This is a genomic window from Legionella pneumophila subsp. fraseri, assembly GCF_000586315.1.
Classification (GTDB): domain Bacteria; phylum Pseudomonadota; class Gammaproteobacteria; order Legionellales; family Legionellaceae; genus Legionella; species Legionella pneumophila_B.
In genome coordinates, this window is the sequence record NZ_KK074227.1 from 1 (window position 1) to 115,343 (window position 115,343).

Genomic DNA, 115,343 nt, shown 5'->3' on the forward strand with positions numbered 1-115,343 from the left:
AAGCCAAGGCACGTAGGCGGGGAGCAATTGTCAACACGCCCTATCTATTGAGGATAGATTTTATTCAAGGTATTTATAAACTAAATCACTGATCATGAGAAGTTTGTAACCATTGTAATTTCCATAATTCATAGAGGAAGAGTTGATTATTTTTGTTGTCTAAATAAGGTATTAAGTCTTTTACAGATAGGAATCGATTATTGGCAATAAGGCTGAGTAAGTTTGTTGAAACCCCATAGCTGTCCCATTCTTTCCCATTGACATAAAAATGGCAACGGGATTCTCCGTCAGACATGATATACGCAAAACGACATGAGGCATCTCTTACTATTCCCCGATGATTAGCCAGTTCTTTTATAAACTCATCCAAACTGAGTAATTCATCTTCTTCTAAAGGAAGGGCTAAATGTTGTTCAACTGATTGATCAAGGCTTGTAGCAAAACAACCGAACCAGGGTTTGATGATGTTATCATTTTCCAGGATTTGCCTTAGCAATTGCTTTGCATTGTCCCATGCATTAGGCGATATTTCCGATGTGTTTTTAAGAGCAGACCAATCAGGATCCTGATAGAGGGATTTGAACAGACCATGTTCAGACAAATAATCACCGAGACTATCCCACAGTTCTTGTCCTTGATAACTTCTATAGCCAAAAGAGTAGGTCATACATTCTTCAGATTGAGCGATACCATAATGCCCTATATGGGGTGGTAAATAGAGCATGTCTCCTTCTTCCAGGATAAATTGTTCTTCTACCTCAAATTCTTTCATGATTCGTAATTCAAGACCTTCTATAAAATTGTTCGTATGGCATTTTTTTGAGGTTAATGACCATAGTCGTCGACCTTTAGCCTGATATAAGAAAACATCATAATTATCATAATGAGGGCCAACACTCCCATGAAGAGCGGCATAACTAATCATCACATCATCAACTCGCCATTGGGGAATAAAATTGAAATGATCTAGTAACTCATAGACTTCCGGAACAATACGGTCTACTCCTTGTACTAATAGAGTCCAGTGAGTTTCAGGCAAGTGACTCAAATCGGATTCTTTAAACGGGCCTCTTTTTAAATTCCACTTTGGGCAATGTTCTGGAGTTTCATAGACCAGGCGACTTTCTATTTCTTCCTCAAGAGCAAGTCCTGCCAACTCATCTGGTGTGAGTGGATTAATAAAATCAGGTAAGGCTTGACGAATGATCAGTGGTTTTTTTTGCCAATAGTCATGTAAAAAAGTTTTGACAGTAATTTCTTGAAAGTGAACCATTATTGAAAATCTTATTTTGATGAATGTTGTCTATTTAAGCACTTTGAGGCTCAATAATGCAACCGATATATCAAGCAGGACTTACACACGCTTAGTGTTTTGTGTAAGCATCCTATCAAGTTTAGGCTATTATCTGTTTTAATATCCGTCTCAGGTTTTTAAACAATAAAATGGTTTGTTTTTTATTTTCTTTCTCTTTGCCAAGACGATGTTGCAAACGCAGTTTTTCATAATGATAAAGAAAGGTAGTGATGGTTTCTTCCAGATTGGGAATTTTATTGACTAAAATTTTACATTGTTGATTCAGAGTGGTGGGCGGTTGAGTTGGAATATTGAAGCGGCAAAATTCTTTTTGTAAAAGATGGTATTCATGCAATAAGGGATCTAATATCCTTTTTTGCCTCCATTGATAACAAGCACCTAAGAAAATTATAAATAAAACCAGAGAAATTATGACGATTTGCAATAGATTAACGGCATTCCAGTGTCTTAATCCGATTTTTTCTAATAATTCATATTGGGTATCCTGATTGTAAAAGAGCAGCCAACGCTCGATGAAAAAGCGGGTTGACTCCATATATAATTTGAGTTTCTGAAGCCAGGTTAATCTTGAGGGATCAATGACTAATTGTTGTTTGGCACGCGCAGCTTGCATGGCAACAATAGAAGGCTCTATGCGAGAGGGGGAAATAAATGAAGTGGGATCCAGTTGTTTCCAGCCAGATTCTTTTTGCCAATACTCTAACCAGGCGTGGGCATCATATTGTTTTATAGTTAAATATCTTGCCAGTGGATTCCATTCTCCTCCTTGATAACCAACAATAACCCGGGCGGGGATGCCAACAGATCGTAATATAACAGTTACTGCGCTTGCATAATGCTCACAAAATCCTTTTCTGGAGTCAAACCAGAAATAATCCATTTGGTCATTTTGATTCTCCAGTTTTGGAGGAGTTAAAGTATACCAGTATGATTCCTCTTTTATGTAATTCTGGATGAATTCTATAAAGGCTTTAGGGTCGTAATTTACTTTAGCAAATTGTTGTTTTGCCCAGAGTGTCATTCTGGGATTTAAATGGTTTGGTAATCGGGTATTGAGTATCCAATCTTGCTGAGTCAATGGGGAGTAAGGGGGGGAGCTAATTCGCAAAGCATAAGCAAAACGTTGGGTAATGATGTTTTTATTTTGACTAACCAAACCAAAATTGAGAGAAAATAAGAGTTGAGGATAGCTTGCAATGGGATAACCAAGATAAAACAGCCATTTTTTTTGATGAGGCTCTATAATGACCTCATAATCTCCGGTATCAGAAGTAGCCAACTCCTGTAATGGTGGGAAAGTTGATGAGACATTCCAGGCAGGATTCCAGCTTATACCATTATAAATACTTAAAGTTAATCCTCGCCAATAACCATTTAGTATAGCTTTTCTTTTAAATATAACCCGTAAAGCCGTTCTGTCATCATTTAGAAGATTTGCAACCGAGCCTGGTTCCATCCATTCGCTAAATCCAGTGTGGCTTTTACCCAAGGAAGGTACTTGCCAAAGCGGATTGGCTATACGCGGAAAAAAGTAGAAAAGAAAGACAGTTAATGGTGTTGCAACAAGTAATAGTTTCATACTGTGGCTACTAACTTGTCTTAATGAGGCTTGAGGAGCATTCAATTTTAACAGCAGAGTGAGATTGGCCAGAATTGCAATTAGTAAATAGGGTATGATCAATAATTCTTGCACTACGATTAAGGCAGCGAAGATAAGATAAAAATTACACAATATCAGTATTTTTATATCTCTGACATTATGAATTTCTATGGTTTTTAGTCCAATAAATGCAAGTAAAAAGCCGATAAAAAAACCACTGGAGACAATGCTGCCGTATTGAAATTTTAATAGAAAAAAGCAGCTAATAATCACAATAAAGCGTATCCGCTTGTCAAGCGGTGGATAAGCAAAGTAATCTGTTATCAATTTGTAGCTTATTGACGCCAAGATAAGGATAACAATCCACCAGGGTGCGGTTAAAAAATGAGGAAAGTAACATATCAACATAACCAAAAGAGCATATCTGGTTGTTATCAGAAGAGTATGTTGTTTGGCGGTGAAGTCCATCAATACACCGCCAATTGACGTAAGCAATATCGAAGATGTTCTTCCCCATGGGAAAATTCATCTGGATCGTTTCCCAGCCCGAGTTTGTAAAACTGGCCTTTTGATTCGGCAGTAACCAACCAATAGCTCATGTGCTTCAATTTTTCTTCGAGTGTTTCAATAGGTAAATCATTTAATGTAAAAAGCCAATACATTTCTTCAGCACGGTTCATCGTTTTCAAATACCAGCCTTGTCCTTTTGCTGCAATTTTCCATGCGATAAGATTGGGCTGAATCCAGGGATTTTCTACCTGCTTTAAGTCATAAAATTCATTATCTCCATGAGTGTCTGTTTTCATTTTATTCTGATGATAAAAGGGCATGGGCCAAAAACCGGGATTAACAGGTTGAGGATAAACATAATATTTGCTATCAAAATGGGCATACCCCCATACCTGAAACAGGCCAAAAGGAAAAAAACTGGAAATGGTGATTCTAGGCAGGGTATAACATCCTCTTCCAGTTGTTGCCAGAGGTAAAACAAATCGCAAACCTTGTGGGGGAATTTTTTCTAATCGTGTTACTGATTGATTATTGAGTCGAAGCTCTAGTCCAAAATGAACTCTATTATTTGATTGAATCAATAAATTAACCTGGACAGGGGTTCCTTCATACGCGTCTTCAACTGATACCAATTTAATGGATAACTCTTTAAGATTGGTATGGGCTTCCCAGGCACTTATAAGACCTATAATTGCTAAAAGAAAAGTCATTAAAAAAACAGTGCTAATTTGATAATTGATTGCGCCAGAAAACAGGGACAGTACAACCACGCCATAGGCCCACCCAAATCCAGAGGGTATAATATAAATATTTTTCGAACCAAGAATTTGGGGATTGGTTTTAGAGGCTCGTTTAGAAATCCAGTTTTCCCAATAAGCCTCAATTTTTGTTTTGATTTGTCTTATCACACGGGAACCTCAATTTCACTCATTAATAGTTCGGCTGCAGATAATTGAGTTTGTGATTTTTTAATGATTAAACGATGATTCACAACAGCAGGCATCACTGCTTGTATATCATCAGGTCGGACAAAATCTCTGTCATCAGTTCTGGCAAAGGCTTGAGCGGCATGCACTAATCCCATTCCGGCTCTTGGGCTTAATCCATGATTGAACCATCCCTGATTTCTACTGGCATCCAGAAGCGATTGAACATAATCAAGCACTAATTCAGAAACCAGAACTTTTTGACTCTCTCGCTGTAAAATCTCTAATTGCTGTGGGGTAATGATAGGAGTTAGCTCTCTTAATTTCGTATTCAGGTTTGATGATTTTAAAAGCATACGTTCCGCATCAGGTGGTGGGTAGCCAATGACCAGGCGCATCAGAAATCGATCCAACTGCGATTCAGGTAATGGATAAGTTCCAGTATGGTAGGATGGATTTTGGGTGGCGATAACAAAAAATGGTTGAGGGAGTGGTTCTGTGCCTATATCAGTAGTAACTTGCCTTTCCTCCATTGCTTCTAATAGGGCGCTTTGAGTTTTAGGTGTGGCTCTGTTTATTTCATCAGCGAGAATTAATTGTGAGAATATAGGACCCTTATGAAATTGAAAGACGTTGCGTTGGTGATCATAAATGGATACTCCCAAGAGATCACTCGGCAAAAGGTCGCTGGTAAATTGTATTCGTCTGTATTGCATACCAGTCAGTTGAGCCAAAGCATGGCTAAATGTTGTTTTCCCCATACCTGGGTTGTCTTCAAGAAGCAGGTGACCATTGGCTAATAAACAGGAAATACCTAATCTGATGACTTCTTCTTTTCCTAAAAGAATATCACCTAATGCCTGTTGTAATTGTTTTATCATAATGAAAGCCATTTCAAGATGATTATATGGAAGTATAGACCTTTATGATTTGATTATGGATTATTATTTTGCAAAATACGCTCTAATTCTCCTTTTGCCTGACGCGAGAAATTGATGAGGCTGGCTTCTTCCTCAAAAAAGTCAAAAGATTTAATCAACGTTTCTTCATCATGCTTCTGGAAAGCATTGGCTTTTTTCTCAATTTCTTCAGGTTTATAACCAAGAAATTTTAAAATTTCCTTGGTCATGGTTAACGAGGAGTCAAATAATTCTCTTTTGAAATAATGCACTCCTGCTTTGTGTAACTCGTAGGCGTGTCGTCTATTTCTTGCTCTGGCAAAAATTTTTAATTGAGGAAATTCTTCTTTAGCTAATTTCACAATTTCCAAATTGGTGTCCGGATTTCCGACAGTGACTATGAGCAATTTGGCATGAGCTGCCCCTGCGCTTTTTAACAGATCCAGACGATTCGCATCACCAAAATATCCGGTGTAGCCAAATTTTCTTAATAATTCAACCTGTTCTGGATTTTTTTCCAAAACAGTTACCTTGATGTTTTCACCACTAAGAAAGCGACCAATTATCTGGCCAAAACGGCCATAACCCGCGATAATAATATTATTTTTTTCATGGATAGAGTCGTATTCACGTTCTGGTAATTTGCTTATTAATTTGGGCATCATAAAACGATGGTACAAAAGCATTAAAAAAGGTGTGGCCAACATGGACAGAGCGACTACCAGAGTGAAAAAACTGCTTATTTCCGGGCTGATTACTTTCAAGGTACTTGAGTATTGAAAGAGGACAAAAGCAAATTCTCCTCCTTGTGATAAACCCAGGGCGAATCCAAGCGCCTGGATTTTAGTAAGCTGAAATATCTTGCCGAGTGTAAAGAGAATCAATGCTTTAATGGTAATCAACCCAAGTACGACAGGGATGATTATAGTCATTTGGCTGAAGAGTAGATTGAAGTTAATACCCATTCCGACTGAGATGAAAAATAATCCAAGAAGCAGTCCTTTGAAAGGTTGAATATCAGCTTCTACAGTCCGTTTATATTGAGAGTTAGCTAGAACCATCCCCGCGATAAAGGCCCCCAAAGCAGGAGATACCCCAATCGTTTCCATTAATAAGGTAATTCCAACAACCAGGGACAGGGAAAATGCAGTAAATACTTCACGGATATTGGTTTTTGCAATGATTAAGAATAAGTATCTGGATAAGTAGTGGCCTGCCAAGATAACACCACCGATAATGCCAGCAACGACAATGGCATGAAGCCACTTGGGTAGTTGGGCAATAGCAGTAGCCGTATGAGGGTTAATAGCTGCATTAATTCCATGGTGGTTGCCCAGTAAAGGCAAAATCACCAATATCGGTATGACTGCAATATCCTGAAATAAAAGAACAGCAAAAGAAGTTTCACCCTCTGCTGTTTTCAAAAGATTTTTCTCCTGGAGCATTTGCAAGACTAAAGCGGTTGAAGACAGGGCAAGTGCCATACTGACCGCTACACTGGCTCGCCAATTGTATCCCATCATAACAGCTGCTGAAGAAAGGGCGCTTGTTGTTAACAATACTTGTAAGCCACCCAAGCCAACTATTAATTTTCTCAGCTTCCAGAGCATGATTGGTTCTAACTCCAGACCAATCAAGAATAACATCATGACTACTCCAAATTCTGCAAAGTGCATAATTTGATCGGCATTGCCAATTAGTTTAAGTCCAAAGGGTCCAATGAGCATTCCTACGGTAAGATAACCAATCACAGAACCAAGTCTAAATCGGCTTGCCAGTGGAACCATGATGCTTGCAGCAGCAAGGAAAATGAAAACATTGAGGAGTAAGTGACCGTTCATCTGCTACCTTGAGTTAATTTCATTTTTCATGACAGTTTTTAAATTTTTTACCGCTTCCACATGGACATGGGCTGTTGCGGCCTATTTTTTGCTTGTTTTGTTTATTTGATAACTGTTTATCTACCCCATTGACATAAAACCAAAGGGAATTATCCTTTTGAAACTCACTTAATTCATGAATATTTTTCAACTGATTTCCGTCAAGAAAGGTTGCTATAAATTCAACAAATCCTTTATCCGGACTCTCCAAGTAGCTTTGAATGATTTTCAAACCGAGCCAGGAGACATTTTGAGCCCACTCTTTTGCTGCTGATTCATTGAAAGCAATTAGTGGTTTGCCCTTCATGGTTTGTTTAATATAATCGATTTTTGCAAGAGAATACGCAGTATATCTCGAACGCATTAATTGTTCTGGTGTTTCAGGAGCTTTCTTGCTTTCCAGATAAATCCCACAACATTGCTCATATTTATTTTGTGAACCACAGGGGCAAAGTGTCATTTGATTACCTGTAAAAACTGGTTTATGTCTATTCAGAATTCGTTATATTACCGAATCCTGGATTATATTCTATATGGCATTCCATTATTTCTAAACAGTTTTGTCAAATTAGATTTCTTTGCTTTTATAAAAACACGATGAAAGTGTGATTCATTATTAATCGACATATCAACTTTAGAATGGGTAATGTATGAGCAAGTGCGATATGAATAAATTGGATTTTAAGAGAGGTAGTTGCGTTTTATTTAACATAACTCCTCATTTTATTGAAAAGGATTGCCTCGGTTCTCATATTCTTGCAGTTTATAATTTGCTGGCATTCTATCTGTTAGAGCCTGGCTTGCCTTATCTAAAGTATCGTAGATAACCCCCTGGATAATTTCTTTTACAGGTACTGATTTGCGTTTTTCCAATTCTGAAATCTGTATAGTCAATTTTTCAATTTCTCTTTCGCCAAATAGAGAATGAATCGGAGTATTTTTTCTTATCTTAAACAGGCGTTGAATTTCATGCTCAATTTTATCTAATTCCTCTTTATAAGCACCATACATTGCTTTTTCCATGCAATTGATGATTGATTCTATTGGTTCTGAATAATGAGTGACCAGGGCAACAAAAATTTTTGATAAGGACTCAATTTCTTCATAATAGAGTGTGTGATTCCCTCGTTTCAGAAGATTCATTGCATTGATGCTGTACCCAGGTAATAAAGCAAAACACTCTTCTTTGGAAATAAGTGGTATTTTTTTAGTAAATCTTTTAGGCATAGTGAACTTCCTTTTCATCAATTTACATTATAAGTATAGCATTTTTGTGGTTAATTTTGATCAAGTTGATCTTGCTTTGATGCAATGATTCCATCTAATTACAAACAATCATACTTTATATTTAATGTAATAGTTCTTGGTTAACTGGCACATACCTATAGAGCCGGAAACAGCAAGCATGATAGGGATAAGAAAGATAAAATTAATCCGGGTGAATTCGAAAATGAGGATAATGGCAGTCAAAGGCATTTTTTGTGCCGCAGCAAGAAAAGCCGTGGCACCAATAAGCGCGAAGGCATGGATGGGAGCGGGTGGTAAATACAAATTCCAAATTCCACCTAGAATAGCTCCTAATAAGGCGCCGTTAGCCAGTGAGGGGGTTAGTAAGCCACCTTGTGCTCCTACACGCAAGCTTGACCATACGAATACATTCCTCAACATAAATAATACAATACTTAAACCAATTCCTACTGATTGATCAAACTCCATTTCTGCCGGACTTTTGCCGTTACCTAGTAAAGAAGGAAAATAAATTGCGAATAAGCCAATGATTAAAAAATTAATTAAACAAGCCAATATCATTTGCCAGTTATGCATTGCTTTGCTGCGTTGTATTGTAGCAATTTGAATAAACCAAAAAGCAAAAAAACCTAACACCGGGCTGGCAAGAATAGACCAAAGAATTATAGGTGCACTTAATGAAAATTCAGGGAGTTGATAAATTGATTCATTTCCCAAACCCCACCAAGACACCAGAACTGCTATAGCAGAAGAAGATAATGCAGGAAGCAAGACAGTCCAGTTGGAAGTGCATAACAACACTTCCAAAACAAAAACGGCGCCGCCTAAAGGCACATTATAAACTGCAGCAAGCCCCGCGCCTGCTCCACATGCCAACATTATCTTGCTTTCCTCAGGAGTTAATCCTGCTTTGCTAGATAGCCAGTAAGCAAAGACAGAGCTTACCTCGCGAGGAGCCACCTCTCGTCCCAGAGGTGAGCCCAATGCAATTGTTATGATTTGTAAAAAAGCATGAATGAAGGTACTGAGAGCCGGCATTGGTTTACCTGATTTTATTGCTGATGCAATACTGACTAATGGTTTACCAAAGCGATAAAGTGCCCACCATCCTACACCGGCGATTAAGCCGCAAAGGAATAGTATGCTTATTCTCCGCTCAGCTGAAGAGGCTCTAACTCCCTCCAGAAAAGTTTCATTACTGATGATGTGAAGGGGGCTGTAACCATAGGCAATATGTTGAAGATAATGCAATAACATGGCCAGGCACATGCCTAGAAAACCTGAACCGATTCCCACCAGAACAGTAACCAGAGCAAGACTTACTTTGGAACTTTTAAATAGTTGGTTCTCGGTTGTGGTTAACTCCATTCCCTGGATTCCTTTAAGGTAACTTGTTATCAATTTGCTTATAGGGGTAAGAATTTTATTATTTCTGTATGCAGATTTTTTTGCAAGTGAAACAGATTAATAAATGTAGCTGCTGTAATAGCAAAACTTAAAAAAATATCCATTGTTTGTGATCTTGACAGCACATTGCCTAAAAAGTTAACATTAAATATTCTTTTAATTTCCAGTTTTTTATGAATATAAGACGACAATTAATAAGCAGAAAGTCTTGTCCCCAAAGCTGTAACAGACAGCCTGTTGGATTGTCGCCTGTTGTTTTAAACTCTTTCATCTCAATTGTCATAGTCGTGGTGGTGGTCAGCTTTACCCTTTCCTCTGCTCTGAGACGGCTGCTCTCCTGACTTATCTGCCCCGCCTCAGGGCGATAACAGCAGCAGATAAGACTCAGCGGTTATTGAAATTTTATCACTAACCTGAAGCAAATAAGTTAGGAGTTATTGTGAACACATTTTCAATTAAGAATCCTTTACTAGCTAAAACGTATCTCTGGATTATATGGACCATAGCGGCCTGTTTTTTCTTTTATAAATATTTGATTCAGGTTTCCCCCAGTGTGATGACAGCTGATTTGATGAAAGCATTTCAGGTTAATGCGGCTGGTCTTGGGAATTTGTCGGCTTTTTATTTTTATTCCTATTTATTCATGCAGATTCCTGTAGGTGTGATGTTAGACAGGTACAGTCCAAGATTGCTGACAACCTTTGCCATTTTTGTCTGCAGTATCAGTACTTATATTTTTTCTCAAACCAATACTTTATGGTTGGCTTGCTTAAGTCGAGCATTGATGGGAGCAGGAGCAGCTTTTGCTGCGGTATCTTGTTTTAAGTTAGCTGCTGTGTGGTTTTCACCAAAGCGATTTGCTTTAGTATCAGGAATGTTTATGACAGCGGCCATGTTAGGTGCTGTGGGAGGGCAGATGCCTTTAGCATTTTTGGTTCAACATGAAGGTTGGCGCAAGGCACTTGAATTGGTCAGTGTAATGGGAATTATCTTGGGGGTCGTGTATTTTCTCGTTTTAAGAGATAAGCCTGCACAAACTCAGCCTATGTCAAATAGGAAGGAGCCCATTATTCAATTGTTAAGACGTATTATCGTTAACCGGCAGGCATGGGCTTTGTCATTATATAGTGGATTAGCTTTTGCTCCTGTTTCGGTTTTTGGTGGATTATGGGGAGTTCCTTTTTTGGAAAAGGCTTATCTCTTGTCTCGTACCGATGCGGCTCTTGCTATTTCATTTATTTTTGTCGGTTTTGCGGCAGGCGCGCCATTTTGGGGATGGTTTTCTGATTTTATCAGACGTAGAAAGCCTATTTTGTTTACAGGAACATGTTCAGCTTTATTATGTTTATTGATTGTTATTTATAGCTCAAACCAAAATTTACTTACTTTAATTATTCTTTTATTTCTCTTTGGCTTTGGAGCAAGTGGATTTTTTACCAGCTTTGCAATGATCAGGGAATTATTTCCTTTGGTGCTTGTGGCTACAGTGCTCGGTATTATGAATACGTTTAATTCGGTGTTTGAGGCTTTGTTTGAGCCACTGGTTGGTGCCTTGCTGGATTGGACATGGGAGGGGACCGTGGTGGATGGTATTCATCAATTTACTTTGCACGGGTACTATTTTTCTCTTTTATTGTTGCCTCTCTCTTTAATTTTAGCCTTGTTAACCTTGTTATTGATTGATGAAACCTATTGTCGAACCAAGGAAGAGGTGGAGTAAACCTCCTCTTTATTGGTTGCAGGTTATTTTTTGAGGCAGGAAACCATATGGGCCTTTCGCGTTTGGATTAAAAATCACAGTACATCCTTTTGTTTTTTGAGGCAATTGTTGTGTCAGTTCAATTCCTGTTTGATTGTAATGACACACAATGTAAATGGTATCATGAGGAGAAAACTTCCATTCGGCTTTTTTCTTATTGATATGGTTTGGTTTTAAGCTGGCTTGACCTTTGGGGTGGCCGGAATAAAAAGACACATTACCCAGATAATTGTTTTTAATCCCGCTCAGGGTTTCCCATCCATCCGGAGATGTCTGTATACGTTCAAGCGTATTGATTTCTTTAGGGCATTGAGGGATATAGGTTTTTGCTTGTAAAAAAGCAGAAAATCCCATTAATGCCAAGCCAATTATCTTGTTCCAATTGCACACGGAAGCCCCCCATTTAGTAAACAGGCATCATATCATTAAATGATTAAAATGATTATCTGGTTGCCTTCAAATTGATCCTTGCAAGTATTGTGAACTCTGGATCATTTTTTAATAATTCAAATATTCTGTATAAATTTAAAGGCAATAAAACCGAATGTAAAATAAATATAGGATGTAAATGATAACCCAAACCGTAAGTAATGAACGCAACATTACTACAAACGGCTATGAGTCTTAATGTCAGAATTTTTTTGACATAAAATGTTGCAAAGACTAAAGAAGAAGCTACATATCCAACCAAATCAATCATTGATTCCATTTTAACCTCCACTTCCAAATCCCTTTCATTCAACATAACACTGACCAGAGGATATTAGCAAGTTTTTTAATCAATTCTTATGGTTTTCTTAAGCGTTGAAATGTATAATAGATGATCTTTGAGTTAAATATATTACCAAACAGGAATTTTTTTTTATATTTGGAGACAATATGCCCCTTACTTCGTTAAAAAAATTTTTAAAAGATATTCGAAAGGACAATATAAAACAGCATCAGGTAAAACTTGTTTTAAAAACATCTCAGGATATTCAATTATTTTTAAATGCTATGCGAGATTCAAGAAATCAGGGAGTTTCATCCTTATCTGAACTTGATCTAAGCAATACTCGCTTTACTAATCAAGAGTTAAGTGATTTAGTCACTGCCCTTAATAATATACCTGGAATTAAATCTTTACGTTTGGATTCTTGTGGTCTTAAGGATAGTGACACAGTGGAGCTTTTCAAATTAACGCACATCAAAAAATTATCATTGAAAAGTAATTACTTAAAGAACCGCCCTATGTTTAATTCTATGCTTGAAGCGTTATATTTGGATTATAATACAGAACTTAGCGCAAGTTATGTATTATTTAGTTTAAGTCGCAATGCTGCTGCTTTAAAAAAATTATCCTTGCGTAATTGTGGTGTTACTGATGCTAATTTAGAGTATTTGACTCGGCCTGAGTCGAGGTTAAAAAGTCTGACACACTTTAATTTGCGAAGAAATAATATTACTCACCAAGGAGTAGATAGCATTGCTCATCTTCAATCGTTGACTACTATTGATTTAAGTCAAAATACTGGAATTGGTGATGAGGGTGTATCCAGGCTTGCGCTTTTAAAGCAGTTAAGAACCCTGTATTTGGATAATTGTGGAATAGGGGCAGAGGGAATTAAGGCAATTGCCAAAATGAATTTGCAGACTGTTGATTTGAGTTTCAATCCCGGGTTAAAAAAAGAATGGGGATTGGATGACATTCGACCTAATCATACCATTCGAACATTATTGTTAACATTTTGCAGCTTAAATGATAATCATGCCAAGCTTATTGTTTCGAAGTTTCCAGCGGCTACCGATTTAAATGTTGCGAATAATAATATGACCAGGGCAGGGGTAAAGACTTTATTGAGTAACCCGATTATAGAAAATTTGGATGTCAGTACCCAATCGCTTTATGCAAAAGCAACAGGAGCTTCTGGCACTGGTATGATCTCTCCCCGAATAATGATGAAGAAAAAGGAAATAAAACAACAGGAAAAAGAAAAAGCGCAAGATTTGCTAGATACTATTTGTAATACAATCACACTAAAGAGTATTAATCTGGAACATACAGGCATAACCTCCAGGATGTTATTGAGTTTAATTCCAGATGAAACAGATCACAAACGGTATCTTAAGAAAATTAATGGTGTTTCCTGTAAAGAGCTTAAGCCAAAATTAGAACAACAAATTGCCTTGAGAAAAGCTGAAAAACAAAGTTCTCCTCCTGTAATCATTGCAGTGGAAGATTCCAAACCAAGTGATTTAATGATTAAATCTGGCAGTAGTTCCAAGACTGAGGCGCAAACTAGAGAAGATGGCTTGATAGCCAGTCCTGATGAAAAAATAAAAGCTCTGGAACTAGAGAATCAAAAATTAAAGGATGAATTGGCAACAGCTCGTAAAAGAATTTTTGAATTGGAAAATCAGTCTTTATCTGGATCCAAAACAAGAAAAAAAACCTCAATACCACCATTGGCAATCCCGGTGATGTTTCAGGATTTTGCAAAACCAGGAAAAAATGAAACAGATGACAACATCAGCAACTCAATAACGGCAATCCCGAAATAGCACAATTATTGTAAATGCATTCAGCATGACTAACATCCACTTGGATGTTAGTCATGTATTGTTTTACTTTTTCTTGCCAAAAATCTGAGTTAAGTGACCAATAATGGTTTCAACGGCATTTCGGCATGCCGGTGTTTCAGAGAGATCATTGAGCATCAGGAAATCATGGATTGTGCCCAGATGACGAACTGCAGTCACTGTCACACCCGCTGCGTTGAGTTTATGGGCATAGGCTTCGCCCTCATCACGCAAAACATCACACTCACCAGTGATGACCAGTGCTGGTGGTAGGCCTTTAAGTTGTTCAAGAGAGGCTTGCAGCGGACTTGCTGTAATTTCCTTTCTTTTTTCTTTATTGGGCAAATACTTATCCCAAAACCACTCCATCGCTTTTTTGGTTAGCCAGGGGCCTTCAGCAAATTCTTTATAGGAAGCGTTATCAAAATTGGCATCAGTTACTGGATAAATGAGTACTTGATAATCAATTTTTGGGCCACCACGTTCTTTGGCAAGGAGAGTCATGACACTGGTCATATTACCGCCAACACTGTCACCTGCAGCGACAAATCGTGAAGTATCCAGATTAAATTGCTTGCCGTGTTCTGATATATATTTCATGGCAGCGTAAGATTCTTCTATTTGTGTCGGGTATTGAGCTTCCGGAGCTAAGGTGTATTTAACAAACACGACTGCAGCGTGGGTACCCACTGCTATTTCTCGAACGAGACGACCATGAGTTTGATAATCGCCAAAAACCCAGCCAGCACCATGGAAAAACATGATGACCGGTAAGGTTTCTTTTGCACCTTTAGGGCGAACAATACGAATATCAACCTTCCCTCCAGGTCCTGTTGGCAAAGTTTTGTCCTCTACATCAACATCAGGTTTCTCGGAGGGTAAGGCTTGCAATTGATCAAATATGGCTCTTCCTTCAGCAACCGGGATGTCATAAATTGGTTTTCCACCTGCATTTTGTATTTTTTCAACAAATGCCCATGTTTTTGGTTCTATTTTTTTGCTTAAATCCATTTTGATTTTCCTTAATTTATAATAAAGATGGTTACTTATGTATAGTATATTTAATTGAAAAATCAAGGAAAATAGAATTCGTTTGTGGATAACAATAACCGATGGATGGTGTGTGGGATTGTGTTTACAAAGAATTAAGTTTGGTTTTGGAATCGATCAAATTAATTTGCAAAAATATTAAATCAATTCAATGATATAAATTAGGTAAAATTAATTTATGAGTAAATTATGCCCAGATTTTTTGAGAAAGGTTCGCAATATTCAGGAGAAACTATTTCCAGCGATTCCTTTTTAATGACAAAAATAATTGAAGCAGCAATTCCCTCTGCTGATAAGGGAACTGTTTCTGCAGAAAAAATGCTTGGCATGGTTAATCCAAATCAAATAGAAATAATCTCAGGTAGTGAGAATGCATACCGTTTAATTGTTGATAAAATTAAAGAGGCTAAAAAACAAATACTTATTCAGGCTTTTGTATGGGAACCTGGTACTCAGGTTATCAAAGATATCCGAAAAGCGCTTTGTGACATTAAACATGAAGTAGAAGTATTTCTTCTGGTCGATCAGTTGGATCGCTTGGCTCAAGTTTTTTATCATGGCGAAATATTTCCTAAAAAGCCAAAACATGATCCCGCCAGTTTAGGTTTAGATAATTTACCTCAGAATATTATATTGCATATAGGTACTCATGTTCATAATTCTATTGCGTCCAACCATAATAAAGCCATCTGGATTGATGGCGATGTCATTTTAACAGGAGCTAATTTTCAGAAGGAAAATTATGGTCCTAATGGGTTTCATGATGCCGCCATGTTTATTCCTGGAGGCGCAGCAGAAGCAGTTTTTTACGATTTTAAAGCCATGTGGGATAAGCGTACCAATAAATCTGATGCTCCGGAAATTTCTCCCAGATATATAGGACAGGAGTCAAAAGAACCCTATACAAATTCTTGTTCTGTACTCTATGTGACAAATACTATTAGACAGAAATTGGCGGTACTCCCTTTTTATAGGGCGCCTTTACCAGAGGATCCTTTGAATAACGCTTACATGGCTGCGATTAAATATGCTAAACATACTATCCGGATTGCTGTTCCCAATTTAAATACTCCTGAAATCATCCATGCTCTGGCGGATTTTATAAATAATAGAAATGGCCATGTCTGTCTATTGATGGGGAAAGGATTCAATGATTCTCGTGAGAGGTTCTATGGTGGAACAAATCAGAGTTCGATAGAATATTTTAGTTCACTGCTTGATGAGGATAAGCGAGATAACTTGCAAATTCGTTGGTTTTATCGGGTGAATAACGATGAAATTTCTATGAAGGGAGAGGTTATCCATATGAAATTTATGGCAATTGATGATCAGGTTGTTATTTACGGTTCATCGAACCTTGATTTGCTAAGTTTACATAATAGCCATGAAACAAATATCGTAATTGATAACGCTGATTTTGCACAAAGAGCAATAGAACAATTATATCTACCTGTCTTTGAAACGGGTATACCAGTATTGATATTCCCTAAAAGAACCTGTTTTGCTTGTTCTTGATTTTATGTTGTTTTGAGCAAGCGAATATTAATTTTAAACCTGATACATGAGTTCGACATAAAAAACAACTCCATTTTTATCCAAACTCATGCAAATTACCATCAATGTATTTAAGTTTTGGATACATAGGCATTGTAAATGCTCAAGTTCACACAGGCCAGGTTATATAAATACAAGTAGCCTTATTGGTTAGCTTTTTGCAATGCTTGCTGCTGTATTTGTTTAATCTGCTCCTGTAGGGTTGTTTGTACTTGTTTAATCTGATCTTGAGTTTGAGAATTGACTGTTTGAATTTGTTCTTGTAATTGAGATTGAACTTGTTTAATTTGATTTTGTAATTGGGTATTTAAAGCATCCAGTTGTTGCTGTTGTTTTGTTTGCATTTCCTGTAATTGAGATTGAATCTGAGCGTTTAATTGCTGAATCTGCTCAACCGGTGTACCGGTCAATTGAGCTGGAGTTTCATCAGCATAAGTTAGGTTAAACAAGGATGCCAACATCAAAGAAGGAAGTACATAAAGTATCACTTTTTTCATTTTTTATCTCCATTAATGAAAAGTCCTAATTATCTAATTTACTTTGTTTTCATAGAAATGCTAATTTAACTATAGCAGAATCAGGATAAAAGCAGACCTGGCTGAGATACAATCGAAAGAGTTAGCCGACATTTATAAAATATGGAAAAATTATGAGCAATGACTTGTGTATGCGCTGTTATATTTCAGGAAGAGTACAGGGTGTATCGTATCGTGCCTCTGCCCAAAAAATGGCGAAACAATTAATGATTACTGGTTGGGCTAAGAATTTATTGGATGGTCGTGTTGAGGTCTTTGCATGTGGAAAAGAAGATAAGTTAGATGAATTTTATATTTGGTTGCAACAAGGGCCACTTAATGCAAGGGTTGATGTTTGTACACGCGAGAATTTACCTTGGGAAGATTATATCACTTTTGATGTCTTATAAAAAAAGCCTATTGTGATTTAATTTTTGCCTGCCATGCCTTCGAATAGATACAAGCTATACTCAATAAAGAAGGTACAGCTTATGGAATTAAAAAGACAGTGTATTAACGGGGTAGCAGGTGTTTCTTTATCTTTATTGGCGGTGTTAATCCATCCACTCTTTGCTGAAGATGCCCCACAGTTTGTTAAAGGTCAATCCCAGTTACCAGCGGCAAAGGATCCAGCGGATAGTGACTGGCTTGCTGATATTATTGGCTTACCTAATGAAGAGCAAGTTGAAAACCTTACCAGACATGTTGCTGAGGTGATGACAGAAGAGGAAGACACGAATTGTAATGCAATAGACTACAATCTCAGGATGCTTGTTTTTCAAAATTTTGTAATTTATCAGCATATGGCGAATGCACAACACCATTATTTCAAAGAAAAAATGGTACTAAAATATGCTCACGTTCTTGCCATGATTCTAAAAGAAAGTAGTGGTGACCCAACCAATGTTACGGATATGGATGGTCGCTCAATATCTACAAGCAGACCAGGTACTAATTTGCTACGATGGAGCAAGCTACTAAAACTAACAATGCAAAATGGAATTAAATTGAATTATCAAACTAATTTTGGACTGACACAGCTCTCTGCTGACAGGTTGTTTGTTGCCTTTAAATTAGCTCAAGGAGGTAGTCATAACAAAGATTTTCTAGAAGGGAAATATGGTGATGCAACCCCTAACAAAGTAGATTTGAATTCAGCCATCGCCATTCGCAGGTTAATTTGGGTTTATCAGGGCTTTGCTCAAGGGCGATTAACACAAAACGATGAATGTATTCATGAGGAGGATATCTATAAACCCGAGTTTAATGAAAGATACCAAACTGGCTTGAAAATGGCTCTTTTGTACTGTGGTACCAAATTTTTGTATCGCGTTGATGATCAATCTATTTGGACTAATCAAAATTCGGCCTTTGAAACTGCTATGGCCTCTGTTGCTTATTGCAGGCTGGGTAATTCAAAAACAGGATATGGCAAGGATGAAATGGATGAAAGATGTTTTGCAGAATGGGTAACTTTATGTCCGGCTTTAAATGTGAATATAGCACTCCTTACACCGCTTAGTTATTTTCAAACCAGAAAAATTAAACCAGTGTGTATCGATACGTTTAATCGTTTGCTCAATAAAGAACCTAAAAATCGATAGCCTTTGTTTTATCACATTGAACATTTAAAATCCTACCGTTACTTGCTGTTTACCTGTTAATCCAATTAACAGGTTTTGATGATTAGAACACCTCAGTGGAGGGAAATTTGTTCTGAATCTTGTAAAAAAGATAATGCGCATTGATGTGCTATATTTTCCACTGTTAATCACAGTTTTGGCTTTGAATGCAATTTCCGTCAGAATCACATTGCTGGACTGTCTGGCAGTTATACCCCGTATTATTTATTATATATGTTGGCGTAGCATATACTGGAGCAACCCAGCCATAGCCTGGATGATAATTACCTACGTTTATGACATCATGATTGTAATAATCTGGATGATACCATCCTATATCACCTGCATTTGTGTGAATTCCACCAACGAAATGAGCTCCAGCACAAACCATAGAAGTAAATAAAGCAATGACGAGGATAACTGTGCGAGAAATGGATAAATTCCATTTAGGGTTACTCATAATCGTCTCCTTTTAAATGAATTATTCCACTAATGACAGCCATTATTCTAAAAGTATAGTTCTTTTATAGGTCTATAAGGTTTTATATTGCCCTAAAGTAAAAGAAATTAACTGATTCAATGTAATTTGCATATGGGCAATGGATCCCAAGTAGCGCCCTGATATTTCTTTAAATGAGATAGCGTCGTATTTTGGTGTCATTGCCCCAGCGATTCATGCCGCAATAATGCAAGGGTTGATGTTTGTACATGCGAGAATTTACCTTGGGAAGATTATATAAGTTTTGATGTGTTATAAAGAAGTTCAATACGACTTATTCCAGAATATAATTTACTGTTTATTCAAACGGTTTGGTATTCCAGTTATTGAAAATAAATACGACAACGAAAACAACAAGAAAAATCATTAACAACCGTATTAATAGATATTTTTGTGCTGCTCTTACACCACAATTTGCCATTATTCGATAATGTATGATTTTGTAGCGAGTTAGATTTATACGGGTTTTTTTAAATTTTGTATAAATTTGTCCATTTTTTTTAAATCGCAATGGTTTGGAATCAGAAAAAAACTTGGTTCCATAGTCGCAAAGTATCTGCTCGCCGGGGAGAATGTCTGTTTTTGCCTGAAAAAGACAGAGTTCTATGCCATGAATGGATAAGGGAAGTGCAATACAGTTAGCGGTGAGTAACGAATTAGCATCCAACTGTTCATTTTTCTTCGCATCAGGCGCATGATTAATAAATCGGGTAATATTGCCTAAGAATTTTGCATCAGTATATAAATTAAGGGTATCGTTCCGGGGGAGGAAAGTATAGCAAAGATCAGTTGGTTTTCTAACAGTTTTCATGCCAGTATATAAAGCCAAGCTCTCTCCCTTTTTTATAAGGGTTTTAGAATATAGACCAAAGTCAATTCCGGGTTTTATATAGCGCAATTCAAAACGGTTTAAATCGGTTGCTTGCTTTAAAAATTTTATCAGTTCTTTGTCATAGCAATATAGTAAATCCCCATTAACTGAGGGTGGGAGATCTTTGACGGTAAATGTGTCATCAATAAGTATCGTATCTGTGTACTTAAATGGCATTCCTAGAATTTGACTTAGTAATTTATTCAGCTGTTCAATGGTAATAATTTCCAGAGCTTTTTTATTAGGATGTATTGAAAAATAAATGGCATCATTGTCTTGATGATTACTAAAATCCTTCGTGGGAGTTAATTTAAATACACAGGCTGCGGGGTTATCTACATGTATAAGAATGCTATACACATAAATTGCTGCATAAAATAACTCATCCAAAGTGCTGTATTCATAATGAAAAAAATAATTATTTATCGCTGAGTAAGGTTCATTTAACAAGGGATGAATAAAATCAGATTTGGTATATAACTCCTGTAGCTGAAATTTGTGATTATTATCAGAAAAGAGACATTGTCGAGATAAAATGTCAATAGTCACCGTTTGATTAGAGAATTTGGGGTTTTGATTAGTTAGAATAATTTGAACCAATTGTCACCTATTAAAAATTCAGTTGAAGTTTTTATAAATTTTAATTAGTCAGTTTTGTCATTTCATCTGGTATCTTGGCATGAATCGAAATCGATGTGCTATGGCACATCGATTTAAAAACATCTAACCTGTGAGAGTTTGAGTTGGGATTGTATTTTCTTCTGATGAAACAGGTGTTGGAGACTCTTTATCCTCAGTAGCCATAATACCTAATTTACCAAGTACTTTTGCATTACTATATGGCGTAGGCTTACGGGAAAATTGGAGTTGTTCCAAACGTTTAACTACTTCTTCTTGACGTTCCAATAGTTCCTGATAACGTTTGTTACTAAAGTTTAATTCTTCTTTAACAAGGCATAGTTCGTGCTCGGCTTCACATATACGTTGAGCAACATCATTGAAACTTTGTTCTTTATTAGAGAGAAAATCGTTCAATTTATTTTGAAACGATTCCCTATGATTGTGATCTGCAATAGCAGTTTGGGACAGTTTTTCTACAGTATTTTTTAATACTTGGGTAACAGTTTCGGCTTTTTCAATTTCTACTGACATTTCTTTCTTAACTTGATCCAGCTCAGAAATTTTTTCAGATAATTCAATTTCATTTTTTGCAATTTCTTCCCTGATTCTGTTTAATTCTTCCTGATTTATCTGTAGTAATTCGGTTTGAACTTGTACTTTTTCATCCAGAGTTTCAGATGTTTTTTCCAATTCTTCTCTGACTTTACGCAAAGTTTGTTCGGTTTTTTGTAATTGTTCAGCTTGTTTTGTTAATCGCATAATATGATCACTTAGTTGAGTAACGTTGAGGTTTAATCTATCATTTTCTTTATGAAAATACTCAATTTGTTCTGCAATTTGCTTGCGGAGAGGCTCAAAAGACTCGATAACTTTTCCCAGGTTATCTGCTAAACCTATCATTTCTTCTTTTAAACGATCAGTAATATGCTCTTCTTTTTGAACATGATTTTCAAGAAGCAGGGCACTACCAACATAAGTCACCAGAGTCAGGACGCTAACTACAATAAGAGAGGCCACTTGAATTGCAATTCCAAGTGTCAAGGTGGGAACAACCAATACTACTCCAAGAGTAATTTTTAACCATAACTGCATTTCTCCCCAGTAGGCGGCAACACGGCCAAAAAAACTGCGATTTTTTGCCAAGGAATCTATAACCGCAGCAATATGTTTTTTGATTTGATCAAAATTTTCTTGGGTAGTTTCCAATACTTTCAGTTTTTTTACCAATATTTCCGTGTTTTCTTCAGGGAGGGTCTGGTCTTTGGGGGTATCCTCTTTAATTTCATCAACGGCTAGATTAGCTTTTGGAGTGTCTGTCATGATTCATATTCCTTTATTTCCATTTTGACTACATTCAACCCGAAAGAGCTTGCAATCTACTGCTTTCTGGTTCAATCCCATGAGTTCCCTGAACAGGTCAAACATTTCTGATTCTATCGAATAATTTTAAGCCAGTCATTATTTTTTTAGAGCGGGACTCTGTACATAACAGGTTTTGTCATGTGCAGAGTGAGTGACATCAGAGAAAGAGGTTATTTAATTTTCAGATTTTTAAATCAATCAGGGTGTTGGAGGTTTTTCCTGGCGGGCTGATCCATCAACCGATTGGTTAATGCAATGGCCAAGGCTGAAACAATTAAAGTTAAATGAATCACAACCTGCCACATAATAGAATAATTGCTAAGTTTTGCTGGGTCTATAAAAGTTCTTAACAGATGAATCGAGGAGATACCTATCAGTGAAAGAGCCAATTTGATTTTCATAGCTCCTGCATCAAAATGGTCAAGCCATTCAGGTTGATCAGGGTGGGAATCCAATTGCAAATGGGATACAAAGGTTTCATAGCCACCCATAACTACCATAATCAGAAGGTTCGCAATCATGACAACGTCAATAAGGTCCAATACTCCAAGCATGATATGAGTATCATCCAGGCCTTTAAGATGAAAAATGAGTTCAAATAATTCAATGATGAAGCGATACACATATCCGGCCAGTATCAAGATCAAACCGAGATACAAGGGAAGTTGAAGCCATCTTCCCATAAAAATAAGATTGCTGATGCCAAGTTTGATTCGATTCATTTTGTCGATTCACTACAAAATATAACTTATTGAATGGTCTTATGATAAGCTTTCCTGAAGGTTTTGTTAATACTTATTATACTCATACTATGTATAATATGATCATATTTAAATCATTCTTAAATGTTATACTCTTCAGAGAATTAACAAAGCTTATTTGCTACCGGTATGATGGTTATTTAAACTAAATTTCTGATTAATAAAAAATAATTTTCAATAGTTAAGGATAATTTATGAAGTATTTACATACCATGGTTAGAGTTTCGAATTTAGAACAATCGCTCGATTTTTATTGTAATAAATTGGGTTTGATAGAAGTAAAACGAACTGAAAATGCCAAAGGTCGTTTTACCTTGGTATTTTTAGCTGCTCCTGCTGATATAGAGCAAGTTCAAACTTCTTATGGACCAATGCTAGAGTTGACTTATAACTGGGATCCGGAGGATTACACTGAGGGAAGAAATTTTGGCCATTTGGCATATCATGTGGATGATATCTATAAAATCTGCCAACATTTACAGGAATGTGGTGTTGTAATTAATAGGCCACCCAGAGATGGCCACATGGCTTTTATTCGTTCTCCTGATAATATTTCTATCGAGTTATTGCAGAAGGGCGAGCCTTTGCCAAAGCAGGAACCTTGGTTATCTGCACCCAATATTGGACATTGGTAACCTGATAATTGCATTCTGGTAGTGAATAGTGGAAATAATTTAATCATACTAAATAGTATTTTGGGCCAAATGGCAATGTTGAATCAATCGATGCAAATTTTAAAATCACTATCAGAGGGTATGGGAACAGCAGGGGGGGTGGCATGGACCACCTTTGGACTGCTATTTGGTTCTTTGGGACTAACGGTTGGCAATTCGGCACTGACTATTTCATTAGGCGCCATTTCTGCCAGTTTATTTCTATTAGTCGCAATACCTGTTACTTATTGGTCTTATTGTAATTCGCATAAAGAAAATGATGAATTACGACATGCTATTGAAGAACAGGAAAATCAAATCGTTCATTATTTGACGGAATATTTATTGGCAACCAGGCAAGAATGTTTACTTAAAAATCCTCAAAAATATCGTAATCATTATGATAAGTCTGTGCTGGCCGAAGATCTTAAAAATCGATTATTAAAAACCAGGTTAAAACGGCCTGTTTCGTTTACGACAGCACAATTTCTTGACTGTCTATTAGATGATAATCATAAAAACTCTATTTTGGGTATGTTAATAGATGCCTGCACGATGGATAAGTTGGTATTGAAAAAGAAACTATTAACTATTTATCGTGATAGCGTTTTTCTTCAATTTGAAGAACTTTCCTTATTTGCCAAGTTAAAAACGGGATTTATTGCGTTTTGTGCCGGATTTGGGTCGCTGGCTGGTTGTTCCAGTGGTTCATTGGGTTTGTTTGCAGCCCTGGGTATTTTCCCCGGTTTTGCTGCAGTTCCTTTGGTTGGGTTGGCAATTATGGGTATCGCTTGTGTTTTTGGTTTGTTGCTGTCTGGAATGAGTATTGATACCGCAATCCAAAGGAGTAAAGAAAAACAGTTATTTCTCCAAAGCGAAGCAATCCATCATGATTTAAAAAATTTGGCCACGTTGAAAACTGCATCTGTTAAGGCCGAGTTAAAAGCACAAACCAAATATCAAATTGGAGCTAAAGAGGGATTAACAGAGAAATTAACAATGTCGAAGCTACTGAAGCAATCTTCTTCATTTGATAGTTATTTTTATAGAAACCATCCCTTATGGAATATTTCACATAATTCTCCAGAGATATCTAGCTGTGGTTTTGAAAGCACTTGCTCTACTTTTTCACTTTAATAAAAAGAATGGTTTATAAGCTAATTAACTTGCATTAATTAATCTCATGAAGACAAGATACACACCATTAGTCCATCCAAAACCTACGACATTTGTACTATAACTGTATTGAATTTTGTTTTCGGTATGAATGCTCATTTTTTGAACATCATATTTTTCAAAAAGAGTATGGGCTTCCTGGAATCCTTTATGAATTGTGCTGACAAAGCGGTTAGCAATATCCAATGCTAACTCTTTATACCCATATCTATTCAAACCGAGTACGGCAAAATATTGTAAAGGAGCCCATCCGAAAGGCGCATCCCACTGTACTCCCTGAATATAACAACTGGTTAATAACCCTCCTCTGGTTAATAGAACGGGCAGGTTATTCACGAGTGATTGAGCTTGGTCTTTGGATGCAATACCTGCCCACAAGGGATAGAACGTGGTTGCATAAATATAAGGTCTTAGTTGTTTTGTTTTAAAGTTATAATCAAAATAATAGCCAGCCTTATTATCCCAAAGATAATGGTTGATTAATGCTGCCCGCACTTTTGCTTTTTGAGTCCAAATGGCAGCATTTTCTTTATTATCAAGAATTTTATAAATTATACCCAGATCATTTTCCATTTGATAAATTAATACATTCAAATCTACTGGTGCATAATCCAGAATACCCGCACTGAAAGGGCCAAATTTAGCAGTAATGTCGAAACCAGATTCTCTGACTGTTCGGTCAGCAATATAAAATAGTTCCGTTAACTGGTTTGATGCTTCACTATAAAAAAGGGATTTATCATAATCATCAATCTCATGGGTTTTAAAATAATTTAAAACTTTTTCATAATAGACTGTCGATTCTTCTGGAGGCTTTCCCTGGCCACCAGCAAAATAACGAGACAAACCAAGATCAGGGATTAGGTGTGGAGGTGTTGTCCAGTATGTATGAAGTTTTTTGATGGCTGGTAAAGTCGATTCAAGCCATTTTTTATCTTGGGTTTTGTCATAATAAGCTAAAATCATTGCTGTGAGTAAAGGGGGTTGTGAACGTTCGAGGTAGTAGGTTCTGTTTGTATTTAGGATAGTCCCTTAATGGTCAATTTCATAGATGAGATTATCAATCATGTGTCGAGCCATTGTCAGACGATTATGCTCTATTAGCCCCAGTTCTATAAAATAGCTATCCCAACCATACATTTCATTAAATCTTCCTCCGGGTACAATATAGAGATGAGGTAAATACAGCAAACCATGCTGTTTTATTGTTGAAATGTCCTTGGGAAGGTATTTAAAAATGACTTTCTTTTTTTTCCATTCGGGCCAATTTTTGGGGACTGTGTTTTTTATTTTATTGAGACTTTCTTCTTGTGGTATGTAGATAATCGATTGAGTGTAGGGTAACTTTTCATCAGAGTCAGCTAAGAGACTGGCATTATCTCTGGTAAGTATATTCCAGGTCTCCTCTATGTATTGATTAATCTCTTGCCTGTTTGATTGAAACTCAGTCTGAGGATAGGTAAAGCCAAGCTTAAAGTAGGAGAAGAAAATAATAAAAATTAAAACACTCTGCATCCGTTTCCCTGTAATTTTGTAATTAAAAAATGTTTCCCTTGCCTGGTTTAGACAAAATTTAGCGTTTGATGTTTATTACAACCTTTGTTTTCGCGCTGGTCAAATATTTTTTGGATTAAATTCTTGTGGTCAAAACTCATTGTGTAAAGAGTTTTTCACTGATGTCTATTTCTATTACAAAATTAGTACTGTGATTTGGATTTATTCATGATTTTGATGTAAAAAAAGGCTGTCTTATAAAAGACTTCGATTAAATATAGAAAAACCACTTGACAGTAATAAGGCGTCTAATTAAACTGCAGACCTTATTTTGGGGTTATAGCTCAGCTGGGAGAGCGCTTGCATGGCATGCAAGAGGTCGGCGGTTCGATCCCGCCTAGCTCCACCATCAACATCGTTGTATGTTGATGGTTAAAAAAAGTACTAGGTCCCCATCGTCTAGAGGCCTAGGACATCGCCCTTTCACGGCGGTAACGGGGGTTCGAATCCCCCTGGGGACGCCATTATTTAGCATTTAAATAGTGTTGTAGTGTTTTGATGTAATCTTAATAAAAAGATCCAGGTCCCCATCGTCTAGAGGCCTAGGACATCGCCCTTTCACGGCGGTAACGGGGGTTCGAATCCCCCTGGGGACGCCATTTGGTGTAGAACCAATGGCTATTGTATATTGCTCGTTCCCGCCATCTAAAGCCTTTCAAAAATTGTTCTTGTATTAAACCCAAATAATCTCTCATGCATGCGATAAGCATACTCGTCAGTCATGTTTGCTAAATAATCACAAACGACTCTGTAGGCAGCAACTTCGTCAGGAGCTTGAGAAAATAACACTCGATTTTTATTATCGAGCAAGCTCGCTGGATTGGAGCTGATGGCATCAAATAACCGGAGTACTACCGTTTGACCACCGTATTCAAAAGTACGTGCTTCTTGAGAATCAATGACATTATTATAGATACATTGCATTAAATAGTTGAGGAGGGCGTGGGCTTCAGGAATTAGTGCGATATTATGTTTTAATAAACTGTTTTCAAATTTTTCATTGGTTACAATGATTTGGGTAGAGGTAATAAAATAATTGACCATTTCTCCGATAGCTTGTTTTCTTAAACAGATTTCTGGAGAAAATAAAGAATTAAGTAAACGTTCCTGATGCATCGAGAGGGATGTTTCACTGATTAATTGTCTGAACTCAGGGGTATCAAGATGTGAGCGGTTAATTAATCTCAAGTGAATCGCATCTTCCAGGTCATGGACTCCATAGGCGATATCATCAGCTGTGTCCATAATTGAGCAATCAAAATTATGATAGGCTGCTTTACCTGCTTGAGTACCATTAGGCTTTACAGAGAGGGATTGAAACAACTCCCTATCATTGTCTGATAAAGGAGATAATAACCAATCAACCTCTGGCTGCTCACAATCAAAATAAGCTTTAGGTGGTAGCCAATCGTTGATTTTGATTGTTTTATGAATCGATTCATGAATAGGAGGTTGTTTGGGAGCCGCCACATTAGCGCGTTTTACCGGATATTTTAAAATACCTAACAGGGCACGACGCGTAAGATCCAGACCGAACCCGCCGTAACTATTTTCAACTTTTGTCAGTAAGCGTAGAGTTTGTCCATTACCTTCGAATCCTCCATAATGTCGCATCATATAATTCAATGCGACTTCTCCTCCATGCCCAAAAGGTGGATGGCCAATATCATGAAGCAAACAAATCACGCTAATGAGATCATCGTTTGGCAAAAGACTAGACAATAACAATTGGTGTTCCTGGTTAGTCATCAAATTGCGAACGATACTTCTGCCTATGGAATCTACTTCCAGTGAGTGTGTTAAGCGGGTTCTATGAAAATCACCTTCATCGGTTCCGAGAATTTGTGTTTTTCTTTGTAGTCTTCTAAATGCCGGACAGTGAATTACTCGTGTCCTATCTCGTTCATAGGGATCTCTATGATCTTGAGAACCTCTTTGATTAGTTTGACCAGAACGCCTATGAGTCCACATATCTTTTGCCCTTATTCAACAAATTAATTACTTTATTCTATACCATGTTGGGAAACAATAGAGTTTTTGTGTAATCCCGGGAACATCATACGATTGCTTGTAATAGCTTATTGCATAAGAATTTTGAGTCAGACACGTCCAATAGAAAAAAATAGTTTTGGATTGACTCATAAAACATTTTCCTAAAGTTTTCCTAAATTTTGTAGATAACAACAAATAAGAATAAAAGTAAAAAGTTAAAATCAGGGGGTGTTGTGATGAATATTCGCATCAAGTACATCGTTCTAGGTGTCAGTATAATGAATATTTCTTCTTGTATGGTTTATGAGGATACCTACACTACCCGTTATCAAATTTATACCTACGATTATAGTCAGATGTATCCTCAAGCAGATTATCATGGTCGTGATTACAATTATGGCTCTCAATCTGGCCAAAGTGTGGTGGTTCCTGATTCATATCATGTTGGTGAATATCATTCTCCTGTGTCATTTAAGGACAGAGACAGAAACTGGGTCAACAGTCAAAACCCTCAAGGCTATACTATTCAGATTGCTGAGGACGAAAAAGCTTCTTATGTGGCTCAAAAACTCTACAAAGCACCTAAAAATGATAGAATGGCTCAAGTGAAGTATTATCAAAATGGCAAAACCTATTATAAGGGCTTATATGGTACGTATGATAGTCCAGACGCAGCCAAAAAAGCATTGGAGTCCTTACCGCCTGAAATTAAACAGGGTGCTGGAATTAAAAATTGGGGGAGTATTCAAGGAAATTTGAATGAATAGATTTTCTTGAAAAACTATTTTTATATTAAAAAAATACTTTGATATCCTGCCTTTTGTTGCTTTAAGGTCAGGGTTTATGGTTTTGACCAGCAAATGGTAATCCTTCTAACCAGTAGAGAGTATGATCATCAATCGAGTTACTCCTGGTGTTGATGTTCTCTCCACATCAAATTGTTTGATATTGATAGAATAGAGCTCATTAATTTTTGCCAGCCATTGTATAAAGTTTTGAAAAGGGACTGCATCAAAGGTCAATTGAATATCTCCTGACCCTGTTTGTTGTAATTGATAGGGGAATTTGAGTGTTTTATTATTTTTAAGTTGAGAAGCAAGAATAGTTAATAATTGGCTGTTGTCTACTGATTCTTTTCTTTTGGCAGAACGTTTTTGCATTCTTACTTGCTTCATCCATTCCAGTGTTTCAGTTTTTTCAATTAATTGAGTGGATTTTTGATTTACCTGATTACTTAGGGGGGCATAAAGTAACAAATAATAGCCATAAATAAGAAGTGATATACTAGCTACTATGACCATCCACTTTTCTCGATCATTCAATGTGTTTAAATAGGTTTTCACGTTAACTCCAGGGTTGCGACAACTTGTTGATCTTTTGTTGAAGCTTGAGTTTGTTTCACTTTGAGTTGTAATTGTTTTAGTTTATTTTCAATTTCTTGTAAGCTTTCAAAATCGGAACTTACTAAAGTGATTGATATTATTTTATTTTGATATCTAAGCTGCTCCACAGTTATATCACTATCTTTCATGGCTTTGGATAATTGATTTAATATAAACCAAAATCGAGATTGATTTTCTGTGGTATTGCCTCCAAGAAGCTGACTGATTCGAAACTTGGGACTGATAACTTGCTTGGCATCCGGGAAAAACTCACGATAAATGACTGCAGTTTGTTGGTCAATTTCATCTATCTGTTTGTTGAGCCAGTGCAAAGTAAGCCAATTAACTAAGAGAAGAGAGATTAACCAGATGCCGCATAGTCCACCAACCAATTGATATCCCTTTTTAATCCAATCGGTTGTTTTTCCATGCTGCATTTCACCTTGACAAAGATTAAGAGGTTTTGATTTTATCAATCTTTTACCAATCCAGGTGTATGAATGCTCTTCATTTTGGCTAGCTGTAGAGGGGGCAACTATTTTGCTGTCTTGAAAGATGTGAGTGAGATTATGTGGATGATTTTTCAGGTAAGTTTGAGCCAAATCACCTGAGAGGACACCTTTAAAATCTTCATTATTGATCAATAGCTCAGATTCACTAATGACTAATTCTTGAGATTCAAGTGCAAACCAGTCAAGAGTTATTGTATCAAACACTATCCCGTGTTCATCAAAAATTTGAATTAACTTTCTTATTCGTTGCTTATCAATCACAACAACGAGGTATTGATTATTCTGATAATGAAATTTATCAAAAGCAAAATGAAGTTCTTCGACCGGTTGAGTTACTTTATCCTCAAGCGCATAGGGAATTGCAATTCTGGCTTTTCTTTCAGGTAACCAGGGAATCGCAAGATCAAGAAGTATTGCTCTGGTACAGGTTTCTACAATAATCGTACTGGATTCTTTTTGTAAATCTTTTATTTGCAAGAAATTACGAAATTCAGGGGGAGCAATTAACTCTCCCATATCAGATATTTTGAGGCATACACAACCATTGTCATCGAGATGTTTGCTAAAAATAAAACACTTATCCATGAGTCAAACTCTGTATTGTTATGGCTGTCAATGTTTCAGTATATACCAGTAATTATTGTTATTTCTAGCTGGCTCCGTTCTCTGTGGACCTTAAACATAGGCTCTGTGTCTTTTTGCAGCATTAGTATACCAATGTTGCTTCAATTGTTGAGATAACAAATAGACCGCCAGAGCATATTGAGGGCTTGAATTGTAACGGGTAATTACAAAAAAATTAGGATAGGCAATCCAGTATTCTTTTCCCTTGCGTGTAACTAACTCGATGACTCCTGCACGAGGGGGATGATTTTGTGAAGCTGTTATTGGTTTTACTCCATAACTTATGAGCTGCGAGTATCGGTAATTTGCAGTTTTAGGGTTCATACGAAGTTGTTTATATCGCCATCCGGATATTTTGGCAGGTTGAGCGATACCTTGATTTAATTTCCAGCCATGCTTATGCAAATAATTGGCGATGCTGGCAATAGAGTCGGCATTGTCATTGACTAAATCCCGTCGACCATTGTTGTTAAAGTCGACTGCGTAATATCGATAACTGCTTGGCATAAATTGAGGTTTTCCTATAGCACCTGCATAAGATCCTTTATATTGAGTAGGAGATACGTGCTGTTCTCGGCACAGAAGGAAAAATTCTTTTAATTCTTTAGTAAAGAATGGAGATCGTTTGGGGTAGTTAAAAGCCAGTGTAGCCAGAGTATCCAAGACTCTGTATTCACCCTGGCGTTCACCATATGAGGTTTCAACCCCTAAAATAGCTATAATGATCTCGGGGGACACTCCATATCTTCTCTGAACTTTTTCCAATGTTTTTTGATTTTCTGCCCAAAATTGTATTCCGTTTTTTAATCTTTTCGGAGTAAGAAATAGTTCTCGATAGACATCCCAACTTTTTTTTTCATACGGTTTTTCCATAGATTCGATGACTTGGGGTTGAAGTTTGACTTGGTTCATCACCGCAGTTAACTGATTACGATTAAAGTGATAATCCTTTACCATCATGTTAATAAACGATTGTACATCTTTTCGTTTTGTAAATGCTGTGTCGGAATAGGTAGAGAAAGATAAAAGAAAGAGTGTAATAAAACCTAGCCAGATGGTTTGTCGCATCATGTACCCTGTATCGTTGCAAAGCACAAATTTTAGTAAAAATAAAGGTTCATAGCAAATTTTTGGCCTATGTCTATCTTTAGTCTAGTTTGTTTGGTTGATAAACGAAGAGTAAATTCTCTTTCTTTTAAGAATATAAAAATGACTGAATTTGCTTTGCCTACTTTCTGCACGTGAACATTTAAGATAGACTTATGCTATTTGCAAGAAGGTTAGAACAGTTGAAAGATTTAAACCGAATTCGAAATTTTTCAATAATTGCCCATATTGATCATGGTAAGTCTACATTGGCTGATCGATTTATCCAAATTTGTGGCGGATTGACTGAGCGCGAAATGAGCTCGCAAGTTCTTGATTCAATGGATATTGAACGTGAGCGAGGTATTACTATCAAAGCGCAATGCGTTTCTTTGAATTATACAGCCAAAGATGGAAAGACCTATTTATTGAATTTTATCGATACGCCTGGGCATGTTGATTTTAGTTACGAGGTATCTCGTTCCCTTGCTGCTTGTGAAGGCGCTATCTTGGTTGTTGATGCGGCACAGGGAGTAGAGGCACAAACTTTAGCAGTTTGCTATACAGCAATTGACCAATCTCTTACTGTATTGCCAGTACTGAACAAAATTGATTTACCGCAGGCAGAACCTGAACGAGTTATTTCCGAGATTGAAGATATTATTGGCCTTGATGCCCAAAATGCTATTAGAGTGAGTGCTAAAAGCGGCTTGGGTGTTAATGATGTTTTAGAGGCGTTGGTAGCGGATATACCTCCTCCGAAAGGAGATGTTCATGCTCCATTACAGGCACTTATTATTGATTCTTGGTTTGACAGCTATCTTGGAGTCGTCTCACTGGTCCGTATTGTTAATGGCTCTATACGCAAAGGGGATAAAATGCGGGTGATGTCCACAGGCAGAGCTTATGAAGTAGATCAAGTGGGCATTTTTACCCCTAAACGTACGAAACTAGATGCTTTACATGCGGGGGAAGTAGGCTATGTTGTTGCAGGAATAAAGGAAATTCAGGGTGCTCCGGTTGGTGATACTTTAACTTTGGATAAAAATCCAGCCGATAAAGTTCTTCCAGGGTTTCAACGCGTTAAGCCCCAAGTTTATGCCGGTTTGTTTCCAGTTAGCTCGGATGATTTTGAGGCATTTAGAGAGGCGTTGGCTAAATTAAGTTTAAATGATGCGTCACTATTTTATGAACCGGAATCTTCGGAGGCTCTGGGATTTGGTTTTCGCTGCGGATTTTTAGGCATGCTGCATATGGAAATCATTCAGGAGAGATTGGAAAGAGAATATAACCTCGATTTGATTTCTACTGCACCTACTGTTGTGTATCAGATTGTGACTCAGAAAGGGGAAACTTTATTAATTGATAACCCTTCACATTTGCCTCCGACCCCGCAAATAAAGGAGATGTATGAGCCAATTGTCAGAGCAAATATTTTAGTGCCACAAGATTATTTGGGACCGATCATTACCTTATGCGTTGAAAGACGTGGTGTTCAAGTCAGCATGACTTATAGTGGCCGTCATGTTTCGGTTGTTTATGACATACCTATGAGTGAAGTGGTATCTGATTTTTTTGACAGATTAAAATCAGTGAGTCGAGGTTATGCTTCTTTGGATTATAACTTCCAAAGATTCCAGATTGCTGATTTGGTCAAGATGGATATATTAATCAATAGCGAGCGTGTTGATGCTCTTGCTGTCATTGTGCATAGAGATTCTGCCCATAGTCGCGGAAAATTAATTGCAGAGAAGATGCAACAACTTATTCCAAGACAGATGTTTGATGTGGCTATTCAGGCTGCCATAGGAAGCCATATTATTGCCAGACAAACAGTGAAAGCATTGCGGAAAAACGTTACAGCGAAGTGTTATGGTGGTGATGTGACGCGTAAGCGAAAGTTGCTGGAAAAACAAAAGGCGGGTAAGAAAAGAATGAAACAAGTGGGGCATGTAGAAATACCTCAGGAAGCATTTATGGCTGTGTTTCAAACAGATAAAAAAAAGTAGAGACACTCGTTTACTAATGATGAGTTGTTGACTTTTCATTAGCATCCGGACATAGGTCAAATCATGATTAAATTGTCTTTTGCTTAAAATTGGGGATATTGAATTTATGAATTTTGCTTTAATATTAGTCATATTATCAGCTATATCTGGTTTGATTGCATTATTAGACTGGTTGGTTTGGTCTAAAAAGCGTCAACCCGAACAAAAGCCAGGTCGGATTATTGAGTATTCTCGTTCATTTTTTCCTGTATTTTTTATTGTTCTGCTGTTGCGTTCTTTTTTAGTTGAACCTTTTCGTATTCCTTCGGGCTCACTTGAGCCTACTTTGCTGGTTGGTGATTTTGTAGCAGTTAATAAATTTGCATATGGCCTGAGACTTCCTGTATGGGAGAAAAAAGTAGTTCCAATTGCTAATCCCAAAACAGGGGAAATCGCAGTTTTTCGCTGGCCACCCGAACCATCTTATGACTACATTAAAAGAGTTATTGGAGTGCCTGGCGATAGAGTCTCATATCATGATAAAAAACTAACTATTAATGGCAAACAGGTGAAACAGACCTTTGTTGAGTATACTACTGATGAAAGTTCTGGTAAGGCTGTGACAAAGTATAAAGAAGATTTAAATGGTGTGGTTCATGATATATTTATCAGACCTGATGCGCCGGCCGTAGATTTTGATATAGTCGTTCCTGAGGGGAATTACTTTATGATGGGGGATAATCGGGATGATAGCGCCGATAGCCGATTCTGGGGGTTTGTACCTGATAGCTATTTAAGAGGAAGAGCTTTCTTGGTCTGGATGAGTTGGAATGGGAAGACAGATAACGTACGATGGTCAAGAATAGGCAGATTAATTCATTGAGGGAATGAGTCATGAGAAAACAACAGGGAATGACACTGATTGGCATGCTGTTTACTGCTGTTGTTGTTGTAATGGCCGGGATATTTGTTATGCGAGTAGTACCAGTTTACATTCAACATTACTCCATTTTGCATTCAGTCAAATCATTAAATTCAATGTCTGTTTCTTCTTTGTCTGGGGATCCTTTGACTGACGTTGCAACTTTAAGGGAAAGTGTAACTAAGCGATTAGATATCAATGGGATAGAGGATTTAAAACCAGGACAGTTGGTTATTACTCCTTCAGGCCCCAATAAATTTAAAATTAAGTTAAAATATCAAGTCATCAAGCCTCTGGTTTATAATATGAGCTTATTATTTAATTTTGAAGATAATTTTGAGGTAATAGCTGGTAGTGAAAATTAATTTAGAAAGATTGTGCAGGCGTTTAAACTATCATTTTAGTAACATGGCCTATTTGAAGCAGGCTTTGACACATTGCAGTGCTGGTAGTGATAATTATGAGCGTTTCGAATTTCTTGGTGATTCGATATTAAATTTTGTTATTGCCAATGAATTATTTAGCCGTTTTCCACTTTATAGTGAGGGACAATTAAGTCGCTTACGCTCTTTTCTTGTTAAAGGTGAAATGCTGGCGGAAATAGCCAGAGAAATAGATTTGGGTGATTATCTTTTTCTTGGGCAAGGAGAGTTAAGGAGCGGTGGATTTCGGCGTACTTCTATATTAGCAGATGCGCTCGAGGCAGTATTGGCAGCCATTTATTTGGATGGAGGAATGACTGCTGCCAAACAGATTATTTTAAGGCTTTATAGTTCGCGGCTGGATGATCCAGATTTGAATCATTGTTTAAAGGATGCAAAAACTCAATTACAGGAGTTTTTGCAAGCATCAAAATTTGCTTTGCCTGAATACGTTTTAACCAAGATTGAGGGTGATGAGCACGATCAAACCTTCTATGTAACGTGCACAATTGAGGGGGTGACTCAGGTAGCTTATGGTACAGGTCCTAATAGAAGAAAAGCAGAGCAGTTGGCAGCGAAAGCTATGCTGGAACAGTTGCAAGGTTAAGTGGTCTTGATCAACAAATCTTTTTGAAGTTCACAGCTCACATATCGCTGTTTTACTCCAGGTTTTCCAGAGCATGACATATTTCTAACCATTCTTCTTCTGTCTTCATTAAAGAACAATGAGCAATATCTCGTTCCTTTAACAGATTATCCAATTTGTTTTTCTGCTTTGTGTCTTCATACAGAGAAACGTCAGCTAACTGCTTATCAAGATGGTGCAGTTGATTCTGGTAGCGTTCAATGAGTTGCTCCAGTTTTTTTAATTTGTTTTGATAGCTTTTTCTTTCTTTATATTCATTTGTGGAAGCTGGTAATTTGGATTCTTTTTCTAAATTTCTGGTTTGCAGCCACAGATAATAATCATCAAGATCCCCTTCAAATGGTTGTACCTTTCCTTGATAAATGAGATAAAAATTATCAACACTTGATTTTAACAAATGGCGGTCATGCGAAATCAAAATTAAAGCACCTTCATAAGTTTGAAGTGCTAATTCAATGGCTGAGCGCATTCCAAGATCCAAATGGTTTGTTGGCTCATCCAGCAAAAGAAGATTTGGCTTTAACCAAACCAGTCTCGCTAATGCCAAGCGAGCTTTTTCACCACCTGAAAAGTAGTGAATGGGCTGTACTGCCATGTCCCCTCTGAAATTAAATCCACCTAAAAAATCCCTTATGGTTTGTTCTCTTACCTCAGGCGAGAGAGTTTGCAGTGTTTCTACCGGACTTAATTTACAGTCTAACTGCTCAAGTTGATGCTGGGCGTAGTAGCCTATTTGTAAATGCGGGGAGCGATGAATATCTCCACTTAATGCGGGCAAATCTGCCGTAAGCGTTTTAATTAAGGTTGACTTTCCCTCACCGTTAGGTCCCAATAGAGCAATCCTATCGCCCGGATTAAGAGAGAGCTTGATTTTTTTCAAGATTGGGGGGTGATTAATATACCCTGCATCGACTTGATTGCATTGAATTAAGGGGTTTCCTGCACGAGGGCAGGGGAAAAAATCAAAAGAAAAAGGAGAGTCGGCTTGGGCTGCTGCGATAATTTCCATCTTTTCTATGGCTTTAATTCGACTTTGGGCTTGTTTGGCTTTGGTTGCTTTCGCTTTAAAGCGAGTTACAAAAGTCATCATATGTTTGATTTTGGTTTGTTGCTTTTCATGCATTGCTTGTTGTAAAGCTAGTTGTTGCGCATGAGTTTTTTCAAAACTGCTATAGTTTCCTGAGTAAAGCGCCAGATTTCGATTTTCTATATGCAATATATGAGTAACAAAGGCGTCAAGAAATTCTCTATCATGTGAAATCAGGATAATAGTACTTGGACTTTGTTTTAAATAGCGTTCTAGCCAGAAAATGGCTTCCATATCTAAATGGTTAGTGGGTTCATCAAGCAGAAGCAGATCGGCAGGTTTCATTAAGCAGCGAGCAAGATTTAAGCGCATTCTCCAACCACCAGAGAAGCTGTTAACTGGCTCTTGCTGCTGATTTCCACTAAACCCCAGTCCAGACATAATAACAGCCGCTTGCGCTGGCCTGCTGTAACCACCGGTATGAGTAAGTTCTTCATGACACTGCAAGACTTCTGCATCATCACTCTTTTGCTCAGCTTCTGAAAGACGTTTAAGCAGTTTAATGTATTGTTGATCGCCCGCAAGAACAAAATCCAATGCTTTTTCATTGCTATCAGGTATTTGTTGAGACAAATGACTAATACTAAGTTGTGGATTAATGAGATACTCGCCAGTATCGGGAGACAATTGACCTAAAAGAAAATCAAATAATGTCGATTTCCCACAACCGTTATGGCCAATAAGGCCAATTTTTTGCTTTTCATAAAGACTGACATTGACCTTGTCGAGTAAAATTTTATCTCCTCTGGATAAGGTGATTTGACGCAATGTAAGCATGTTAGACCGTAAAGCATGAACTAATCAGACATTTTATCATAAATTAGCTGTAGCTTCCTATTGTTCATATAAGCAAGTCAGGTAGAGATCATTCTAATTTGAGTCAGTTATAAGCCATGATACTTTATAAATTGGGGCATATTTTTGTCCACGCGGGCGCGAATCCATTCCAGTAGTAAACTCTGTCGTATCTTGCAGGATAGATTACCGCCTGCGCGGTAATGATTCAAATTATGCATTATAACTAAAATATGATTTTGCTCTGATAGGAGAGTCGAGTATTTGCAATGTCTTACAAGCTGATTTTCTTAAAAAAATTATTCACCAGGCTGAATTATTTTCTTTCGAGCCGATTGATAACGGGCTTGTTTTTCTATATCAATATACCGGTCCGTTGTTGCACTTGAACTGTGACCGGCGTCATCTCGCACATGCTCCCTGGGTCTGATTTTTACATCTTCTGATATTCCGGTATGTCTCAGCCAATGCACAGTGGCAGCGGATAGATTATCAGCTTCCTCAGATAAACCATTTATTCGAAGTTGTTCTTCTGCCAAGTCAAAGCAGCGTTGAACAATACGTCTTATAGGAGCTGTATCACTCATTGGGCCATGACCACGCAGTTTGGGAAGTAAAGGCGAATTATCAGCTGGCGATGGAAGCGGGGTAAGTCCAAGACATGTACGCCAACGGGTAAGGCTTTCCAACATAGCGTCGCTTACTGCAATTTGTCGTTCCTTATTTCCTTTTCCCACGGTTGTAAACCACCAATGACCATTACTGTCTTTGGCAAAATCATTCATACTGGGTACCCATCTGTCACTGGCGGCAAGTTCTGAGATACGAAGATACATGCCAAACAAAAGGCTTAAAATAAAACGAGTCCGCTCATGTTTTTCAGGGGAGTCCTCAGCTAAAGTTTCAGCTGCTCGCAGGACAGCTTCCCATTGTACCAGGCTTAACCGTCTAACAGGTGCATTGTGTTGCCTTTTGCGAATAAATTTGCTTTTTTGCCTAATGAGTGCGACGGGATTAGAAACCAGATATTCTTCAGCAATTAAAAAATTGAAGAGGGTACTTAAAATGGCGAATATTTCTTGCACGGCACCCTGAGATAACTTGAATTGATCTATTGATGCAGTATGACCATTTTTTCTGGATACTTTACTTAGTGTGACTACAAAAGGTCGCCATTCTTCATTGGGTGTCCGTTTACCATTTTTTTCAATAAACCGGGGAACTTTTTTTAGACTAATCCATGTTTTAGGCGGGTTTTGACAGAAATGGATGTATTGTTCAATATCATCCCGTCTTAATGAGTCAATTGTAGAGTTTTTGATAAGCCATGACCATTGTAATAAACGTTCTGTTTCTCTTCTGTAACTGTTGAATGTGCCTTCGCTCCCTACGTAGCTTTTTAAAAAACTTAAACAATAATTGAAATCATTGAGAAATCGAGTATCAGGTAATATCACATTCTCATGATTTTTATGGATGTGATTAAGATTATCAAACAAGGGTAATAGTTTTGCTTTCATGGTCATAACTCATCTGCTGATAATTCATTATGCTAACCTAATTGCTGATTTTAGTCATGGGGTTGGTAGTACACTTGCCTTGTATTTACTTCTAATTTAATAACAGTATGAAAAAAATTGAGAATAAATCTCTGAGCAAAGTAAAAATAAAAATTAAATGCTAAAGGATATTGACCTTCGTGATAGCTCCTAGTATTATCTGCGCTCTGTCCTTGGGACGGGTATCGGGGTGTAGCGCAGTCTGGTAGCGCGCCTGCTTTGGGAGCAGGATGTCGGGGGTTCAAATCCCTCCTCCCCGACCATTTAAGCGCCCGTAGCTCATCTGGATAGAGCATCGGCCTTCTAAGCCGAGGGTAGCAGGTTCGAATCCTGCCGGGCGCGCCAGCCGCCTTGCTTTTGCTGTATTATAGCTGGAACAGGGCTTACGAAACCCTCCAGAGTTGCAATTTTAATTGATGATTTACCTTTCTCAAAAGGTTATATTGAAAGTTTATCAACGTGTATATTGGGAAGTTTCGTAAGCCCTGTTAAAAATAATTTTGGTGAGCGTAGCTCAGTTGGTAGAGCCCCGGGTTGTGATCCCGGTTGTCGTGGGTTCGAGTCCCATCGTTCACCCCATTTGTAACAAATTTAATTTTGAGTCTACCGCTAAAGATTCCATCTGAGTCTTTACAAGACTGAATTACTGATTGATAATCCAACCTGATTGCGAAAGTGGCGGAATTGGTAGACGCACTGGATTTAGGTTCCAGCGGGGCGACCCGTGAGAGTTCGAGTCTCTCCTTTCGCACCATTTCATGATAACTTCCGAGAGGTGAATTAATGCAAGTTTCTGTTGAGACCCTAAAAGGTTTGGAGCGTAAGGTTACAGTTTCTGTGCCTACAGAGAAAGTTGAGGAAGAAGTGAGCTTGCGTCTCAGAAATCTTGCTCGCAAAGTGAAAATAGATGGTTTTCGTCCCGGTAAAGTTCCATTTAATGTCGTAAAAAGCCGTTTCTCTGATAGCGTGCGTGAAGAAGTTGCTCGGGAAATGGTACAATCTACCTTATATGAAGCCTTACAAAAAAACGAATTGGTGCCTGCAGGTTATCCTCATGTTGAGCCTTTAGAAATTGAGCCTGGTAAAGATTTTAAATACACTGCGGTATTTGAAGTTATGCCTGTTTTTGAAGTGGCTGAACTGAATCAGGCTCAAGTGGATTTAATTCGATCTGAAGTCACAGACAAAGATGTTGACAACATGATTGAAAAGTTGCGTGAACAAAACAAGGAATGGCATGAGGTAACTCATGCAGTTAAAAATGGTGATAAGGTTGTTATTGATTTCCAGGGGTTTTTGGATGACAAGCCATTCGAAGGTGGCAGTGCTGAGGGGTATGAGCTTGTAATTGGTTCCGGATCGATGATTCCTGGATTTGAAGATGGGGTTGTCGGTGGAAAAATTGACAAACCGTTCGATATAAAAGTTAATTTTCCCGAAGATTATGGTCATAAAGATTTAGCTGGGAAGGAAGCAACATTCAAGATCACTATCAAGAAGGTTATGGAAGGCAAATTGCCAGCTTTGGATGATGCGTTTGCAGAGAAATTTAATATTAAAGAAGGTGGTATCGAGTCCCTTAAAAAAGACATCAGGGAAAATATGGCGCGTGAACTGGAACGTCGTGTCAGTATGATGAACAGAGAGAAATTGTTTGATGCATTAATGTCTGTGAATAATGTTGAACTACCACTTGCTTTGATAGATAAAGAAATTGAGCATTTAAAACATGATATGTATCATCGCCTGTTTGGTCACGAACATAAAGACGATGAAAAAATTCCTGATTTTCCAAGGGAGCTATTTGAAGAACAAGCCAAGCGACGCGTACACTTGGGCTTGCTTTTTGCTGAGTATGTAAAAAAACACGAAATTGTTGCAGATAATGACAAAGTCAATGCTATGATTGATAAATTTGCCAGTGCTTACGAAAGTCCCGATGAGCTTCGCGCGTGGTATCAAAGCAGCAAAGAACATATGGCTGAAGTTGAAGCATTAGTTATGGAAGATATGGTTGCTGATAAAATAGCAGAAGATGCGAAACTTAAGTATAAAAACATGGATTATGATTCAGTGATGAATCCCAAAAAGGGCACTGAGAAAAAAGGAGAGTAAGCATGCCAGGCTATTCAGATAATATTATCCGCAATGCTAGCGGGTTAATACCAATGGTAATTGAGCAAACCTCGCGAGGTGAGCGTTCCTATGATATTTACTCAAGATTATTAAAAGAAAGGATTATTTTTCTCTTGGGTGAAGTAGAAGATCATATGGCTAACCTGGTTGTGGCTCAGTTGTTGTTTCTGGAGTCTGAAAATCCAGAGAAAGATATATCTCTATATATTAATTCTCCTGGTGGAGTCGTTACGGCAGGTCTTGCTATCTACGATACCATGCAATTTATTAAGCCAGATGTAAGTACTTTATGCATAGGCCAGGCAGCAAGTGCTGCTGCCTTGCTGCTTTGTGCTGGTGCTGAAGGCAAACGTTTTTGTTTACCTAACTCAAGAGTTATGATACATCAGCCTCTAGGTGGTTATAGAGGTCAAGCAACAGATATAGAAATTCATGCTCGAGAGACGTTGGCAGTAAGGGAGCGTTTGAATAATATTATGGCTAAACACACTAAAAAAACACCTGATCAAATCATGCGTGATACTGAAAGAGATAACTTTATGAGCGCTACTCAGGCTATGGAGTATGGTCTAATCGATAAAGTTCTCTATGACAGACAAGTTGCGGGACATACTACGGACTTATAGCTTGGCTAGATACTCCTGGTTTATATGAGTATAATATAATAAGTTGGTTTGATAGTAATGTAGTGGCGCAATATTATCTGATTGTCTAAAATTTTACATGTAATTACTATTAAATAGTAATAGCTGTAAGAAGGGGTTTGGTTATGAGTAAATCCGGTAACGGAAATGGTGATAAGGTCTTATATTGCTCTTTTTGTGGTAAGAGTCAACATGAGGTAAAAAAGTTAATTGCTGGACCTTCTGTGTTTGTATGTGATGAATGTGTAGAACTTTGTAATGATATTATTCGAGAAGAAACACATGATACTCATGAAGAAGCTGAGACACGTCTACCGACACCAAAAGAAATATCCAATTTTCTCGATGAATACGTAATAGGGCAACAACATGCCAAAAAGGTACTATCGGTAGCGGTATATAATCACTACAAAAGATTACAGCATAAAAGTGAGGATGGTGTTGAGCTCGGTAAAAGTAATATCCTACTTATAGGACCTACTGGGAGTGGTAAGACTCTTTTAGCTCAAACTTTAGCGCGAATTCTTAATGTTCCTTTTGCTATGGCTGATGCCACGACCCTTACTGAAGCTGGATATGTTGGTGAAGACGTTGAAAATATCATTCAGAAGTTATTACAGAAGTGTGACTATGATGTAGATAAAGCGCAGCAAGGTATTGTCTATATCGATGAAATCGATAAGATTTCACGCAAATCAGATAACCCGTCTATTACCAGGGATGTTTCAGGAGAAGGTGTGCAACAAGCTTTACTGAAATTAATCGAAGGCACTATTGCATCGGTTCCACCGCAAGGTGGGCGAAAACATCCACAGCAGGAGTTTTTGCAGGTAGATACGTCGAATATTTTATTTATCTGTGGCGGTGCTTTTGCTGGTTTGGACAAAGTAATTCGTGAACGAAGCGATAAATCAAGCATAGGTTTTTCTGCTCAATTGAAAAGCAAAAAAAACAGTAATGATGAAGTTTCAAAAGTTTTAGGCCAATTGGAATCAGATGACTTAATTAAATACGGATTAATTCCTGAGTTTGTCGGTCGATTGCCTGTTGTAACCACTTTACAGGAACTTGATGAAACGGCATTGATAGATATATTAACGAGGCCGAAGAATGCTTTAACAAAGCAATTTCAATCACTTTTTAAAATGGAAGGTTCTGAACTTGAGTTTAGGGAAGAAGCTTTGGTTGCTATTGCCAAAAAAGCCCTCGAAAGAAAAATGGGTGCAAGAGGTTTGCGCTCAATACTTGAAAATATTCTTTTAGACACCATGTATGATTTACCTTCCTTGGAAGGTGTGAATAAGATCGTGATAGATGAGAGTGTAGTGAATGGATTATCTAAACCGATTCTCATTTATGAACAGGATGAGAAAAAAAGTGTGTCTGGTAGCAAAGATTAGGTAAAACTTGTGATTTCTGCAATAATTTAAATCATTGCAGAAATCATTTTATATTTCATTCATAAAAACATTGAAAGCTGCTTATGTAGCTTAAAATAATTAATTTAATCATCTAAACACCAGTAGATTAACTCTCACATTACGAATTGTTCACTAGCACCAATAACTGTATACTCATAAGTAATAGTATAAGAAACTATAACCAAGAATTTTTCCTTTGAATAAGGGTCATTATGTCTAGTGAAAATGAAATAATATCAAATGAGACTGTGAAATCTTCAGCTTTACCTGTATTACCATTGAGAGACGTAGTCGTCTATCCGCATATGGTTATACCCCTCTTTGTGGGGCGAGGAAAATCAATTAAAGCCCTTGAAGCAGCGATGATTGATAATAAACAAATTTTTTTAGTCGCTCAGCGTAAATCAGCCCATGATGATCCTGGTCCAGAAGACATCTATCAAGTTGGAACTATATCCAGTGTTTTGCAATTATTAAAGTTACCTGATGGAACGGTAAAAGTTCTTGTTGAAGGTGAACGGCGTGCAAGCGTCAAGGAGTATACTCAGGATAAAGGTTACCTTGAAGCGACACTTGAACTCATTGAAGAAGTTGGCTCAACAATACAAGAGCAAGAAATTGGAATTCTAATGCGATCTTTGATGTCGCAATTTGAACAATATATAAAGCTTAATAAAAAAATTCCGCCAGAGGTTTTATCACCATTAGCAAGCATAGAAGAACCAGGTCGCTTGGCTGATACAATTGCTGCGCATTTAACACTTAAAGTAGATGATAAGCAAGAGTTGCTTGAAACTATGGATGTTGGAACTCGACTTGAAAAATTAATGGCTGCCATTGAAAACGAAATTGATCTGTTGCATGTGGAAAAACGTGTAAGAGGTCGAGTCAAACGTCAAATGGAAAAAAGTCAAAGAGAGTACTATCTAAACGAGCAAATCAAGGCTATTCAGAAAGAATTAGGTGAGATGGGTGAAGAAGGCAATGAGATTGAACAATTGGAAAATTCAATCAAAAAGGCCGGTATGCCAAAAGAAGCCAAAGAGAAAGCACTAGCAGAATTACATAAATTAAAAATGATGTCCCCAATGTCTGCTGAAGCAACTGTTATTCGTAATTATCTTGATTGGATGCTAATGGTTCCATGGAAGAAGCGAACCAAAATTCAGTTTGATTTATTGAAAGCTGAAAAATTACTCGATAAGGAACATCATGGTCTAGAGCAGGTTAAAGAACGCATCATCGAATATCTTGCTGTGCAACAACGAGTAAAAAGATTGAAAGGCCCGATCTTGTGTTTAGTAGGACCTCCTGGAGTAGGTAAGACCTCTCTTGGGCAATCTATTGCTAATGCAACAGGAAGAACATTCATACGAATTGCTTTGGGTGGAGTTAGAGATGAGGCGGAGATTCGTGGTCACAGAAGAACTTATATAGGCTCCATGCCAGGTAAAATTATCCAAAAATTATGCAAGGCAGGAGTTAAAAATCCACTTATCATGTTAGATGAAGTAGATAAGATGGCAATGGATTTTCGTGGTGATCCGGCATCAGCATTACTGGAAGTATTAGATCCAGAACAAAACCATACCTTTAGTGATCATTATTTGGAAGTGGATTATGACTTAAGCGATGTCATGTTTATTGCAACAGCGAATTCACTTGAAATTCCCGCTCCATTACTTGATAGAATGGAAGTGATTCGTTTGCCCGGATACACCGAGGATGAAAAAGTCAGCATAGCTGAAAAATATTTGGTTCCTAAACAAATGCTATTAAATGGTTTAACCAGTGAAGAAATACATATCAGCGAGGGAGCCATCAGAGATATCATTCGTTATTATACGCGAGAGGCCGGGGTCCGTAATCTCGAAAGAGATATAGCGAGCATATGCAGAAAAGTTGTTAAAGAAATACTCTCAAGCAAGAAAAGCAAAAAAGGAAAAACGATTAGTATAACTGTAAGTAATATTACCAAGTATTTGGGAGTTAAAAAATATCGGTATGGATTGGCTGAACAGTATGATCAGATTGGTCAAGTTACTGGTTTGGCATGGACTAGCGTAGGAGGGGAGCTTCTGACTATAGAGGCATCCATAATGCCAGGTAAGGGTAAGGTTACTCATACCGGTCAATTAGGCGAAGTAATGCAAGAGTCAATCCACGCGGCTATGACTGTGGTTCGAAGTCGTGCCAAGGCATTTGGTTTACCTGATGATTTTTATGAGAAACATGATTTTCATGTTCATGTCCCGGAAGGGGCAACGCCCAAAGATGGTCCAAGTGCTGGTATAGGAATGTGCACAGTTCTGGTTTCTATAGTAACTCAAATACCAGTTAAGGCAGATGTAGCTATGACAGGTGAAATTACTCTGCGTGGGCAAGTTTTGCCGATTGGAGGATTAAAAGAGAAATTGCTGGCTGCGCATCGTGGTGGAATCAAACATGTCCTTATCCCTGAGGAGAATGTAAAGGACCTTGAGGAAATCCCTGATAATGTGTTACGCAAGCTGACAATTCATCCTGTTAACACCATTGAACAGGTTTTGGAACTGGCTTTGCAACGCAATCCATGGGTAGAAGAGCCAACAAATATACAACCTGGTACTATATTGAGTAAAAGATCAAAAAAAATTAAAAATAATGATTTACACGCTCATTAATACAGAGTATATTTCTCTACGTAGCCCGCTGGTGGCGGGCTCTGCAAGGATGTACGAACTTGACTGGAGCAGTTGAATCTGTTTAAATCAGCTCCGGAATATGGATGATTAACTGTAAAGGGGAAAAGATGAATAAGAGTGAATTAGTTGATGCTATAGCAAGCGGTTCAGGTTTGACCAAAGCTGACGCAAGCAGAGTTCTTGAAACTTTTATGGCTACTGTAACTGATGTCTTAAAAAAAGGCGATCAAGTTGTAATACCTGGTTTTGGTTCTTTTTCAACAGGTAATCGTTCAGCACGTACTGGCAGAAACCCACAGACCGGAAAAACAATCCAAATTAAAGCGTCAAGGGTTGCCAAGTTTAAAGCAGGTAAAAACCTGAAAGAAGCGGTACAACAAGCTTAAGTTTTCAGGGTGCTTAGCTCAGCTGGGAGAGCATCGCCCTTACAAGGCGAGGGTCGTAGGTTCGATCCCTACAGCACCCACCAAGAAATGGAGTGGTAGTTCAGTTGGTCAGAATACCGGCCTGTCACGCCGGGGGTCGCGGGTTCGAGCCCCGTCCACTCCGCCAGATAAACGCGCTGAAAGGCGCGTTTTTTTTATCAGCTTATGGTAGAATCGTTTTTCATCAAGCATTGTTAATATCAAAATGGATCTCGGGACATGTTGCAGAAGTTAAATGAACACATTCAGGGTGTAGTAGCGTGGTTAGTTATTATATTAATTGCTATTACCTTTACACTTTTTGGTGTTGATTATTATTTTCAATCTCGACAAATATCCGATGCAAAGGTAATAGTTAATGATAAACCAATTACCATGCAAGCGTTTGAAACGAACTATAGACGCACTCGAGCTCAGCAAGATTTACCCCAAATGACTGCTGCTGATGAAAAAAATCTGCAAAATCAAGTACTGAATCAAATGATAACGAATGAGGTGAGCATTCAGGCAGCGCGGAAATATGGGTTTGAGGTTAGTCCAGAACAAGCTAATGCAGCAATAGTGCAAATTCCTCAATTCCAGGAGGATGGACATTTTTCCGCACAACGTTATCAACAAGCTTTGAGTGGAGCTTTATTTACTCCTGAAACTTTTCAAAATGAAGTAAGACAGGGTATGTTGCTTAATCAGCAACGTTTTGCATTTATGGGAACATCATTTGCTTTATCAGATGAAATAAAACGATTTGTTAGATTATACATGCAGACTAGAGACTATGATTATTTGACAGTACCATCCGACAGTTTTGAACAACAGGCGAAGATTTCAGATGATGATATTAAAAGATATTATGATCAGCACCATAAAAAATTCATGACTTCCGAGCAAGTTATACTGGATTATGTGCTTTTGTCTATGCATGATATCAAATCACAAATTAAGATTTCACCTGAAGAAATTAAAAATTATTACGAAGAAAACAAAAGTAATTACTTAACTCCTGCTCAATGGCAGGTTGCTCATATTTTATTTGCAGTTCCAGAAAATGCTACCAAGGAAGAGCAAGACTCAATTAAGCAAAAGGCTGATGAGGTGTATAGTGATTTAAAAAAACATCCGGAGCAATTTGATAAATATGTTGTCTCTAAATCTGATGACAAGTTAGCTATAGCCAACAAGGGTATTCTTCCCTGGATTACAGGAGGGCAAAATGAATACGACAGAGTACTCTCCAATTTAACTAAACCAGGACAAATTTCTACACCAGTGCAAACAAAATATGGTTATGAAATTTTTAAGCTGGTTGCTTATAGGCCAGTTACAACTAAATCTTTGCAAGAGGTTGAACCTATTATTAAGGATCAATTATTAAATGATATGGCTCAGGCTAAGTATGCTCAAGCTTTGGAGAAATTAACAGATTTAAGTTATCAAACACCTGATTCACTTGATCCCGTTTTGGATACTTTAAAGCTGAAAATTCAACATACCGAGCCTTTTTCTCGCGATGGCGGCAAGCAATCGATTACCAAAAATAAACAGGTTATCCATGCTGCGTTTAGCACTGATGTTTTGGAATTAGGAAATAACAGCGAGCCTATACAGCTTGATAATGATTCTGTAGTCGTTTTACGAGTGAAGAAACATATACCTTCTAGAGAACAAACATTGAGCGAAGTCCAAGATCAGATTAGAAAAATACTGGCAAAACAATATGGGGATGCCAAAGCAAAAGAAATTGGTAGCAGTTTGCTTCATCCGGTTGAAGATAAGCAGCAGCAGGAATTAATCGCTAGTAATCAATTCGAATGGCATTCTATAGAGAAGGCTTCCAGAGACAGCGACAAAGCTAATTCCTTAATCAATGACTTGGCATTTAATTTATTACGCCCAGAAAGCCGTGATGGAGTGATTTTAGACAATGGTGACTATGTCGTTGTCAAATTAAAACGAATTAATGATGGAAAATTAAGTTCTTTGGATCAAGAACAAAGAGACAGTTTAATCCAGCAAATTGAAGCCAGTTATGGAATGATGGATTATGACTTGTATGTTAATAATTTGCTTCATCGTGCGAAAATAGTAAGGAAATAGAGAGTAGCGAGTGGTTATTTTTTAAGAAAATAAAGAAGCTCTTGGATTACAGTGTTTTCTCTATTTACTGTTATTTAGCTATAATTGAAATGACATGAAACACCTTATCGACGTATGACATGTATAGAGGCAAGTATTTATCTGGTCGCTTATGTCAGATTGGACTTTCATTGTTAGAACAATACAATAGCTTGATCAGGCGTTATTATTAGCAGAAAAACATTCCTAATATTACATTGTCAAAATAAACAATCTTGATAAAAATCATCAAAACTTAAATTCGCATTAAACCAGGAGCCTCCTTAGCATTATTCATGATTTCGTCCATTGCAAGGTTCTCAGATAAAGCGGCGCGAATTTTTTGAAAATCACAGCAGCTGCTTTTAGCAAAACCGTTGAGGACATCACGCGCATTGTCGCTAATATTATCTTCACTATGCGCTATTTTGGTTTTAATTTCGAGAATGGCGCCGGCTATCTCTTCTTCATTTTCAGGATCCAGTTTTACTACAATTTCACATATTTCTTTGATAATGTTTGGTACTGATCCGTCTTTGTTTTTCATTAAATTATCGTCACTTAATACTTTATAGACTGCTAAAATATTTGCTTCTCTTTCATTTGCAGGAATTTTTATGATATTGATTCTGACCTTTGCTTTATTGGGTAGGCTTGGTTTGTCGGGTTTTGCTTCAAGCAAGTCAACAATATCATTCATACCTTGTCTTTTAGCCTCAGAGATAGGAGATACCCCATCAACTTCGAGGTTTGGGTTAGCGCCGGATTGTACTAAGGCTTGAACAGCCTGGGGATAGTGGCCACTCATGATCACTTCTAAGAGAGGTGAAGAACTACTCCATCCATCATGAACAATTTCGTTGATTTTACTTGTATCAAACACAATATTTTTATACATAAAATGGAGCTCTTCTGGTGATAAGTGAGCATGGATATCTAGTAATTTTTTTACAAAATGCATGGGGTTGACAGGTTTGTTTTCTTTGACCTCTTGATAAAAACGTCTGGCTTCTGCTTGTTCTAGCGTTATATATGTTCCAGGAGGTTTTCCTTTATGATCATAAGCAGAAAAGTTAATAGAAAACCGCTCTTTTGGTTCATTGGATCCACTGAAATTATCAAACAAACAACAACGAATTTCTCTGGCGGCCGCCTCAATGCCTTCTCTCTGACTCAAATCAAATTCTTTGATTATATCAGGTTTGGTTTCATCCTTATTCGCGGAAGGGCGATTTGAGTCATAAATATAGAGTTTTCCATCTTGATATATTGCCGATATAGTATGGCCTGGTACTTCGCCTATGGTATTAAGGCCAAATCCTTTTCCTTCATTTTCCGGTCTTGCCAATTGTTGCAAAAAATAGCTTAGCCCTTCTAAAGACATATGAGAGTTAGAGCGACTCTCCTGTTGATAATTCGTTTCTCCCCATACTTTTTCCCACATAAATTGACGAACCAAAACATCTGATTTTTCTGTACCCAGAAAAGATTTCATACTATCATAATCCATGTGATAGGACCGAGTCAGCTGAATAGCATACTCAAATTTTTTAACTAACTCTTCATTCAGTGAAGCTTCTGTTTTATCCCAAGCAATAATATCTTTAAATATTTCATAATATAGTTCTTCTTTGCCATCAAGCCTGCATTGTAACCAAATGGATGCCAAACCATTACAATGTCCGCTTTTTAAGTCTTCAATAACTGGTGCAACAGGATCAGGGGCATGACCTCCATTTGATGTGACAAGGTCTTTAATTTGCTCCTTACTGAGATGTAATAATTTAGCCTCATCCTTATTTTTAATGGCATTTATTTTTTCTTCAAAAACATCGAAATTATTAATTTTTACCTGTTCATATTTCCCATCAGGCTTAATATAATACAGTTCCTGAGTATCGCTTTTTTTGATATATATATAGCTGTTTTTGTATATTGTGTAGGACTTTCAGGTAATTCGGACATCAAATGGAGATTGCAGCCCTTAGATAGATCTTTATTGAGTTGATAATGCAAATATTGTTTAAATTGATTTAAAATGTAAGATTGCGTCCAACTCGGTCCTAAATTCGATTTGACTAAATTCTTAAAATCTTGTTTTGTTTCAGGTAAATCAAGCATACATTGATAGGGTGTTTTTCCTTGATTGTTTTGGATTCCAAAACTGACTTCACGTCCGATTTCATATGACATTATAGAACGCATTATCTCCCTGTTCGCTTGCATTATTGCATGATGCATAATGGTATTCTCATCCATGTCTACTTGCTCAAAAATATTATATTTTGATTGTCGTGCATACCTTAAAAGCATTCTGAGTTGCGCAATGTTTTCTTCTTTAATGGCCTCAACCAATTTTTCAAAGGTTTGCATTTCATCTAACTGTTCAATCCCCATTGCTTATATCTCCTGACTCAGATACGTGTCAATTTAATTATAGATAAAAATTTAAACAACACCTTTCATTGAGGCAATAGGATACTAGCCTATTTAATATTCATTTTGCTGGTAGTGTCAGATAGTTACTACTTTAATGCATTGACAAAAATCTTGGTTGTGATCATAAAATGAACATATCGGTATTGATTTATTGTGTCAGGTTTATAAAAATGATTGGATTTTTCGAGAACTATACCCTGTTTTTAATATGAAGATTAGCTACTCAATTTGAATTAGCTCAATGAATTGGGAGAACCTGAATTAAAAAAACGTTCTACTCAATACAAAAACAATATGTCAAATATGTTTTTCTTTTTATATTCAGGATGGTAATTTTCATGGTAATAAATAGTTGGTGTTGAGCTTAGTTATTTGCTCAGCACCAAATCCATAAAATTTGTTGAAAAACTCATATAATCTAAAAGTAGGGAATGTTTATCTATCCCAGTTCACTCATCGCAGAGACTGCATGATAACCTGCATCAACATGCACCACTTCACCAGTAATCCCGGATGCCAGATCAGAACATAAAAAGGCAGCGGTATTTCCTACTTCATCGGCAGTAACATTTCTTTGTAATGGTGTAATGTTTGCGTAGGCAGCATGAATTTTACGAAAATCTTTAATTCCAGCAGCAGCTAGGGTTTTAATTGGTCCAGCTGATATAGCATTAATTCTTAACCCTCTAGATCCTAAACTGGCTGCCAGATAGCGAACAGACGCTTCTAAACTTGCCTTCGCAACCCCCATGACATTATAGTTTGGTACGGCTTTTTCTGCCCCATAATAACTTAAAGTTAAAATTGAACCCTGAGTGTCATGCATCATAGGTAGTGCTGCTTGAGACAAACCTATTAGGCTATAGGCACTAATATCATGAGCAATTCTAAATCCTTCTCTGTTTGCGCATTCTACAAAATCACCACTGATTTGATCAGCAGGAGCATAAGCTACAGAATGTACCAGAATATCTAATTTATCCCAGTGGGTACGTAAATTATCAAATACAGCTTTTATTTCTTCATCACTTGCAACATCACACGGAAAAGCTAGAGTTGAATTAAATTCCGATGCCATTGTTTCAACTCGTGATTGTAATTTTTCGTTTTGGTAAGTAAAAGCCAGCTCAGCGCCTTGATTATGGAATGCTTTGGCAATGCCATATGCTATTGATCTGTTGCTTGCCAATCCAACAATGAGTGCTTTTTTTCCAGTTAAAAATCCCACAATAGTATCTCCTCCCATCATTTTTAATTTAGCAGGGCGAAGTGAGTGTTACTTCGATCCTGGACTAAAACCACATTTCTTATTAGGCTTTTTTTAAACAACCTAATAAAAAATCAATTGCTTCGGGTATGTGAAGCCAATAATTCCCGCATTTTAGCTTGAATCATCTCTATAGCAATTCTGTTTTCACCACCTCGAGGTACTATTATATCAGCGTAGCGACTTGATGGTTCAATAAATTGCATATACATAGGACGCACTGTAGTTTCGTATTGATGAATAACTGATTCAAACGAACGATGTCTTTCTACCACATCTCTTTTTAAACGTCGCGTTAAACAGACATCGAGAGGAGTCGACATGAATATGCGAATATCCATAATTTCACGAAGAGCTTTATCACTGAAAAGCAGTATTCCTTCGAGTACAATAATGGCATGCTGACCAACAGCCCTGGTTTCGGGTAAACGCAGATGCTTGGAATGAGAGTAAATTGGAATTTGTACTGTATTTCCAACTCTCAGTTGACGAAGATGCTCATATAGAAGAGCGTGATCAAAGGAGTCAGGATGATCGTAATTTATTTTTTCTCTCTCCGCAAAGGGTAGATGCCCATTATCTTTATAATAGGCATCTTCAGAGATAACGACAACCTGTTCTGATCCTAATTCATTGACTATAGTATTTGCTAATAAACTTTTTCCAGATGCTGATGGGCCGGAAATCCCAATAATAATTGCTTGCTTTGTCATAATGTTTTCATTAAAAATTTTGTACGAATAGTAAAGTTTTTTTAGTTGGAATTCAATCATTCTCTCCCGTCTTATGAAAAGCATTTAGCACTTCAATTAAAGGCTGTCCCACAGCTGCAGCAGGGGGTTTAATCAATAATAAAGAAGATAAGGTTGGGGCAATATCCGTTGTGAATACTTGTCTAAATATACGTTTTGGTTTTATGTCAGGGTGTACAAATAGTAGCGGAACGTAAGTATCATATTGCCATGGACTGCCATGAGCAACTCGATCTTCACTTTTTGCGCCGTGGCTTTGATATGGAGGTTGAACAATGTAAATATCACCTGCACGGTAAGTGTAAGACATACGGTCAACTTTTGCGCTTAACCAATCTTTTTCAATATCGCGTATAGGTAATGGGTAGGCCTTGAATATCCCTGGAAGATGGCTGATTTCTTCTGCTAAGTAGACACTTACTTCCGTAATATCCAGATTTTTCTCTTTTATAATTTGGTGATCAAGGTAGATGAAAGGAGGATTGATTGACATTAAAGTTTGCGAAGGCAGATTGAAGCGCTTTAATAATAAATTCTCGATGTGTTTTCCTGCCGCCTCTATGTTAATAGGTTTTATTTCAGGTATTTTATGTGTTTTAAGGTACGCAGGGCCGTCACTAACACCGTGATCGGCGGTGAGTATAATTAGTGTATTGTTAAGCCCTACTTCCTTATCAATGGTTTTAAAGAGTTGGCTTAGTGTGTCATCAAGGGCGATCAAATTGTCTTCTGCTTCCAGGCTGTTAGGCCCAAATTGATGGCCAATGGCATCTACAGCAGAAAAACTGATTGCAAGATAATCTGTTTGACCTGCTGTTTTTCCCAGTTTTTCATTAACCAGCAGTTGTTTGGCAAAATCAGCAGTTAATTCATCTGCCTTGGGAGTCCTGGAAAGCGATTTGAAATATTCCTCAGATGGAGGATTGGTTATATGGTGGGGAAATGTTTGACCAAAGCTGCCATAATTATGACGAAATGGAAGATTATTTGCGTTCTGATAGAAGGATTTAGGATGAGAAAGGTTCCAGTCGTAGGCTTTGGGCTGATAGTTTTTATTCCAGTTTTCTACCCATAATGGATAACTGGAGTAGTAGTAATTGCTTGTAACAAATCCTCCATTTGTTTTATCAAACCAAAACGCTTTGCCTGCATGACCTGCCAGAGTGATAGCCGCTCTGTCTTTTAATGACACACCAAACGCTTTGCCTTTTTTTGCTAAAATGATTTCGTCGCTTAATGTGGACGGCTTTAGGTTACGGGGTGAGCGTCCTGAAATTTCGGTATGGGTATGTGAAGTAGGTAAAATTTTGGCCTGTAAATCCTCCATACAGTACTTTAGTTTTTTGGTTTTTCTATCGAACCAATCATTATCAACTATGCCGTGTAAAGAGGGGTAGCTTCCTGTTGCAATAGTGCTATGACCTGCACAGGTCGTTGTGTTGGCATGGGGATGATGTGCATTATGGTAATCCAGGCCATGAGCAAGTAAATAATTGAAACCAGAAGGTCCAAACTGTTTGTGATGACGATAAATTAAATCTCCTCGTAACTGGTCAACAACTATTTGTAAAATTAATTTAGGTTGGCCAGAGTCGGCATAGCCAATTAAGGAATTGAGTAAAAGAAGAATACTGCAGCTTATTTTTTTCATTTTGATGACCATTACATATTATTGCGAATTGACGCGTAAATTAAATCAAATGTTTTATAAAAACAATAAATGGCTTATTTAAATTTGTTCAGGACTTACGATAAACCCCAATCTCTTTGTTAAAAAATGTTTTTTATTCGGTCATTTAGTCTATCTAAACTCCCTCATTAAAAACATTTTTTGCCTCGACCTTGGGGTTTATCGTAAGTCCTGTTGTTGTAATTTATATTGCCTTCTAACTAATTGAGTAAAAAATGTCCTGATTTAATTAGCCTATGCGTGTTCCTCAATCAACGATCACAATCCTTAAAAATCCTATCAGGAGACCATTCATTTGATGAAACAATGGGGAAATTGCAAATTTTTCATTAAAATCAATAGATTGAAAATTAATTAGATAGTAAAAAGAAAAAGCATGACGAAAAGAGAGAATTGGTTTAAACTGGCCTACAGTGAAAGCATTTCACTAGTCCTGTTCATGGAGTATAAGGAGAAAATAAGATGTCATTTGAATTGGTCGCATATGAAAAATTAAAAGGAAGTATCAGGGAAAGTATCATTACTTTAATCAAGTCCCATAATGAGAAGGCCAAAATTATTGAGGACAAATTAGAGGATTCAGTAAAAGAAGTTTCAAGAGAAAGACAACCACAAGTCCTTGTCTTGCTAAAAACTATTGAACTGCTGGATAATTCATCAAAGGAACCAGAAGATAAGGCACGCGTATTAAATGCATTGGCCTATTACATTCGTGATCAGATTGCTGCAACTTATAAATACACTTCTCCCGACAACAGTGATTTTTATAAATCTCTTACCATATCGCTTGACCTGAATAAGGATAATAATCCTAATCGGGAAGATTTGGCTGACATGTACGGTGCTTTGGAAAAATTCCTGCGTTCTCATGTTTATAAGAATTCTGACCCAAGAAAAGGTTATTTGGACAAACAACCTTTCGCAATCAAGCATTATTCCGTTGTTGATGATATCCTTGAATTATCTGATAGAGTACATAAATTAAGACGTGAGATTATTATTGCTGCTCGTGATTTGCATTTACTGCAGCAAAAACCAAAGAGCTCTCAAGGTGGTCTTTTTAGTGTTTCATCAGGAAAAGAAAAAGTCACTGATACTCACGAGACTCTGACTAATCGCATTTAAGAAACTTATTATCTTCTATTCTCACCTCTTCACTCAGGAAGGGGTGTAAGATTCCTGCTTTACCGGGTAACCGCTCATTGCCCAAGCCATAATTCCACCGTCTACAGAATAGACTTCGTGATATCCCAAATCCATCAGGCATTGAGCTGCATACAGCGATCTGACGCCGCTTCGGCAATGTAAATAGATAGTTTGCCCTTTATTGGGTATTTGGGTTTGTATTTCAATAGAGATACGGTCTTTAGGAATATGAAGCGCTCCTGGGATATGCATCATTTCCCATTCATCCAGTTCACGTACATCAATCAAACTCAAATTGGCTTGATTGTCCATTTGGTGTTTTAATTCATGAACGTCTATTGTTTTGATCTTATGCTTTGTCATAACGAATTTCTCTCATAGTGGGTCTGGTTAATGTGGAATGATGAAGAAGCCAGTATATGGTTGCCGTTATGACTCCTCCAATTAGAGTCGCAAATGCCCAGGTAGGAGCGGATACTAAAACCGGTTTTTGGCCTAGCCTATAGAGACTACCAGCGTCTCTAGCCACTGCTCCGGCAAAGATAAAATGTAAAAGACCATTAATCAACATAATTAAATAGAAAAAGGTTTGGATTTGTGTGCTAAATTGTTTTGCTAATTCATTGAGCATGAATCAGACTCCTTGAGTTTGTCTCGATTGTCTCCATGATAACAGAAAAATGGCGGAAACCACTAAAGCTATTGCCATGCTCTGTATAGATGAAGGCTTCTCATCGAAAGCCAAGTACCCCCAAAACAAACCTGTTATTGCAACAACCCCACCAGTTAAACTATAAAAAACAGGTCCTGCCNTAAACTATAAAAAACAGGTCCTGCCATACGAATGAGAATAAAGAAAAGCAAATATCCTAAACTGGATAAAATTATCTCAAGGATTACAATTTGTTTTACGAAAGTAAACGGTGCTGAGAGAGAGTAAAAGGCATGCTGGTGGAGAACAACAGGAGCAAGCAGAAGAGAAGCCGCCAGTAACATTCCATTAGCTGCTTGCAGGGCATTAATTTCTTTTGGCTGTTTGGCTCCTATATAAATTGAGCAAAAAGCAAAGCCAAGAGGGCTAAGCATCGCTAATATAGTCCAGCTTGAGTAAAGTCCTGCGGAGTTTATTCCTATAATTGCAAGTATGCCTGACATACCAACTAACAAGGCAAAAAATCGCCACCCATCCGGTTTTTCCTGGCCCGCCATGAGAGCTAAAGGGTAAACCAGTAAAGGAACAGTATTAACTAATACTGCCAATAAACCTGCCGGGATATGGCTGGCAATAAAATACATGTTGGTATTAGGAATAGCGATACCTATCAATCCACATATAAAAAAATAAGGCCAATAAACAGGGTGTAGCAAGCGAGCTTGCTTTGTAAAGAGGCTCACTAAAGTTAATAGTAGGGCTGGTCCTAATGATTGCCAAAAAGCATAGCCTAGTGGGTTAACTCCATTAGTCATTGCAAATTTGGCAAGAGTATAACCTGATCCCCAGATGAATCCTAAAACAATTAGAAGAAAGATTGATTGTATAGTTTTTAAATAGAGCATAAAAGATATGTTAAATAGTATAATTTTGGCCAATTATGCCATTTAAAGAGGAAAATAACGATATCCTTGTGAGTCCTTTGAATTTTGCTAATAATCCTGATCAAGAACATGAAAAATCGATGGTGGAATATATAATAGCTGTATTCACAGCATGTTATTATGAAGCACATCTATTATATAAATGGTTCTCTTTTCTGTTTATGTTGTCATTATGAAAACTGTAGTAATAATTTTTTAAGAATTATAAATACTTTCATTTTATGAATAACCTAGGTAACATCGATTCATTTTAATGTTTAGGGAGTATGAATGGATAAGCATGAAATCCCCGTTCCACATTTGACTACTGCTCATTCTGGTCCTTTGCATCATGTGGAAAAAATAATTTTAAATAAGCTTGCTGAAATAGAGTCCTGGTTCAGAAAAAAGTGGCAAGAAACACCTGCGCCTTTGACTTCATCCGTTGATTTGCGACATGCCGGGTTTAAATTGGCTCCCGTAGATACCAATTTATTTCCAGCCGGTTTTAACAATTTGAACCCGGAGTTTCTACCTCTGTGCATACAGGCTGCTCAATCTGCCTTGATTGAGTACATCCCGGATTGTACTAAAATTTTGCTTCTTCCTGAAAGCCATACTCGCAATAAGTATTATTTACAGAGCTTGAATGTATTAAAAACAATTTTTGTAAAAGCCGGTTTTATAGTTCGAATAGGGAGTTTAGATCCAGAAATTAAAGAGCCCACAGAAATAATTCTTGAACAAGGTGAAACGTTATTAATTGAACCATTACAAAGACAAGGTGACAGGGTAGGCCTGGATAATTTCAGCCCTTGCCTTTTGCTATTAAATAATGATTTGTCTTCAGGAGTTCCGGAAATATTACAGGGTGTGCAACAGCGGATTAGACCTACAGCCAAGTTAGGATGGGCTTCTCGGTTAAAATCAAGTCATTTTCAATTTTTTGAAGAAGTAGCTATTGAGTTTGCTGAATTAGTGGGTATTGATCCATGGTTAATTAATCCCTATTTCAGCGCTATAGAGGGTGTCGATTTTATGGCCCAAGAGGGGATTGAAACCTTGGCTCAAGAAGTGGATAAGATATTATCCTTAATAAATGATAAATACACCACCTACGGAATAGAAAATAAACCTTTTGCGGTAGTAAAAGCGGATAATGGTACTTATGGCATGAGCGTTATGATGGTTCATGATGGAGATGAAATTCGACAATTAAACAGAAAGCAACGCACCAGAATGTCTACCAGCAAAGGGAGCAGGAAGGTAGACAGAGTCATTATTCAGGAAGGCGTTTATACTTTTGAAACCATGCCTGATGGTTCTGTTGCCGAACCTGTAGTTTATATGATTGGTCAATTTGTTGTTGGTGGATTTTATCGTGTTCATAAAGGCAGAGGAATTGATGAGAACCTTAATGCCCCAGGAATGCATTTTGAGCCCTTGGCTTTCGCGCAAGCTTGCAATATGCCCTGTGATGATTTGGAGGTAGTTGACTGCCCAAATCGTTTTTACGTTTATGGAGTTATAGCTCGCTTGGCTGCATTGGCAGCCGCACGAGAAATTGCTGCAATTGGAGGCGAATGATGAAGCTTGCGGTGCTTATGGATCCATTAGATCAAATAAAACCCTATAAAGACTCTACAGTGGCCATGATTAAAAGTGCCCGGGAATTGGGGTGGTCCTGTGCCTATTTCACTCAAAATGAATTATATTGCAGTGATGGGAGCGCTTATGCGCGAGTCCATGAAATTCACATTGGTGATATACAGAGTTTAAGTTGGGTTAAAACCAGAGATTTGGGTAGTAAGCCATTAAGAGAGTTTGATGTTATTTTGATGCGTAAAGATCCTCCGTTTGATATGGAGTATATTTATGCAACTTACGCTTTGGATTTGGCTGAGCAAGAAGGGGTATTGGTTGCGAATAAACCGCAAAGTTTACGTGACGCGAATGAGAAATTTTTTACATTAAATTTTCCTCATTGCTGTCCTCCTACTTTTGTATCCAGAGATACCCAGCAACTAAAAGAGTTTTGGCAAATTCATCAACAAGTTATTTTTAAACCCCTTGAAGGAATGGGCGGTAGTTCGGTTTTTTATGTTGATAAGGAGGGCAAAAATTTGTCAGTCATTTTGGAGGTATTAACCAAAGGACAGACAAAAAGTATTATGGCTCAACGTTATATCCCGGATATTACAGTAAGCGGAGACAAACGTATTTTGTTAATCAATGGCGAACCCGTACCTTTTGCTTTGGCCCGCATTCCTGCGAAAGGAGATCTGCGGGGAAACCTGGCCGCAGGCGCTAAAGGAGAAGTGGTTGCTATTACCGAAAGAGACAAATGGATATGCGAACAAATAGCCCCGGTTCTGAGAGAAAGAGGGCTATATTTTGTGGGTATCGACGTGATAGGTGATTATCTGACAGAGATTAATGTGACCAGTCCAACTTGTATTCAGGAAATTAGCGCTGAAACAGGTTTGGATATCGCAGGTGAATACATGCGTTGCCTTGAAAAGTTGCATGCTTCTTTATCAAGATAAAAAAACAGGCATTATTTCGATTTCGAAGCTCAGAGATTAATGAGGGTTGGGCTTTGCATTTGGCTAAGCGCCAACCCTTATCATGTTCAGGAAAGCCTCAATGAAACATTTCAAACGCAAGAGTTTGACTCCGCATCGAGGCTATTCATTTTACTCATCAACATAATCAGAGCCTAATTGGTTATTGGAAGCGGTTGACTCTTGCATCGCGGTTTTATTGGCTTTCGTGTCCTCAACGAAGGATGAGCCTGTATCTTGCTCAGTGCCCGCGATAAGATAATTTCTATGTTGCAGATAAGCATCTCTGATGAATGTGTATTTGTCTAACGCTTCATTCAGTAAAGGCTCAGTGTCAAATAATTGTGTTCGTAAATCAATATAGCGTAATCCAATTAAACCATAAACCAGACCGGCATCATCAATATAAACATAGGGGCTCCAGAGTGCGAACTGAAACAGCCATCCGGCTCCGTCGCGAAGAGTGCTGGGACCTAAAAAAGGTATTACAAGATAAGGAGATTTTTTATCCCCCCATTTGGCGAGTGTTAGACCCAGATCATTATAATGTGGCGGCAAACCAAATTTTTCCGCTACATCAAACAGACCACCAACCCCTATAGTTGAGTTAATGAAGAGTCGCCAACTGTCTTTGATTACCCATTTTCCTTCGGCTTGCAGTATATCGCTGGCTATAGTAGGGAACAAATCCAGATTATTGAATGCATTATTGACGCCTTTTCTTACAACTCTGGGGACGACCGCCTTATATAATTTTGCTGGTGGTCTTAATACAGTAGCATCAAATGCCATATTAAAGTTATGCACTTTACGATTAAAGGGTTCAAATGGATCTATTGGGTTTGTTCCTTTACTTGCGCAGCTTGTTAAAATAAAGGAACCTACCATACCCGCAAACATTAAGATTAGTCGCATAATTATTCTATTTATTAGATACTTAAAACGATGTTACACCAGTTTTTGGTTCTTGCAAACAAAAGCTTCATGTTGACAATAGACCTTTTAATTGACTTGCTTTGTAGTTGAAATATTCATGTTTCTTGTGGTTTTTCCTAAATCTAAATGATGAATATTTGTATTTCACTTAAATACATGGATTTAATACAGCAAAAGCAAATTAAAATTGCAACAAAAAGGTCACAGGGCCATCATTGCATAAATAAACTTGCATGTTGGCTCCAAAACAACCGCTTTGCGTATTGGGGTGTAGTTTTTGAGCAAGAGTTAATAAGTTATCAAAAAGTTGACGCCCAAGTTCAGGAGAAGCTGCGTTTGAAAAACTTGGGCGTAGTCCCTTTTGAGTATCTGCCAGGAGAGTAAATTGTGGTACTAATAGCAAACCACCGCTTACATCTTTTAAACTCAAGTTCATTTTGCCACTCGGGTCTTCAAAAATACGATAATTAATGCATTTATCTAGCATACGGTTGATATTCTCTAATGAATCCTTAGGCTCAAAACCACAAAGTACCAACAAGCCATGATTTATTTTGCCAACTGTTTGGCCATCAATATCAACCCTGGCTTCCTTAACTCTTTGTATTACCGTTAACATGCATCGAGACCCTGCTTTGAGATGTCCTTACTGGCATAAATAAGTGCGTCAATAATCCCTGATTCTCTATCAGAATGACCAGCATCTCTGACGATTCTCAGATTGGAGGCGGGGATAGCTTGATGAAGCTCCCATGCACTGGATAAAGGGCTTACCAAGTCAAACCGACCATGAACTATATAGGTAGGAATATGTCTTATTTTATGGACATTAGCCATAACTTGATTTTCTTCAATAAAATAATGATTAATAATGTAGTAGGATTCCAGTGTAGCTAATGCCAATGCGAAATGTGGGTCGCTATACTGATCAATAACATACAAATGAGGCTGTAAACTACTGCATCTGGCTTGCCACAGAGCCCAGTTTTTCGCAGCAGCCATCCGGGCTAGCTCATTGGGGCCTTGTAGACATTCAGCATAATACTTGGGAATATTATCAAGTTTATTTTCCGGGACGGAGTTGATAAATTCCTCCCAATAATCAGGATAAACCAGACTGGCTCCATGCTTATAAAACCAATTGATGTCTTTTTGTCGACCTAAAAAAATTTGGTGGAGTAGTAATGCTTTGACTTGTTGAGGAAATTTTTGCGCATACAATAATGCTAATAGAGAGCCCCATCCACCCCCAAATAATACGAATTCTCTCAAGCCCAGGAAATCTCTGATGGAATCGATATCTTCCATTAAAAGCTGCGTATTGTTTTCTCTAATTTCCAAATGTGGAATTGAACGCCCACAACCTCGTTGGTCAAAAAGAATAATGCGATATCGTTGAGGGTCAAAAAAGCGTCTTAGATGCGGGTCAGCTTCTCCGCCTGGACCGTGATGCAATACAATAACAGGTATGCCTTCAGGATTTCCGGTTTCTTCCAAATAAAGTGTATGCAGTTTACTAACCTTCAATTCGTGTTGTGTGTAAGGTTTAATTGCTGGGTAGAGGGTATGCATTTTAGTCCTTTATGATAACGTCATTGTATTATAATAATATCTAGTAGCCACTTTAAAAGAACAGTATTTTGCGCTCTGATTGATCAGAAAGCAATACTTGTATGGGTTTTCTCGATCTATATCCAGGAGAATTTTTAAGATTTTTTGCTACATCGATTATATCTTTGCTTTAGTAATTAAATTGAAGATAATACTTGCACTTTTTCTGTTGGAAATATTCTATGACCATAGCAACCCTTCTCAAGGGATTAAACGAAAAGCAACGTGAAGCTGTCACCTCCCCATTAGGTAATATGCTGGTTTTAGCCGGTGCAGGCAGTGGTAAAACAAAAGTATTGGTGAGCCGTATTGCATGGTTAATTGAAGAACAGCATCTCTCTCCTCACGCCATATTAGCAGTAACATTTACAAATAAAGCTGCTGGTGAAATGAGATCGAGACTTAGCAGTATGTTGTCTACACCAACTTTGGGTTTATGGGTTGGTACTTTTCATGGATTATGTCATCGCTTATTACGCCGTCATTACAAAGAGGCCAATCTTCCAGAACAGTTTCATATTCTCGACTCGGAAGACCAGGCACGAGCCATCAAGAGAGTCATTCTTTCACTTAATCTTGATCCTGAGCAATGGCAAGTCAAACAAGCTCAGGCCTTTATTAATAGTAAAAAGGATGAAGGCTTGCGCCCACAGCATATTAATGCATTGCATTATGGTCCAACCAAGACTTTGGTTTCAATTTATAAGGCCTATGAAGAGGTTTGCCAAACCTCAGGGGTAATCGATTTCGCCGAGCTGTTATTACGAACCCATGAGTTGTTGCGAGATAATGAAGACATTCTTGCCTATTATCGCGAGCGCTTTCAAGCTATTTTAGTTGATGAATTTCAGGATACCAATACGATTCAATATGCATGGATACGATTACTTGCTGGTGATCATACAGCAGTATTGGCTGTAGGAGATGATGATCAATCAATTTATGGTTGGCGTGGGGCCAAAGTGGAAAATATTCAACAATTTATTCATGATTTTAAGGATACCCAAATCATAAGACTTGAACAAAACTATAGGTCGACTGCAATGATATTAAATGCAGCCAATGCATTGATTCTGAATAATAGTACTCGTATGGGTAAAGAATTGTGGACTGCTGGTAGTGAAGGAGAAAAAATTCTTGTATACAGTGCTTTCAATGAATTGGATGAAGCACGTTTTATTACTGAACGAATTAGTATGGAATTGAGCCAGGGTGCCAGTGCTGATGAGATTGCAGTGTTATATCGATCCAATGCTCAATCCCGTGTTTTGGAAGAAGCTTTATTACGTTCAGGTATAGCTTACAGGATATATGGGGGAGTTCGTTTCTTTGATAGAGCAGAGATTAAAGATACCTTAGCTTACGTAAGATTGTTAGTTAATCCAAATGACGATACTGCTTTTGAAAGAGTGGTTAATTTTCCTGCCCGAGGAATAGGAGAAAAAACATTGGATGAGGTTCGCCAGTACGCCAAAGCAGAACAGTGTTCGCTATGGGATGCTTCCAAAGGCATACTCCAATCGACAGGATTAGGACAAAGAGGTAGTTTGGCATTAGCCAAATTTATTGATTTGGTCGAAAAATTACAGGTTGTGACTGCTAATAAAGAGTTGGATGAGCAGATTTCCGATGTAATACAGCATAGTGGTTTATATGCTCATTTTAGCAAAATCAAAGGTGACAAATCTGAATCGCGTGTGGATAACCTGCAAGAACTGATTAATGCGGCTAAACAATTTCGATATGAGTCCGATGAAGAGGAGGAGTTACCACTGATGAATTCATTTCTTGCTCATGCTTCATTAGAATCAGGGGAATTACAAGCCGATGAACATGAACGCTCCGTTCACCTAATGACCTTACATGCAGCCAAAGGACTTGAGTTTCCTATTGTATTTTTAGTTGGTATGGAAGAAGGGATATTTCCTGGCAGACAATCTGTTGAAGAGCCTGGTCGCCTGGAAGAAGAACGTCGATTGTGTTATGTCGGCATGACTCGCGCTATGCGTAAATTAGTTTTATCCTATGCTGAGGTCAGAAGACAATATGGTCGTGAAGAGTATCACAGATCATCGAGATTTTTACGTGAAATTCCTCAACAATTCCTCGATGAAGTACGAGTTAAATCACGGCCTCACTGGCCTGGAACTACAAAAAGCAAACTGCCAGTGACTGACGAGGCGTCAGGCATTACAATTGGGCAAAATGTGCAGCATGCCAAGTTTGGTCAGGGTGTTGTTCTTTCTATTGAGGGCAGTGGAGCTCATACACGAGTTCAAGTAAAATTCAGTGAACATGGTGTAAAATGGTTGGTTTTAGCCTATGCTAATTTGACTGAATGCCTGTAGGTGTTGGAATTTAACTTTTATAAAAGCCTGAGGCACCCTGACTGCCAGTTTGTTGTAATATTGAATTTTTTTTTCATGAATGCTAGGGTGCGATTGGCAACAGAAATTTGTTATACTTTGCTGTTTTGAGCAGATCAATTAATGATAAGGTTATCTGCGAGATGTAATTTGCGTCATTGATTAATTATAAGTAAGGGGAATTGCGTGAAATTTACAAATTTATTAACAGCTGGAGCATTAGCCACCACATTAGTATCACCTGCAATAATGGCGGCTGATACGGCTAGCGCTTCTTTATCAGATGCCCAAAAAAAGGAAATTGAAAAAGTCATTCATGATTATCTGATTAATAATCCTGAAGTTTTATTGGAAGCTTCACAAGCTTTACAACAAAAACAACAACAAAATATGCAACAGCAAGCTCAAGCAGCGATTCAGGAAAATGCTGACCAGGTTTTTGAAGGCAAATTAACTACTGTTGGTAATCCTAAAGGGAATGTTACTCTGGTAGAGTTTTTTGATTATCAATGCATTCATTGTAAAAAAATGGCGTCTACTATTGAAAATCTGGTTAAAAAGGATAGTGGATTACGAGTTGTATACAAAGAGTTTCCAATCTTTGGTAAGACTTCTGATTTAGCTTCCAGAGTTGCTCTTGCGGCTGGCATGCAAGGGAAATATCAGGCTATGCATAATGCTTTGATTAAGATAGACAAACGTTTGGATGAAAAAACAGTTATGGATGCAGCCCAATCCATAGGCCTGGATATGCAAAAACTGAAAAAAGATATGGATAGTCAGGAAGTGACTGATATCCTGGATGCGAATCGTCAACTGGCTGAAAAACTGCATTTGATGGGGACGCCTGCCTTTATAATTGGCTCAACACCAGATGGTCAATTTAAAAAGGGCAGTGAAATATCATTTATACCCGGCGCTACAAGCGAGCAATCACTACGTGAGTTAATTAAAAAGGCAGCTGGCAATTAAGTATTGATTAAATACTTGGATTAAATTCATATATCCCGGTTGTTCTCAACCGGTATAGTATTTTAGTGTTGTGGTGTTGAGTTCGAACCACGACACCCAACAATCCAATAATTTATTGGACTGAATAATTAATTCTCTAAATAAAAGATAGGTTTTATGGGATATATCCTGAAAAGTAGGATTAAAAACCAACCTATATTTAAAGATCAGATTTGTTATTTTTTGAGATTTTCATGACTAAACCTACTACCTTTCAGGAAATTATACTAACCTTACAAAAATATTGGGCAGATCTTGGGTGTGTTATTTTGCAACCGTTGGATCTGGAAGTTGGCGCAGGTACTTTTCATCCAGCTACTTTTTTAAGAGCGATTGGACCTGAGCCATGGTCTGCAGCTTATGTTCAACCATCCAGAAGGCCGACAGATGGTCGTTATGGAGAAAATCCAAATCGGGTTCAGCATTATTATCAATTTCAGGTGGTATTAAAACCGTCGCCTTTGGATATACAAGATAGATATTTAGATTCGCTACGTGCACTTGGAGTAGATCCCTTACTGGACGATATCCGTTTTGTTGAGGACAATTGGGAATCACCAACCCTGGGCGCATGGGGGTTAGGATGGGAGGTTTGGCAAAACGGAATGGAAGTGTCTCAGTTTACTTATTTTCAACAAGTGGGCGGTCTTGTATGTAAGCCAATCACTGGTGAATTAACCTATGGTTTGGAACGTATCGCAATGTTTGTTTTAGGGGTGGATAATTTATTTGATTTGCCCTGGTGTAAAACAGCTCATGGTGTAGTTACATATGGGGATGTATTTCATCAAAATGAAGTAGAGATGTCAGCCTATAACTTTGAGCAAGCCAATGTTGAAGAATTATTTAAGCAATTTGATTATTATGAAGGAGAGGCACAGAAGTTGATAGCTTTGCAATTACCTCTCCCTGCTTACGAAATGGTAATAAAAGCTTCTCATACTTTTAATTTACTGGACGCACGTAAGGCGATTTCTGTTACAGAACGGCAAAGGTATATTTTACGTGTAAGACATCTATCAAGAGCAGTAGCTCAAGCTTACTATCAAGCGCGCGAAGCGTTAGGTTTCCCTATGCAAAAGGTGTGTAATGGTCAATGATTTTATTTTTGAATTAGGATGTGAAGAATTGCCTTCAGGTGCTGTTTGGCCTTTGGCAAATGAATTTTCTACTCGATTGTTAGCCGCATTAGATAAGGCGCAATTAAGTTATGGCGAAGTAAAGAAATTCGCCACGCCAAGACGTCTGGCTATTGTTATTCATGACTTACAAACTGAGCAGGAAAGCCAAAAAGTCATACGGCGTGGTCCTGCTGCAATAGCAGCATACGATAGTGAAGGTAACCCAACTCCTGCTTTATCAGGATTTGCAAAATCATGTGGTGTCACGCTAGATGCGCTCACTAAGATTCAAACTGACAAGGGGGAATGGATTGTTTTTGAAATGCACAGCGAGGGTACTAAAACAAAAGATCTCTTACCTGCATTGGTTAGCCAGTCTTTAGAGTCTTTACCTATTGCTAAACCCATGAGATGGGGAGAAGGGGACGACGAATTTGCAAGACCCGTTCATTGGGCTGTGATGCTTTATGGAAATGAGACGCTTAAACATAAAATTTTAGGCGTTACAAGTGGCTGTCAAAGCAGGGGGCATCGTTTTCATCATCCGCAGGAAATAAGGATAAACTCAGCTGAAAGCTATGAAGATCAGATGAAAGATGCTTTTGTAATTGCCAATTTTGATACTCGTCGCCAAACCATTATTCATCAGGTACAAAAATTGGCGGAACCTTTAGGCGCTTCGGTGGTTATGCCTGAAGAATTGGTTGATGAAGTAACCTCCATAGTCGAATGGCCTCAGGCTCTTATTGCAAGTTTTGAAGAGGAGTTTTTAGAGGTTCCAGCTGAAGCCCTGATTGCTTCCATGCAATCTCATCAGAAGTGTTTTGCATTAAAAAACAAGCATGGTGAGCTGTTACCTCATTTTATCACGGTATCCAATATTGCCAGTTCTAATCCGAATCAAGTCGTTTTAGGAAATGAGAAGGTAATGAGAGCAAGATTGAGTGATGCTGCTTTTTTCTTTAAACAAGATAAAAAACAGCCATTAAGCGCACATATCCCTTCTACTGAGCAGGTCATTTTTCAAGTAAAACTGGGAAGCATGTATGATAAGGTGCAACGAATAAAGGCAATGATGAGCCATTTAAGTCAGTCTCTCAATTTACCGCCTCACCTGGCTGAGCGAGCTACATTATTAAGCAAGTGTGATTTGATGACAGGTATGGTAGGCGAGTTTCCTGAATTGCAAGGGATCATGGGATATTACTATGCTCTTAATGATGGCGAGGAAGCTGTTGTTGCCACGGCTTTGAATGAGCAATACATGCCTCGATTTGCTGGTGATGATTTACCCTCAACCGATTTGGGTAAAGCACTTTCCCTGGCAGATCGTATGGATACTCTGGTTGGTATTTTTGCAATTGGCCAAAAGCCAACCGGAGTAAAAGATCCTTTTAAATTAAGACGCCACGCTTTGGCTGTAGTTCGTTTACTCATTTCAATATCAGCGCCGCTTAATTTATCAACTTTAATCAAAGAAGCCTTAGCTAATTATGGTGATCGACTTACTCAAGATAAGAATTTAATGTCTGAATTAAAACCATTTATTCTTGAGAGACTTCAATCTTATTATCAAAATAAAGGTATCAGCGCTGATTTGGTTCATGCTGTTCGTGCTCGTCAGGATGATTGGTTATACGATTTAGATAAACGTATATTCGCTTTAAAGTCATTTATTACCATGCCAGAGGCGGCGTCATTATCAGCTGCCTGCAAGCGTGTAGGCAATATCTTGGCTCAGGCAGCTTATGTTGATAAAAAGGTTGATATTAAGGAAGAGCTTATAGAGGAAGGTGCTGAAAAGGCTTTATTTGAGCATCTTAATAAAATTACTAAAACAGTAGAAACTTTATATATTGCCGGAGATTACCCAGCATTACTTAAGCTCCTGGCTAGTCTTAAAGAACCGGTAGACGCTTTTTTTGATCATGTGATGGTTATGGTTGAAGAAGAGTCATTGAAACAGAACAGGCTTGCGCTCCTGCAGCGATTACAAGAGCTATTGCAGGGAGTAGCTGACATTTCAATGTTGTAACTCTTATGAATCAAATTATATTGCTTGATAGAGATGGAGTAATTAACACTGACTCAATCAATTATATCAAGAACGTTGATGAGTTTATTATTATACCCGACAGCATTATTGCGATAGCTCGTTTAAGTGCTGCTGGATATAAAATCGGTGTTGCAACCAATCAATCTGGAGTTTCAAGAGGACTGTACTCAGAGGATGATTTATCTGCTATTCATCATAGGCTGAAAGAAGTACTTGCAGAAGCTGGGGGGCAAATTGACGCCATAGAGTATTGTATTCATTTGCCTGAAGACAAATGTTTTTGTCGAAAACCCCAGCCAGGAATGTTAAAGGCTTTAGCGGAAAAGTTAAATTGTTCTCTGGATAGTGTGCCCTTCGTTGGGGATAGGGTTTCAGATATACAGGCAGCATTGGCAGTTGGTGCCCAGCCTATTATTGTACTTTCTAGTATGACTGACCTCTCTGAGTTGGCAGAGTATCCTGAAGTGCCGATTTATAATTCCCTGCTACAGTATGTCAATCAATTATTATTATAAGAATGAATAGAATAAAAGCAGTTGGTTATGAAAATAATGAACTCAAAGAAAAAGCACAATCATTAGCCGATCGATTGAATTTACAGTTAGATCAACATGCTGACACCTGCCTTTTTGTTACTTCTGAAAAACTAACTTTAAAAATTCGGAATTTTTCTCTTATGTTTGCCGATTTCAGTAGTATTACCTGGAAGAAAAGAAAAGGCGAGGGTAAAAAACAGGGTTTGATCAGGGCTTGCAAACCAGCTAAAGGTATAAAAATTTTAGATGCTACAGCAGGCTGGGGGAAAGATGCTGCTATTTTAGCATCTTTTGGTGCCGATGTAGTTATGCTGGAACGTCATCCAGTTATGGCTGCACTGCTTGCTGATGCATTATCTCGCAGAAAGGACACAGATATTCAAAAAATGAGTTTGTCTTTGATTGAAAGCGATGCTATTTCATTCCTGCATAGTTTACAGGAAAAGGATTATCCCGATATTATTTACATTGATCCCATGCATCCGGAGCGAAGTAAATCGGCTTTAGTTAAGAAGGAGATGCAAGTTTTGCAGCAATTAATTGGAGTGGATTATGATGCAATGGAATTAATCAAGAGGTCTTTATCTCATGTTAAGTCAAGGGTTGTTGTCAAGTGGCCACAAAAAGTGAAACCACTACTGCCGCCAGATGCCTCAATTGACGGTAAGACTGTAAGGTTTGACATTTATATGCCCAAACTTTCTTCCAGCTAACCAAATTCTTCCAGTTCTTCTCTTAACCGTTTTTCCTCTAACAGGTCTTCTATTTTTCTACGTCTTTCCAATTTTGTTGAAGGGCTTGCCTCAGTTATGACAGGTTCAGTATCACTAAAATCATCCATTTCATTGTCAAATTCATCAAAGCGACGAGTACTCATAGCTTTCTCCTTAGCTAACCCGTTGAATTCCATATCTATTCTCGATGATACTAAAATACCTGGAATAGTTATACAGGCATTTTATTTTTAAATGACTTCTCAAGCAGCAGACCGTAGAGAATCAGTCATTTAAAATTCAAGTGTCTATAATGGATAAAATATCAGAAATTGATGGTTTGAGGTAGTGAAATTTTTTGAGCAAATTTCGGGGAAGGATAATTAATTTGTTGAATTTGGATTAAACAATCCAAATTCAACTTATAAGTCAATTATTGGTGGGTCATGCCATGTTGTTGTTCATCAACAGGCTGTGTTTGGGGGTGTTCTTCTTGTTGCTGTTTGGCGCGCAATGCGGCGATTTCCTGTTTGACGACGACGGTGTTAATTGGGCCAGTTGAGGTTTTGGGAGCTTTGATGTCCTCGTAGTCTTTAGATACTTTTGAAGCCCTTGACATAATATCCTGATAAGTTTTTTGATCTTCTTTAAACAACTCTTCCGCTTTCATAGGTTTGCCGTTGACGTTAATTGTGATCTTGTCTACAGGAAAACCTGATTCAATACAGGCGGCAAAAGCTTGTCTTCCTCTTTCCATCGCTACTTTTTCACTATTTGGAAAATTACAATTCATTTCAATAGAATCATAGCCTGAAGCTTTTATAGCTTGAGCAAGGAGCATTAAGTCTGTTTTAACATTTTGTCTTGGATCCTGATAATAGAATGGATTTATCATCGGCATGTTGATTGTAAAACTGCCATCTGGTTGTTGATGAATCTCTCTTCCTGTAATACTTTTGATGACAGGGATATCCTTGAGTTTGATCCCACTGAGATCAATTTTTTGTGCTGATATACCTACATGAGCTGTTGTAGATTCAGGAGGAAGCCCTTTTCTTTCACGTTCTTTGGCATATAATTTTTCAAGCGTTTGACGCATTTCCTTATTGTTTTCATACAGATTCGCAAGAAACAGATATTCTGTTGATTCACTTGCTGAGGCTTTATGCAGTTGAGTTAATGATTCACTTGTGGATTTATCAAATTCACTCAGTTGCTTTTTGTGGCTTTCTTCCAACTCTTTTACCAAGCCTTCTGTAACTTTCTTAACTTCGTCATTATCCTTAAGACCCAAAGCTTTTTTAAAGTCGGATACGTAATTACCACTTTGTCCTTCTTTCTGGGGATCCAATTTTTCTTTCAACATCTGGATTTCGTGCGCTTGCTGTTCCAATATTGCTTTACGAGCATCATCAGTCAGTTCCTTCATGGTGCCAACAAGATCCTGGGCCCGGAATTTGCTTGGAATTAATTTGGTGAGCTCTTTAAAGGTTGAGGTAGACTCTGTGAAGTTCTTTTGTGCTGTCTTAAATTTTTCAGTTGGTGCCAGGACTGTTTTACTTAAGACATCCCGGATGTTGTCTCCTTCGGTAGTATTGGCATCCTTCAGTTTATCATGAAATAGCAAACCCCCAGGTAGGCTGGTTTTCGGAAAAGCACGGAAATCATCTACTCTGGAGCTGACAAGTTTATCGAATGCATCAGAACTAAAGCTCGAGCTTTCCGGCAAACCGATGTGATCTCTGTATTCTCTTTCTAGCCTTTTGAATTCTTCAGAAGTGTATTTTTTTGTACGGCTCTCTGATTTTAAATGTTTACCAATTAAAGGGATAGAATTATAAAAAGCCATATCAAATACCTCAATAAGGTTATCTAGATAAAGTATAACAGTTTTTTATTAAGTAAAAATTAAGCTAATTTATTAATAATTACCAGGCCGGTATTGCATCTTCTCCAAACAATTTTTTTGCTTTTTCTTTCACTTCTTCTGAATTCAATGCCTTCACAAATAATTCCAGTTGTGGCCTTTTTTGAGTGTCACGGCGTATCACAATGATGTTGGCATAAGGTGAATCCTTACCTTCAGTAAACAAGGCATCTTTTGATGGGCTTAATCCGGCAGGCAAGGCAAACGTGGTATTGATGACTGCAGCGTCAACATCAGGGAGTACTCTGGGTAATTGAGCGGCGTCTATCTCTTTGAATTTGAATTGCTTGGGGTTACTTTCAATATCTTGAATACCGCTATTCGTTGTATTTTTAAGAGTAATCAGATGAGCTTTCTCCAATAATAAGAAGGCACGCATCTCATTACTAGGGTCATTTGGTACCGCAATTATTCCATTTTCAGGTAATTCACTGAGTGTTTTATATTTCTTCGAGTAAATGCCCATTGGATAAACGAAGGTTCTGCCGATTGCCTGCAAATCATAACCATGAGACAAGATAGCAGCCTTTAAATAAGGTAAATGCTGGTAAACATTAGCATCCAAGCTGCCATCCTGCAGTGCTTCATTGGGTAAATTATAATCATTAAATTCAACAATTTTTATGTTCAGCCCGTACTCTTTTTCAGCGACTTGTTTTGCTGTTTCAATAAGTTCTGTTTCAGGGCCAGCAATTGTACCTATGACCAGAGTATTGGGGGCTGGTTTACTGCCGCAAGCTACCAGGCTAATGATTAAAACCAAACAACTTAAAATTCTCATTGAACCTCCCAATTAATAGTGTGTGCTATGTTTAGCTAAGTAGTCTCCAACCATTTGTATCAGTTGGACCAAAATGATTAATACAATTACAGTGGCTATCATAATGCCGGCGTTAAAGCGTTGATAACCATAATTAATTGCTAATGTACCTAATCCTCCTGCACCTACAGCTCCTGCCATGGCTGAATAATTAATCAGAGTTATCGCTGTCACTGTAATGGAATGAATTAATCCTGATTGTGCCTCAGGTAATATGATATGTAAAATAATTTGGCGTGTGTTAGCTCCCATAGAATACCCGGTTTCTATAAGACCAAGGGGTAGCGATTGGAGAACATTATCAACCAGCCTTGCAAAAAAAGGGGTCGCACCTACTGTTAATGGGACGATTGCGGCATTGATCCCTATGCTGGTACCAACAATTAGCCTGGTGAATGGAATAATAGCAACAAGTAAAATAATAAAAGGGATGGAACGGAAAATATTAATCAGCGCAGACAATATTTTATTCAATTTGACGTTTGGCTTTATCCGGGATGATGAATAAAGCAATATGCCTAATGGCAATCCAAGGAGCACTGCGAAAAGAGTACTAAAAAACACCATATACAGTGTTTCTCCTGTAGCAGCAAGTAAATCATAAACCATCTGGTAGGACATAGCCTAAAACCTCCACAGTAATACCAGCTTGTTCGCAACGATTGATAAATGCTTCAAGCAATAAAGGATTCGCTGTTAATTCAACAACCAAAACACCACAGGTCACGCCATCGAAACGATCGATGTTTGCCAGTAGAATATTGATGTCCATGTTCAACTCTCTACTGGTTTGGCTAATAAAAGGTACCGTTGCTTCCTCGCCCTGAAAAAATAATCTCACGAGAGGCTTTTCAGTAGCATAGTCTGCCAATCTGCGGGTAAGGCAGGTTGGTAGTTCTGGGCTAATTTGTGCATAAAGCATTTTCCGAGCGATGCCATCTGGCTTATTGAAAATATTAGATAAAGCAGTGGTTTCAACAATCTTGCCATCGACCATGACAGACAGTCTTTGGCAGATTCGTTTTACGACATCCATTTCGTGGGTAATTAAGACAATAGTAATTCCATACAATTCATTGATTTTTTTTAGTAGCGATAATATGGAATCAGTAGTTTCAGGATCAAGGGCTGAAGTGGCTTCATCACACAGTAGAATTTTGGGGGAGCAACTCAGCGCCCGGGCAATTGCTACTCTTTGTTTTTGCCCACCACTAAGTTGCGAGGGGAAAGCATCTTTTTTATCTGTTAACTCAACCACGGGGAGAAGTTCTTCAATTTTCTGTTTGATCGACTCTTCGTCTATACCCTGGATTCTCATTGGAAGGGCGATATTATCAAAAACAGTTTTTGAATTTAACAAATTAAAATGTTGGAAAATCATGGCAATTTTATGACGTGCCAAGGCTAGATCTTTTCTGGAAAGGCTCATCAAGCTCTGACCATCAATAATGACTTCACCTTCGTCAGGTTTTTCCAGTAGATTAATGCAACGCAATAATGTTGATTTTCCTGCCCCGCTTTTCCCTATAACTCCAAAAATTTCACCTTCCTGAATAAATAAATTAATATCGTTTAAGGCGAGTTTGCCAGAGAAAGATTTTTTTAGCCCACATAATTCAATCATTACTATAACCTGGGATTATTGCTTGCGGGGCATAAAGTAGGAATTAGAAAGCTACCGCTTTAGCCGTATTTTCAAAAGATATCTGAGTACTGGAACACATTAATTCTTAATAAAAAGCAATAATTGCGTTTTACCTCGATTTTAGAGTTTTCATGATCTAAACAGAGGAGTATATCTTTTGAGCGTCCGCAAGCTGTGTTTCAAATCGACGCTATGCAGAAGTATACACAAACTGAATTCATAAACAAAGAAAAATCTTTATTGAATGGAGGTATATCGATTTGTTTTTCATGATTTTGGCGGGATTTCGGATTATGTAACGAGAGATTGTACAGATGAACCAGTTGATAGATATGACTCGGTCAGAAAAGAATTATTTTGGTTGAGGATTGACAAGATAAATTCTTATTGGCAACCTTAAGCCGGTTTTAATACAAGGAACATTACTCATGAAAAAGATGTTTGTGGCAGTTTTTGCACTGTGTTCTTTCACAGCACAGGCAGCAGTAGAATTAGAAACTTTTCAAAATGTAGTTGATGCCATAGCAGAGGGAAAGCGAATCACTTTTGTAATTAATTTAAAAAAATGCACTTCAGAAATGCCATTGAATTCCGCGATAGTTTCAGTTACTCCGAATGCCGTTATGGTAGTCGGTGATAACCGTGTTACAGCCTCAGATAGACATTTTACTCTTGATGATCCTATGGCTCGTGGTACACCTATGTTTGATTACAGCAAATTTAATTTAGACTCAGAAGGTGAGGCCTCGATTAAAACTACTGTATTAAATGCAAGTAGCTATGAGCGATTAGGTAGTTATCAAATGAATTGTAAATTAGGAGATGGTTTTAAAGTATTTGGTTAAATACGTTTTCCTCGTGAAATATTGTAATTAAAGGGCAACTCTTGCGGTTGCCCTTATCCATAGATATGACATGAATTTTAATAAGGGTTGGGGCTGAAAATGCTTATTTTCATGCTACTTTAACTTTTCAATTCTTCTCTGTCTTTAAAATATTCCAATGCTTGTGGATTCGCCAAAGACTGTAAATTACTTACTGATTGACCATGAACAACTTGTCTGACTGCGAGCTCCACTATTTTACCACTCAGAGTTTTAGGAATGTCTGGAACTTGCAGTATTTTTGCCGGTACATGTCGTGGTGACGCATTTTTTTTAATAGTCGTTTTGATGAGATTAATTAATTCGTCATCCAGCTTTTTTCCCTCACGTAATTTAACGAACAACACAACTCGAACATCATCCTGCCAGTCTTGGCCAATCACTATGCTATCAACAACATCATCTACTTTTTCAACTTGTCTGTAAATTTCAGCTGTTCCTATGCGCACTCCTCCCGGATTTAATATTGCATCAGAACGACCATGGATAATTAATCCATTGTGAGCGGTTATTTCAGCAAAATCGCCATGTGCCCACACCCCGGGGAAGCGTTCAAAATAAGCATGTGTATATGCTTGTTTATCCTTATCATTCCAAAAACAGACTGGCATGGAAGGGAAGGGTTTGGTACAAACCAACTCACCTCGTTTTTGTTTGATTGAATGACCTTGTTCATCGTACACCGCAACTTCCATACCCAATCCAATGCATTGTAATTCACCCCGATAAACAGGGAGAATAGGATTTCCCAATGCAAAGCAAGAAATGATATCCGTTCCTCCTGAAATAGAACTTAATTGCAGATCTTTTTTAATATGTTCATAGACGAAATCATAGTTTTTAGGTAGAAGTGGAGAACCAGTAGACAAGATGCAGCGTAACTCGGATAATTGAAATTCACTTTTTGGTTTTACCCCGGCTTTTTCAATAGCGGATATGAATTTGGCGCTGGTTCCGAATACAGTGACTTTCTCTTCATCTATCAGTCGAAACATTCTGTTATCTGTAGGGTAGGTTGGGGAACCTTCATATAGAGTGATGGTAGCTCCCAACGCCAAAGCAGAAACAGTCCAGTTCCACATCATCCAGCCACACGTTGTATAAAAACATAAATTGTCTGTGGATTTAATATCCGAATGAAGACCTAATTCTTTCAGATGCTGAATTAAAGTTCCTCCTGCTCCATGAACGATACATTTTGGCTTACCCGTTGTTCCAGAAGAAAACAAAATATAAACCGGATGATCAAAAGGAAGAGAAATGAAGTCACATTCTTTTGCTGGTTTTATAAAATCTCTCCAATACGAGGCGTAGGGTAGTTGCTCGAGGTTAATTTCTTCATCAATATTGGGACAAATAACTACATGTCTTAGAGATTTGATCGCAGCTGGAAGTTGCACAACCTTTTCTGAGCTGCTGTGTTTCTTACCTTGATATTGATGACCATCACAAATAAAGAGTACTTTAGGTTCAATTTGTCCTATCCTGTCAAGTGCAGCCTGGGTACCAAAGTCAGGTGAGCAGGATGACCAGATTGCCCCTAAAGAAGTTGTGGCAAGCATGGCAATGATTGTATAAGAAGTATTAGGCATCACTGCGGCCACCCGGTCGCCAGTAGTGACCCCAACTGCTTTAAGACCAGCAGCACATTGAGCTACTTTTTCATATAATTCAGCATAACTAATAACAGTTTTGTGGTCATTTTCATCAAGGCTTATGAGAGCAGGATGACTATCCCTGCGATTTAATAATTTTTGAGCAAAATTGAAGCGAGCTCCTGAAAACCAGCGTGCTTCGATCATTTCAGAATAATAATTAAGAATTTGATGGGGTGGTGTATCAAAGTCTAATTTAAAGAAAAGGCAAAGAGTTTCCCAGAATGACTCAGGATGCTTTACTGACCAGGTATGTAAGTCCTGGTAATTTTCAAAAACTTGACAATGTTTTTTTGCGGCAAAATCCATAAATTGCCACATTCTTGTTTGTTCTGGGTTTTTAGGTGTCCATACTTTATCATTCATGAAAATTTCTCTCATAGTTCTGTTTTTAATAATGGGCTTTACGCTATAAAATTTCATCAAATATTTATTAATATAGGCTAGCACAAAACTGGGGATTTCACTTTAAGTTTCCGCTCTTTAGCTCTTATCAAAGCCAAAAATGATGAAATTTCCTAACTACAGGAGTTGGCTAGCATGGCATTGGCTACTTTGGATTGATTTTTTCGTCCTAATGCTTTACAAATCATATCTCCGGCAGCAACAATTTTGAATATATCTATACCTGTATCGATACCCAATCCATGCATCAGGTACAGTACGTCTTCTGTGGCAACATTGCCACTAGCTCCCCGTGCATATGGACAACCCCCAAGACCGGCAACAGAGCTGTCAAAACGGTTAACTCCATACTTCAGGGAGGCATAGATATTTGCTATGGCTTGTCCATAGGTATCATGAAAATGCATGGCTAATTGTGTGATGGGAAGTATGGGTAGTATGGCATCAAGAAGCAACTGAGTTTGCTTGGGAGTTCCTACGCCAATAGTATCTCCTAACGAAATTTCGTGTACGCCCAGATCAAGAAGCATTTTAGTGACGCTAACAACCTGGCTCGGTTGTATATATCCCTCATAGGGGCAGCCTAATACACAGGAGATATAGCCTCTTACTCTAATTTGATTAGTTTTTGCTAATGCTAAAACAGGTTTAAATCGCTCTATACTTTCCTTAATAGAACAATTAATGTTACGTTGATTAAATAATTCACTGGCTGCAGTGAATACTGCAATATTTTGTACCCCCATTTCCAGCGCTTTAAGCATTCCACGTTCGTTTGGAACCAGGGCAGAGTAGTTGATGGAGGGGGCTTTATTAATAGATTGAAATACTTCTTCACTGTCGGCTAGCTGTGGAATTGCTTTTGCAGAAACAAAACTGGTAACTTCTATCTCTTTCAACCCTGTCTGACTAAGTAAATTGATTAATTCAATTTTCTTATCGCTCTGGAGAAAAGATGGTTCATTTTGTAAACCATCTCTGGGACCTACTTCGATTATTGTCACATGCTGAGGATAGTCCATAAATATTCTCTTAAGTATCCGATTCGCTGAGTGCTAACAATTCTGCTCCCTCATTGACTTGAGAACCTACAGAATAAAAAATATCTGATAATATGCCATCGATTGGAGCATGAATAGTGTGTTCCATTTTCATCGCCTCAAGAACAATTAAACTTTCTCCAGCTTTTACCTGTTCACCGATATTTTTTAAAATGGCAACGACAGTGGCAGGCATTGGTGCCGTTAATTGGCCTTTATGGGCAGATGTTTGAGCATCCAGCTTGTTCCAATAGAAGCGTTCGATTGAAAGTTGACCTTTGTCAGTATAAAAGATCAAATGATGGTCCTTGTTTTCTACTCTGGCTTTTATTGATTTTTGATTGATTTCAATAATAAGCTCGTCCAAATCATATCTGGCGTGAATAACTATTTCCTTATTATCGATTTTTGCTTTAAATTTCTTATTATCTATAGGTGTAATCTGAACTTCAATCATCGTGGAGTTCAGTTGATAACGCCATACCCAATGGCTTAAAAGATGCATTTGCCAGGCAAATGTCTCCTGTAACAATGGATCTGTAGTACGATTAACCATACCCAGATAATCACAACTTATAGCCAAGAGTAAAGTCAATTCATTATCAGGCTTAGGTAGATTTATGCTTTCTTTTTCTAAAAAATCAGTGCTTAATTTTGCCTCTTTGAATTTAACATGTTGGCAAATGGCTCTTAGAAACGGTATATTTGTTTTTACCCCACCAATGTCATAGTGAGCCAGGCTGCGCTCCAGCCGTTGTAATGCTTCTTCACGATTATGTCCCCAGGCAATCAGCTTGGCTATCATGGGATCATAATACCTTGTTATTTCTGAAGACAAAGTAACACCTGTATCAATACGTATGCCATCACCCGAAGGCTCTTTTAAGAATTGAAGTTGACCAATGGAAGGTATAAAACCCTGATAAGGGTCTTCGGCATATATACGGCACTCGATTGCATGGCCTTCAGCTTGAATTTGATTTTGAAGCAAAGGCAATGTTTCATTCGCAGCAACTTTAATTTGCCATGCGACAAGATCGAGCCCTGTAATCATTTCCGTGACAGGATGTTCTACCTGAAGTCTCGTATTCATTTCCATGAAGTAGAATTTGTCCTCACCATCTACCAAAAATTCTACTGTTCCAGCACCTCTATAGTTGATGGAGCGAGCTACTTCACAAGCTGCTTCCGACAGTCTTTGTCGAAGAAAAGGTGGTAAATTGGGGGCAGGGGCTTCCTCAATAATTTTTTGATGCCTACGCTGAATTGAACAATCTCTTTCAAATAAATGAACAACATTTCCATGATTATCCGCCATGACTTGTACTTCAACATGACGCGGATTAAGAACTAATCGTTCAATTATCATAGTATCATCCGCAAAGGACGCCATAGACTCTCTTTTGGCACCAGCCAATGCGTCATGAAATTCTTTTTCCTCATGTACCGCTCGCATTCCTTTTCCGCCACCGCCATTAGCAGCTTTAATCAGTACTGGAAATCCAATTTTTTTAGCTTCGCTCAATAATTTTTCTTCAGATTGTTCGATCCCATGATAACCCGGTGTAAGTGGGACTTTTGTTTTTTCAAGAAGTTGTTTAGCTAATTGTTTGGATGCCATTGCTTCCATCGCTTTGATGGAGGGACCAATGAAAACAATACCTGCTTGCTCACAAGCTTTGGCAAAATCAGGATTTTCAGATAAAAATCCATAACCAGGATGGATAGCTTGTGCTCCACTTTCTTTTGCTGCTTGAATAATATGATCGATATTCAGGTAACTTTCTTTAGCTGATGCTTCTCCAATATAATAGGCACTATCGGCTAATCGCACATGAAGGCTGTTTCTATCTGCTGCTGAATAAACCGCAACGGCTTGAATACCCATAGAATGTGCTGTTTTAATGATTCGGCAGGCTATTTCACCTCGGTTAGCAATTAATATTTTATTAAACATGTCTAGAACCTTTATTCCAGTTGGGTATTTCTTTATTGAGAAATGCTTTAAGCCCTTCTTGTCCCTCAGCAGACACTCTTTTATGAGCGATCAGAGAAGCAGTGTAGTGAACCAGTTCTTCATCTATTTTTTTATTAGCGACGTACTGTACCAGTTGTTTTGAATTTTTAACCGCTTCTGGCCCATTATTACTGATTTGAGAGGCGTATTTGAGAGTAAACTCCAACAAGGTGTCATCAGGGACACAGTGCTGTACTAGATTAAGGGCGTATGCACGTGTGGCATCAAAAACTTCGGCACTCATAAATAACATTTTTGCTGCGCGTTCACCTATTGCCCTGACTACATAGGGACTAATTACTGCTGGAATAAGACCCAATTTCACTTCGGAAAAGCAAAAGCGTGCTGAAGTAGATGCAATAGCTATATCGCATGCTGCAGCCAATCCCGCCCCTCCACCAAAAGCAGCACCTTGTACCATGGCGATAGTAGGTTTCGGGCTTTGATTGAAACTATACATTAAATTACCTAATACCATACTGTCTTCCAGGTTTTCCTCTTCAGTAAAGTTGGCCATGCTTTGCATCCAGACCAAATCAGCGCCAGCTGAAAAGTGCTTTCCATTCGCTTTAAGTACTATGACGCGAACGTTAGTATCATTTATTGCAGAGTCAAGTTGCGCTTGCATTTCAGTGAGCAGATGATTATCAAATGCATTATGCTTACTAATTCGATTCATAGTCAGTAAGCCTACTTTATCTTGAATTTCGTATAATAAATCACTCATGCCATCGTTCCCTTATTTTTACATGCGAAATACACCGAAATGAGTATCTTCAATCGGTGCATTTAAGGCTGCAGATAATCCAAGTCCAAGTATTTTGCGTGTATCCTGAGGCGCAATAACTCCATCATCCCAAAGCCTGGCACTGGCATAGTAAGGATTTCCCTGAGTTTCATACTGGCTTCTCATTTGAGTTTTAAATTGTTCCTCTTCTTCGAGTGACCATTCTTTTCCTTGCTTTGCATATTTCTCTCTAGTAATTTGAGCGAGCACATTTGCTGCTTGTTCTCCACCCATTACTGAGATGCGTGCATTAGGCCAGGCCCAGATAAAACGAGGGGCATATGCCCGGCCACACATGGCGTAATTACCTGCCCCAAAACTTCCCCCAACAATGATGGTGAATTTTGGTACATTAGCATTGGCAACAGCCGTCACCATTTTGGCTCCATGTTTGGCAATGCCTGATGCTTCGTATTTGGAACCAACCATAAATCCTGTAATATTTTGCAAGAATACCAGTGGTATTTTACGTTGACAGCACAGTTCGATGAAATGACTGCCTTTTAGCGCGCTTTCACTAAAAAGTATGCCATTATTAGCAATTATCCCGATAGGATATCCATACAGACGGGCAAAACCGCAAACCAGGGTTGTTCCAAAAAGTGCTTTGAACTCATCAAATTCTGAACCATCTACTACTCGGGCAATAATTTCTCTGATATCAAAAGGCTTTCTAGGATCAGTAGGAATGATTCCTGTAAGATCCTCACTGTCATAAAGAGGAGGCACTGTATCTACTCTGTGAATAGAGTCGGGCTTTTTACGATTTAAATTGCTAATAGCCACTCGCGCCAGATGAAGCGCGTGAGCGTCATTTTCCGCATAGTGATCAGATACTCCTGAATGACGGCAGTGAACTTCCGCGCCTCCTAATTCTTCTGCGCTAATTACTTCTCCTGTTGCTGCTTTAACAAGAGGTGGTCCTCCCAGGAATATTGTTGCCTGATTCCTAACCATAATAGATTCATCCGCCATGGCGGGCACATAGGCTCCTCCAGCTGTACAGGATCCCATAACCACAGCTATTTGAGGAATGTTTAATGCTGACATCTGTGCTTGATTATAAAAAACGCGGCCGAAATGCTCTTTATCAGGAAAAACCTCATCTTGCAGAGGTAGAAAAGCGCCTCCTGAATCCACCAGATAAATGCATGGAAGATGGTTTGTCATTGCAATTTCTTGTGCTCTTAAGTGCTTTTTAACGGTCAAAGGATAATATGTTCCGCCTTTAACAGTGGCATCATTGACAACTATAACGCATTCGCTTCCTGCAACTCTTCCAATTCCAGTGATTATTCCCGCTGCGGGTACTGTGTCTTCATAGACTTGATAGGCAGCAAGTTGAGATAGCTCAAGAAAAGGACTGCCCGGATCCAGCAACTGGTGTAAGCGTTCTCTCGGAAGTAATTTGCCTTGTTGTTGATGTTTGACTCGCGCCTTTTCATCTCCGCCCAGAGAAATTTGATGTATTTTTTCTCTTAAATCAGTAATCAATGCTTGCATATTTGCCTGATTATTTTTGAATTCCTGGCTGCCAGTATTGATTTGAGTAGTTAACTTGGTCATTTTTTATCCTTACCGAATCAAAATATCACTCAAGACTATAATGGTCCATATTATCCAGACAATCGCAATAAAATGGGGCATTTCTTTTCCCTTGAGTGCCCGGTAAATTAGCGCTGGGATTCCTGCAATGATTATGGGTAATAACATAAGGACTAGAGTTTTCCTGATAATCAGTCCCCAACCTGTTTGGCTGAATATAGGTGTTAATTTTAAATTAACATAAGTGAAAAACATATCGATGTAAACTACGATAAGATGGGCATATTTTGCAAATACTACGATAAGAATACTTAGCAGAAGGTAAATGAGACTATGTCTTAGCATGTACATCCTTTATTATTGTTATAACCAAGTTGGTTTTGATAGGTAAAACATTATCTGGCGACAAATACAAATTGCAACCAGTTTTAATATAAAAAACCCGGGTAAAAGTTTTATTTTTACCCAGGTTATCTTAACTGCTAAATTAGCTCAATTGCCATAGCTGTAGCTTCACCACCACCTATACATAAAGAGGCTACGCCACGTTTTTTCCCCTGGTGTTTTAAAGCATGCATCAAAGTAACCAGAATGCGAGCTCCTGAAGCACCAATGGGATGTCCTAAAGCGCAAGCCCCACCATGAATATTGACTTGTTCCGGGTTTAATTCAAGCTGAGTAATCGCGGCCATCGCCACTACTGCAAACGCTTCATTAATCTCAAAAAGATCAACATCATCCTGTTTCCACGATGCTTTGTTCATTACCTTACGGATTGCATCAACAGGCGCGGTTGTGAACCATTGTGGCGCTTGGGAATGGCTAGCATGTGCAATGATTTTTGCCAAGGGTTTAATGCCACGTTTCTCTGCGTTTGCCGCGCTCATTAAAATTAGGCTGGCTGCGCCATCTGAAATGGAACTTGAATTGGCTGCTGTGACTGTACCATCTGCTTGAAATGCTGGCTTTAATTGGGGTATTTTGGCAAGTTTGGCTGCATCAGGCCCCTCATCCACTTGAATGGTGATATCTCCTTTACGGGTGGTTAAGGTAACAGAAGCGATTTCGTCTTGAAAGGCGCCGCTTTCTATTGCTTTTAGCGCTCTGGTCATTGAACGTAAGGCAAATTCGTCCTGTTGTTCTCTGCTGAAATTAAAGTGTTTTGCTGTTGTTTCAGCGAAACAACCCATTAATTGTCCTTTATCATAGGCATCTTCTAATCCATCAAGGAACATATGATCTTTCAGTTCGCCATGTCCCAATCTATATCCTGCACGTGCTTTGGATAATAAATAGGGGGCATTACTCATACTTTCCATACCGCTAGCCAAAACTACATTAGCCGTACCTGTTTTAATTAAATCATGTGCAAGCATCACAGCTTTCATGCCTGAACCACACATTTTGTTAATAGTTGTGGCTCCAGTTGAGTTAGGTATCCCTGCTTTAATTGCCGCTTGTCTGGCAGGGGCTTGACCAATACCTGCTTGTAATACACAACCACTGATCACTTCATCGATTTCTGCTGGAGCGATACCAGATTGAGACAAAGCTGCCATATGTGCTACTGCCCCTAACTCGGGAGAGGAAAGTGCAGATAAATTGCCTAGCATAGCTCCCATTGGTGTTCTTTTTGCTGCGACTATCACGACATCATTATGTTCCATTGTCTCATTCCTTATGCTGTTTCTTTAAAAAGTTCACGACCAATTAGCATCCTTCTTATTTCAGAAGTGCCCGCCCCAATTTCATACAACTTGGCATCTCTTAATAAACGCCCCGTAGGATATTCATTAATATAACCATTTCCTCCAAGAATCTGTATTGACTGTAAAGCCATTTGCGTAGCTTTTTCTGCTGTATATAAAATAACTCCCGCAGCATCTTTACGACTAACCCTATTGTTGTCACAAGCCTTGGCAACGGCATACAGATAAGCTCTGCAAGCATTCAAGTCAGTGTACATATCAGCCAGTTTGCCTTGAATGAATTGGAACTCACCTATCGCCTGGTTAAATTGTTTGCGTTCATGGACATAGGGTAATACAACATCCATACAAGCTTGCATAATTCCAACTGGTCCGGCAGCAAGAATCGTGCGTTCATAATCCAAGCCACTCATTAATACCTTGACCCCTTGATTTACTACTCCCAGAACATTTTCAGAAGGAACTGCACATTGATCAAATACCAATTCACATGTGTTTGACCCACGCATCCCAAGCTTGTCCAGTTTTTGCGCCGTTTTAAAACCAGGCATTCCTTTTTCTATAATAAATGCAGTAATTCCTTTGCTTCCAGCTTGCTTGTCTGTTTTAGCATATACAACTAGAACATCGGCGTCAGGACCGTTGGTTATCCACATTTTTGTGCCGTCGAGAATGTATTTGTCTCCAGCAGAACGAGCTTGTAATTGCATGCTGACTACATCAGACCCTGAGTTGGATTCACTCATTGCCAAAGCGCCAATATATTCTCCACTTATAAGTTTAGGCAAATATTTTTGTTTTTGCTCAGTGTTTCCATTTAAAAAGATTTGATTGACGCACAAATTAGAGTGCGCGCCATAACTTAAACCAACTGATGCGGAGGCTCGGGAAATTTCTTCCATTGCTATGGCATGTGCAAGGTAACCCATATTGGCGCCACCATATTCTTCACTTACGGTGATGCCAAGCAACCCCATTTCTCCCAGTTTTCTCCAGAGATGGTTAGGAAAAGTATTTTTTTCATCGATTTGTGCAGCTAAAGGAGCTATTTCAGTTTGGGCAAATTGATTGACGCTGTCTCGTAACATGTCATATGTTTCGCCCAGTTGAAAGTCTAAGCCTGTGTACATGACTGACATCCTGTTATGTTGATAAATACGCTAGACTATACCCAAATGAATCGTACTTGTCACCTTCCTGTTTATTTCCGAGACAATCTTTTTAACCCTTTGATACATTTGATAATATGCAGATGTATTCTTGCGAAAAATTAGAAGAATTTGAATCGTAAATGTTCATTTTACTCAGGACAGTAGTTAAAATGATTCTTTACCTGGGTAAAAAAATCACCTAATCTTTAGCCAAAGTGTAATCCAAATGGATTTAGAAGAGGAGTATTTCTAATGAGAAAACTGGTACTATGGGGGCATGGATTTGAAGACTATCGAGAGATGTTTGATTTGCCCCAAGGAGTCAGGGATTCACGTCTATTAGAATACGGATGCGGCCCAAGTGCTGTTAATTACCAGCAAACGCAAGTGAATAAAAAAGGAGTAGTGAGTTGTGATCCTTTATTCGTATTAGATAAGGATACGCTACTTGCCAAAGCAAAAATGATTTTTGCGAATATGGCTGAAGAGGTTAGGCAGCATCAGGATCAATTTGATTTTAGCCGTAATGGTAATTTAGACAAGTTGCTTCAGGAAAGACAAGAGGGAATGAAGCGGTTTTTTGCGGATTATGAACAAGGTAAGGCCGATGGAAGATATCTGGGTGTTACAGATTATCATTTACCATTCCCTGATTTTACCTTTGATTTTGCTCTGAGCTCTCATTATTTTTTTGCAGATCTTGAAGATCAAACCGTTGATTTTCACCTGATTGCAATTCGCGAATTGGCAAGAGTAGCCAAAGAAGTGAGAATTTTTCCGCTAATTGATAGAGAAGGCAAAACTTCACAGTTTCTAGGGCCGGTTTTATTGGGTCTGCAACAGGAGAATTATGGAGTAGAGGTTAGGGAAGTTGCTTTTCATTTGCATAAATCAGGTAATGCAATGCTCAGGGTTTGGGCGCAACAATGTGTTGTTTGATTGAGACGCGATTGGTATACAGGGAGGAAAAATGGCAGTATCAAATAAGAAAGACAGTGAGTTCACACCTTCCTTAAGGTCTCATATTATTGCTGCGTTGTTAAGTACGGGGGTAGCAGCAATTATCTTATGGTTGGCATCGGGGATGACTTTAGCTGCGGTTATCGTTGATTCCTTTAGCTTGGGGTTTTATATAGGATTCATGCTCCTTATGAGCGCTGCTCCGGCTGTGCTGGCTTCACCAGTTATTTTACCTGGTTTATTACTCATTGTATCAGGGTTGATTCTTGGAGGAGCAGCGGCAACATTTGCACATCGTTTGAGAAGTAATTTCGGTATGGAGCAAAATAATACTGGAAATGGCCTGGGTAACGAATTAACGAAAGATAAATCCGAGTTACTGGTCAGTTATAATGATTTGCAATGTCAATCCGACTGTTTGGAGAGTGGGAATACTTTATCTCAACAGAATAAGGATAATCCTCTTGGGAAACAACATGGTTTCATGAAGTTTTGGGGTGGTTTAGGTTTGACTTCCCTTGTTAGTTCAGGATCGGCTGCTTTATTGGGATGGTTAGCTACAGATTTTGTTGTTTCTCTCTCTATAATTCCTGTATTTCTGTTAGGAATGACTCTTGCAATTGTATTGGTTCCATTATCAATTGCATTATCCGGAATTTTTGCATTGCCCGCTTTTACTGCGCTTATGTTTGCATTGGGAGGATTTGCTACAGGTGCGTTTGCTACCACATTGGCGACTTATTTTTTATCTGATAATCAGGTACAAGATCATTCTGTTGAGCCAATAATCAGAGATTTGATGGAGAAGCAGTGCGAAGGCCAAATTTCTCATCAAAAAATTTTAAATGGATTAAAAAAAGATAAATTGAATCTCAATGAGGAAGTTACTAATACTGATTTAAATGAACAAAAAACAGGGATCTCAAAATTATCAAGGAGTGATGATTGTATTAAAGCTGAAGCTGTTAATACAACAGAGGAATACAGTTTTTGTGGTTTAAGATTCTAATTTGTTATGATTAGACCAACTATGATAGAGATGCGGCTATAATTTTCTCTTTTAGACAGGGAGAATAGACTATCATCAGAATAAGTTAGGTTATGCAACAGGTCTATTTGCATGATGTATTATTTAATCAAAGCATGATTTTGCCCTGGACAGATGCATGAAAAGTTATCTGAATTAATTTTATTTTGCTTCAATTAATCGTCAGTAAGAAAATCATCACGGAAAATGTTATCATATCTCAATTGTTCTTTATTAATGATTCTCCCTGCTTTAGGAGTAATTTTATGTATTCACTACTGCGCCCTTTACTTTTCAGATTGGATGCAGAAAAAGCCCATTCATTGACATTATCCTTATTGCACTACCTACCTGATTTTTGTTTTCGACAAACGACTGGTCAACCTATTCGTGCTCTGGGGCTTGTTTTCCCTCATCAAATTGGTTTGGCAGCTGGTTTAGATAAAAATGGTGAGCATTTGGATGCATTGGCCAAATTGGGTTTTTCATTTATTGAGTTAGGAACGGTAACCCCTAAAGCACAAGCCGGTAATCCGAAACCAAGGCTTTTTCGTATCAAAGAAGCAAACGCGATCATCAACAGGATGGGGTTTAATAATTTGGGAGTTGATGTACTGGTAGACAATGTAAAAAGTGCGAAATATAAAGGAATATTAGGGATAAATATTGGAAAAAATAAAGAGACTAATTTAAGTCAAGCCGCAGATGACTACCTGTATTGTTTTCGCAAAGTGTATGAGCATGCTTCATACGTCACTATCAATATTTCATCTCCCAACACTCCTGATTTGCGCCAGCTACAACAAGGAGATTATTTTGCCGGATTACTTGCCCAGTTACAAAAAGAACAGTTAAAGTTAGCAGATCAATATGGGCGTCATGTGCCTTTGGTGGTCAAAGTATCTCCAGATGAAACCGATGAAACATTAAAACAAATGACAGAAATTATTTTACAGTACGGAATCGAAGGAATTATCGCAACGAATACCACTTGTTCCCGAGAGTTGGTGAAAAACTTGCCTTATTCGGAAGAACAGGGAGGATTAAGTGGTAGACCACTGACAGAACTCTCTACTCGCTGCTTGCGTTTGTTGAAACAATACGTTGGGAATGATGTGACATTGATAGGCGTAGGTGGTATTGACAGTTTGGCTAGTGCCAAAGACAAGATTAATGCAGGAGCTTCTTTGCTGCAAATATACAGTGGTTTAGTTTATAAGGGACCGGAATTGATTCACGATATTGTTTCGGGTTTAAATGTAATCTGATCCTGGTGGTGAGGAAATTGATGTATATTACTAAGGAATTGGCTGTTCGCATGGAAGGGTGTATCAAGCAGAGTCACATTGAGGTGACAAAGCGGTACTCACAAGGAAAAATTCTGGAAATGAATGGCGGAGCAGCTTGTTTTTCTGGTTTTGAGTCATTTCTATCCCAGGTAGTAGGCTGGGGATTTAAAACAGAGCCTAACCAATATAAAGCTGAAATAGAAGCTATAGAAAATTTTTATAAATCGATAGGCCATAATCGTGTCGATATTGAGTTATGTCCTTTTGTGGGAAATCATTTAATTAATTTTTTAAGCCAAAGAGGTTATTATATAACTGAGTTAAATAATGTTTCAGTTCTTGATTTAAAAAGTTACCATCTGGTAGCTCACTCCGAGGATGATGGGTTTATTATAAGAGAAGTGAAGCAGTCTGAATTGGAAGAGTGGGCAAAAAGAGTAGCTATTGGATTTGGTTTTCTTGAAGCCCAGGAGCAATTTTACCAATATGCCAGTGCAAAAGGAGTTTTAGCATTTGCAGCATATGATCATGGTAATTTGGTTGCTGGCGCCACAATAGCAATTCATGGTGATGCTTGTGATTTGGGCGTTACCAGCACATTACCTCTTTATCGAGGGAAAGGCCTTCAAAAAAAATTACTGTTTGCTCGTCTGAATCTAGCCAAGCAGTATGGTTTGGAATTTGCCACAGTGACAACTCAACCGGGAACAGTTTCTGATTTGAATATTCAAAAGGCTGGTTTTCGTTGTGCCTATACCAGAATAAAATTGACTATGGAATAGATAGACTTAATGATAGAACATTGGCACTTGATCAGAATAAGAGTTACAATTCATGACATTTGCGCACATGATTAACTTCTAAATTAATGAAAAATAACCTCCCTATTAAATCCCGTCTGTTATATAAACGCTTATTAAGCTACGTAAAACCTTTTTGGCCAGTTTTATTATTAGGAGTACTGGCGAATATCCTTTATTCGGGCATTGACGCTGGTTTTACCTATATGACTAAGCTTTTTTTGGATAAAAGCTTTATTACTATTGATCTGGATTTTGTTAAACAAATTCCGCTGATTGTCTTAATCGGTATTACTTTGCGAGGCTTAGTCAGTTCTTTAGGCAGTTATTGTATGACATGGGTGGCTCGCTCCGTAGTTAAAGTATTAAGGCAGACCGTATTTTCACATATTATTCACTTGCCCGCGGATTATTACGATGAAGCCACATCAGGCCAACTTCTTTCAAAAATTCTGTATGATGTTGAGCAAGTGGCGCAAGTCAGTGCGGATGCCTTAACAGATTTTATTCAAAATATATGTCTGGTAATTGGTTTACTAACCGTTATGATGGTTATTTGTTGGCAGCTGTCTTTGATGTTTTTATTAACTATCCCGTTTGTGGGAATCATTGTTAATTATACCAATAAAAGAGTAAGACGAATTAGTCATAAAGTTCAAAAAACCATGGGCGAAGTCACAGAAATTGCCAGTGAGGCAATCGAGGGTTATCGAGTGGTTCGCATCTTTGGTGGTGAAAAATATGAAATAACAAAATTTAATCAAGCAACAGAGTATTCACGCAAAAATGATATGAAAGTTGCCATAAGCAAGGCGATTAATGTTTCAGGTGTCCAATTGGTAATTGCTGTTGGGATTGCAATGATTATTATGGCCGCAATTCATTTATCTACGGTTATTACTATCAGTGCCGGTTCTTTTTTGGCAATTATTGCAGCCATGTTGCAATTAATAAAACCTATGAAAACTCTGACTACTCTTAACGCAACCATACAAAGAGGGTTAGCTGGTGCAGAAAGTGTATTCAATTTGCTTGATTTGCCTTTGGAAAGAGATAATGGCTTGATATTAAAAGAAAAGGTACGGGGTGAAATAGCGTTTAAGCATGTATTTTATGCTTACCGACAGGGTCAAAATATTTTACATGATGTCAATTTTGTAATTGAAGCAGGAACATCTGTTGCTCTGGTTGGGCATTCAGGAAGTGGTAAAACGACCATAGCCAGTTTATTACCCCGCTTTTATGAATTGAGTCAAGGTATGATTACTTTAGATGGTATTCCTATTCAACAGCTTAGTTTGGAAAATTTACGTAAACAGATGTCTTTAGTCAGCCAAAACGTGACTCTTTTTAATGATACTTTAGCGAATAACATAGCCTATGGTCGTTTTGATGTGAGCCGAGAGCAAATCGTTACTGCGGCCAAACTGGCCTATGCTGATGAATTCATTAATCAATTACCTGATGGCTATGATACCAGGGTAGGAGAAAATGGGGTGTTGTTGTCTGGGGGGCAAAGACAAAGAATAGCGATAGCCAGGGCAATTCTGAAAGATGCTCCAATTTTAATACTCGATGAAGCCACTTCAGCTTTGGATAGTGAGTCTGAGCATTATATTCAGGCAGCTTTGGAGCAAGTGATGAAAGGCAGAACTACTTTAATTATTGCGCATCGATTGTCGACTATCAAGCATGCTCACAAGATTGTCGTATTGCAACAAGGCCGTATTGTTGAACAAGGTAGTCATCAAGAACTGCTTGATATGGATGGTCATTACGCTCAGTTATATAAAGTGCAACAATTTGGCAGGATTGATGAGGAAGTGGTAGCTTAATGTCATTCTTTGTAAACAGGATATGGTATGGTAACCATTTTTTACAGTGGGCACTGGTTCCATTTTCCTGGTTATACCGAATTGTTATACGAACCAGGCGATGGTATTTAGAGCGTTTCTGCCAACAGCTTTATCCTATACCAATTATTGTAGTGGGAAACGTGACTGTAGGAGGGGTGGGCAAGACACCTCTAGTGATTGAAATTGCTAAAAAATTACAGCAAAAAGGTTTGAAAACAGGGATTGTAAGCCGTGGTTACAAAGCAGCAATAAGGCATTTTCCGTATGAAGTAAAATTAAATGACTCAGCTGAGTTAGTGGGTGATGAGCCGCTCATGATGGCAAGAAAAATTAATTGTCCAGTGGTTATTGCGCCTAAGCGTAATGAAGCTGTAAAGTACCTTTTAGACAAGCACTCGGTAGAAATTATTATCAGTGATGATGGATTGCAACATTATAAAATGGGTCGCTCTATCGAGATTGCCGTAATAGATGGGGTGCGCAAACTGGGTAATGGTTTTTGTCTACCTGCAGGACCATTAAGAGAACCTGATTCACGATTAAAACAAGTTGATTTTGTTATTGTTAATCAAGGTGTTGTGGAAAATACATATACTATGGAATTAATTCCTAAAAACATAGTTCAACTGTCAACTCAAGAAGAAGTTAGTGCCGATTCGTTTACTTCTGAAGTAGCTGCGGTAGCAGGAATTGGCAATCCGCAACGATTCTATTCTACTTTAAGTCAATTAGGTATAAAATTTCATCCATATTCTTATCCCGATCATTATCAATTTAAACCTCATGATTTAAATGATATTGATCTACCAGTTATAATGACAGAAAAGGATGCTGTAAAATGTTATTCATTTAGCTCAGATAAATTATATTATTTACCCGTTGAAGCAAAGTTGAATGATTCCTTTTGGGAAGCATTTTGGTCACATCAACAATTACAAGGTTATTACTAATATGATGCCAAAACGAATTTGGTTATTGCTATTGTCCGTGTTCTTATTTGTAAGTGGCAGCGTTTTTGCTGTGGAAGAGACAGAAGAAGATAAAGTCGTCCAAACAACTGAACCAATGGTTGGAAGTTGGATATTTACAGGTATGGTCACCAATGAGAGTGGTGATCGATATGGCTATTTTTTTCAGATGCAAAGGCAAGGTGCCGATTTTTATGCTAAAACCGCATTAATTGACGGTCAAACCAACCAGTTAATCCTATTTTATGAATCCAGCGAAAAAATCGATAACCCCACTCAGTTGAACTGGCAAGTTGGACGTTCATTTTTACGCTATAATCCGATCAATGACAGTTGGATTTTTGGAGTGAAAGTCGAAAATGAAAAAGGATTTAATTTTAAAGTAGATATGTTAAAACAGGATAATCAGGATGTTGAAACGCAAGTGCTAAGGCCTGGTGTGGAGTTGCAAGCGGTACAGACCAGTCGGTTGAATGGGCATGTACAAACGGGAGCAGGTAATAAAGAGCAGTTTGTAACAGGCAATAAAGCATGGTTCAGCAAATTATGGTTTAGTAAGGATCAAAATTCACCTCATGATATCAGCACTATTTTTTGTAGATTAAGTAATGATAATGGATTTTATTCTGCAAATCTCAAGGAAACCGATGCAACAGGGGCTGCAGTAGCAGGTTGGCGGGATCCTTCAGGAAATAATGTCAAAATGTCCCAATTTGTTTCCATTAAAACCCTAACCGACAATCAATGTTTACTTAGCGTGGGTTTGCCCAGGTTAAAATTAAAATTAGTGAATACCATAAAACAAGAGGATGATTTTCCTCTAACTGTTGCAGGTTTTTCTGAAGAAAATCCAAAAGGATTTTGTTTTATATCCAAGCAGACTTTTAAACAAATTAAGGAATCAGCAGTACAAGCGGTTACTAATTTGGGATAGCCTGATTGGATTTTTCTGGCAGGAGGCAAGTAAACAAGCTTGCCAATAGCATAGCAAAAGGAATAATTAAAAGAGCCAGTTGGTAGTCAGTTAAGCTGTACTGGCTTTTGTGGTGACTGAGTACATCTAAAAGAAATCCAACCAGTGGTTGAAGTAAAGGAGCAGAGAGCATTGCCAGGGTGTTGGTGAAGCCGGTACAAGTGGATAAGAATTCAGGGGGAGCCAATTCATTAGAAATGGAATAGGCTAACATATAAGCACCACAAGTTAACCCCATAGAAAACATTAAGAAACCCATCAGTAGTTTACTTTGAATTGGTAAATACAAAACAAGTATTAATAACAACGCAGTAGATAGACAAGAAGCATGAATGAGCGGTTTTCGTTTGTTAAGATGTACCGAAATCTGACCCAATAAAGGACAGCTTAAACCAGCGCCTAGCAAGATCATCGAAGTTAATATACTGGCTGTTTTGATGGTACAATCCAGTTTTAATTGTAAAAAAGGAACTGCCCACATGGCGCCAAAGACAGTAATTACCGAGAATTCCAGACAAACAAAAAGGCCATTAAACCAGGCTAATTTATTTTTTAGAATGGGGATAATTTGTTGTTTGTATTGATGGGGAAAAGTAGCGATTGGCTTGCTATTGGGGATATATAACCAGCATAAGCTGGCGATCAGGAATCCAAGTATTCCTGCTATGTTAATAAAATAACGCCATCCCAAATGGCTGATTAGAGAACCCATGCCAATCATTCCTAATACTGTAACAGTGAATCCCAAGGTTTCCGATAGGCCTATCATAAAAGCATATTGTTTTAAGGGAAAATGTTGACGTAATAAATGACTTAAGCCAATAAAAGCAAAAGCTGAGCCCGCCCCAATAATTAATCGTCCGAGAAAAAGAGTAGGGAGATTATGTCCTGAGGCAAATAAAAAACATCCGATGGCACAAAGAGCTGCATTGACCGATAACAAATATCGGGTATTGTAGCGATCAAAAAGAATCCCGACAGGAATTTGAAAAGAAGTATAGACATAGTAAAAGGCGCTACTTAAAAGTCCTGCGCTGAGTGCGGAAATATTTTCTTCATGCATTATTGCACCTACAATGATTCCCGAGGATAGCTGCAAGAAGAATTGGAATAATAAAAAAAATACTCCCACCAACCAAATGGTGATTTTTGAATTTTTAATAGCTGATAAATTGTTCAAAGTAGTTTGTATTATATTGAAATTGATGAAATATATAGCATTGTTATGTTTGTGTAAATTTATAATCTGCAATACCTTTTATTTCTTGATGAATTCTATTTGTTATTACATTCGAATCAAAGATTTTGTATATATTCAGTAAAGTTTAAAAAATGATTTTTATACTGCAGATTTGTAATCTATGTCAAAATAGATTTTTTTATTATTGAGAAATTATGAATCTAAGAGATTTACATTATTTTGTCATCTTGGCTGATGTAAAGCATTTTGGTGAGGCTGCTAAACGGTGTTTTGTAAGTCAGCCGACTTTGAGTATGCAAATAAAAAAGCTGGAAGAAGAGTTAGGGGTTGTATTGTTTGAAAGAACTAACAAACAGGTTTTACTGACTGATCAAGGCTCCAAATTATTGGATCGAACTAGAAAAATATTAATTTTGATTGATGAGATGAAAGAACTTGCTCGTCAGTCAGAAGATCCTTTTTCGGGTGAGTTACGTTTGGGGGTTATACCTACAGTATCCCCTTATATGTTGCCTTTGGTAATGCCAGAAATTAAAAATAAGTACCCCCGTCTAAAAGTTTGGTTAATAGAAGATCAAACTCATAGATTAATTACTAAATTGGAACAAGGAGAATTGGATGCTGCTATTATGGCACTTCCAATAGATCAACGTTTTTCATGTCAAATTTTATATGAAGAAATCTTCTATTTTGCTTGTGCAAATACCCATCCTTTGGCACAAGCCAAATCAGTTAATATCAATGATTTAAAAAATCAGCCTATTATGTTACTAGAAGAGGGGCACTGCTTGAGGGAGCAGGCCATGGCTGTATGTCAATTAGCGAAAGCCAATGAAATTGCAGATTTTACCGCGACCAGTTTGGAAACATTGAGATTAATGGTGCAGGCTGGAATGGGGGTGACCTTACTGCCCGCCTTGGCTACACTAATCGCCTCAACCAATCATTTAAAATGCATTCCTTTTTCTGAACCCGCACCATCTCGTACTGTGGGGTTATTTTGGCGCGTAGGAACTCCACGACAAATTTGTTTTAATGCAATCGCTGAATTAATAACAAAAATTGTTCAACCCAAGTTGGCATAGAAATCATTATGATAATTTATTAAGCAATTTTATGAATTTTAACTAACATTCCTAATTGAGGATGATCAAGGTAATAAATGGTGCTTCCTTTTAAACGTTGCTTTTGGGAAACAGTAAACGACGTCTCCTGATGACCTGGGGACAAACATTGCAGATCAGCATCAAATAGATAGTAATTACTTTGACGTACTTTGAGAGTACCTTGAATTTGCCATCCATTATGGTTGATTTTAGGGAGCGCAACTAAACTATTACTTTTCGCTGGTTGTCTCCATGAGTAATGACCCAGGATTTGAAATTGGGATTTACGACTTAAAAGATAATGTTGATCACTTAATTTTGATTGCGAGCGAGGTAGAAGAGTATAGGGCATATGTTTTTTATTATTATCCGAATGCAGTTGAATAGCATTTGGGCTGACAGGAATTAGAGGAACGGATGAATCCAGTTTCATGTTTTTAACACTGCTTTGCGGTTGTGCAAAGAGTATTAAATCAATTTGGTAACTTGATTTGGCTATTGAAAGCCCCGAATATAATATACTGATTGTTATTATTAATAATCTAATCATGACACTTTTATTTTTGTTTTTATGATCTTGGTTATATCTTTGAGGTAGCAAACTCAGTTTTTATGTATTATATACTCATCTGAAAGGAATAATACATAGTAGAAAAGCTATTACTTCTTATTCAACAACTATCCTTGGAAATTTGTCAGCATAGTTTATAGGTTTTTTGCTGAGCTCAATTGCAGTTCGCATCGCTGTTTTAATAAAGGTGTCAGTTAATTGGTTTGATGAATGTGTTGCAGTGGGAATCCCTTCATCGCAATGTTTTCGCACATGACTGTCCAGAGGCAATTGACCTAATAATATACATTGATAAGCGTCACATAAGGCAGCAGCACCACCTTTACCAAAAATTGCTTCTTGATGACCGCAATGACTACAAATGTGGGTGGACATATTTTCTATTACTCCAAGTACGTCAATGCCTGTTCTGGAAAACATAGTGATCGCCTTCTGGGCATCTAAAGTTGCGACATTTTGAGGAGTAGTAACCACTATAGCAGAGGTCAAGGGAATTTTTTGTACCAAAGTGAGTTGAATATCCCCAGTACCAGGAGGTAGATCAATGAATAAATAGTCCAATTCATTCCAAAGAGTGATGTCTAACATTTGGATTAAAGACTTGGCAAGCATAGGCCCTCTCCAAATTAACGCCTGGTTTGTATCCGTCAAGTAGCCAATGGACATGGCTTGCATGCCATGGGCTTCAACTGGTATGTAGCAATTATCCTTTACCTGCACAGGTTTTGTTTCACCAAGCATTAATGGTATGCTTGGCCCATAAATATCCGCATCTAAAATGCCGACTCGAGCACCCAGTTTTGCCAATGCTGCTGCAAGATTTACTGTGACAGTAGATTTTCCAACTCCTCCTTTGCCGGAGGCCACTGCGATAGTGTTTTTTACTCCGCGCAGGGCTTTGCCTGTTAACTGAGTTTTATGTGCTTTGATGAATTGTTGAATAGAAATAGTAACTTGGTAATTGGGGAATTCATTTTGAACTATTTTCTGTACTATTGGTTTATAACTCGTTTCTAATAATGAGGCAGGATATCCGGCGGTCAAGATAATCTGAATATTCTGGTCACTAGTTGTTATTTGGTACTGCAGATTCATTTCTTTTCCATTAAGATCAAGCAAGGGATCCTTTAATGAGTTAATTAACTTAATTACAGTATCTTCAATAGTCATTTTTTAGCCTGGTCTGAAAATAGATTGGTAATGATAACTTAGGTCTCAGCTAATCACTAGTACCATTATTATTAATTGCTTTTTACTGATTTAATAGCGCCCAAATGAGAGGAAGTACATTTCTTGGCATGGCCTTTCTGATGAGTAAGGTGAATGAATTAAATTTTATTGAGCAATCTTGCAGTTACCACGTTTTTAAGCACTCATTTCATATTGCCAATTAATCCAATGCCCATTTGCAAGATAATACAATCCACACCTAATTGGAAATTTTGTGTAATCTGACAGATAATGCCCGTACTCATTTAGTTGTTGGCGATGTTGCTGTAAGGTGTTTATATCTTCTTTCCCGGTTTTAAAGTCAATGATCCATTGTGTGTCATTTTCAATGAAAGTGCGATCAATAATACGGGTAACCAATTTATTTTGATGCTCAACCAGAAGCTCATATTCATTTTGTTCGTTTTCATGCCTGGATAAAATCCATTGGCCAATTTCATTTTGATACATTTGTGAAATTTGGCTTTTTATCATTGATAGGGCGGTTTGTTGCGCTTTCTGATTTAATCCTAATTGTTTAAGTTCATTATGTACCAAGTTCCATGGCACATGATTAATTGTTTGGGGATGGTTATCACAAATCCATTGTAACAGTTGATGGGACACAATGCCTATTAGCCGAGGAATACCCGAAGATATCTCTGGGCATGAACTCTCTTGAGATTGTACTAAACTGGGAGTCTGTTTTTGATAATACTCTATAGGTAGTTTGACTAATTTCGGCAGAGGGAATTCTTGTTCTTCATGTTGGGTTTCGTCAGGATCTGCAATGAATTCCTGGTATTTTAATAAATTTCGAAAGGAAGATTTATAGGATTTTGCTGAATGATCAAGCAAATATAATCTTGATTTTGCCCGGGTAACAGCAACATAAAGTAATCTTTGCGCCTCATAGGCGGATTTTTCTTCATCCAATTGATCCAGATAATCGTACAAAGGGCAACTATCCTGGTTTGCGCTTTTTATAGGGGATACCAGCAATAGGTTTCCATGGTGCTGCGTAGGCAAGTTTAGCCAGCGCAACATGGGCGAATCACCGCGACTGGTTTGTGCTCCAAGGCCAGGGAGTATGACCGTATCAAATTCCAATCCTTTGGATTTATGAATAGTCATGATTTGCAGGCGGGAAGGAGCTGTTTGTTGAGCATACAATTTATTGAATTCGTTTAAACATTCGTTCAGGTCAGGAATGCGACCTTCTTTTTCATATTGGTCTAATAATACCCATAATTGCTCCAGATCGTTTAACTGAGTTTTATCAAGAATTTTTTCCACATGCAGATTTTTCAAGGTATTTGCTATCCAATCGGATAGACGACTATGTGAACGACATAACAAAGCCTGGCTCATGACTTGAATGAAAAAATTGGCTCGGAATCGGCCTTCTTCACTTATATCCTGAATTTTATCTAAATGGAGCAAATTGTGATAAATTGATTTTTTTGAATTATATTGGGCTATGCGATGGATATCAGATAATCCTAATCCAACATAAGGGCTGTGGAGTACCGATAACCAGGACAATCGATTTCCAGGAAAAAGCAGGGCATGAGTGAGTGACCAGACGTCACGTAAATGAACCAAATTGGCTAGTAAATCGATGTCAGTTCCTTGATAAGGAATATTATTTTGACGAAGCAGGCTAATGATTGCAGGAAGTTGTGTTCTTGTCCGCACTAAAACTGCAATAGTTTGTTCAGGGTTGCTGTTTAATTCATTATTAATTATTTGAATCAAATGTTTTGCTTCGTGTTCACGATTTTTAAATTGCAATGCTTGAATAGTACTTGATTCATTGTTCTCAATGACATGAACAGAAGGATGGAAAGATACTGCCCCTGATTCGATATCAACTTGTTGAGAAAATATTTTACTGAAATGATAGTTTACCCAGCTAACTATTGTTTCTGTAGATCGGAAATTACAGCTTAATTCCAATGATTTGAGATGAACTGGTCCTATGCCATGTTTTTTGGCCTGAAAAAACAATCCAACTTCAGCTTGCCTGAAACGGTAGATGGATTGCATGGGATCACCTACCAGAAATAAAGTTTTTCCATCTCCGGGTTCCCAGCCTTGGACTAACTTTGTAAGTAACTCAAACTGAGTAATGGAGGTATCCTGAAATTCATCTACCAATAAGTGATGAATTGCATGATCTAAATAGAGGGCCAAATCAGTTGGATTATCCAAATCACCCAAAGCCGCCAAGGCTTGTTGAGATATGGCAGCGAAATCCACTTCGTTGTGCTCACTAAATGAAACTTGTAAATGTCCAACCAATAAAGGCAGTAATAAAAAAAGTGCTTGCAAAACGTCCCATTGCTCTTTGTCGTATTCAGGGATTGGTAATTGATTAACTTTAAGTAGCGCATCCAGGAAATCAGGGTAGTCCTTGAGCTTACTAAGTAACTCGCCACTCAATGTCTTTATTCTGTTAAATTCATTTGCAGTACAATCCTTTTTAATTAAACCCACATGATGGTCGAAATATTTACGCAATTGATTATCGCCAGTTAATAGTAACTTGCTTAAAGCACTGACAATTTGTTGATCGCATTTTTGAAACTCATACCATTCTCTTAATATAAATCGTGGGGAATCAGGTTTGTTTTCTATAGTAGCTAGTTCACGTGACAAAAGCACTAGCTCTTGAGCCAGGTCTGATGGCAGGCTATTTCTTAGACGAGAGAGTTCATGCTGTTCAATAAGGCGCAAAGCTTGTTCAAAAGTTGACTTTTCTTGCTCTCGTGCCAGGAATAGAGTAGGCAGCCATTGATCTCTTTGGCTAAGAAGCGACTGGAATAATTGGATTAATCTTTCTTGTTTATTATCAACATGAAGAAGTAAGGTTTTAATTGCTTTTTGGTACTCTGGTGTAGCAATAGCATACTGGATACAACAACGAGCGGCTCTAATATAATGAGAATCAGGTGTAGCAGAAATGTCTGGATAAGCCACCTGTTTTTCCAACAAAGGAATGGCTCGGTTAATACTTTGACACAAGGAATCAATAGTTATGATCTTTAAGCGAGAGGGTTGTTCAAGTAAATCCCATTGATATTGCTCATTCCGTTGTAAGGCTTGCTTTGCAAAATTCAAAGTACTTTGTTGATGGGCACTGGCAGCTGGCTGATTTGACGCGGCCCTATGTAATGCCTGAACAATTCGTTCCCGCATTTCACTCGCCGCTTTGCGAGTAAAAGTCAAGGCGATAATTTGTTCAGGAGACTGAACAGTACTTAATAAGCGTAAAAAACGCTGGGTAAGAATCTCTGTTTTACCTGACCCGGCAGGAGCCTGGACTATAAATGATTCGGCAGGATCTGTCGCCTGGCTCCTTTGTTCACTATCGATTAGCGGCATGCCATTATTCCAGAACTATTTCCTGAGCAGGCGGTCTTAAATTGTAATGTGAACTCATACAGTGACCATAGGCGCCAGTGTTTGCAATTAATATCACATCGCCTTCTTTGGTAACCGGCAACAACCGATCGTAACCCAATGTATCTCCCGATTCACAGATTGGGCCAACTATATGGGCGAATCCAGCCTTTTCCTCATGCAGACGAGTCAAGTTTACAATTTCATGATAGGCTCCATATAAGGAAGGCCTTATCAATGAGTTCATTCCTGTTTCAATACCAATAAATTTTACTTTTCCTTTCTCTTTACATTGAGTGACTTTGGCAAGAATGACACCACTTTCAGCTACAAAGAAACGTCCTGGTTCAAGCCAGATGGCTAATCCTGGATATTGAGATTTTACTGCCATTAATTGTGCGTCAAGCGTTGCAAAATCAATAGGATGTTGGCCGGGTTTTTCTACAATACCCAGACCACCACCCAAATTAATTGAGCGTACTTCAGGAAATTGATCCGTCAGGGAGGCAAGCATCGCTGCAGTTTGCTGCCATAAGTCTGTTGAGAGTATGCCACTACCAGAATGAGCATGTAAGCCTATAACCTTAATGTGGTTGGCTTTGGTAAGTGATAGGATCTGGCCTATGTCATTTTGTGTTATACCAAATTTGGATTCGTTTCCACCTGTGGAAACGTGTTTATGATGGCCAGCTCCGGTGCCCGGGTCTATGCGAACGATCACTTCGCGGTTTTTAAACAATTCAGGCCAATTTTCCAAGGGATACAAGCTATCAATGGTCACATAGCAGCCTATTTGCAGAGCAAATTCATACTCGGATTTGGGAGCAAAATTGGGTGTAAATAAAATTCTTTCTTTTTTAATATTGGGGAACAGTTTTAATACCAACTCCAATTCCTGAATAGAAACGCATTCAAAACCTATCCCTTCTTTTTCCAGGGTTTTTAAAATAGAAGGGAATGGATTGGCTTTAATGGCGTAAAACAAGCTATCAATTGACTCCAGAGAAGATAATTGTCTTGCACGAGTTGCCTGGGTGGGGCTATGGTAAATATAACAAGGAGAATGTATTTCACTGGTTGTCAGCAAGCGGTCTCTTTCAATTTCCCACCAGGGTGTTGGACGAGCATTGGGTTTGCCAAATTCTTCATGCCAGCTTTTGGAGTAATAAAAAATTTGAGGATTACTTTCGATTAACAGATGATGCAATCTTTGACATAATTTTTCAGCATGTGATTCATCAACAACAAAGGTCAAATTAAGGTCATTCGATGCCAGAGACATCAGGTACACTTGTTTTGCTTCAAACACTTCCAATGCAGGGCCAAGATGAGGTAATACAGTTCGGATGTGATGTCCTACCAAACTGACAGCACTACAGGGTTCTATCAGTTTGGCGCGTCCAAATTGGTTTAAATCGTCGAGCAAGGCATTAATTGCTGGTCTATCATGTATTTTGGCATTAACATCCAGGGATAGGGTGACATTGAATTCAGAAGAAGAAAGCAAATCAACTGAAAACCCATGCTTTTTAAAGGCGGCAAATACATCAGCCAGAAATCCTACTTGTTGCCACATATTCAAAGTGTCTATAGAAATTAGCAGTATGCTGTGCTTAACCTGGATGGATTTTATTAAGGGTGCCGATTCATCAATGTCTTTGGTAATCAATGTTCCTGAATGTTCAGGCAGGTGAGTGTATTTGACTACCATAGGGATATTGGCTTTTCGAACAGGTGGTATGCAATTGGGGTGTAAAACTTTGGCCCCCATTGAGGCAATTTCCTGAGCTTCATCATAATTTAATTGCTTTAATAATCGGGCGTGGGGTAATTGATGCGGGTTGGCGGTATAAATGCCTGGGACATCAGTCCATATTTCACAAGAAGCGGCCTGTAGTTTTCCCGCAAGTAGTGCTGCTGAAGTATCAGAGCCTCCTCGACCAAGCAAAACGGTTTCACCATGAGGATTGGCAGCAAAAAAACCTTGGGTAATAATGGCTTGAGCCCCACTGGAGAGAAATTTTTCTACCAATGCCGAGTCGTATTCACTCTCACAACGGGCAGAGAGATAGTTCATTGTTTCTCCACCAAGGGTTGGTGTGCTTGTTAACAATTCTCTGGCATCATACCATTTTACTTTAATCCCTTGTTTTTCAAGAAAGGCATGGCCTAAGCGAGTCATCATCAACTCACCCAAACTTAAAATTTGCGCATGTGTTTTTGCAGGCGCTTGTTTGAGCAAGGAGACTCCAGTTAGCCATTGCTGTAATTGGTGCAAATCTGCAGCAATTAACTCATGGTTTACTTCTAATTGTTCTGCCAGATTCAGGTGACTGCTCTGAATGTCATTGAAAAGGCTATGATGCTCGTCAAGAAGGGCTGCCTCTATGGCTTTTTCAAGTTTGTTGGAAATTTGAGTTAAAGCAGAACAGACTATAACGGGCTGAACACCTGTGTTCAGATGTTTTTGGGTAATTGCAGCAATATTATTCCAAGTGGCTCTGGTTGAAACACTAGTGCCGCCAAATTTGATGACTACTTGTTGCATGATTAGTATTCCGCTCAAAATTAATACACCTTAGCATGGACTAAAGTATTTGTACAAGTAGATTAAGCCCCAATTTAAAAAAGATTTTTCTCAAGACAACCCAAGTCACGAGTTGAGTCTACAAAGCATGGGTTGGGAAAGGTAGGCTCGAATAAAAATTTATCATATGCCTTTGATTTTACCATAATTAACTTGATTAACTCATTATGATTAAAACTTTTATAAAAATTTAAGAAAATAGGAAATAATTTTTTTTTACCGTTTTAAATCATTATAAATTCATTTATTATCATTTTTATTACCATGAATTGGGATGTTATTAAACGAAAGGAGTGTGGAGTGAAAATTAGGCACAAACCCTTAAGAACGCTAGTGAGTACTGCTGTTCTCGGAGTTCTAGCTACTGGTACATTAAACGCAGGTGGATTTTCTTTGTATACCGAAGGAGCTGGATATACAACAGGTAACTTCGCTGCCGGTGTGGCTGCTGAAGCAGCGGATGCTTCTACAGGTTGGTATAATCCAGCAGGTTTGGTATTAATCCGCGATCAGCAAGCTGTATTTGCAGGTGTCGGTGTATTCCCAACTGCCAAGTTAAGCGGAGTTAGTACTTACTCAACAATTAATCCGCCCCCTTTCCCTTCTTTTGTTTATTCTGAGGTTTTCAATAATATCAATGGGGCTGAGGATGCTTTTGTGCCCTCGTTTCATTATGCCTTGCCATTGGGTGAAAATGCTACGTTTGGGTTAAGTGTTGTATCACCATTTGGATTGGCAACAGATTGGGGCCCAGATTCTCCAGTGCGCTATCAAGCCACTTTTACTGAGTTAATTACCACCAATATATCACCCGAAATTGGTGGTAGATTAACAGAGCACGTTGCTTTGGGGGCTGGTTTGGATTTGCAATATGCTAGAGTTAAATACAATCGTATACTTGGAGTACCTAACATACTGAATGTTTTGCCACCTTTTAACCCCATGTTAGCCGATTCACTGACTTACAATAAAGGACACTCTTTTGGAGTAGGTTTTCATGTGGGTGTTCTGGGCATGTTTAACGATAATCATACTCGTCTCGGTGCAAACTATCAGTCATCAATGCGGCATGAATTCTATGGCTACAGTCGTCTAACAGGGCCATTGGCAAGTCCAGGTAATATATTAGCGCCATTTTTGTTCCCGGCACCTGGCATATTTCAAAGCGATGATTTATTTAGTAACTCAATTGATTTTCCTGATGTAGTGACTATTAGTGCTTATCATGATGTCAATGACAAACTTGCACTGTTAGGCTCTTTAGTTTATACTGCATGGAGTAGTTATAAAACAGTACAACTCTCTAATGCAGCTGCCGGAAGACCAGCGGATAATGGAAATGTTTCCCAAGCCAAGGCGATAAGCATATCACCGCAGAATTATAACGATACTTTGCGGGTAGCGATTGGTGCCAATTATCATGTTAATGATAAATTAATGCTTCGTGTGGGCGGTGGTTATGATCCAACACCTACGAACAATATTGACAGAGACGTGCGTTTACCGGATACAGATCGTTGGGCTTTATCTGCTGGCGCTCATTATCAGGCAACGAATAATATCGGTCTCGATATCGGATATACCCATTTATTTACTTCAAGTGATCCAGTTATTAACAGGACTGATGCGTTTACTGCAACAACCAGATATAACGTTACAGCATCTGGAACTGCAGGTGCCAATTTAGTAGGTGTGCAAGCAACTTGGACTATTGATAAAGAACCTCCAGCACCGACTAAATAAAGCTTTCTCTTGACCTTGTTAGAAGCCACGTGATATGCGTGGCTTTTTTATTAGTCAGAACTTATGAAAAATCCCAATCTCTTCGCTAAAATTAGGAAATATTTTTTGCACTGACCTTGGGGTTTTGTATAAGCCCTGTTAGTTTTATGTGTGTCGGGATAAATAACGTTTAGATAATCGTGTGCTGAGATAATTAATCTTAATTAAGATAAACGTAAGTATTTACATGTATTGATTATGTAGGTTGTATTAGCGTTCAACCTACATAAGCTATTCAAAACAAATGGAGACAATTGACTAGTTTTTAGTAATTTCAGCCTCTCCAGGTCCTATTACTCTCAGCGAATAGCCTTTAGCCGATAGCGTCTTGGGAGTAATATCGCCAGTATTCAGATCCATGGTAACGTATCCGATATCAATTGGGTTAGCTGTATTGGTTGCCATTTTAATTAAGGCAGGGCATTGACCATTAGTTGTATGTCCATAGCAAGCCAATCTCACTAAATTCCAATACACTTGATTGGTAGAGTAAGCTGCTGTTGGGTAAAGAGAGGGGATGCTGCCTGCTATGTAGGCATTGGATTCTTCACCAGTTCTGTTATGGGTTGTTAAATAAGCTGGAGCTGCAAAAGTTGTTGCAGCACCGAGACTAATTGCTAAGGCCGATAAACCTTTAAGCATTAAATTCATTGATTTCTCCTTCTAGATTGTAGTTGATTAGGCAATGCCAATCCCATTTACTATATGAGATTTGTTATAGATGAGGCAAGTCTTTCTCTTTATATAGTCGTTTTATAGTTCTTGATTTGATTTATTTGACTCATAATTAAATAAAATTTTGAGAGTTTAATAACTCAGCCATGCCTTTAGCAAAATAAGAAATAATAAAATCAGCGCCAGCACGTTTAATCGCAATGAGACTTTCAGTCATTGCTTGTTCTTCATTGATTAGATTATTTTTTGCTGCATTTTTTATCATCGAATATTCACCGCTGACCTGATAGGCACAAAGCGGTACATCAGCAAAATGTTGTTTAAGTTTATAAATAATATCAAGATAAAAACCGGCTGGTTTAACCATAATCATATCTGCGCCTTCTTCCAGATCTAATCGGGTTTCCCTTACAGCTTCCTCACTATTTGCCGGATCCATTTGATACGCTTTCCTATCGCCAAACTGTGGTGCACCCTGCGCTGCCTCTCTAAAAGGCCCATAAAGGCACGAGCAATATTTGGCACTGTAACTTAAAATAGGAATATCATGAAATGAGGCAGTATCCAATGCCTGGCGTATAGCCAAAACCATTCCGTCTGTCATGCCACTGGGAGCAACCCAGTCAGCACCTGCTTCAGCATGACTTACCGCTTGTTTTCCTAATAATTCTAAGGTAGCAGCAATATTAATTTGAGTACCATCCAGAATCCCGCAATGACCATGATCGGTATATTCGCAAAAACAAAGATCAGTAATCACTAACATGTCACTATTCACTGATTTAATTTTTTTAATAGCTTGTTGGATGATTCCATTATTATTCATTGATTCACTGCCACAAGCATCTTTTTGCTTAGGGATGCCGAATAAGAGGACTGCAGGGATGCCTAATTTTGATAAAGCTTCAATTTCCTCAGGTATACAATTGAGGCCTAGTTGAAATTGGCCTGGCATAGCGCTGATTTCTTTTGCTTCAGTTAAATATTCGCTAATAAACAATGGAGCAATTAGTTGTTGTGTATGCAGCCTCGTCTCTCTTACTAATGCTCTTGACATGGCATTTTTTCTTAAACGAGATAATCTTAAAGGCAAATTATATTCATTCATTTATTACATCCTTCGACAGTATGGATTAAGATTTTATTTGTCAGGTTTTGCTTTTTCTGGTGATGATGTGCTTTTAGTATATAGAATATCGACGCCATTACCCGAATCACTGCTGCTTACCTGAATGCTTAAAAATTTATTTAGTATATATTTTAATGTTAATACGTTAGGGTCAGTTTGAGACAAACCGACGTTATAACTTAAATAAATTCGATCTGAAAGAGATTTTCCAACCACAACACCAGTTGATTCACTAATTTTATTGGTTTGTTGATTAAAATTAGTGGTTGTCTGTACGTTAAAATCGAATCCTAATTTTTGCTTTAATTGCTCCAACAGTTGGGTTCCATTAGTTCCTGTACCTAAATTCATCGAGGAGATAGCTGTTAAAAGTAATTGGCCTTTTGCCTTATCTGCTTGATTGGCTGGGCGGCCTATTACAAGAAAAGATAGGATATCTGCTTGAGAAAGTGTTGGAGGATTAGAGAATAATTGAATTTTAGGTGATTGTAATCGTCCAGTTACTTCGACTCCAACATTAAAATTGTTACCAACGTTGAGGTTATTATAATTGTTAAAATTAAACAGTTCGGATGAGCCTGATACACTCCCAAATGAATTGGATATGTTCTTGGATGCCTTTAAATTAATTCCAGGATTATCAATTCGGCCGCCTGTAAAAATTAATTGTCCTTGTTCAATAGATAAATCTTGCCCATAGGCTTTATATTCTCCTTTTTTGACGGTTAACTCACCATTTGCCGTTATGGGTCCTTGTGATAATTGATTGATTGTAACTATACCCGCCAAATAAGCATGCAATCCTTTAAAGGTCAGCTCAACTTCTTCTCCCATTTCAACTCGTACTGACATATTGGTATTAAATAAGGGGGTTATAGGTTGGGCATTCTTACTCGCAAATACAATATCATCTGTAGCCACAAGACTATTGGTAAATGTTTGGGGTTTTATATGAGCATTAGGAATTTGGATAATTCCAGTGATTTGACATAGCGATGGAGTGAAGCGCACCTGTAACTGTGGAGATATATTAACCTGGAATTCCTTATTATTTGCAATGGGAAAATTGGAACCTTCTATTGAAACAGTCCCACCAAGCTCTTTATTGAAAATCCCTTGTCCTTTTAAGGTCAGTTTTTTTTCAGATGAATGAATAGAGCCAGTCGCTTCCCATCCATCTTTTTTGCTAAAAACCGCTAATACCATATCAGTTATATTGAGACCTAAAGCGGGGATATTAAATGAGCCTTTGTTTAAAGCGAGTTTACTTTCAATTATTGGTTTATTTAAAGTGCCCTTTGCATGAATGGAGGCGAGAAATTGTCCCTTGGGATTTATTAAATAAGGACTGGCATTTTGCAAAAAATCCAGAGAGTTAAAAAGAATGGATAGTTTCGCATCAATTGTTTGTTGTGCTATATCTTGGTAGACATTAAACTCCGGGAATTTAAAATTAAAATTCACTTTTTTATATGCATCCAGAAAGAGAACTCCTTGTCCACTGAATTGTTTTTGGGAAAGAGAGCCTTTAATATTGCCGCCAGTAAACTGAATTAACGGCATCAGATTGTTTTCTGTTATTTGATAATGACCTGGAGCAATGGTGATCAGAAAGTCGGCATGATGGTCATTTTGAGTTTCCATTTTCAAAGCAAATTTTGTATATAAACCATCAAGTTTTGATGAGAAATCTAATGGTTGAGAGAACGTAGCATCGACATTCCATTGCCAAGGCAGCTTGCCCTTAATCGAAGCGTTCATTTGCCAATTTTTTAATTGATCTATGTCAAGTTTGGATTTTAAGTCGATAGCTAAATTTGGAATTGTTCCCGATACTTCAATTCTTCCTTGCGAGCTTTTTAAATTGTTATTTTTATTGTCTTGCCAATGTAAGTCGCGCCATTTTATGACTTGCTTTATTTGTTTTAACTGTTGAAGACTGCCGTTAATTGTTATTTTTCCAGGACCTTCAAATTCTCCTCCCCATTGAATTTGATTCCGATTACCGCCAATGTCTACCCCTCCTGAGAATATATTCTTATTTGTAGAATGTGGGTTTAAACGAATTTTTCCTGAAAATACATGAGGAAATGAGTTGCTAACTTCTAATTGGCTGGTAATCAATTGATTCCAATAATTAAATTGCAGTGTATTCAGTTTAATTAATTGTTGATTTAAATAACCGCTTAATTTGATATTTTTTAGTATCAGTATGGGCGTCTTTTGATTTATTTCAATCATTTCAGCACTCATGCTATCAATAGGCAATTTTTTGTGAAGCAATGAGCTGAAACGCCAGTTAACCGCCAGGTTAAAAATTTTTATTTTAGTGTCTTGATGTTGATATTCCATTTCACCAATAGAAAATTGATCAAGTAATTGTCCTTTAAGATGGTGTATTTTAAGAGTGCCAGGAAGATATAAATGAGTTAATTTAATTACTGCATATAGCCCCGGGGTAGTTGAAATCAAAAAGATAATCAAACTAACCAGACATATTGCTGTTATTAAGCAGTAGTAAAATCCTTTTTTTATAAATTTTAATATCATCATAAGTCTGGTCCCATACTGATAACCAATCTTGGATTGTGTCCTATTCTCTCCATCTTATTATCGACTGATTGGGCTAATCCAACTTTAATTGGCCCAATAGGGGAAACCCACATCAGACCGCCTCCAATATCGTATTGAATGTTTTTAACGGATGGATTGTAAACATCTCCAGCATCGTAAAATCCAACAAGATACCAGTTTTTTTTGAATTCTTTTTGAATTTCAAAGCCACCATAAGTGATAATTTTTCCTGGTCCGATAGAGTTAAAACTATAGGCTTTAAGGTTGTCAGTTCCTCCCAGAAGTAATGCCAGGGAAAGCGGTAATTCATTGATATCATTGATTGCTGTAATACCTTGGATGGTATGCCCATACAGGCGCAAATGCAGTGAATCCAATGTGAGCGCGGCTTTGGCATCCAGTGAAAGTTGTCCAAAGTTCAGATGGGAGAGGACGGCCTTATTCGCCCCAAGCGCGTTAAAAGTAATATTATACCCTGATGGCGAAAACAAGAGATTTTTAGTTTTACTGAAAGTGATATTGGCTTTGGGGTAGAGCAAAAACTGATCCGTATTGGGTTGTAGAGAGTAATGAAAACTTTCATACAGAGCATTCAGTGAAAGCGCTCTTTGAAATTGATTCACATTATGCAATTGGCTCAGGGATAAGAGAGTAGCATTACTGTAACCTGCATTATAGTTTAAATTTGAAAAATTACCGGTCAAGGCATATTGATCGGTAACAGGGTTTTTTCCGGGGATTACATATTGGGCTTGTAAGGCGTTTTGCCTGAAAGAGCCTTGTGCTACGGCATTAAACTTATGTCCTTGGCGATTGACTGGAATCACATGAAGAGCTGCTTTTCCACGCACTCCTGTGTCTGTTCCATAGCCAAGGCCAAATGAATAGGAATATTTAGGTACAGGTTGCAAATGAACAATGACCGGTACTGTTTGGGCGTCAGTAATTTGGGGTTTTACCAGTACAGAACTAAAATAACCGCTGTTCGATAAATAATCATTCAATTTCAAAACTTGATCTGTGGCATAAGGTTGGCCAGGATCAAATGGTACGAAACGGTGTAATAGCTGAGGAGAAATATAGGTTGGGTCAAATTGCACCTGGCCAAAATAATATTGGGGCCCCGTATCAAAAATCAGGGTGATTTGAGCCGATTTTTTGTGTTCATCTATCAATATTTCAGCTTTTTTAAATACGCCGTGCAAATACCCCATATTTTCTGCAGTATTAATAATGTTTTGTTTTGCTTTTTCGTATTGTTCTGAAAACAGAGGATCTCCAATATGCAGGGGTAACTCTTTCAGAGTTTTTCGTAATAATGGATTTTGTGCTCCCTCTCCTGTTAGCATCGCTTTAATGGAGGCAATACGAATTTGAGGCCCAGGTTGAATTTTTATTATTATTTTATTGTTGAGGTTATTAATACTGGTTTCCGCATTGAAATATCCAAATGGTTGAATGGCTTTATTAATTTGGTCTTGAAGTTCGGTTGGGGTAAATTGGCTTAAAGGTTTAATTTGGATCAATTCATCTAAACGAGTTTCCACATTAGCAAGAACTTTTCCTTTTATACCATCAATCTCAAACAGCCCGGCTTTTTTATCCTGAGCAAACAATGGAAAACACAAAATGATTAGTATGATTAAATATGTAAACCTATTCATGTAATAACTACATCAATTGATGCTCTCGGCACACTCCAGTTGTTTTAACTTATAAATTAAATCCAACGCTTCTTTGGCAGTTAATCTATCTGGATCAATTTTTTTTAGTTCAGTTAAAATTGGAGATGTGGGAGGCTTTATAATTTGAGTCTGGACCAGGATAGATTGAGTATCTTGTATCTGATTCAGATGTTCATGAGCCAGCTTTAGCACTTCTTTAGGTATACCAGCTAATTCTGCGACTTCTAATCCGTAACTACGATTTGCGCAACCTTCTTCGACACGGTACAAGAAAACAATTTGTCCTGTCTTGATGGATGCTTGCAAATGCACGTTGCGAATACAAGAGAAGTCTTTGGGTAATTCGGTCAACTCCAGGTAATGAGTAGAAAACAAAGTATAGGCTTTTATTGTTGACGCAAGAAAGGCACAGCTTGCGTAAGCTAATGCCATTCCATCATAGGTACTGGTACCACGACCAATTTCATCAATTAATACGAGGCTTTGGCTGGTTGCCTGCCGTAATATTTGAGCTGTCTCAGTCATTTCCACCATAAAAGTGGAACGTCCAGAGGATAAATCATCACTGGCCCCAATGCGAGTAAAGATTCGGTCTAATGGACCTAATCTCACTTCATCAGCAGGTACAAAACTTCCAATATGTGCCAGCAGAACGATTAAGGCGGTTTGCCTCATGTAGGTCGATTTGCCGCCCATGTTGGGCCCAGTGATTAGTAACATATTTTGATTTGGTTTAAGTTCCAAATCGTTAGCGATAAATCGTTCTTGTAATAATGGCTCAATGACAGGATGTCGTCCGGCTTGTATCATAATGCCTGATTCAGGAACGAGATTCGGGCAATTCCAATTCAAACTTTGTGCTCTTTCAGCAAGAGTGACTAATACGTCCAATTGCGCCAGAGATTTTGCAAGATCCGATAACTCAGGTATGTATTGCTGAATTTCTTCAAGTAAATTGTCATATAGCCATTTTTCACGAGCCAATGCTTTGGATTGAGCTGAAAGCACTTTGTCTTCGAACAACTTTAGTTCGGGAGTAATATAACGTTCCACATTTTTTAAAGTTTGCTTTCTGTGAAAATGGGGCGGCGCATTTTGAGCTTGTGCCTTTGACAGTTCAATATAAAATCCCTGAACGCTATTGTAACCTAGTTTTAGAGTGGATAATCCTGTGCGATTTTTTTCTTCCTGTTCAAGTTTTACTAATGTTTCATGAGCATTGCTGCTTAAATTACGCAATTCATCCAGTTCTTCATCAAATCCTGGAGCAATGACTCCACCATCCCTAATTAGCATCGGCGGGTTGTCTATAATGGCTGTTTCAAGCAGTTGCTGCAGCAGCGGGAGAGGGCTTATTTCTTTCTTGATTTCATTGATTAACAAGGTCTTGTTTTCTTGTAATTCGTCATGGATTGCTGGAAGCAGTGTCAGAGTTTGCAATAAGGAAACCAAATCACGCGGGCGTGCCGATTTTAAAGCAATACGTGATACTATGCGCTCCACATCGGCGCATTGTTTAATCAGCTGATGAAGTGAAACGTCTTGTTGAAGAAAAATAATTTCCTTAATGGCTTGTTGTCTTGTTTGAATGATTGCATGTTGTTTTAATGGTTTTCCCAGCCAACGCTTGAGTAAACGGCTTCCCATCGCACAAGCTGTTTTATCTAATATGGAAAGCAAACAGTGCTCACCACCACCATGTATATTTTCAAAAAGCTCCAAGTGCCTTTGAGTCGATGCGTCCAGTTGCAGGTAATCCTCGGATTGCTCAAGAGTAAGTGTTGTAAGATGTGGTAATGACTGTTTTTGAGTGGTTTTTAAATAAGCTAATAAAGCGCCTGCTGCAATCAAGGCAGTGGGGTAATTTTGTTCGCCAAAGGCCGAAAGATCGGTCACGGAGAATTGTTCACACAATAATTTATGTGCGTTGCTTGCATCAAATTCCCATCCTGGTCTGAATTTAACAGCAAAGTTAGAACAAAATGAAGGAAGCGGCGTGGATTCTTTGCAGAGGAGCTCTGCTGGTTGCAGGCGCACTAACTCTGCATTTAACTGATGTTCTTCTGTTAATTCCTGCAAATGAAAACGACCGCCACCTAAATCAACCCATGCAATACCAATTTTTTGTTTTTGGGTGTGTATGGCCAACAAAATATTATCTTTTCTGGCATCTAATAATGCTTCATCTGTTACTGTACCAGGAGTAATGATTCGCGTTACTTGTCTTTCTACTGGTCCTTTACTGGTAGCTGGATCTCCGATTTGTTCACAGATGGCTACGGATTCCCCTTTTTTTAATAACCGTGCCAAATAGTTTTCTACTGCATGATAGGGAACGCCGGCCATGGGAATAGGTTTGTCAGCAGATTGTCCTCTATGTGTCAGAGTTAAATCCAAAAGTTGTGATGCGCGTTTGGCATCATCAAAAAACAACTCATAAAAATCACCCATGCGATAAAATAAAAGCATGTCGGGATAGTCTGTTTTAATGCGCAAATATTGCTGCATCATTGGGGTGTGAGAGCTAGCCATAGTGATTGAGTTGATTGAAATTGCCCCAATTTTAACAAAAGTGTTGTGTGAAGTCAGTAAGATATGTTGGTGGTTTTGGCTTTTATGATCATAATATGATCAATATGACATGAAAGTGCATTAAGTATAATCTTAATGTGTCATAAAATAAGTATGATTTTTAAAATTCGCAAATTACTGTGAGTTTGCCAAAATGATTGCCAACACTTATTTTTGCCATTTAATTTAACATTCTGCAACAAAATATAAATTTTATTTTTTAAGTTCAGAAGATAAGTCCTTCACTTAATGAGAATATTTGCTAGAATTAACGTGATATTACAAAAAATAAATAGGGAGAGTGATTATGAATCGTTTAGCTATGATTGCTGCTGCTAGTTGTCTAGCATTATTTTTAACTGGATGCGGTGAGGGCTCAAAGCCTGCAGATACAAAGACTGATCAACAACAGCAGCAACAACCAACTGATCAGCAACAACAAGGTGGTGAAAATACTGGAAATAACCAAGCCCAACCTTCTACTGAAGGCCAAGGCCAATAAAATTAATTTCAGTGTTATTTATTTAAATTATCAAGAAAACCCCATAGATGTTTTATGGGGTTTTTTATAGGTGAAAGGTATGGGGCATTTCTCGATACTGATTGAAGAAATAGCAGCCTATTTAAAAAAGGCCAAATGGCAATTAGTGACCGCGGAATCTTGTACGGGAGGTTTAATTGCTACTTGCCTTACAGAAATACCCGGAAGCTCAAATTGGTTTGAGCGTGGTTTTGTTACTTATAGTAATTTAGCTAAAGAAGAAATGCTTTCTGTTGCTCACGAGCTAATACAAACCCATGGGGCAGTCAGTGAAGAAGTCGCTTTGGC

Annotated in this window: 93 protein-coding genes, 9 tRNA genes and 4 pseudogenes (1 of these 106 running past the window's edge); 49 read left to right on the forward strand and 57 right to left on the reverse strand. The window is 38.1% G+C overall.

Translation table 11 applies throughout. From position 1 onward, the window contains the following. Nucleotides 1-85: 85 nt before the first annotated feature. From CC34_RS0113530 to CC34_RS0113565, 8 genes are all read right to left on the reverse strand, one after another. A complete protein-coding gene (locus tag CC34_RS0113530; protein WP_028378628.1) occupies nt 86-1,273 on the reverse strand; it encodes a JmjC domain-containing protein in 1,188 nt (395 codons plus the stop codon). Between the two features lie 121 nt (nt 1,274-1,394). Continuing rightward, entirely contained in the window at nt 1,395-3,383 is a 1,989-nt protein-coding gene (locus tag CC34_RS0113535) for a transglutaminase TgpA family protein (RefSeq protein ID WP_028378629.1), read from the reverse strand. Continuing rightward, on the reverse strand, nt 3,383-4,333 hold the full coding sequence (locus CC34_RS0113540) for a membrane protein (protein WP_027227793.1): 951 nt from the start codon (nt 4,331-4,333) through the stop codon (nt 3,383-3,385). The genes CC34_RS0113535 and CC34_RS0113540 overlap by 1 nt, the downstream gene beginning before the upstream one ends. Continuing rightward, on the reverse strand, nt 4,330-5,232 hold the full coding sequence (locus CC34_RS0113545; RefSeq protein WP_032830257.1) for an AAA family ATPase: 903 nt from the start codon (nt 5,230-5,232) through the stop codon (nt 4,330-4,332). The genes CC34_RS0113540 and CC34_RS0113545 overlap by 4 nt, the downstream gene beginning before the upstream one ends. A 53-nt stretch (nt 5,233-5,285) precedes the next feature. Continuing rightward, the gene (locus tag CC34_RS0113550; RefSeq protein WP_027227795.1) at nt 5,286-7,091 is read right to left on the reverse strand and encodes a monovalent cation:proton antiporter-2 (CPA2) family protein; all 1,806 of its coding nucleotides are present in this window, start codon (nt 7,089-7,091) and stop codon (nt 5,286-5,288) included. A 19-nt stretch (nt 7,092-7,110) separates the two neighbouring features. Then, a complete protein-coding gene (locus CC34_RS0113555) occupies nt 7,111-7,590 on the reverse strand; it encodes a YchJ family protein (RefSeq protein WP_027227796.1) in 480 nt (159 codons plus the stop codon). Between the two features lie 263 nt (nt 7,591-7,853). Then, nucleotides 7,854-8,357 carry a hypothetical protein gene (locus CC34_RS0113560; RefSeq protein WP_027227797.1) on the reverse strand — a complete coding sequence of 168 codons (504 nt, stop codon included), beginning with the start codon at nt 8,355-8,357 and terminating at the stop codon, nt 7,854-7,856. 108 nt (nt 8,358-8,465) lie between these two features. After that, complete coding sequence (locus CC34_RS0113565) at nt 8,466-9,746, reverse strand: chloride channel protein (protein ID WP_027227798.1); 1,281 nt, start codon at nt 9,744-9,746, stop codon at nt 8,466-8,468. Between the two features lie 478 nt (nt 9,747-10,224). On the opposite strand from CC34_RS0113565, the gene CC34_RS0113575 reads away from it, so the two are divergent. Next, the gene (locus CC34_RS0113575) at nt 10,225-11,505 is read left to right on the forward strand and encodes an MFS transporter (RefSeq protein WP_027227799.1); all 1,281 of its coding nucleotides are present in this window, start codon (nt 10,225-10,227) and stop codon (nt 11,503-11,505) included. Nucleotides 11,506-11,514: 9 nt separating this feature from the next. Here CC34_RS0113575 and CC34_RS0113580 read toward each other — a convergent pair whose 3' ends face one another. Next, nucleotides 11,515-11,934: an STY0301 family protein gene (locus CC34_RS0113580; RefSeq protein ID WP_027227800.1), complete on the reverse strand. Its 420-nt coding sequence runs from the start codon at nt 11,932-11,934 to the stop codon at nt 11,515-11,517. A 52-nt stretch (nt 11,935-11,986) separates the two neighbouring features. Continuing rightward, complete coding sequence (locus CC34_RS0113585; protein ID WP_013101554.1) at nt 11,987-12,253, reverse strand: hypothetical protein; 267 nt, start codon at nt 12,251-12,253, stop codon at nt 11,987-11,989. 111 nt (nt 12,254-12,364) lie between these two features. Here CC34_RS0113585 and legLC8 point away from each other — a divergent pair. Then, nucleotides 12,365-14,085, forward strand: a pseudogene (legLC8, locus tag CC34_RS0113590) (Dot/Icm T4SS effector LegLC8). Between the two features lie 63 nt (nt 14,086-14,148). Here legLC8 and CC34_RS0113595 read toward each other — a convergent pair. Then, complete coding sequence (locus CC34_RS0113595; protein WP_027227802.1) at nt 14,149-15,114, reverse strand: alpha/beta hydrolase; 966 nt, start codon at nt 15,112-15,114, stop codon at nt 14,149-14,151. Between the two features lie 228 nt (nt 15,115-15,342). Here CC34_RS0113595 and CC34_RS0113605 point away from each other — a divergent pair, with 228 nt between their 5' ends. Further along, nucleotides 15,343-16,668 carry a phospholipase D-like domain-containing protein gene (locus CC34_RS0113605; protein ID WP_027227803.1) on the forward strand — a complete coding sequence of 442 codons (1,326 nt, stop codon included), beginning with the start codon at nt 15,343-15,345 and terminating at the stop codon, nt 16,666-16,668. Between the two features lie 182 nt (nt 16,669-16,850). Here the strand turns inward: CC34_RS0113605 and CC34_RS0113610 are convergent, their stop codons facing one another. Then, nucleotides 16,851-17,204 carry a hypothetical protein gene (locus tag CC34_RS0113610; protein ID WP_027227804.1) on the reverse strand — a complete coding sequence of 118 codons (354 nt, stop codon included), beginning with the start codon at nt 17,202-17,204 and terminating at the stop codon, nt 16,851-16,853. 152 nt (nt 17,205-17,356) lie between these two features. Between CC34_RS0113610 and CC34_RS0113615 the strand changes: the two genes are divergently transcribed. Then, nucleotides 17,357-17,632 (forward strand): acylphosphatase, encoded by a 276-nt coding sequence (locus CC34_RS0113615; protein ID WP_027227805.1) that lies wholly within the window; start codon nt 17,357-17,359, stop codon nt 17,630-17,632. An 81-nt stretch (nt 17,633-17,713) separates the two neighbouring features. Beyond that, nucleotides 17,714-18,826, forward strand: coding sequence for a hypothetical protein (locus CC34_RS0113620; RefSeq protein ID WP_027227806.1), 1,113 nt, complete (start codon nt 17,714-17,716; stop codon nt 18,824-18,826). A 163-nt stretch (nt 18,827-18,989) separates the two neighbouring features. Here CC34_RS0113620 and CC34_RS0113625 read toward each other — a convergent pair whose 3' ends face one another. Beyond that, nucleotides 18,990-19,304 carry a hypothetical protein gene (locus tag CC34_RS0113625; RefSeq protein WP_027227807.1) on the reverse strand — a complete coding sequence of 105 codons (315 nt, stop codon included), beginning with the start codon at nt 19,302-19,304 and terminating at the stop codon, nt 18,990-18,992. 225 nt (nt 19,305-19,529) lie between these two features. Here CC34_RS0113625 and CC34_RS1000000117595 point away from each other — a divergent pair. After that, nucleotides 19,530-19,601: pseudogene (locus tag CC34_RS1000000117595) on the forward strand (acylphosphatase); the annotation flags it as partial. A 40-nt stretch (nt 19,602-19,641) separates the two neighbouring features. On the opposite strand, the gene CC34_RS0113630 reads toward CC34_RS1000000117595, so the two are convergent. From CC34_RS0113630 to CC34_RS0113640, 3 genes are all read right to left on the reverse strand, one after another. Next, nucleotides 19,642-20,814 (reverse strand): SET domain-containing protein-lysine N-methyltransferase, encoded by a 1,173-nt coding sequence (locus tag CC34_RS0113630; protein ID WP_027227808.1) that lies wholly within the window; start codon nt 20,812-20,814, stop codon nt 19,642-19,644. A 123-nt stretch (nt 20,815-20,937) separates the two neighbouring features. Next, nucleotides 20,938-22,155 (reverse strand): Dot/Icm T4SS effector LegC2/YlfB, encoded by a 1,218-nt coding sequence (legC2, locus tag CC34_RS0113635; protein ID WP_027227809.1) that lies wholly within the window; start codon nt 22,153-22,155, stop codon nt 20,938-20,940. 236 nt (nt 22,156-22,391) lie between these two features. After that, a complete protein-coding gene (locus CC34_RS0113640; RefSeq protein ID WP_010947600.1) occupies nt 22,392-22,919 on the reverse strand; it encodes a TIGR00645 family protein in 528 nt (175 codons plus the stop codon). Nucleotides 22,920-23,152: 233 nt separating this feature from the next. On the opposite strand from CC34_RS0113640, the gene CC34_RS0113645 reads away from it, so the two are divergent. Then, a complete protein-coding gene (locus tag CC34_RS0113645; protein WP_010947599.1) occupies nt 23,153-23,593 on the forward strand; it encodes a VOC family protein in 441 nt (146 codons plus the stop codon). Between the two features lie 90 nt (nt 23,594-23,683). Further along, entirely contained in the window at nt 23,684-24,748 is a 1,065-nt protein-coding gene (locus CC34_RS0113650) for a hypothetical protein (RefSeq protein ID WP_027227810.1), read from the forward strand. A 24-nt stretch (nt 24,749-24,772) separates the two neighbouring features. Here CC34_RS0113650 and CC34_RS01000000116610 read toward each other — a convergent pair. After that, nucleotides 24,773-26,302 (reverse strand): annotated as a pseudogene (locus CC34_RS01000000116610) (trehalase family glycosidase). 312 nt (nt 26,303-26,614) lie between these two features. On the opposite strand from CC34_RS01000000116610, the gene CC34_RS0113660 reads away from it, so the two are divergent. The 3 genes from CC34_RS0113660 to CC34_RS0113670 all read left to right on the forward strand — a co-directional run bounded on the left by CC34_RS0113660 (nt 26,615) and on the right by CC34_RS0113670 (nt 26,940). Then, nucleotides 26,615-26,690: transfer RNA gene (locus tag CC34_RS0113660), tRNA-Ala, on the forward strand. Nucleotides 26,691-26,729: 39 nt separating this feature from the next. Further along, nucleotides 26,730-26,805 (forward strand) — tRNA-Glu (locus CC34_RS0113665). A gap of 59 nt (nt 26,806-26,864) precedes the next feature. After that, a tRNA-Glu gene (locus tag CC34_RS0113670) sits at nt 26,865-26,940 on the forward strand. A 46-nt stretch (nt 26,941-26,986) separates the two neighbouring features. On the opposite strand, the gene CC34_RS0113675 is transcribed toward CC34_RS0113670, so the two are convergent. Further along, nucleotides 26,987-28,312, reverse strand: a complete 1,326-nt coding sequence (locus tag CC34_RS0113675; RefSeq protein ID WP_027227811.1) for an anti-phage deoxyguanosine triphosphatase — start codon at nt 28,310-28,312, stop codon at nt 26,987-26,989. A 254-nt stretch (nt 28,313-28,566) separates the two neighbouring features. Here CC34_RS0113675 and CC34_RS0113680 point away from each other — a divergent pair, with 254 nt between their 5' ends. Then, nucleotides 28,567-29,100: an SPOR domain-containing protein gene (locus CC34_RS0113680; RefSeq protein ID WP_027227812.1), complete on the forward strand. Its 534-nt coding sequence runs from the start codon at nt 28,567-28,569 to the stop codon at nt 29,098-29,100. A 105-nt stretch (nt 29,101-29,205) separates the two neighbouring features. Here CC34_RS0113680 and lspM read toward each other — a convergent pair whose 3' ends face one another. From lspM to mltB, 3 genes are all read right to left on the reverse strand, one after another. Next, a complete protein-coding gene (gene lspM, locus CC34_RS0113685; protein WP_027227813.1) occupies nt 29,206-29,676 on the reverse strand; it encodes a GspM family type II secretion system protein LspM in 471 nt (156 codons plus the stop codon). Further along, complete coding sequence (lspL, locus tag CC34_RS0113690) at nt 29,673-30,812, reverse strand: GspL family type II secretion system protein LspL (RefSeq protein WP_027227814.1); 1,140 nt, start codon at nt 30,810-30,812, stop codon at nt 29,673-29,675. Before lspL ends, lspM begins: the two co-directional genes overlap by 4 nt. A 90-nt stretch (nt 30,813-30,902) precedes the next feature. After that, nucleotides 30,903-31,919 (reverse strand): lytic murein transglycosylase B, encoded by a 1,017-nt coding sequence (gene mltB, locus CC34_RS0113695; RefSeq protein WP_027227815.1) that lies wholly within the window; start codon nt 31,917-31,919, stop codon nt 30,903-30,905. A 194-nt stretch (nt 31,920-32,113) separates the two neighbouring features. On the opposite strand from mltB, the gene lepA reads away from it, so the two are divergent. The 4 genes from lepA (at nt 32,114) to rnc (ending at nt 35,876) form a co-directional block, all read left to right on the forward strand. Then, complete coding sequence (gene lepA / locus CC34_RS0113700; RefSeq protein WP_027227816.1) at nt 32,114-33,946, forward strand: translation elongation factor 4; 1,833 nt, start codon at nt 32,114-32,116, stop codon at nt 33,944-33,946. 106 nt (nt 33,947-34,052) lie between these two features. After that, nucleotides 34,053-34,808: a signal peptidase I gene (gene lepB, locus CC34_RS0113705; RefSeq protein ID WP_027227817.1), complete on the forward strand. Its 756-nt coding sequence runs from the start codon at nt 34,053-34,055 to the stop codon at nt 34,806-34,808. Nucleotides 34,809-34,819: 11 nt separating this feature from the next. Next, on the forward strand, nt 34,820-35,212 hold the full coding sequence (locus tag CC34_RS0113710) for a DUF4845 domain-containing protein (RefSeq protein ID WP_027227818.1): 393 nt from the start codon (nt 34,820-34,822) through the stop codon (nt 35,210-35,212). Then, nucleotides 35,202-35,876, forward strand: a complete 675-nt coding sequence (rnc, locus tag CC34_RS0113715) for a ribonuclease III (protein ID WP_027227819.1) — start codon at nt 35,202-35,204, stop codon at nt 35,874-35,876. The genes CC34_RS0113710 and rnc overlap by 11 nt, the downstream gene beginning before the upstream one ends. Nucleotides 35,877-35,928: 52 nt before the next feature. On the opposite strand, the gene CC34_RS0113720 is transcribed toward rnc, so the two are convergent. Continuing rightward, nucleotides 35,929-37,779: an ABC-F family ATP-binding cassette domain-containing protein gene (locus CC34_RS0113720; RefSeq protein WP_027227820.1), complete on the reverse strand. Its 1,851-nt coding sequence runs from the start codon at nt 37,777-37,779 to the stop codon at nt 35,929-35,931. 317 nt (nt 37,780-38,096) lie between these two features. Beyond that, nucleotides 38,097-39,323, reverse strand: a complete 1,227-nt coding sequence (locus tag CC34_RS0113725; protein WP_027227821.1) for a tyrosine-type recombinase/integrase — start codon at nt 39,321-39,323, stop codon at nt 38,097-38,099. A 219-nt stretch (nt 39,324-39,542) separates the two neighbouring features. Here CC34_RS0113725 and CC34_RS0113730 point away from each other — a divergent pair. The 12 genes from CC34_RS0113730 (at nt 39,543) to CC34_RS0113785 (ending at nt 48,760) form a co-directional block, all read left to right on the forward strand. Continuing rightward, nucleotides 39,543-39,619: transfer RNA gene (locus CC34_RS0113730), tRNA-Pro, on the forward strand. Between the two features lie 5 nt (nt 39,620-39,624). Continuing rightward, nucleotides 39,625-39,701: transfer RNA gene (locus tag CC34_RS0113735), tRNA-Arg, on the forward strand. A 158-nt stretch (nt 39,702-39,859) separates the two neighbouring features. Then, nucleotides 39,860-39,935: transfer RNA gene (locus tag CC34_RS0113740), tRNA-His, on the forward strand. 90 nt (nt 39,936-40,025) lie between these two features. Beyond that, a tRNA-Leu gene (locus CC34_RS0113745) sits at nt 40,026-40,110 on the forward strand. A 29-nt stretch (nt 40,111-40,139) separates the two neighbouring features. Next, the gene (gene tig, locus CC34_RS0113750; protein WP_027227822.1) at nt 40,140-41,471 is read left to right on the forward strand and encodes a trigger factor; all 1,332 of its coding nucleotides are present in this window, start codon (nt 40,140-40,142) and stop codon (nt 41,469-41,471) included. A 2-nt stretch (nt 41,472-41,473) separates the two neighbouring features. After that, nucleotides 41,474-42,118, forward strand: a complete 645-nt coding sequence (gene clpP / locus CC34_RS0113755; RefSeq protein WP_027227823.1) for an ATP-dependent Clp endopeptidase proteolytic subunit ClpP — start codon at nt 41,474-41,476, stop codon at nt 42,116-42,118. A 143-nt stretch (nt 42,119-42,261) separates the two neighbouring features. Continuing rightward, entirely contained in the window at nt 42,262-43,536 is a 1,275-nt protein-coding gene (gene clpX, locus CC34_RS0113760; protein WP_027227824.1) for an ATP-dependent Clp protease ATP-binding subunit ClpX, read from the forward strand. Between the two features lie 233 nt (nt 43,537-43,769). Beyond that, on the forward strand, nt 43,770-46,220 hold the full coding sequence (gene lon / locus CC34_RS0113765; protein ID WP_027227825.1) for an endopeptidase La: 2,451 nt from the start codon (nt 43,770-43,772) through the stop codon (nt 46,218-46,220). Between the two features lie 128 nt (nt 46,221-46,348). After that, nucleotides 46,349-46,627: an HU family DNA-binding protein gene (locus CC34_RS0113770; protein WP_011214112.1), complete on the forward strand. Its 279-nt coding sequence runs from the start codon at nt 46,349-46,351 to the stop codon at nt 46,625-46,627. Nucleotides 46,628-46,634: 7 nt separating this feature from the next. Further along, a tRNA-Val gene (locus CC34_RS0113775) sits at nt 46,635-46,710 on the forward strand. Between the two features lie 6 nt (nt 46,711-46,716). Continuing rightward, a tRNA-Asp gene (locus tag CC34_RS0113780) sits at nt 46,717-46,793 on the forward strand. 92 nt (nt 46,794-46,885) lie between these two features. Then, a complete protein-coding gene (locus CC34_RS0113785; protein ID WP_027227826.1) occupies nt 46,886-48,760 on the forward strand; it encodes a SurA N-terminal domain-containing protein in 1,875 nt (624 codons plus the stop codon). Between the two features lie 274 nt (nt 48,761-49,034). On the opposite strand, the gene CC34_RS1000000117600 is transcribed toward CC34_RS0113785, so the two are convergent. The 5 genes from CC34_RS1000000117600 to CC34_RS0113810 all read right to left on the reverse strand — a co-directional run bounded on the left by CC34_RS1000000117600 (nt 49,035) and on the right by CC34_RS0113810 (nt 54,887). Then, on the reverse strand, nt 49,035-50,447 hold the full coding sequence (locus tag CC34_RS1000000117600) for an ankyrin repeat domain-containing protein (RefSeq protein ID WP_027227827.1): 1,413 nt from the start codon (nt 50,445-50,447) through the stop codon (nt 49,035-49,037). A gap of 179 nt (nt 50,448-50,626) precedes the next feature. Continuing rightward, on the reverse strand, nt 50,627-51,175 hold the full coding sequence (locus tag CC34_RS1000000117605) for a hypothetical protein (RefSeq protein WP_027227828.1): 549 nt from the start codon (nt 51,173-51,175) through the stop codon (nt 50,627-50,629). Nucleotides 51,176-51,656: 481 nt separating this feature from the next. Then, nucleotides 51,657-52,463: an enoyl-ACP reductase FabI gene (locus CC34_RS0113800; protein WP_080272156.1), complete on the reverse strand. Its 807-nt coding sequence runs from the start codon at nt 52,461-52,463 to the stop codon at nt 51,657-51,659. A 95-nt stretch (nt 52,464-52,558) separates the two neighbouring features. Next, nucleotides 52,559-53,197: a uridine kinase gene (gene udk, locus CC34_RS0113805; RefSeq protein ID WP_027227830.1), complete on the reverse strand. Its 639-nt coding sequence runs from the start codon at nt 53,195-53,197 to the stop codon at nt 52,559-52,561. Between the two features lie 52 nt (nt 53,198-53,249). After that, nucleotides 53,250-54,887: an alkaline phosphatase family protein gene (locus CC34_RS0113810; RefSeq protein WP_027227831.1), complete on the reverse strand. Its 1,638-nt coding sequence runs from the start codon at nt 54,885-54,887 to the stop codon at nt 53,250-53,252. Nucleotides 54,888-55,388: 501 nt separating this feature from the next. Here CC34_RS0113810 and lem14 point away from each other — a divergent pair. Continuing rightward, on the forward strand, nt 55,389-56,051 hold the full coding sequence (gene lem14, locus CC34_RS0113815) for a Dot/Icm T4SS effector Lem14 (RefSeq protein ID WP_027227832.1): 663 nt from the start codon (nt 55,389-55,391) through the stop codon (nt 56,049-56,051). A 33-nt stretch (nt 56,052-56,084) separates the two neighbouring features. Here lem14 and CC34_RS0113820 read toward each other — a convergent pair whose 3' ends face one another. The 3 genes and pseudogenes from CC34_RS0113820 to CC34_RS01000000116615 all read right to left on the reverse strand — a co-directional run. Continuing rightward, nucleotides 56,085-56,435, reverse strand: coding sequence for a rhodanese-like domain-containing protein (locus CC34_RS0113820; RefSeq protein ID WP_027227833.1), 351 nt, complete (start codon nt 56,433-56,435; stop codon nt 56,085-56,087). Further along, complete coding sequence (locus CC34_RS0113825) at nt 56,422-56,703, reverse strand: hypothetical protein (protein ID WP_027227834.1); 282 nt, start codon at nt 56,701-56,703, stop codon at nt 56,422-56,424. Before CC34_RS0113825 ends, CC34_RS0113820 begins: the two co-directional genes overlap by 14 nt. Nucleotides 56,704-56,885: 182 nt before the next feature. Continuing rightward, nucleotides 56,886-57,629: pseudogene (locus CC34_RS01000000116615) on the reverse strand (DMT family transporter); the annotation flags it as partial. Nucleotides 57,630-57,938: 309 nt separating this feature from the next. Between CC34_RS01000000116615 and gshA the strand changes: the two are divergent. Beyond that, the gene (gene gshA, locus CC34_RS0113840) at nt 57,939-59,234 is read left to right on the forward strand and encodes a glutamate--cysteine ligase (RefSeq protein WP_027227837.1); all 1,296 of its coding nucleotides are present in this window, start codon (nt 57,939-57,941) and stop codon (nt 59,232-59,234) included. Next, nucleotides 59,234-60,193 (forward strand): glutathione synthase, encoded by a 960-nt coding sequence (gene gshB / locus CC34_RS0113845; RefSeq protein WP_027227838.1) that lies wholly within the window; start codon nt 59,234-59,236, stop codon nt 60,191-60,193. The genes gshA and gshB overlap by 1 nt, the downstream gene beginning before the upstream one ends. A 150-nt stretch (nt 60,194-60,343) precedes the next feature. On the opposite strand, the gene CC34_RS0113850 is transcribed toward gshB, so the two are convergent. The 3 genes from CC34_RS0113850 to pip form a co-directional block, all read right to left on the reverse strand. After that, entirely contained in the window at nt 60,344-61,126 is a 783-nt protein-coding gene (locus tag CC34_RS0113850; protein ID WP_028378047.1) for an MlaA family lipoprotein, read from the reverse strand. Between the two features lie 202 nt (nt 61,127-61,328). Further along, the gene (dtd, locus tag CC34_RS0113855; protein ID WP_028378048.1) at nt 61,329-61,766 is read right to left on the reverse strand and encodes a D-aminoacyl-tRNA deacylase; all 438 of its coding nucleotides are present in this window, start codon (nt 61,764-61,766) and stop codon (nt 61,329-61,331) included. Further along, complete coding sequence (pip, locus tag CC34_RS0113860; protein WP_028378049.1) at nt 61,760-62,719, reverse strand: prolyl aminopeptidase; 960 nt, start codon at nt 62,717-62,719, stop codon at nt 61,760-61,762. Before pip ends, dtd begins: the two co-directional genes overlap by 7 nt. Nucleotides 62,720-62,940: 221 nt before the next feature. On the opposite strand from pip, the gene uvrD reads away from it, so the two are divergent. The 6 genes from uvrD to CC34_RS0113890 all read left to right on the forward strand — a co-directional run bounded on the left by uvrD (nt 62,941) and on the right by CC34_RS0113890 (nt 70,561). Further along, nucleotides 62,941-65,106, forward strand: a complete 2,166-nt coding sequence (gene uvrD / locus CC34_RS0113865) for a DNA helicase II (protein ID WP_028378050.1) — start codon at nt 62,941-62,943, stop codon at nt 65,104-65,106. Between the two features lie 204 nt (nt 65,107-65,310). Beyond that, nucleotides 65,311-66,096: a DsbA family protein gene (locus CC34_RS0113870; protein WP_028378051.1), complete on the forward strand. Its 786-nt coding sequence runs from the start codon at nt 65,311-65,313 to the stop codon at nt 66,094-66,096. Nucleotides 66,097-66,329: 233 nt separating this feature from the next. Then, the gene (gene glyQ / locus CC34_RS0113875) at nt 66,330-67,235 is read left to right on the forward strand and encodes a glycine--tRNA ligase subunit alpha (protein ID WP_028378052.1); all 906 of its coding nucleotides are present in this window, start codon (nt 66,330-66,332) and stop codon (nt 67,233-67,235) included. Next, nucleotides 67,225-69,291 carry a glycine--tRNA ligase subunit beta gene (gene glyS / locus CC34_RS0113880; RefSeq protein ID WP_028378053.1) on the forward strand — a complete coding sequence of 689 codons (2,067 nt, stop codon included), beginning with the start codon at nt 67,225-67,227 and terminating at the stop codon, nt 69,289-69,291. Before glyQ ends, glyS begins: the two co-directional genes overlap by 11 nt. Nucleotides 69,292-69,296: 5 nt before the next feature. Next, entirely contained in the window at nt 69,297-69,827 is a 531-nt protein-coding gene (gmhB, locus tag CC34_RS0113885) for a D-glycero-beta-D-manno-heptose 1,7-bisphosphate 7-phosphatase (RefSeq protein WP_028378054.1), read from the forward strand. A gap of 2 nt (nt 69,828-69,829) precedes the next feature. Beyond that, nucleotides 69,830-70,561 carry a class I SAM-dependent methyltransferase gene (locus CC34_RS0113890; RefSeq protein WP_028378055.1) on the forward strand — a complete coding sequence of 244 codons (732 nt, stop codon included), beginning with the start codon at nt 69,830-69,832 and terminating at the stop codon, nt 70,559-70,561. Here the strand turns inward: CC34_RS0113890 and CC34_RS1000000117610 are convergent. The 5 genes from CC34_RS1000000117610 to CC34_RS0113915 form a co-directional block, all read right to left on the reverse strand. Then, nucleotides 70,558-70,725 (reverse strand): PA3496 family putative envelope integrity protein, encoded by a 168-nt coding sequence (locus tag CC34_RS1000000117610; RefSeq protein ID WP_162839341.1) that lies wholly within the window; start codon nt 70,723-70,725, stop codon nt 70,558-70,560. The genes CC34_RS0113890 and CC34_RS1000000117610 overlap by 4 nt on opposite strands. Nucleotides 70,726-70,994: 269 nt before the next feature. Further along, entirely contained in the window at nt 70,995-72,410 is a 1,416-nt protein-coding gene (locus tag CC34_RS0113900) for a hypothetical protein (RefSeq protein ID WP_028378056.1), read from the reverse strand. Between the two features lie 79 nt (nt 72,411-72,489). Beyond that, entirely contained in the window at nt 72,490-73,269 is a 780-nt protein-coding gene (locus CC34_RS0113905) for a MetQ/NlpA family ABC transporter substrate-binding protein (RefSeq protein ID WP_028378057.1), read from the reverse strand. A gap of 12 nt (nt 73,270-73,281) precedes the next feature. Then, nucleotides 73,282-73,929, reverse strand: coding sequence for a methionine ABC transporter permease (locus CC34_RS0113910; protein WP_028378058.1), 648 nt, complete (start codon nt 73,927-73,929; stop codon nt 73,282-73,284). After that, the gene (locus CC34_RS0113915) at nt 73,907-74,932 is read right to left on the reverse strand and encodes a methionine ABC transporter ATP-binding protein (protein WP_028378059.1); all 1,026 of its coding nucleotides are present in this window, start codon (nt 74,930-74,932) and stop codon (nt 73,907-73,909) included. Before CC34_RS0113915 ends, CC34_RS0113910 begins: the two co-directional genes overlap by 23 nt. A 449-nt stretch (nt 74,933-75,381) precedes the next feature. On the opposite strand from CC34_RS0113915, the gene CC34_RS0113920 reads away from it, so the two are divergent. Then, nucleotides 75,382-75,798, forward strand: coding sequence for a VirK family protein (locus CC34_RS0113920; protein ID WP_028378060.1), 417 nt, complete (start codon nt 75,382-75,384; stop codon nt 75,796-75,798). A gap of 119 nt (nt 75,799-75,917) precedes the next feature. Here CC34_RS0113920 and CC34_RS0113925 read toward each other — a convergent pair whose 3' ends face one another. From CC34_RS0113925 to CC34_RS0113960, 8 genes are all read right to left on the reverse strand, one after another. Beyond that, nucleotides 75,918-77,858 (reverse strand): acetoacetate--CoA ligase, encoded by a 1,941-nt coding sequence (locus CC34_RS0113925; protein WP_028378061.1) that lies wholly within the window; start codon nt 77,856-77,858, stop codon nt 75,918-75,920. A gap of 152 nt (nt 77,859-78,010) precedes the next feature. Beyond that, nucleotides 78,011-78,919, reverse strand: coding sequence for a hydroxymethylglutaryl-CoA lyase (locus CC34_RS0113930; protein WP_028378062.1), 909 nt, complete (start codon nt 78,917-78,919; stop codon nt 78,011-78,013). A 10-nt stretch (nt 78,920-78,929) separates the two neighbouring features. After that, nucleotides 78,930-80,894, reverse strand: a complete 1,965-nt coding sequence (locus CC34_RS0113935) for an acetyl/propionyl/methylcrotonyl-CoA carboxylase subunit alpha (RefSeq protein WP_028378063.1) — start codon at nt 80,892-80,894, stop codon at nt 78,930-78,932. Continuing rightward, the gene (locus CC34_RS0113940; protein WP_028378064.1) at nt 80,887-81,681 is read right to left on the reverse strand and encodes an enoyl-CoA hydratase-related protein; all 795 of its coding nucleotides are present in this window, start codon (nt 81,679-81,681) and stop codon (nt 80,887-80,889) included. The genes CC34_RS0113935 and CC34_RS0113940 overlap by 8 nt, the downstream gene beginning before the upstream one ends. 18 nt (nt 81,682-81,699) lie before the next feature. Next, the gene (locus CC34_RS0113945; protein WP_028378065.1) at nt 81,700-83,307 is read right to left on the reverse strand and encodes a carboxyl transferase domain-containing protein; all 1,608 of its coding nucleotides are present in this window, start codon (nt 83,305-83,307) and stop codon (nt 81,700-81,702) included. A gap of 9 nt (nt 83,308-83,316) precedes the next feature. Further along, nucleotides 83,317-83,631, reverse strand: coding sequence for a hypothetical protein (locus tag CC34_RS0113950; protein WP_028378066.1), 315 nt, complete (start codon nt 83,629-83,631; stop codon nt 83,317-83,319). Between the two features lie 137 nt (nt 83,632-83,768). After that, on the reverse strand, nt 83,769-84,953 hold the full coding sequence (locus CC34_RS0113955) for a thiolase family protein (protein WP_028378067.1): 1,185 nt from the start codon (nt 84,951-84,953) through the stop codon (nt 83,769-83,771). Between the two features lie 11 nt (nt 84,954-84,964). Then, the gene (locus CC34_RS0113960; RefSeq protein ID WP_028378068.1) at nt 84,965-86,125 is read right to left on the reverse strand and encodes an isovaleryl-CoA dehydrogenase; all 1,161 of its coding nucleotides are present in this window, start codon (nt 86,123-86,125) and stop codon (nt 84,965-84,967) included. Between the two features lie 273 nt (nt 86,126-86,398). Between CC34_RS0113960 and CC34_RS0113965 the strand changes: the two genes are divergently transcribed. From CC34_RS0113965 to CC34_RS0113995, 7 genes are all read left to right on the forward strand, one after another. Next, nucleotides 86,399-87,085 (forward strand): class I SAM-dependent methyltransferase, encoded by a 687-nt coding sequence (locus CC34_RS0113965; protein ID WP_028378069.1) that lies wholly within the window; start codon nt 86,399-86,401, stop codon nt 87,083-87,085. A 31-nt stretch (nt 87,086-87,116) separates the two neighbouring features. Further along, nucleotides 87,117-88,115: a DUF485 domain-containing protein gene (locus CC34_RS0113970; protein ID WP_028379630.1), complete on the forward strand. Its 999-nt coding sequence runs from the start codon at nt 87,117-87,119 to the stop codon at nt 88,113-88,115. Between the two features lie 284 nt (nt 88,116-88,399). Then, on the forward strand, nt 88,400-89,401 hold the full coding sequence (locus CC34_RS0113975; RefSeq protein WP_028378071.1) for a quinone-dependent dihydroorotate dehydrogenase: 1,002 nt from the start codon (nt 88,400-88,402) through the stop codon (nt 89,399-89,401). 20 nt (nt 89,402-89,421) lie between these two features. Further along, a complete protein-coding gene (locus CC34_RS0113980; protein ID WP_028378072.1) occupies nt 89,422-90,204 on the forward strand; it encodes a GNAT family N-acetyltransferase in 783 nt (260 codons plus the stop codon). Between the two features lie 86 nt (nt 90,205-90,290). Then, nucleotides 90,291-92,057 carry a lipid A export permease/ATP-binding protein MsbA gene (gene msbA / locus CC34_RS0113985; RefSeq protein WP_028378073.1) on the forward strand — a complete coding sequence of 589 codons (1,767 nt, stop codon included), beginning with the start codon at nt 90,291-90,293 and terminating at the stop codon, nt 92,055-92,057. Further along, nucleotides 92,057-93,028 (forward strand): tetraacyldisaccharide 4'-kinase, encoded by a 972-nt coding sequence (lpxK, locus tag CC34_RS0113990; protein WP_028378074.1) that lies wholly within the window; start codon nt 92,057-92,059, stop codon nt 93,026-93,028. The genes msbA and lpxK overlap by 1 nt, the downstream gene beginning before the upstream one ends. Nucleotide 93,029: 1 nt before the next feature. Further along, nucleotides 93,030-93,980: a hypothetical protein gene (locus tag CC34_RS0113995; protein WP_028378075.1), complete on the forward strand. Its 951-nt coding sequence runs from the start codon at nt 93,030-93,032 to the stop codon at nt 93,978-93,980. On the opposite strand, the gene CC34_RS0114000 is transcribed toward CC34_RS0113995, so the two are convergent. Then, entirely contained in the window at nt 93,967-95,151 is a 1,185-nt protein-coding gene (locus tag CC34_RS0114000) for an MFS transporter (protein ID WP_308471465.1), read from the reverse strand. The two genes, CC34_RS0113995 and CC34_RS0114000, sit on opposite strands and share 14 nt — an antisense overlap. Before the next feature lie 263 nt (nt 95,152-95,414). Between CC34_RS0114000 and CC34_RS0114005 the strand changes: the two genes are divergently transcribed. Then, on the forward strand, nt 95,415-96,305 hold the full coding sequence (locus CC34_RS0114005) for a LysR substrate-binding domain-containing protein (protein WP_028378077.1): 891 nt from the start codon (nt 95,415-95,417) through the stop codon (nt 96,303-96,305). A 19-nt stretch (nt 96,306-96,324) separates the two neighbouring features. On the opposite strand, the gene CC34_RS0114010 is transcribed toward CC34_RS0114005, so the two are convergent. From CC34_RS0114010 to CC34_RS0114025, 4 genes are all read right to left on the reverse strand, one after another. Next, nucleotides 96,325-96,876, reverse strand: coding sequence for a CsiV family protein (locus tag CC34_RS0114010; RefSeq protein WP_028378078.1), 552 nt, complete (start codon nt 96,874-96,876; stop codon nt 96,325-96,327). A 117-nt stretch (nt 96,877-96,993) separates the two neighbouring features. After that, nucleotides 96,994-98,067 (reverse strand): iron-sulfur cluster carrier protein ApbC, encoded by a 1,074-nt coding sequence (apbC, locus tag CC34_RS0114015; protein ID WP_028378079.1) that lies wholly within the window; start codon nt 98,065-98,067, stop codon nt 96,994-96,996. 195 nt (nt 98,068-98,262) lie between these two features. Continuing rightward, the gene (locus CC34_RS0114020) at nt 98,263-101,493 is read right to left on the reverse strand and encodes a UvrD-helicase domain-containing protein (protein ID WP_028378080.1); all 3,231 of its coding nucleotides are present in this window, start codon (nt 101,491-101,493) and stop codon (nt 98,263-98,265) included. A 4-nt stretch (nt 101,494-101,497) separates the two neighbouring features. Further along, on the reverse strand, nt 101,498-104,059 hold the full coding sequence (locus CC34_RS0114025) for a bifunctional aspartate kinase/diaminopimelate decarboxylase (RefSeq protein WP_028379631.1): 2,562 nt from the start codon (nt 104,057-104,059) through the stop codon (nt 101,498-101,500). Nucleotides 104,060-104,398: 339 nt separating this feature from the next. Here CC34_RS0114025 and CC34_RS0114030 point away from each other — a divergent pair, with 339 nt between their 5' ends. Then, entirely contained in the window at nt 104,399-105,841 is a 1,443-nt protein-coding gene (locus CC34_RS0114030; RefSeq protein WP_011946743.1) for an OmpP1/FadL family transporter, read from the forward strand. Between the two features lie 297 nt (nt 105,842-106,138). Here CC34_RS0114030 and CC34_RS0114035 read toward each other — a convergent pair whose 3' ends face one another. From CC34_RS0114035 to mutS, 5 genes are all read right to left on the reverse strand, one after another. After that, nucleotides 106,139-106,531 (reverse strand): hypothetical protein, encoded by a 393-nt coding sequence (locus tag CC34_RS0114035; RefSeq protein WP_010947535.1) that lies wholly within the window; start codon nt 106,529-106,531, stop codon nt 106,139-106,141. Nucleotides 106,532-106,667: 136 nt separating this feature from the next. Then, nucleotides 106,668-107,663 carry a porphobilinogen synthase gene (gene hemB / locus CC34_RS0114040; protein WP_011946742.1) on the reverse strand — a complete coding sequence of 332 codons (996 nt, stop codon included), beginning with the start codon at nt 107,661-107,663 and terminating at the stop codon, nt 106,668-106,670. A gap of 33 nt (nt 107,664-107,696) precedes the next feature. Next, nucleotides 107,697-110,237 (reverse strand): translocation/assembly module TamB domain-containing protein, encoded by a 2,541-nt coding sequence (locus CC34_RS0114045; protein WP_028379632.1) that lies wholly within the window; start codon nt 110,235-110,237, stop codon nt 107,697-107,699. Continuing rightward, nucleotides 110,234-111,922: an autotransporter assembly complex protein TamA gene (locus CC34_RS0114050; protein WP_028378086.1), complete on the reverse strand. Its 1,689-nt coding sequence runs from the start codon at nt 111,920-111,922 to the stop codon at nt 110,234-110,236. The genes CC34_RS0114045 and CC34_RS0114050 overlap by 4 nt, the downstream gene beginning before the upstream one ends. A gap of 12 nt (nt 111,923-111,934) precedes the next feature. Further along, on the reverse strand, nt 111,935-114,475 hold the full coding sequence (mutS, locus tag CC34_RS0114055; RefSeq protein WP_028379633.1) for a DNA mismatch repair protein MutS: 2,541 nt from the start codon (nt 114,473-114,475) through the stop codon (nt 111,935-111,937). Nucleotides 114,476-114,821: 346 nt separating this feature from the next. On the opposite strand from mutS, the gene CC34_RS0114060 reads away from it, so the two are divergent. Beyond that, a complete protein-coding gene (locus tag CC34_RS0114060; RefSeq protein WP_011946739.1) occupies nt 114,822-115,016 on the forward strand; it encodes a hypothetical protein in 195 nt (64 codons plus the stop codon). Between the two features lie 79 nt (nt 115,017-115,095). Beyond that, nucleotides 115,096-115,343, forward strand: the 5' portion of a protein-coding gene (locus CC34_RS0114065) for a CinA family protein (RefSeq protein WP_028378088.1). The gene runs 247 nt beyond the window's last position; the window shows 248 of its 495 coding nt (coding positions 1-248); the start codon lies at nt 115,096-115,098; the stop codon falls past the right edge of the window.

Excerpts from the sequence above, each read along its gene's own strand:
- gmhB (WP_028378054.1), top strand. The coding sequence starts at position 69,297 with ATGAATCAAATTATATTGCTTGATAGAGATGGAGTAATTAACACTGAC.
- CC34_RS1000000117610 (WP_162839341.1), bottom strand. The coding sequence starts at position 70,725 with ATGAGTACTCGTCGCTTTGATGAATTTGACAATGAAATGGATGATTTT.
- CC34_RS0113530 (WP_028378628.1), bottom strand. The coding sequence starts at position 1,273 with ATGGTTCACTTTCAAGAAATTACTGTCAAAACTTTTTTACATGACTAT.
- glyQ (WP_028378052.1), top strand. The coding sequence starts at position 66,330 with ATGACTAAACCTACTACCTTTCAGGAAATTATACTAACCTTACAAAAA.
- tig (WP_027227822.1), top strand. The coding sequence starts at position 40,140 with ATGCAAGTTTCTGTTGAGACCCTAAAAGGTTTGGAGCGTAAGGTTACA.
- CC34_RS0114050 (WP_028378086.1), bottom strand. The coding sequence starts at position 111,922 with ATGAATAGGTTTACATATTTAATCATACTAATCATTTTGTGTTTTCCA.
- dtd (WP_028378048.1), bottom strand. The coding sequence starts at position 61,766 with ATGTTAACGGTAATACAAAGAGTTAAGGAAGCCAGGGTTGATATTGAT.
- uvrD (WP_028378050.1), top strand. The coding sequence starts at position 62,941 with ATGACCATAGCAACCCTTCTCAAGGGATTAAACGAAAAGCAACGTGAA.
- lem14 (WP_027227832.1), top strand. The coding sequence starts at position 55,389 with ATGTCATTTGAATTGGTCGCATATGAAAAATTAAAAGGAAGTATCAGG.
- lpxK (WP_028378074.1), top strand. The coding sequence starts at position 92,057 with ATGTCATTCTTTGTAAACAGGATATGGTATGGTAACCATTTTTTACAG.
- CC34_RS0114035 (WP_010947535.1), bottom strand. The coding sequence starts at position 106,531 with ATGAATTTAATGCTTAAAGGTTTATCGGCCTTAGCAATTAGTCTCGGT.
- legC2 (WP_027227809.1), bottom strand. The coding sequence starts at position 22,155 with ATGACAGACACTCCAAAAGCTAATCTAGCCGTTGATGAAATTAAAGAG.
- CC34_RS0113950 (WP_028378066.1), bottom strand. The coding sequence starts at position 83,631 with ATGCTAAGACATAGTCTCATTTACCTTCTGCTAAGTATTCTTATCGTA.
- CC34_RS0113960 (WP_028378068.1), bottom strand. The coding sequence starts at position 86,125 with ATGTACACAGGCTTAGACTTTCAACTGGGCGAAACATATGACATGTTA.
- CC34_RS0113980 (WP_028378072.1), top strand. The coding sequence starts at position 89,422 with ATGTATATTACTAAGGAATTGGCTGTTCGCATGGAAGGGTGTATCAAG.
- CC34_RS0113605 (WP_027227803.1), top strand. The coding sequence starts at position 15,343 with ATGCCCAGATTTTTTGAGAAAGGTTCGCAATATTCAGGAGAAACTATT.
- clpX (WP_027227824.1), top strand. The coding sequence starts at position 42,262 with ATGAGTAAATCCGGTAACGGAAATGGTGATAAGGTCTTATATTGCTCT.
- CC34_RS0113535 (WP_028378629.1), bottom strand. The coding sequence starts at position 3,383 with ATGGACTTCACCGCCAAACAACATACTCTTCTGATAACAACCAGATAT.
- CC34_RS0113810 (WP_027227831.1), bottom strand. The coding sequence starts at position 54,887 with ATGAAAAAAATAAGCTGCAGTATTCTTCTTTTACTCAATTCCTTAATT.
- CC34_RS0113615 (WP_027227805.1), top strand. The coding sequence starts at position 17,357 with ATGAGCAATGACTTGTGTATGCGCTGTTATATTTCAGGAAGAGTACAG.
- CC34_RS0113925 (WP_028378061.1), bottom strand. The coding sequence starts at position 77,858 with ATGAATGATAAAGTATGGACACCTAAAAACCCAGAACAAACAAGAATG.
- CC34_RS0113675 (WP_027227811.1), bottom strand. The coding sequence starts at position 28,312 with ATGTGGACTCATAGGCGTTCTGGTCAAACTAATCAAAGAGGTTCTCAA.
- CC34_RS0113940 (WP_028378064.1), bottom strand. The coding sequence starts at position 81,681 with ATGAGTGATTTATTATACGAAATTCAAGATAAAGTAGGCTTACTGACT.
- gshB (WP_027227838.1), top strand. The coding sequence starts at position 59,234 with ATGAAGCTTGCGGTGCTTATGGATCCATTAGATCAAATAAAACCCTAT.
- CC34_RS0113970 (WP_028379630.1), top strand. The coding sequence starts at position 87,117 with ATGGCAGTATCAAATAAGAAAGACAGTGAGTTCACACCTTCCTTAAGG.
- CC34_RS0114025 (WP_028379631.1), bottom strand. The coding sequence starts at position 104,059 with ATGCAACAAGTAGTCATCAAATTTGGCGGCACTAGTGTTTCAACCAGA.
- CC34_RS0113920 (WP_028378060.1), top strand. The coding sequence starts at position 75,382 with ATGAAAAAGATGTTTGTGGCAGTTTTTGCACTGTGTTCTTTCACAGCA.
- CC34_RS0113725 (WP_027227821.1), bottom strand. The coding sequence starts at position 39,323 with ATGACCATGAAAGCAAAACTATTACCCTTGTTTGATAATCTTAATCAC.
- CC34_RS0114010 (WP_028378078.1), bottom strand. The coding sequence starts at position 96,876 with ATGATTAGATTATTAATAATAACAATCAGTATATTATATTCGGGGCTT.
- mutS (WP_028379633.1), bottom strand. The coding sequence starts at position 114,475 with ATGGCTAGCTCTCACACCCCAATGATGCAGCAATATTTGCGCATTAAA.
- udk (WP_027227830.1), bottom strand. The coding sequence starts at position 53,197 with ATGACAAAGCAAGCAATTATTATTGGGATTTCCGGCCCATCAGCATCT.
- CC34_RS0113640 (WP_010947600.1), bottom strand. The coding sequence starts at position 22,919 with ATGAATCGAATCAAACTTGGCATCAGCAATCTTATTTTTATGGGAAGA.
- CC34_RS0113620 (WP_027227806.1), top strand. The coding sequence starts at position 17,714 with ATGGAATTAAAAAGACAGTGTATTAACGGGGTAGCAGGTGTTTCTTTA.
- CC34_RS0114060 (WP_011946739.1), top strand. The coding sequence starts at position 114,822 with ATGAATCGTTTAGCTATGATTGCTGCTGCTAGTTGTCTAGCATTATTT.
- CC34_RS0113975 (WP_028378071.1), top strand. The coding sequence starts at position 88,400 with ATGTATTCACTACTGCGCCCTTTACTTTTCAGATTGGATGCAGAAAAA.
- CC34_RS0113900 (WP_028378056.1), bottom strand. The coding sequence starts at position 72,410 with ATGGCTTTTTATAATTCTATCCCTTTAATTGGTAAACATTTAAAATCA.
- CC34_RS0113565 (WP_027227798.1), bottom strand. The coding sequence starts at position 9,746 with ATGGAGTTAACCACAACCGAGAACCAACTATTTAAAAGTTCCAAAGTA.
- CC34_RS0113800 (WP_080272156.1), bottom strand. The coding sequence starts at position 52,463 with ATGGGAGGAGATACTATTGTGGGATTTTTAACTGGAAAAAAAGCACTC.
- CC34_RS1000000117605 (WP_027227828.1), bottom strand. The coding sequence starts at position 51,175 with ATGGGGATTGAACAGTTAGATGAAATGCAAACCTTTGAAAAATTGGTT.
- CC34_RS0113930 (WP_028378062.1), bottom strand. The coding sequence starts at position 78,919 with ATGGACTATCCTCAGCATGTGACAATAATCGAAGTAGGTCCCAGAGAT.
- CC34_RS0114045 (WP_028379632.1), bottom strand. The coding sequence starts at position 110,237 with ATGATGATATTAAAATTTATAAAAAAAGGATTTTACTACTGCTTAATA.
- gshA (WP_027227837.1), top strand. The coding sequence starts at position 57,939 with ATGGATAAGCATGAAATCCCCGTTCCACATTTGACTACTGCTCATTCT.
- CC34_RS0114005 (WP_028378077.1), top strand. The coding sequence starts at position 95,415 with ATGAATCTAAGAGATTTACATTATTTTGTCATCTTGGCTGATGTAAAG.
- CC34_RS0113955 (WP_028378067.1), bottom strand. The coding sequence starts at position 84,953 with ATGGAACATAATGATGTCGTGATAGTCGCAGCAAAAAGAACACCAATG.
- CC34_RS0113910 (WP_028378058.1), bottom strand. The coding sequence starts at position 73,929 with ATGTCCTACCAGATGGTTTATGATTTACTTGCTGCTACAGGAGAAACA.
- CC34_RS0113850 (WP_028378047.1), bottom strand. The coding sequence starts at position 61,126 with ATGCGACTAATCTTAATGTTTGCGGGTATGGTAGGTTCCTTTATTTTA.
- mltB (WP_027227815.1), bottom strand. The coding sequence starts at position 31,919 with ATGCGACAAACCATCTGGCTAGGTTTTATTACACTCTTTCTTTTATCT.
- glyS (WP_028378053.1), top strand. The coding sequence starts at position 67,225 with ATGGTCAATGATTTTATTTTTGAATTAGGATGTGAAGAATTGCCTTCA.
- lspL (WP_027227814.1), bottom strand. The coding sequence starts at position 30,812 with ATGGATAAGTGTTTTATTTTTAGCAAACATCTCGATGACAATGGTTGT.
- CC34_RS0113595 (WP_027227802.1), bottom strand. The coding sequence starts at position 15,114 with ATGGATTTAAGCAAAAAAATAGAACCAAAAACATGGGCATTTGTTGAA.
- CC34_RS0113945 (WP_028378065.1), bottom strand. The coding sequence starts at position 83,307 with ATGACCAAGTTAACTACTCAAATCAATACTGGCAGCCAGGAATTCAAA.
- CC34_RS0113625 (WP_027227807.1), bottom strand. The coding sequence starts at position 19,304 with ATGAGTAACCCTAAATGGAATTTATCCATTTCTCGCACAGTTATCCTC.
- CC34_RS0113550 (WP_027227795.1), bottom strand. The coding sequence starts at position 7,091 with ATGAACGGTCACTTACTCCTCAATGTTTTCATTTTCCTTGCTGCTGCA.
- lepB (WP_027227817.1), top strand. The coding sequence starts at position 34,053 with ATGAATTTTGCTTTAATATTAGTCATATTATCAGCTATATCTGGTTTG.
- CC34_RS0113555 (WP_027227796.1), bottom strand. The coding sequence starts at position 7,590 with ATGACACTTTGCCCCTGTGGTTCACAAAATAAATATGAGCAATGTTGT.
- lepA (WP_027227816.1), top strand. The coding sequence starts at position 32,114 with ATGCTATTTGCAAGAAGGTTAGAACAGTTGAAAGATTTAAACCGAATT.
- hemB (WP_011946742.1), bottom strand. The coding sequence starts at position 107,663 with ATGAATGAATATAATTTGCCTTTAAGATTATCTCGTTTAAGAAAAAAT.
- CC34_RS0113770 (WP_011214112.1), top strand. The coding sequence starts at position 46,349 with ATGAATAAGAGTGAATTAGTTGATGCTATAGCAAGCGGTTCAGGTTTG.
- msbA (WP_028378073.1), top strand. The coding sequence starts at position 90,291 with ATGAAAAATAACCTCCCTATTAAATCCCGTCTGTTATATAAACGCTTA.
- CC34_RS0113935 (WP_028378063.1), bottom strand. The coding sequence starts at position 80,894 with ATGTTTAATAAAATATTAATTGCTAACCGAGGTGAAATAGCCTGCCGA.
- CC34_RS0113915 (WP_028378059.1), bottom strand. The coding sequence starts at position 74,932 with ATGATTGAATTATGTGGGCTAAAAAAATCTTTCTCTGGCAAACTCGCC.
- CC34_RS0113545 (WP_032830257.1), bottom strand. The coding sequence starts at position 5,232 with ATGATAAAACAATTACAACAGGCATTAGGTGATATTCTTTTAGGAAAA.
- CC34_RS0113965 (WP_028378069.1), top strand. The coding sequence starts at position 86,399 with ATGAGAAAACTGGTACTATGGGGGCATGGATTTGAAGACTATCGAGAG.
- CC34_RS0114020 (WP_028378080.1), bottom strand. The coding sequence starts at position 101,493 with ATGCCGCTAATCGATAGTGAACAAAGGAGCCAGGCGACAGATCCTGCC.
- CC34_RS0113610 (WP_027227804.1), bottom strand. The coding sequence starts at position 17,204 with ATGAAAAAAGTGATACTTTATGTACTTCCTTCTTTGATGTTGGCATCC.
- CC34_RS0113585 (WP_013101554.1), bottom strand. The coding sequence starts at position 12,253 with ATGGAATCAATGATTGATTTGGTTGGATATGTAGCTTCTTCTTTAGTC.
- lon (WP_027227825.1), top strand. The coding sequence starts at position 43,770 with ATGTCTAGTGAAAATGAAATAATATCAAATGAGACTGTGAAATCTTCA.
- CC34_RS0113825 (WP_027227834.1), bottom strand. The coding sequence starts at position 56,703 with ATGCTCAATGAATTAGCAAAACAATTTAGCACACAAATCCAAACCTTT.
- CC34_RS0113995 (WP_028378075.1), top strand. The coding sequence starts at position 93,030 with ATGATGCCAAAACGAATTTGGTTATTGCTATTGTCCGTGTTCTTATTT.
- pip (WP_028378049.1), bottom strand. The coding sequence starts at position 62,719 with ATGCATACCCTCTACCCAGCAATTAAACCTTACACACAACACGAATTG.
- CC34_RS0113905 (WP_028378057.1), bottom strand. The coding sequence starts at position 73,269 with ATGAGAATTTTAAGTTGTTTGGTTTTAATCATTAGCCTGGTAGCTTGC.
- CC34_RS0113650 (WP_027227810.1), top strand. The coding sequence starts at position 23,684 with ATGCAAATTTTAAAATCACTATCAGAGGGTATGGGAACAGCAGGGGGG.
- CC34_RS0113820 (WP_027227833.1), bottom strand. The coding sequence starts at position 56,435 with ATGACAAAGCATAAGATCAAAACAATAGACGTTCATGAATTAAAACAC.
- CC34_RS0113710 (WP_027227818.1), top strand. The coding sequence starts at position 34,820 with ATGAGAAAACAACAGGGAATGACACTGATTGGCATGCTGTTTACTGCT.
- CC34_RS0113560 (WP_027227797.1), bottom strand. The coding sequence starts at position 8,357 with ATGCCTAAAAGATTTACTAAAAAAATACCACTTATTTCCAAAGAAGAG.
- clpP (WP_027227823.1), top strand. The coding sequence starts at position 41,474 with ATGCCAGGCTATTCAGATAATATTATCCGCAATGCTAGCGGGTTAATA.
- CC34_RS0113890 (WP_028378055.1), top strand. The coding sequence starts at position 69,830 with ATGAATAGAATAAAAGCAGTTGGTTATGAAAATAATGAACTCAAAGAA.
- CC34_RS0113645 (WP_010947599.1), top strand. The coding sequence starts at position 23,153 with ATGAAGTATTTACATACCATGGTTAGAGTTTCGAATTTAGAACAATCG.
- CC34_RS0113720 (WP_027227820.1), bottom strand. The coding sequence starts at position 37,779 with ATGCTTACATTGCGTCAAATCACCTTATCCAGAGGAGATAAAATTTTA.
- apbC (WP_028378079.1), bottom strand. The coding sequence starts at position 98,067 with ATGACTATTGAAGATACTGTAATTAAGTTAATTAACTCATTAAAGGAT.
- CC34_RS0113785 (WP_027227826.1), top strand. The coding sequence starts at position 46,886 with ATGTTGCAGAAGTTAAATGAACACATTCAGGGTGTAGTAGCGTGGTTA.